Genomic DNA, 115,037 nt, shown 5'->3' on the forward strand with positions numbered 1-115,037 from the left:
ACAGGAACCAGCTCGGCAGCTTCCTGCTCGCCCGTGCCCGCATAGATACCGAAAAGACCGCTATCGAGGAAAGGCAGCGCGAAGGAATAGACCGAATAGACCAGCCCCCGCTTTTCTCGGATCTCCTGGAAGAGGCGCGATGACATGCCGCCCCCCAGAACCGTCGAGAGCAGCATGACAGCGTGATAGGCCGGGTCATTATAGCTGACCGACGGAAAACCGAGCACGAGATGCGCCTGATCCAGATCGCGGGACTCACGATGCTCGCCCCCGAGATAGGTGCAGCCTTCGCGTTCGGGCGGCTGATGGTCTGGCAGGTCACGAAAATGCTCCTGCACCAGATCGAGCACCGCTTCGTGGCGCAGATTGCCAGCGGCCGCGATCACCATGTTGCGCGTGGTATAATGCGTCTGCATGTAGCGCATCATGGTCTCGCGCTTCATTGTCGCAATCAGGCCCTCAGTGCCCAGCGTGGGCCGGCCCATGGGCTGATCGCGGAACGCAGTTTCCTGGAAATTATCGAAAATAATGTCGTCAGGCGTGTCGTTGGCCTGGCCGATTTCCTGCAGGATCACGCCACGCTCGCGTTCGACCTCCTGCTCGAGAAAGGTGCTGTGGGTCAGGATATCGCCAATGATATCGATGCCAAGCGGCAGATCTTCCTTCAGCAGCTTGACGTAATAGGCCGTTTGCTCGCGCGCGGTATAGGCGTTGATATGACCGCCGACATTCTCGATTTCCTCAGCAATACGCGCTGCACTGCGGCGTTTGGTACCTTTGAACGCCATATGTTCGAGAAAATGCGATACGCCGTTTTCTTCGGCGGTTTCGTTGCGTGTGCCTGTGGCAACATAGGCGCCGAACGAAACGGTTTCGACGCGCTCCATCCTTTCGGTGACGACGGTAAGGCCATTGGGAAGGGTGGTAACGGTGATCGGATCGGTCATCGAGCGGTGATGGTCCTGAAAAACTGAAAGCGGGATCTGACCTGAGATGGCGTGTCGAGGGGGCGAATTCCAGCCCCCTCCCACGATTTGGTCAGGTTCAGGCCGTGTGCGTATGGGCCTTGATATGGCGGCGCACGGCGTCTTCGATAATGTTCAGCTCATTGGCAAGTGTCTCGTAGCGCTCTTCGCGTGAGAAGAGGTCAGCCAGATGAGGCGGCAGGGCAGGGTCGATGCCTGTTGCCTTGCGTACGGCATCGGGGAATTTCGCAGGATGGGCCGTGGCCGCCACGATCATGGGAATGCCCGGCTCCTGGGCCTTGCGCCCGGCAGCGAGACCGATTGCTGTGTGCGGGTCGGCGAGATAGCCGGAAGTGTCGTAAAGGGCCTTCATTTCGGCGAGGGTCGCCTCGTCATCGAGCATGAGGGCGCCAAAGCGCTCTTTGGCGCGCATCCATGCAGCATGATCGACCGGCATGCGCCCTGTCTGGCGGAAGGCCAGCATGGTCGCCTGACAGGCTTGCGGGTCACGATCGAGCATTTCGAAAAGCAGACGCTCGAAATTCGATGAGACTTGGATATCCATCGACGGTGACAGGCTGGGCTCGACAGCGCGCATCGACATGTCATTGCTGGTCAAAAAGCGCGTGAGAATATCGTTGCGGTTCGAGCCGATGCACAGGCGACGAACCGGCAGGCCCATCTGGCTGGCAGCCCAGGCGGCAAGCACATTGCCGAAATTGCCTGTCGGCACCGCAAAGGAAATTTCGCGGTCGGGCGCTCCCATCATCAGAGCGGCACGCACGTAATAGGGGATCTGGGCTGCAATGCGCGCCCAGTTGATGGAGTTGACCGCTGAGAGCCCGATTTCGTCACGGAAGGGTGTATCGGCGAACATTGCCTTCACCATGTCCTGACAATCGTCGAACGTGCCTTCGACGGCGATGTTCAGGATATTGTCATCCTTGACCGTCGTCATCTGGCGGCGCTGCACATCCGAGGTGCGGCCCATCGGGTGAAGGATGGCTACCGAGAGATGCGGGCTGCCACGAAAGGCTTCGATGGCTGCCGAGCCCGTATCGCCAGAGGTTGCACCGACAATGGTGACGCGCTGGTTTCGCTCTGTCAGCACATGCTCGAAGAGTTGGCCCAGAAGCTGCATCGCCATATCCTTGAAGGCGAGCGTCGGACCGTGGAACAGCTCCATCGAGAACAGCCCGTTCTCGACCTCCACCAGCGGTGCAATGGCTGCGTGGGAGAACCCGGCATAAGCCTTGGCGCAAAGACGCTGCAGCGTCGGCAGATCGATGCTGCCCGCAGCGAAGACAGAGAGGATTTTCGCGGCCAGATCGGGGTAGGAGAGGCTGCGCATGGCGCGCCATTCATCAGGCGTGAAGCGCGGCCAGGTTTCAGGCATGTACAGCCCACCATCTTCAGCCAGACCAGCGAGAAGAATGTCCGAGAAGGAGCGCGGGCGCGCATCGCCGCGAGTGGAACGGTACAGCATGTTAGCCTTCATAATTCAGAGACACGATTGGGAAGAATGACGCGACAGGAGAGGAAAGGCGAGGGGGTGACATGAGGGCGGCTCAGGGAAGGTCGATGCGCAAAAGCGTATGGCCTGCCGGAACCCAGATCTGCCCGGATTTGTCATTATTGCCTCGAGACCTTGCCCAGCCAGGAATGCCAGCCTGAACGAGCTGTGACGCGACCAGAAGAATATGGGGGAGGCGTGCCGTGTCAAAGCTCAAAAGCCTGCCATTCTCGATATCGGTCAGATAGAGCGTTGCCTTGTCGTCCAGCGTCATGCCGCTCACGGTCGGCGTCCCGCGCCATTGCGTCACACCTTCCATCTGTTCCGAAGGAGTGACCGAGGGGTCTGTAAGCAGATCGGTGGAGAGGCGGTAGATCGGGCCTGTCGGCGCCTGCTCGTAGAGCCATTTGCCATCCGTTTCGAGGGCAAGATAGGCGATGTCTCGTGTCAGAGGGTGGCCATCCGTGCCCATGACCGGATGATGGTCAATCGTGAGCGGCAGGTGGCCACGCGATGTCGGGTAGCCGGCAAAGAAGCGCGTGGCCTGATGGCGCGCCATATCGACCATGGTGAGCGACACCCCGCCCTCATCAGCCAGATAGGCCGTCTGTCCGTGGACTGCGAGGGTGGTGAACGCCGTGTTCTGCACGATAGCTTCAGGCGGCAGGTCCAGTTCTGAAAGCACCTTGCCCGAAACCGGGTCGAGATGGATCAGGCGCGGCGGGAACCCGGTTGTCGCCCGGTCAATCAGCCAGAGAGTACCGCTGTCATCGCGGGCAAGCGCGGAAGGGGCGAAACCTTTAGGGCCGCGCGCCTTGTCGTCCGTGCTGCTCCAGACCAGAATGAGCGGCGTCGTCTCGCTGGCGCCAGCTGGCAGTCGCGCCAGAAACGGGCCGTTTTCGTCGCTGGCTGGCTCGCGCAGAAGGATGACACTGCCATCGGCAAGAGGCAGCGCCTGACGCCAGAGCGCCTTGCCGGGCAGGCTTATGGTCTGGGAGATCCGTGCGGCGGCGGTGTCGGCCAGCCAGGGGCGTTCATGGGCAGCCTGCGCCGGGGCAGGGCGCAACGTCAGGGCAAGCGTGAAAAGCGCTGTGCAACAGGCGGACCGACGCAGTTTGGGAAGAAAAGCGACCATGCCTCCTTGTAAGCCCATTCGGACCCCGTGCAAGATTGACTGCGCTTCCCGAGGGGTTTTTTGAACGCTTTGTCGTGTCTTGTGCGCGGGGGCTGCCCTTTTTGTCTCTCTCCTTCACACAAGGTCTGTGATGCTCGCCCTTGCTCTCAAATCGGCCGTGTCTGGCGTGCTGATCGCTGTCGCGTCGACTCTGGCGCGCCGTTATCCCGGCTTTGGCGCCTTGATTGCCTCGCTGCCTCTCGTATCGGTCATGGGCATGATCTGGCTTTGGGTTGAAAAACCCGATGCAGAGAATATGGCCAATCATGCCGGCGCAACCTTCTGGTATGTGCTGCCCTCCTTGCCGATGTTTCTGCTCACTCCAGCCTTGCTGCGCCATGGTCTCGGGTTCTGGCTCGCTCTCGGCCTCGGCTGTCTGCTGACCATCATGCTCTATCTGGCGGTCACATGGATTGGCCCGCGCTTTGGCCTTGTCTTGTGAGCAGAGGGAAGTTGCGGCTCGGTTGTAAGCCCGTGCGCGAGCCGTCATGATTGGTCGATGACTGTCTACACCTCGCGCATCAATACCGCTCTGGCCCATCTTGCAGGAGGCGACTCCGTTCAGGCGGAGGCCTTGTTTCGTGCGGTTCTTGCCGAGGCTCCGGATTGTGGAGCGGCCTGGCACGGTCTGGCCTGTGTCGCCCGCCATACAAATCAGCCTCGCACCGCCATTGCTTCCGTGGCGCACGCGCTCACTCTGGCCGAAGGCGATCATGAGAAGGCCCAGTTTCATCTGACGCTCGCTGCGGCCCTTGATGAGGCGGGGCATCTGCGTGAAGCTCTCGCCGCCTGTCGGGTTGTGCTGTTGCTCGAACCGCGCGAGTTCAGGGCAAAAGCCTTTCTTTCAGAACTGCTCTATCGAAGCGGGCAGGAGGATGAAGCAGCGTCGGTTTTTGCCGAAGCGCTCTCACTCGCCAGAGAGCCTGTGTCGCTCCTGATGCGCCATGGGACATTTCTCATGGCTGAGCGCCGTCTCGGTGCGGCAACCGGGGCTTTTCAGGCGCTTGCGGCGCTCTGCCCTCAGGACGCCATGGCTTTCGCCAATCTCGGCGCGGCCTTCTTCGAGAATGGCGAGATGCAGGCTGCTCTGGTGGCGCTTGAACAAGCAGTCACTCTCGCAACGCCGAGTGCCCGAACGCTGAACAATCTCGGTCTCGTTTGTCAGGCGCTGGGTCTTTTTACCAAGGCCGAAGCGGCCTTCGCCCAAGCGGTGAAGCTGGCGCCGGAGGATTGCGTCGTAGCAGTCAACCGGGCCACGCTACTGGCCGAGACGGGCAGGCGCGATGAGGCAGAAACGGTCTTTCGTACCGTTATGCAGGGGGGCGGGGTGCTGTCGGCGCAGGCGGGCTTCAACCTCTCCATGCTCGCCCTCGCTTCAGGTAACCTTGCCGAAGGATGGGCGCTTTTTGAATCGCGCCGGGAGGTTCTGGGTCTGACGCCTTTCGAGACACCGTGGCTGGGCGAGACCACGGATGTGCGTGTGCGGGTCGATGCCGAGCAGGGTCTGGGTGATATGATCCAGTTTCTGCGTTTTGTGCCTGAGGCCGCGCGCCGGGCACCGCTTTTGCTGAATCTGCCCGAGCAGATACTGTCCTTACTCGACTTCATGCCGGTCATGACGCCGCTGCTCCAGTCGGGGCGGGTCGTGCTTGAAGGCGAAGCGTCTCTCGCTTGCTCCCTCCTCAGTTTGCCAGCCCTTCTGGGTGTCACTCACATCGATCCGTCGCCCTATCTCGATTTTGGCTCTGTTCGGGAGGCGGGCAGGATCGGTGTGTTCCATGCGGGCAACGCGACGTATCGCTTTGATGCCAGACGGTCACTCAAGCCGGAGTTGCTCGCGCCGCTCCTGAGCGTTGCGGATCTGGTTTTTGTCAGTCTTCAGCAGGACGCAGCACCTGAAGGCATGATGCCGGGGGGTGGCGCAACCCTCGTCGAGACAGCGCATGCCCTGGCGCGCTGCGAGAGGGTGATAGGCGTTGATACCATGCTGGCACATCTGGCCGGGGCTATGGGCGTGCCGCTCTGGCTGCTCGACCGTGAGGGTGGAGACTGGCGCTGGCAGGGGCCTGACTGGTATCAGCAGATACGCATTTTCAGGCCCGAGGGGTTGTTGCCCCCGGCTCAGGCATGGCCCCCGGTGATCGCTCGTGTTGCAGAAGCCCTGCGGGAAAGATCAGGCTGCGACGGGCTTTGACGGGTGGTTCGTGTCGTCTCCGCTCAGCGTGGCAATAAGCGCCGTGCGGATCTCGGCCATGCGGCTGTCTGATGTGACCTTCAGTCCGACCAGGTCGCGCACATAGAAAACGTCGACGGCGCGCATTCCATAGGTCGTGATATGGGCCGAGGAGATCTGCAATGACTGCTCGCTGATCGTGCGGGTGATGTCATAAAGCAGGCCGGGGCGATCGCGTCCGTTTATCTCGATGATCGTATGTCGTTCAGAGGCACGATTATCGATCACCACGCGTGAAGGCACATGGATGGCCCGCATGCGCCGTGCTGTGCGCTGATCTGACAGACGCCCGAGTTCGTCGCCGATGGCGAGGCGGCTTGAGAGCGCCTGTTCGATCAGACTGTTCAGTCGGGCGAGTTGCAGCGGTGTCTCAAAAGCGCGGCCATTGCCGTCCTGCACCCAGAATGTATCGAGGGCCATGCCGTCGCTGAGCGTGTGGATACGCGCATCGACAATGGAGGCGCCCGCCACGGCAAGCCCGCCCGCGATCTGCGAGAAGAGCCCGGAATGATCGGCGCTGAAAATTGTGATTTCCGTCACGTCGCGCTGGGGGATCGGCGTCGCCTCGATGGTGAGGGGAGCCGAATGGACTTCTGAGTCCAGCACCAGACGGGCGTGGCGGATATGGGTGTCGGCGTCAAAACCGAGCCAATAGCCTGCATAGCCGAGTGACAGAAAATGGTCGGCTTGTTCGTCTGCGATACCCTGCTGGACGAGACCGTCACGGACCAGTTCCTTGGCATGGCTCACACGCTCGTCGCGTTCTGTTGCGGCAAGGCCGCCCTCAAGCACCTCGGCAACGCGTGAATAAAGCTCCCGCAGCAGCGTCGCTTTCCAGGCATTCCAGACACTGGGGCTGACAGCACGCATATCGGCGATCGTCAGCAGCAGAAGCAGGCGCAGGCGCTCCGGCGACTGGATGATATCAGCAAGATCGAGAATGGTGCGTGGATCGTCGATATCGCGCCGGAAGGCGGTCTGGCTGAGCAGGAGGTGATGCAGGATCAGCCAGGATACCGTTTCGGTCTCTTCGGCATCGAGGCCGAGTTGCGGGCAGACCTGCTGAGCAACTTCGGCACCCAGCACAGAATGATCGCCCCCACGCCCCTTGGCGATGTCGTGAAGCAGTGTCGCGACATACATGGCACGGCGCGACTGCATGTCCCGTGCCAGTTCGTAGACGAGCGGGATCTCATCAGCCATGGCGCCCGCTTCGATCCAGCCGAGCATGCGCACGGCCTCGATATTATGCTCGTCGACCGTATAGATGTGATAGGTGTCGAACTGCATCTGGCCTACGATACGTGACCAGTCCGGCAGCAGCGCCCCCAGAAATCCGGTATCGTTGAGAATGGTCAGCCAGTCTGCCCCGCTCGGGCGGGCATGCTCGCGGTTCATTTCCGTAGGCTGCATCAGCAGGGCGAGAAAGACCTGCATGGTGAGCGGGTCTTCGCGCAGCGAGGCAATGCGGCGCTCATTGCGGATGAGCTGCTGAATGGCCGTGGGGTGAAGAACCAGATTTTCGCGAAAGGCGGCATCGAGCATCTTCACCATCAGGCGGGGCTCGCTGTCGAAGCAGGCCGCATCAGCGGGGGCGATCTGCTCGTTGATCAGACGGAAATGAGCGGCGTCTTCCGTGCTCAGGCTGGGGCCGTGATAAGGGGCTTCACGAATTGGCCCCTGAAGGCGCTGCATGATGCTGGGCTCGAGAATTCGGCTCAGGCGCATCACCTCACGCGTGGTGAGGAAATAATGACGCATGAAGCGCTCGACGCCCTGCTGGCGCCCATGGCCCGCATAGCCCATGCGGCCCCCAATGACGGGCTGCACGTCAAAAGCGAGACGTTCATCGGCGCGACCGGCGATGTAATGAAGATGGAGCCTGATGGTCCAGAGGAAGTTCCAGGCGCGTCTGGCGCGGTTGGCTTCCTGTTCGGTCAGAAGACCAAGGGTGGTGAAAGCGGGTTCGTGAGGTTTGAGTGTCGATGCCGGGTTCAGACCGTCATTGTCTTGCAGAACCCTGGTCATCCAGTTCAGGGTCTGCAGGTCGCGCAGGCCGCCGCGCCCTTCCTTGATGTTCGGCTCAACCATGTAAGGGTTGTCGCCGAACCGTTTATGACGTTTCTCGCGCTCATCGATCTTGTCATGGATAAAAGAGAGTGCTGCTTCCTCACGCTTGCTGAAGCGGACGCCGAAATCGGCGAAAAGCGTGTCATCCCCCACAATACGCCGGGCATCGAGCAGCGTGGTGCGTATGGTCAGGTCTTCGCGCGCGGCTTCAAGACAGCCCTCGATCGATCGTGTGGCATGGCCGACCCGTACGCCCAGATCCCACAGGAAATAGAGCATGTATTCCACCTGAGCGGTGGTCTCGGGGGCGGGGTTCTCGCCTGTCAGAAACAGAAGGTCGATGTCGCTATAGGGCGCCAGAAGCCCGGCGCCGAATCCCCCGGTCGCGCAGAGGCATAGCCCTGAATCGGGTGCCCTGGTCATGATGCGCGCCAGTGCAAACAGGCTTGCTATGGCGCCATCCATCAACTGAGCGAGTGTCGATGCCGCTGCGATGCCCTTGAGCTGGCGCCCTTCGAACAGCCGACGGATCTCGCCCTGGTGACGTCCGATATGGCGGCGGAAAATACTGACGGCATCCTCGCGCGATACAGTGCCATCTGCCTGACGCGCACGGTCGAGTGCTGCGGCAAGGGCGGCCTGCATGTCGGTTTCTTGGAGGGAGATCGGTTCGCGCATTAAGATCCGTAACTATGGGGGCGTTGCAGAAAACCAGGAATGACCATCATCAGGTCAAATCGTTCTTTGTTTCAAGCGCAAGTTTGCGTAACGCATAAAGCGCTTCGAGCGCAGCCTTGGGTGAAAGCGAGTCGGGGTCGAGCGCCTCAAGGGCTTCGCGCAGGCAGTCCGGCTCGTCTGGCGGCGAGGCGATCGTCTCGAACAAGGGCAGTTGCGGCACGCTTTTGCCCTGATCGCGCTCGAGAGCGGCAAGCAGGCGCGTGGCGCGCTGCACCACGGGCATGGGCACACCGGCAAGCTGGGCAACATGCACGCCCCAGCTTTTCCGGGCAGAGCCTTTGCGGACTTCATGCTGGAACACGACGTCGCCCTGCCATTCGCGCACGGCCATCGTATAGGGCGTCAGGCGTGGCATCGAATCAGACAGGCTGCAAAGCTCGTGGAAATGGGTCGCGAAAATCGTCCGTGACCCGAGCTGGGAGTGCAGCGCCTCGAGCGTTGCCCAGGCAATGGCAAGACCATCGAGGGTCGATGTGCCGCGACCAATCTCATCGACAACGACCAGGGAGCGCGGCCCTGCCTGGCGGAGGATGGCGGCGGTTTCGGTCATCTCGACCATGAAGGTCGAACGACCTCTTGCCAGATCATCGGCAGCGCCGACACGGGAAAACAGCCGGTCGACGATACCGATTCGCGCTTTTTCCGCCGGAACGGGCAGCCCGGCCTGCGCCAGAATGACGGCCAGAGCCGTCTGACGCAGGAAGGTCGATTTGCCCGCCATGTTCGGCCCCGTCAACAACATGACACGCTGTGAGGGGGGAAGGGAGCAGTCATTGGGGATGAAGCGAGTTGCCCGCCCCAAAGCGGCCTCAACCACCGGGTGACGGCAGGATTTGAGCTCAAACTCCTGATCCTGCGTCATCTCCGGGCTGCACCACGAACCGCCCTGGGCCAGTTTTGCGCAGCCGGTCAGCACGTCGGCCGTGGCAAAAAGTGCGGCCAGTTCGGGCAGGGCCGGGTGAGAAACGGTTTGGGCGACGAGGGCAGCAAACAGGCGACGCTCGGTGGCCGACGCGCGGTCAGCGGCTTCGAGAATGGCGCGGTCGAGTTCGAGCAACTCGTCAGTGGTGAACCGCACCAGATTGGCTGTTCCCTGACGGAAGGAAAGCTCAGGCCGATCGCGCAGCTTCGCGCCGTGCAGCGCTGAGGTCTCAATGATGTAGCCGAGTTGCGCGTGATGCTTGATCTTGAGTGTCGCGACATTGAACTGCTCGGCATAGCGCTGCTGCATGGCGGCAAGCGTGCGCTTGCTGTCGTCGCGCAGGCCACGATAGCGGTCCAGATCGGCATCGAAGCCGGTCGCGATAGTGCCACCATCCTCGATGCGGGCTGGCAGGCTCTCGGCCAGCGCCTTTTCCAGCGTGTCCAGCAACGCATCGGCGCGACCATAAAGACCGGCGAAAAGCGAGCGGATGAGGGGCGGTGTGGACTCGGTACAGAGTGGCTCCAATACCGCAACAAGGGCATCGGCAGCCTGAAGCAGATCGCGCGTCGCTGCCAGATCGCGTGGAAGGCCGCGACCGGTCGAGAGGCGACCGAGCGCCCGGGCGAGATCGGGCGCTTTCTTGAGAAGAGGTGTCAGGGTTTCGATCAGCCCTGGCTGCCCCGCAATCCAGCGCCAGGCGGCCTGACGCCCCTGGATCAGTGTCAGATCGGTTGAGGGGGCAGCAATCCATTGCGCCAGAAGCCGTTGGCCCGCCGCGCTTGCACAGCGATCGACCGAGGCAAGAAGCGTGTGGGTGGTGGTGCCGTCCCGCGCCTGAACCAGATCGAGGCTGGCGCGTGTTGCCGGATCGAGGCCAAGCGTTTCCGAATCGTCCCGGCGCAGGGGGCGTGCGATGCGGGGCATCGTGCCTGCCTGGCTGCGTCTGACATAATCCAGGATCAGGGCACCGGCGCGGATTTCCTCGTCGGTGAAATCGCCCAGTATGCTGATCTGCGCGACATCGAAAGCCTGGGCCATGCGCGATCGGGCAGTCTCGAGCCCGGGCAGGGTGATGCTGGGGGCGACACGGGCAGAAAACGGGTCAGGCACCAGCGCGGGATCGGCGAGAATTTCGGATGGGTCGAGCCGTGCGAGCAGTTCCTCGACCTGGTTTTGCGAGAACGCGGCCGTTTCGAAAGACCCCGTCGAGATATCGATCCACGCCGCCCCGCAGGGTGCAGAGCCGCGCGTTTTTTTCGCAGGGGTTGACAGAGCGAGAAGCAGGTTCTGACGACCCCCCTCAAGCAATTCTTCCTCTGTCAGCGTGCCGGGGGTCACCAGACGCACGATGGCGCGGGCGAGCGGGCCCTTCTGGGGTGGTTCCCCCGGTTTTCTTGCCTGTTCGGTCTGCTCGGCCACCGCCACGCGAAAACCGCGACGTATCAGCCTTGCGAGATAGGCCGGAGCAGCGGCGACCGGCACGCCACACATCGGGATAGGCGTTTCGTTATGCTTGCCGCGCGTGGTGAGGCTGATATCGAGCGCCATGGCGGCAGTTTCGGCATCGGCAAAAAACAGCTCGTAAAAATCGCCCATACGGAAAAACAGAAGGGCATCGGGCTCCTGCGCCTTGAGCGCAAACCACTGCGCCATCGCCGGGGTTGCGCCCTCGGAAGATGGGATAATGCCGGTAATCTCCGGGGTCGTCATGAGGGGGAAACTCGCCACATGAGCGGAATTCTAGCGGCCCTATGCCCGACTGTGAACACCCCGTCATGCCCCGGGCGGCGATGTCACCCAAGCCATGATAATTTCGCAACGCTTGACGATATGGTCAGGAAATGGGTGCGCGGTGCAGGCGTATCACGGCTGCGCGCCCCGTTTGCGCCGCAGCAGGCGGTTCAGCAGGCGCTGGGGCTGGCTGATGCCCAACGCCCAGAGCGCCACCAGATAGACAATACCCGCAAGCGCCATCATCAGACCGAGCATGGCCGCCCGGATCAGTCCATGCCACATCACGAGGCCGGGGGCGAAGAAGCGAGTGAGCGCAAGGGTCACAAGCGCCATCAGCAGCGATGCCGCCATGATGCGCAGCAGGCGCTGCATCAGCGCCCGATCAGGGCAGAACACATCGCGTCTGTGCAGGATGACAGCCAGAAAACCGAGATTGACGAGTGCTGCGATGGTGCTGGCGAGCGGTGGCCCGACATGGGCCAGCGGACGATAGAGCATCAGATTGAGTGCAAGATTGAGCGCTATAGTGATGAAGCCGATCTTGACTGGCGTTCTGGTGTCGCCATGGGCGAAAAACCCGGGGGACAGCACTTTGATCATGATGAAGGCGGGCAGGCCCAGGGCATAGGCGCGCAGCGACTGCGCCGAAGACAGGGCATCTCCTGTGGTGAATTTCCCGTAGCCGAAAAGCGTTGCCATGATTTCAGGTGCCAGAGCCAGAAGGCCGAAACAGGCGGGGAAGGTGAGAATTGCCGCATAGTCGATGGCGCGGTTGAGCGTTTGCTGCCCTCCCTTGTTGTCACAGGCCGCGACGTGACGGGTCAGAACCGGAAGGAGCGTCGTGCCCGCAGCGGCCCCCAGTACGCCAAGCGGCAGTTGATTTACGCGGTCGGCAAAGTACAGCCACGAGATCGACCCGGCAGGCAGAAGCGTTGAAATGAGCGTATCGACGGTCAGATTGAGCTGTGTCGCGCCCGAGCCGACAAGCCCGGGCCAGAGGCGGCGCAGCATGTCGCGCATTTCGGGTGTCAGGCGCGGTCTCGGCAGGGAAAGACGCATTCCTGCGCGCCGGACCGACCAGAGAAGCAGCCCAAGCTGCACAAAACCGGAAAACGTGATGCCGATAGCCGTCCAGGTGGCGGTATCGTTAAAGACCAGTGCGCCAAGCAGAATGGCGGCTATGCCGACGATGTTGAAAGACACATAGGCCCCGGCAGCCATCGAAAAACGATGCAGCCCATTCAACACCCCCGCCACAAGCGCTGCGGTGCAGATCAGCAGGAGATAGGGAAAAGTGATGCGTGTCAGGTGAACGGCGAGCTCGAAACGCCCGCCAGCATGATCGAAACCCGGCGCAATCAGTTCGATGATCCAGGGCATGAACACCTCGCCCAGGATGGTCACACCAAGCAGCCAGGCGCTCAGGCACCCCAGTGCCTGGGACGCGAAACGCGTCGCATCCTCTTCGCCCCTTGTGGTCAGGCGCTCGGTGAAAAGCGGGACGAAGGCCGCATTGAAGGCCCCTTCGCCGAAGAGGCGGCGAAACATGTTGGGAAGGCGAAATGCGATCTGATAGGCGTCCTGAACCGGGCCAGCACCGAGAAACGCCGCAAGAAGCTGGTCGCGCACCAGACCGAGGATACGGGACAGCATGGTCCAACCACCAACGGTGATCAGGTTACGGAGCATTCCGGGCTTCCAGTCAAAAAACAAACATCAGGAGCGCGCCTGTTTAGACGTAAGCGAGGCGATGTGCCATGGCCAGGCACAGGCTTGTTGCATTTTGGAAAGACGAGGCTGCAGCTCGGAAAACCGCGCGCCATCAGGAGTTTGTAAATCACGGTAGATTATGGCGGTTTTGCGTCTCTCTGCCTTTTGTTCACTTCGCAGGTCAGGTTTTTTCACGGACACGCGTCAAAACGTCCTTTCCAGACGCCTCACTGCACGGCGACCTGGCCAGTATGCGTTCCCGATACGGGCTGATCGTGGAAATTGCGATCCTGTCGGCTCTCTGGCAGAAAGCACTGCGCCCGGGCGGTTGCCGGGATGCCGGGTCTCCTTATTTGTGCCAGCAGGTGCAAACGGTGAGATTCAGCGCATAACGCGAGCAGCGCGCTTTTCTGCACCAGAGCTATCGAGGCACACGGATATGAGCCCCATCATTCTTTCTCTGACGAGTTTTGTTCTCGCTGCGGGTGTCTTCACACTGGTGCCGGGTCTCGATACCGCCTTCGTGCTGCGCACCAGCACCGTGTCAGGTGTGCGCACCGGTTTTTGTGCAGCGCTTGGCATTACGCTCGGGCTTTTCGTCTGGGGGCTGGGCGCGGCTTTTGGTCTGACAGCACTGCTCGCAGCATCGACGATCGGCTTTCTGATCGTCAAATGGGTTGGCGCTCTCTATCTTTTCTGGATTGGTGTGCGCTTGCTGATCCGTCCTCGTACGGCCGCTCATGCGGTCGAATCAGGGGGGCGTGTCAATCGTCTGTCAGGCGCGCAATGCTTCCGTCAGGGCCTGCTGACCAATCTCCTGAACCCCAAGGTTGGCATTTTCTTCATTACTTTTCTGCCGCAATTCATTCCACATGAAGCCAATGTGGTGACGTTCTCGCTACTGCTGGCGGGTATTCAGGTGCTGCTGACCTTGAGCTGGTTCTCGCTGCTCATTGTTATGACGGCGCCTCTGGGCGCCTTCCTGTCGCGCCCTTCCATCGTCAAGACGCTGGACCGTGCGACAGGGGGGATTTTCGTGGCGTTCGGCCTGAAGCTGGCACTTGAGCGCCAGGGCTGAAAGGGCGCCCCTTGGCTGCCTCTCTCTTTCAGCGATCCATCATGGCGCGCTGGATCGAGGCTTTCATCCGGCCTGAATCGGGCGACGTCAGGGGCGTGAACCAGTTGGTCAGCTTGCCGTCTCGTGACACGACATATTTATAGAAATTCCAGCGTGGCAGAGACAGCATCCCCCCTTGCGCGGCAAGCCAGCGGAAGAGCGGGATGGCGTCTTTGCCCTTCACATGCGACTTCGCAGCCATAGGAAAGCTGACCCCGTAATTGCGTGAGCAGCTGGTCTGGATCTCGGAGGCCGTGCCCGGCTCCTGCTGTCCGAAATCATTGCTCGGCACACCAAGCACGACCAGACCGTTCTTGCCATAATGGCTCCAGAGATGCTGAAGCCCCTCATATTGCGGTGTAAAGCCGCATTTCGAGGCCGTGTTGGCGATCAGGACGACCTTGCCCTTGAAATCTGCCATTGAAATGGGTTCGCCGCAGAGGGCCGGGATGTCGAGATCGTAGAAGCTGCTGGTCATGATATTCCGTCGCGCCGTGTCGTAAGCCGGATCTTCAATGTGGCTTTCCACTGGACACTACGCAAGCATCCCGACAGAGTGTATCTTTCCGTTTCGCCAACGGTACGTCCCGCTCGCCGGGGAAGTGGCGTTCCAGGGCGTTGCTAACAAAGAGGTTTTCCGTTTCGGGATCGATACCCGAGCGGAAACAGTCAGAGAATGAAGGCGCATTGATGTCGCTGCGCGGTGTGATCGGTATTGCGGTGCTCGTGGCGCTGGGTGTTCTTTTGTCGAGCAATCGCAAAGCTATCGATTACCGTCAGGCAGCCATAGCCCTCGCGCTGCAATGTGCGATCGGTGCGCTGGCGCTTTTTGTGCCCTGGGGGCGTCGATTCTTCGGGATGCTGGCAGATGGGGTGGGAGATGTTCTGTCCTACGGTCAGGTTGGCACGCATTTTCTTTTCGGCGGTCTGGTCAGCCCGAAAATGGAGACGCTTTTCGGTCAGGATAGCTTTGTCTTCGCGTTTCAGGTGTTGCCTGCCATTGTTTATGTCTCTGCCATTATCGCCCTGCTTTATCACTGGGGCGTAATGCAGGCCATTGCGCGTGCGGTGGGGCAGGGTCTGCGCCGCCTGCTTGGTACAAGCGCGCTGGAATCCTTTTCGGCCGTCATGACGGTGTTTCTCGGCCAGAGCGAAATGCCCGTCGTCTTGCGCCCCTATATGGGGAAGCTGCGACGCTCCGAGCTGTTTACCATCATGAGTTCCGGCACGGCATCGGTCTCAGGCTCGGTGCTGGCCGGTTATGCGGGGCTTGGTGTGCCAATGCATTATCTGCTCGCAGCGTCCTTCATGGCCATTCCGGGAGGGCTGCTTTTTTCCAAGCTTCTTTGGCCGACGCCGGAAGACGCCCATGCCGGGCACGAACCCATGCCCAGGGCTGTGCTGGAAACCAGTGGTGTTTTCGATGCGCTTGCAGAGGGAGCCATGAGTGGTGCCCGGGTCGCTTTTGCGGTCGGGGCCGTGCTGGTGGCTTTTGTGGGTATCACGGCATTGCTCGATGGGTTGCTGCACGGGCTCGGGTCTTTGGTGCATTTGCCTGGGCTCAGTCTCTCGACCGTTCTTGGCACGTTGATGGCGCCTCTTGCCTGGCTGATCGGCATTCCCTGGTCAGAGGCGTCACTGATTGGCGGTTTTCTGGGGCAGAAAATCGCCTTCAATGAATTTGTGGCCTATGTGAGCCTCTCGCCGCTCATTCATGCCCACACCCTTTCCGGGCACGATCTGGCTATCGTCTCTGTCGCCTTGTGCGGTTTCTCGAATTTTTCGAGTGTCGGCATCCTTATTGGCGGGTTCGGCAGTGTTGCGCCCGAGCGCCGTACCGAGATCGCCACCATTGCGTCGCGCTGCGTAATTGCGGGCACGTTGTCCAACCTCATGAGCGCGGCCATCACGGGGCTGTTTATTGCAGCCTGACGCCTGCTTGTTCAGTTACTCCCTCTACCGGGCGAAGCGGCCCGGAGCGTAACAGGTGATAACAGCAGGGAGTAAGTCAGGGTCATGGGAGAACACCCGGTAGCTGAACAGCGACCGCATGCGCTCTATCCGCACCCCGAAGACAGGCCGCTTTCGGGCCTGCCAGCACCGGGTCATGCACTGCACCCGAGGCTTTATGTCTGTGAATTCTGGGCAACGGCTTTGCTGCTAATTGGCGGTATCTGCAGCAATGTTGCCATCGGCTCACCACTCAGTCCCGTCGCTAAGGCGCTGGCGCACTGGCCCAATCTTCTGACAGCACTTGAAGGTCTCGTTTTCGGTCTGAGCGCGACAATGGCGGCCCTGTCGCCTTTCGGTCGTGTCAGCGGTGCACATATGAGCCCGTCGATCAGTCTGGCCTTTTGTCTCGGCAAGCGGCTGGCAGTGACGGATATGCTCTTCTACATGTTTGCGTAGCTTGCTGGTGCTGTTCTTGGCACCGGGCTTGTCGCTGCCAGCGGTCTGATCTGGCCTCGATGGGGGCAGTGGTGTGATGCTGGCCACTTCGCATCGACCATACCGTGGCCATTGGCGCCGTCCTGGTGGGCTTTTATCGGCGAGATCTGCACAACGGCTATTCTGGTGGCCGTGGTGTTGACCTGTGGCGCCCGTCAGGCGCTGCGTCCCTTTGCCGCCTGGATGACCGGGCCAGTATTTTTTGTGCTGAACCCCTTTGAGGCCTGGCTTTCAGGAGACAGCACGAATCTTGCCCGTAGCCTAGGACCAGCCCTGTTCAGTGGTGCCTGGCAGGATTTCTGGGTGTATCTATGCGGCCCTTTTGCCGGGGCCGCCGTCATGCTGCTTCTGATTAGGGCCGAAGCATTTGGGCGCGTTCATCTTCACGAAGCCCGGCTGGCCTATTTCGGCCATGATGGCCGAGCCCCCTATTTCTGGCCGCATCTGTTGCGACGTTGGTTCGGCTGACGGGGAGCTCGCCTGACCGACCGGCGTGGGACGGCCCGCAGGAGGGCGGGCCGTCAGGCCAAAGATTGTGCTGTCAGGAAGACGGCTGTGCGCTGCGTATGATCATGGCCTGGGTGGTCGGCAACTCGATGACATGCTCCGGCTTGTCGGCCAGGAATTCCGCAAAGGCCTGCGAAACGCCATCGATGATCGAATAATCATGGGTCAGGATGATGCCACCCGGAATCATGCGCGGGTAGAAATAGGCGAGACCGGCCAGTGTTGCCTCATAGAGATCGACGTCGAGATGCACGAAGCTGTAGCGCTCATCGCCCAGATCAGCCGCTGAATCCGGAAAGAAACCGGGGTGGAAGGCCACATTCTCATAGCCTGCCAGCTTGCGTTTGACGCTCTCAAGCGTGCCGCAGAACTCGCCCTTGATGAAAACCTTGCCTTCTTTCCCCTTGGGGTCGGGCAGGCCTTCGAACGTGTCGAAGAGATGCAGCGTGCGATGCGCCTTGACCATGCAGAGAAGCTCTGCCGACGCGCCGCGATAAACGCCGAATTCGGCGAGATCGCCCTCATAGACAGACTGGGCCTGAGCCAGTTCATGAAGCACGAAGGCCTCGTCACTGCTCAGAAGGGAATCCGTGCCCGCACGGGCCTTGCTGAGGCGTCGCAAGGTGACCGGGTGCTTGTGCCCGCTCAGCAGGCGCATCTGCATGGCGCTATGCACACCGAAGGTGAGGAAACGCACGAAACGGTTCCGGCTCACGAAACGGCGCATGGCCTCATTACGCATCCACATGGTCTTGTCCTTTTCGGCTTCTTTTTATTCGACCGTGATTGGCCGTTCGAGGAGCAGTTTCCTTGCCTGGGCGAGATCTATGGCGCCATCCAGAAAGGCGGAAACGGTCTCGACGATCGGCATGGAGATCCCCAGCTTTGTGGCCGTGGCGGCGAGAGCCGGGGCGGTGGCTACCCCTTCAGCGACAGTGCTGCGTGTTTTTAGGATGTCGGCGAGGGTGGCCCCCTGACCGAGTTCGAGTCCGAGACTGTAGTTGCGCGAGCCCGCTCCGGTGCAGGTCAGAATAAGATCGCCCAGACCGCTCAGCCCGGCAATCGTGGCAGCGCGTCCCCCCATGGCGGATGCCAGGCGCCCGATTTCGACGATGGCACGGGTAATCAGGGCGGCGCGGGCATTCTCGCCCAGTCCTGCCCCGATAGCGATGCCTGCCCCGATGGCCACTACATTTTTGGCGGCGCCTGCAATCTGCACGCCGATCGGATCATCGCTCGCATAGAGCCTGAAATGAGGGGAAGAGAGCATCGAGACATAGCGATGGGCGTCGTCCAGAGACTCAGCCGCGATCGTCGCGGCCGCGGGTGCTCCCCTGGCAACCTCGATTGCAAAATTCGGCCCGGAGAGAACAGCGCAGGGCCGCCCGGGCTGTGTTTCGGCAAGGATATCCAGCGGCAGGGCGCCAGTGCCAAGCTCAAGCCCCTTGCAGCAGGCAATGAGCGGCGCGTTTCCGGGAAGTTTTGGTGCAATCTCTCTCAGGGTCTGCATGGGCACGACGATGAGCATGAGATCGGCATGTTCGGGTAGTGTCGTGACCAGCTCGACCGTATCGGGCAGTGTCACAGCTGGAAGGCGGGGCAGGGCGCGGCACCCTGCGGGAACGGGAGAGCGAGACCAGAGCGACACACGGGCTCCGGTTCGTGATGCGGCACAGGCAAGGGCGATGCCCCAGGCCCCGGCCCCGATAACGGCAATATGGGGGACGTTGGCTGACATCATTCTTCCACGATCCGTCTGATTTCAACGCTGCCTTCTCCATCGGGCGCAAGGACCGGCAGAAGCGCGTCGAGCAAGGTCTGGGCCTGTTCTTCAAAGCGATAGGGAGGAGAAGCCACCAGCAGCCCGCAGCCATTCAGGCGTGTCGGATCGGTGGGGGTGCGCAGCAGCAGGCTGCAATCGAGCAGATCACGCAGGCCTGCATCGCGTAGTGAGTCATGGAATTGCCGTACCGGCGCGCGATGCTTGATGGGATACCACGCTGCGACAATGCCCATTGGGAAGAGCTTGCGGCTCGTCTGTATTGCGTCAGCCAGCCTTGCGAATTCATCGCCCTGTTCAAAAGGCGGGTCTATCAGGATCAGGCCGCGTTTGAGGTCACGCGGCGGCAGAAAGGCCTTGAGCGCGCCATAGCCATCACGCTCATGCACGGCAACCTGGCTCTGCTGTCGAAAATTGCGCCTGAGAGTCGACGCATCTTCCGGATGCAATTCGCAGCAGATCAGTCGATCCTGCGGACGCAGCAGCGACGCAATGAGGCTTGGTGAGCCCGGATAGCGGGCAGGCGCGCCCAGTGCCTCGATGCTGGTCAGGTAATCGATCAGTTCCTCCGGCCCCTCCGGGATCGTCTCGAACCGGCCAATACCATCGCGCCATTCGCCGGTCTTCTGGGCCTCGATTGAATCGAGATCATAAACGCCGCAGCCGGAATGTGTATCGAGCACGCAGAAGCCAGCTGGCTTGCGCAGAAGGTGGCGCAGGATGATGAGCATCAGTCCGTGCTTCATCATGTCGGCAAAATTGCCCGCGTGATAGGCGTGGCGGTAATTCAAGGCGCGATTTGCCTCCCTGCAATATCTATGTCGCTTGTCGGAAGGGGGCCGAGAAGAGCGAGAAGGGCTTGTTGTTCCGGACGAGGGGCGATGGCGATCTGGCTGAAGGGGGCTGCGTCAAGCGTTCTGCCGATGGCGGGAGAAAGCGCCAGAGCGCGAACCGAACCTAGCAGCCTACGCTCGGCGCCGAAAGCATCGAGAAAGGCGCGTGCCGTGGCCGCTGAATAAAACAGGATCGCCGCTACGCATTCCTGCTCGATCAGGCTGCGTGCTGCCGGGGTGAGGGCGCCGGTCGTCTCGGTGCGATAAACGACACGGCGTGTGACATGCCAGCCATTCATCCTGAGCTCGATCGCAAGCTCTCCGCCAAGTTTCTCACCTGTGGCAAGCAGCACCCTGTTGCGTATGCCAGCCTTGCCGAGATGGCCAACCAGAGAGTGTGCCGTGCCCTCGGCGTAATCGACATTGGTGAAACCCAGCATTCTGGCGCGCTCAGCCGTACGTGCCCCGACCGCTGTGAGGGGTGTTGTAAAGGGGAGGGCTGCCTGCAACGCCTGAAGACTCTGGCCACTCGTTATGACCACCCGGTCGACCGTTCCTGACGGCTTCATGGGCAGGGGGTGAACCCTGAGCATTGGAGCCAGGCAGGGCTCCCACCCCAGACGCTCCAGCGCCAGGCCAGTATCGCTCAGCCCCGGCTCAGGGCGGGTGACCAGAACCGTGCGTCGTAAGAGGTCAGCCATGATCCTGGAAGATATCGTCAGGAGAATCGGCGCGCAGGGACAGGCCCAGCTCGCGCCCCAGACGCAGAGCTTCGGTTGGCTCGCCGCAGATCTCGCGCTGGAGATGGAACGAACCATCCTCGCGCGCCACAAGTCCGGTCAGAACCAGCTCACGATCGCCGAAATGCCCCCTGCCGCCCGGCTGGGCTTTGGTGCGCAGGCGCGCATAGCCACCGATCGGGGTGCGGCACGAGCCGTCGAGCACCTCCAGCAGGGCACGCTCTGCCGTGGCAACAGCGCGGGCTTCGGGGTCTTCGATGGCAGAAAGCAGATCGAGCAGCTCGCGATCTTCCTCACGCACGGTCACGCCGACAATGCCCTGACCAGCAGCGGGGATCATGAGGGCGGGATCGAGAATCAGATCGGCACGATCTTCCATGCCTAGACGGCGCAGCCCGGCCAGAGCGAGCAATGTTGCATCGCAGGCACCGCCTGCCAGCTTGTCGAGACGGGTCTGCACGTTGCCTCGCAGAAGGCCAAAGCGCAGGTCGGGACGGCGATGCAGCAGCTGGGCCTGACGTCTGACTGACGCGCAGCCGATATGGGCGCCGAAAGGCAGGGCATCGAGCGGAGAATGGCCCTCGGCAACGAGTGCCTTGGCCTTCTCACGCAGGGCAGGGCTCAGAATCAGCACGTCGCGTGCATCTTCACGCTTGAGCGTGCAGGCGAGCGTCAGACCAGCGGGAAGGGTGGTTTCGAGGTCCTTGAGGCTGTGGACGGCAAAGTCGATCTGCCGGGCAAGAAGCGCCTCGTGGATCTCCTTGGCGAACAGCCCCTTGCCGCCGATCTCGGCGAGGAGACGGGACTGCACCTGATCGCCTGTCGTATTGATCGGGTGTTCCTGAAACGCGCCCATGTCGCGCAGAAGTGGGCAGAAGCGGGTCAGGCGGGTCAGGAAGGCGCGCGTCTGGACCAGGGCGAGCGGCGACCCGCGCGTGCCGACACGCAAGGGCAGGGAGTGACGTGAGGTGGGGGGATGAGGCGAGGCCTGACGGCGCATGGCTTCGGCAGCGACCTGTTGTAATTGCAGGCTCTGAGACATGAGCGCTTCGGGCATCGTCATCTGTTTCATGGCTGATCTTGCTACTCCACCGCGTGACCCGTGAAAAGAGACGGCTCGCATCATGCGTTGCATCGGGTTATCAGGGGCGATGGCGATTTTTTCCTTAACCTCCCCCATTCTCGCGATTGAAACGACCTGCGATGAGACCGCATGCGCCATTCTCAGCCCTGAGGGGGCCATTCTGGCCGAGACGGTTCATACCCAGTCCGGCCATGCGGCTCTGGGGGGGGTTGTGCCCGAAATCGCTGCGCGTGCCCATCTGGCGCTGCTCCCCGATATCGTGGCGGAAACACTGGAAAAATCAGGTCTGGCACTCGCTGAGATCGGGGCTTTTGCCGCCTGCACCGGACCGGGGCTGATCGGTGGTCTGATTGTTGGCAGCAACTACGCTAAAGGGCTTGCCGTCGCTCTGGGCCGGCCGTTCCTGGCGGTCAATCATATAGAGGCCCATGCGCTTACCGCTCGTCTGCCGGGTCTGTTCGCGCATGATATTAAATTTCCGTATCTTTTGCTGCTTGTCTCCGGTGGCCATTGTCAGTGCATCGCCGTGAGAGGCATCGGAAATTACGAAAAACTCGGTGGCACGATCGACGATGCCGCCGGTGAGGCTTTCGACAAGGTTGCCAAGATGCTTGGCCTCGGCTGGCCCGGTGGTCCGGCTCTGGAAAAACTGGCGCGCGAGGGACGGTCTGATGCGGTTGCCTTGCCGCGACCGCTGATGGGGCGCGAGGGGTGTGATTTCTCATTCTCGGGCCTCAAGACGGCGGTCGCCAGACAGATCGCCCCCTACGGAATGGAGGCACTGCCACGCCCGGTTGCTGCCGATATCGCTGCAAGTTTCCAGCGCTGCGTGTGCGATGTCATGGCGGACAGGGCGCGTCACGCGCTTGCCTTGCTCCCGGAGGCGCAGAGCCTTGTTGTTGCTGGCGGTGTCGCAGCCAATGGGGCCATTCGCACGGCTCTCGAAGCCTTGGCTGGCGAAGCGGGTATTCCTTTTATGGCACCGCCTCTCCGGTTCTGCACGGACAATGCCGTCATGGTTGGCTGGGCCGCTCTTGAGACGATCCGGGCGTGTCAGGATGCCGGTCAGGCGCTTGCTGACGGCATTCCAACGGCGCCAAGGCCTCGTTGGCCGCTGACCGAAATGGTCCCGCCCGGGAACGCCATGTAAAGCGCATCTCTTGTCGGGTGTTCCCTTAGCGGAAAACCTGCTTATCTGCGGTCAAAAGCAAGGAAAAAAGGAAGCTGCCGTGACAAAAGAAGATGACGCCTGGTTCAATGCCGATGAAATGGCGAATGAAATGGAAGAACAGGCGGGTATTGCGGAGCCAGCGCAAACGGTAAGCAGCTTTCTGTTTGCGATTATCCTGCCCTGTCTGGTTGTAGGCGTTCTTTTGATTGTCACGCTTTGGTGGCTGATCGACAGGTTTAACCTGCTCGGCTGAATTCGGTCGGGCGTCTCTCTCGAAAAATGGTCCTCCCAGCCCTCTTGCACAGACGTGCGAAAAGGGGCAAAGAGGCGGCTCTTGCCGCAGAGAGTTCGCTCCTGCGATGCGGGAGAGGTGGCCGAGTGGTTGAAGGCAGCGGTCTTGAAAACCGCCGTGCGTGCAAGCGTACCGTGGGTTCGAATCCCACCCTCTCCGCCATGAGCTGGGATAGAGCGTTCTGACGCTACGTTCGCAGTGTTCCTTCTTCCCGTAGGATCGTTCAACGGCACGACAGATTTTGACGAGGGTAGCCCGGTCAGTACGTTTTGCCGTTCGGCTCTTTGCCGGTACCGCGTAATTTTCTCCCAAGGGCCCTTGATACGCTGAGATGTATCCAGAGAGTCATCGGCCGATTTTCAGATTGGCGTAGTTGGCATTCTGCCCGCCAAATGCGTGTTCTCGCGAATGGGACGGTTCAGTCAGAGTGACTGCCTTTCATGACCCGGCGAGCGTCACGGTGGAACCTGTCAGGCGGTCTTGCCGCCTGACAGAAAGTATCCTCAGGCGTTGCCTGCGGTCTCGGGGAACTGCTGGGCGCGCTTGGCCTGCCAGAGTGCAACGAAATCGATCGGCTGCAGCACGATCGGCGGGAAGCCGCCATCGCGCGTGACATCGCTGATGATGCTGCGCACATACGGGAAGATGAGGCGCGGTACTTCAACGAGCAGGATCGGCTCAACCAGTTCTGCCGGGGCATCGGTCAGGGTGACGATGGCGGCATAGGTCAGTTCAGCAATGAACACGGTACGGCTAGGCTGGCCACCTTCGTTCTCGGGCGATTCCGTTGCTTCGGCGCGGATGGCGAGAGCCACCTCGAAAACCGGCTGGGCTTCTTCAAGGCGGTTGGCCTGCACGTCGATATTGACGGAGATCTGCGGTGCCGAGCGAAGGGTTGCGAAAATTGCGGCGCCTGCCGGAACCTCGAAAGAGAGATCCTTGGTGTATTGCAGGTTGACCGACAGGGGCAGGGCAGGCGGGTTACCCTGCTCGGTTGCCGGGTTCTGGGCGGTATCGGACATGGAGCCTCGCAATCAGAGTCATATTACACACAGCCGAAATCGGCTGCATTTCGTGCCCTCAAGCCGGTAGCATGATCCCTTTCACACGCCAACTCTTCGTCAGTTTCTGCGCGATTGTGACCACGATCCGGCTCTGGCGCCCTGTGGGGGTGTTGTGCGGTCGGTGAAGCCGCTCTACCAAGGGGGCATGCCCTTCGAGATCAAGAATAGCAAGAAGCTGAAATCGTGATGTCATTCCTAGAGAACATTCCGTACGACATCGTCATCTTTGCGTTGTTGAGCCTCGTCCTGGTCTGGCGCCTGCGCGCCGTACTTGGCCGGCGGGTCGATGTCGGTGGGCAGGAAGCTGCCGGGCCCATGCCCATGCCGCAAGGGCAGGGAAGAGTTGACGTGCCTCAGCCTGTGGTCGAGGAACCGAGCGCGCGCTTCGACATTCCCCAGCCTTCCACGCGCGTGGGGCAGATTCTGGGCGAGATTGCCGTGTCCCAGCCTGGCTTCAGGTCGGAAGTTTTTCTGGAAAACACGCAAAAAGCCTTTCGCGCTGTCGTGGCGGCTTTTGCAGAGGGCGATCGCGCAACTTTGCGCACCTATCTGACGCCGGATGCTTTTGCCGGGTTTGACGCGGCGATCGTGGCTCGCGAAGCGGCGCAGCAGAAGCAGCGCACCGAAATTGTGGGGATCAACAGCCTCGCAATCGTCGACGCGTTTTTCAGTCGTATCAATGGACATGAAAAAGCCCGGATTGATGTGCAGATCGTCTCGCGTCAGATCAGTATCCTGAACGATGTCGATGGTCAGCCTTTGATCGGGACCGAATCTGTCACGGAGTTTTCGGATCTGTGGCAGTTCGAAAGCGAAAGCGGCCCCGGTCTGCCGCCCTCGACCTGGCATCTGGCTGCGGCACGCGCGGCCTGACATCGTGACGTCAGGAAGCCGGAACGCCTCCTGACATTGCTTCAGAAAAGCTGCGTCTTGCGGGACGCATGACAAACTCGGTTTGCCATGAACATAGTTTCTCGTCTCTCCCTTGGGCTCAGCCTTGCCCTTCTCTCCTCCTGTGCCCAGCCGCAATCGGAAGCCCCACTCCAGCTCACGCCGCTTACCTATGCCATGCTTGATGGCTGGTCGGCCGAGAGCCCGGAGACCCTGTTGCCACAGCTGCGCACGGAATGTCAGCGCCTCATGCGCCTGCCGCCCGAAACCCATCTGGGGGGTGCTGCGGGCACAATTCCTAATGGCAGTATTGCCGGTGAGTGGCAGGGAGCCTGCACAGCGCTTCAGAGCGTTGAAAACACGCGCGACGCAGCGCGCAGCTATTTCGAGCAATGGTTTGCGCCTTATCTTGTTTCGAATGACGCGTTGTTCACCGGTTATTATGAGCCGCAAATCTATGCATCGTCTGTCAGGACAGAGGCGTTTCAGACCCCACTCTATGAGCAACCTAACGATCTGATCCACACCAGGGATACGGCTGGTGACTGGGTGACAGGGCGGTGGGAAGGCGGCAAATTCGTCCCCTATTACACCCGGGCTGAAATCGATCATGGAGCGCTGTCCGGGCGTGGGCTCGAAATCGCCTGGCTGCGTTCGCCTGAAGATCTGTTCTTTCTGCAGATCCAGGGCTCAGGCCGCCTCGTCATGACAGATGGCTCGGTGCGTCGTGTCGGCTTTGCCGCCAAGAACGGCGCGCCCTATGTGCCGATCGGGCGCGTTCTGGTCAGAAATGGCGAGATGGCGGCCGAGGACGTCTCGCTGCAAAGCCTCAAGAACTGGCTTGCTGCTCATCCTGACAGGGCGCAGGACGTCATGGAGCAGAACCCGAACTACGTGTTTTTCAAACGTGTCGATACGATTCCGCTGGACCGTGGGGCGCCAGGCGCCATGGGCGTGCCGCTCACGCCCGGGCGTTCTGTTGCTATTGACCGCAGCCTGCTGCCGATGGGGGCACCGATCTGGGTTGATACCCATTTGCCTGAGGCAAATGGCGGCGAAGGGCACTGGATGCATCTCACCTTTGGTCAGGATGTCGGTAGCGACATCAAGGGCGCTGATCATGCCGATCTGTTCACGGGCTGGGGCGAAGACGCTGAACGCCTGGCAGGCAAGATGCGCAGCCATGGTCGCATGATCGTTCTGTTGCCACACCCGCCAGCCTGATGACGCAGGAAAAAGTCAGGGCAAGGCGAGAAGCGATAGGTCGTCATGCCCTGATCAGGGGTGACGCCATGAATGTTATGCGCCGCATGGAGAGCGCATCGGTCGATATCGTCGTCACCTCGCCGCCCTATAATATCGGGGTTGCCTACCGCACCTATAAAGACAGTCTGGCCGAGCAGGATTATATCGGCTGGATGCAGACGGTTTGTGCCCAGATCGCGCGTCTGCTGAAGCCCGGGGGCTCGTTCTTCCTCAATGTTGCCGGGTCATCCTCGCAGCCCTGGTTGCCCTTCGAACTGATCACCCGGCTGCGTGACCTGTTTGTCCTGCAGAACCATATTGTGTGGATTAAATCGGTGTCGATTGAAGAGAAGACTTACGGCCATTTCAAACCGGTCAATTCGACGCGTTTCATCAATCATAATCACGAGCATATCTTTCATCTGACCCATAAGGGGGATGTCAGATTGCAGCGTCTGGCTGCGGGTGTTCCCTTTACCGACAAGACCAATATCTCGCGCCGCCGTCATGCCGTGGACCGTCGCTGTCGCGGCAACACGTGGTTCATCCCCTATGAAACCGTGCGGCACAAGCGCGAGAAATTCCTGCATCCCGGTACTTTTCCTGTGGCTCTGCCCACAGCGTGCATGACCCTTCACGGCTATGATGAGAATACGGTGCTTCTGGACCCGTTCATGGGAACGGGTACGAGCCTCGTCGCCGCGCAGGAACTCGGCGTGCGAGGGGTGGGGATCGATATCGATACCCGTTATGTCGCTGTCGCACGACGCCGTCTCCGCCGTAGTCTGGACGAGGAGCTGGATCTCGACGGTGATCTGAATGGGTCTCCCTACGAGTAGCCGATATCTGTCACACGAGCTGCGACATAACCGCGCTATGTTTGTATCGGTAAAACCGTTCAATCTGATCGGAAACATCACTTAGACATGCTGTGTCGTAAACGTCATGGTGCGCGCATTTATGTTTGCGATCAGGAGAAGAGCGGTTGCTTGAAGCTGCCAGGAAGAAACGTCTCGTTAGAAACGGTATTGCGGGACTGGTTGTGGCAGCTGCGCTCGCCTATGGCGGGACAATCGCTTTTCTGACCCGGTTTGATCATCAGGGCGCGCCACGACTGCCAACAAACAGCGCGACATGGCATGATCCCAAGGCACTTGCTGCGTTCAATGCGCTTGGAGAGGCACGCTGTGATTACTGTCACACGCGCACGGCTGATCTCCCCTTCTATTTCAAGCTGCCTTTTGCCAATCAGATCATGAAGCGTGATCTGGTTGCGGGCCAGCGTCATTTCCGTATCGACCCGATCATCGCTGCGTTCCAGACGGGCAAGCCGCCCTCGGTTGAGCAGCTCTCCCGTATCGAAGAGGTCATTCAGCAGAACAGGATGCCGCCCGCTGCCTATCTGCTGATGCATCCTCACGCCTACATGACCGAGAAATCGCGCAGCGACGTGCTGGCATGGATTACCGATCAGCGCCGCCGCTATTACGCGACGCCCGGTGTGGCGCCGCAATTTGCAGGTGAGGTCATTCAGCCAATCCCGGAAAATGTCCCGGTAGACTGGACGAAGGCCGAACTGGGCCGTCAGCTCTTTTTCGACCGTCGTCTCTCTGGCGACGGCAAGATGAATTGCGCAAGCTGCCACGGGCTCGACAAGGGGGGCGTTGATAACCTCGTCACGGCGACCGGTATCAGCGGCCAGAAGGGACCGATCAATGTGCCTACAGTCTATAACGCCGTGTTCAGTATCGCCCAGTTCTGGAATGGCCGTGCAGCCGATCTGGCTGCCCAGGCGGCGGGGCCAGTGACGAACCCGGTGGAGATGGGTGCCCATGACTGGGAGGGGGTGGCAGCGATTATCGATGCAGTGCCGGAATACCGCACGGCTTTTGCAAGTCTGTATGGGGCAGGTGCTGTCAATCAGAAGACTGTCACGAACGCGATTGCCGAATATGAAAAGACCCTGATCACGCCAGACAGTCCTTTCGATCTCTACCTGAAGGGTGACAACAGCGCGATTACAGCGCAGGAAAAGCGTGGTTATGAACGGTTCAAGGCCATCGGCTGCTCCGGTTGCCACAGCGGTGTTGCCGTTGGTGGTGATGCGTATGAGGTCATGGGCCTTGAGGGACCGTATTTCAGCGAGCGCAAGGCTGGTCTGACTGATGTCGATTCCGGGCGCGAGAGCTTTACTCACGCCATTGAGGATCACCAGAGATTCAAGGTGCCAAATCTGCGCAATATCGCCTTGACCGCACCGTATTTTCACGATGGAAGCGTCGCAACTCTTGATGAGGCAGTGCGTCTAATGGCGCGATACCAGACGCCCTATCCTGACCTTCCCAAGCGCGATGTTGATGATATTGTGGCGTTTCTCAAGACACTGACCGGCAAATATCAGGGTGTACCGCTCCAGCAGGTCGTCGCAGAGCCGCCCCTCAAGGCACCTGAGGCGCAATAAGAGCGATGGATCGGGTTCTGATGCGCTTGAGTAAGGAGAAACCGTGGTCCGACGCGATCTGAGCGCCGAGGAGGAGAGCCTCTGGAAGGCTTTCACCCGATCGATTCTGCCGATGCGGGGGCATCAGCTTTCGTCCGCGCGCAAGCGGCGAGGCACGGTGCAGAAGGTTGCGACTGGCCTGTCTGCTGCTCCGGTCCAGAGTGGGACGGTGGACGAAGCAACAACGCAGAAAATCCTGCGGGTGAGGGAGGTTCTGAGGCCCGCAGCCACACTTTCAAGGCCCGCCCGCGTTCAGGACCGGCTCGAAATCAATGGGCGACAGCCTGGCCTCGATACGACGTCATGGAATGCCCTCGCCAGCGGCAAGATGAAGCCGCAGAAGCGTCTGGATCTTCACGGGCATTTTGCACAGGATGCTTTCCATAAATTCCACCACTTTCTGCATGCAAGCAGCGCCCAGGGCATAAGGTGCGTCGAGGTAATCACCGGGCTGGGCAGCGGGCAGGAAGGGGGGGTAATTCGCCAAGAACTCCCTCACTGGCTCGAGCGTGGCGATTTGCGTCCGCTGGTTCTGGCCGTTGTCCATACGCATAAGCGGAACAAGGGCGCCGTGCGTATCCTGCTCCGGGCGCGTAACCGGGTCTGAACCCTGCGCTCCATACTCAGGTAGGACGCGTTTCCTGACCCTGGCGCCATCTCGGCTGGTTGTTGTTGATCCAGCGACGCAGCGCCAGCAGCGCCGTCAGTTCAGGCTCAAGCTGATTGAGAAGGGGTGCTGCATCAGCACCCGCTGTTATTGTGAGATGCTGGCTGTCATTCCAGCTTTTGAGCGCAGGATCATTGACCGCTTCCTGCGCCGCATGACGCCAGCGTGCCACTGCCAGAGGCGGGGTCAACATGGGCAGGGCAAGCACGAGGGCCGATGCGGCGGCATTGGCGACAGCGAGCCAGGATTGATACAGAGCGCCACTCGGCGCATGGCCGCGCGCCATTAGATAGGTTGCCTCGAAATCGGGCACACCAGGGATGACGGGGCCGGAGTAGAATATCGGCTTGATACCCTGAGGTGCCGAGGCGATATCGGCTGACAGGTCGTCGCCCGGGCCCGGTGTCAGCTGGACAGCATCGACATCGCCATTCTTGAGCGCGTCGAGGGCCGCCTTCTTGGTTGCATAACCGGAAACCGGCAGGGGATGCAGCCCGAGAAGCGATAGTCCCAGCAGGCTTGCAAGTTCGACCCCCGTCGGGTGAGAAACCGCGAGCCGCACTGGCCGATCATGAAAAAGCCCGCTCAGGCGCGAACGGATCGTGCGGTGTAGTTCGGCGCGGGCAATGGTGACCACCGGACGGCGTGCCATGATAAGGGCTGCCCAGCGGGAAAAATCGAAATGAACACGCCCATCCCCGGCGAGCGATGCGATCAAGGCAGCGCCAGGAGCCAGAATGGTTGTGCCGCCATCGGCTTCGGGACTGACTGTGTCGAACAGATTGGCTGCGGTAACGCCATCGCGCCCGAGGTCGTAATGGGTGGCAATCGGAGAGGGCGCGGCGAGGCCTTTCGCCAGCGCCGTTGCCAGAATGGGTGCTACCTGACCCGGCAGGGAATCCGGACCGCCACCGATGATCAGTTTGGGGGCATCGATGGCAGAAGACGCGGCCTCGGCGCGCTCATCGTCTTCCCAGGCACGGGCAGGGCAGATGGCGGCCAGATTGGAGGCGGCAAGGGCGGAAAGCAGTGTACGACGTGTCAGGGATCGACCGGCCGTGAAAGGCATTAGCTTCGTACGCACTTCTTTCCCTTTACCGCCAGATCGTCCGGCCTGGGCGTTAAGCCAGACGATTGCGGCTAAATAGTGACCCCTCGATCAGGGCCATTTCACCTCTGGGGGCATGCTCATCAGAATGGCTTCGGTATTGCCGCCAGTCTTGAGCCCGAACACCGTACCACGGTCGTGGATAAGATTGAACTCGACATATCGCCCTCTGCGAATGAGCTGCGCATCGCGCTCGGCTTCGGTCCAGGGCTGCATCATGCGGGCACGCACGGCGCGGGGATAGGCCTCGTAGAAGGCAAGTCCGACATCCTTGGTGAAGGCAAAGTCGTTCTGAACGTCGCCGCTGTCGAAATGGTCGTAGAAAATGCCGCCCAGTCCGCGCGGTTCACTTCGGTGATGCAGGTAGAAATACTCGTCGCACCAGGCCTTGAACCGCTCATAATAAGCGGGGTCATGACGCATGCAGGCATCGCGAAACGTCTTGTGGAAATCCGCTGCATCCGCCTTGGCTTCCTCGCTATCGGGGAAGATCGGCGTGATGTCGCCGCCACCGCCAAACCAGCCATTGCTCGTGATGATCATGCGCGTATTGAAATGCGCAGCGCTCACATGCGGGTTGCATGGATGGGCGACCAGCGAGATGCCGGTAGCGAAAAAGCGCGGATCGACATCGGCACCGGGCATGCTCTTGCGGAATTCCGGCGAGAACTCACCCCAGACCGTCGAGACATTGACGCCGACCTTCTCGAACACACGTCCGCGCATGACCGACATGACACCGCTGCCATGCAGATTGCTGTTCGTGTCTTCGCTTCTGTCCCAGGCTGTGCGTTCGAAGCGACCGGCTTCGGTCTTGTCGCGCAGTACGGGGGAGTTCTTCGCGACTGCCTCGTCTTCGATCGCCTCATAGGAGGCGCAGATCCTGTCGCGCAGGGTCTCGAACCAGTGCCGTGCTGTCTCTTTGAAAGAGTCATGAGGCACATGATCACGAATGAGGGTGCCGAATGTCTTCGGATCCAAGGTCTCGCTCATCGCAAGCTCCACATTCTGTTCCAGCCGGTCTTCCGCCAGCCTGAGTGCTGGAGCCTATAGCAAAACTGGCCGATTGAAACCATGACAGCGCGCATGAAAACACTGACAGGTTGCGAAGCGTGTCAATCTGGTGTTCCTGAGCATTCTGTTGGCGACAATGCGAAAAGGCAGCTTTGCATGACTGAAGACGTGACAATCGAGCCTGTAATCGGCCTTATCGGCGGTTCGGGGCTCTATGATATCGACGGGCTGGAAGAAAAGGAATGGCGTCGGGTCGAGACCCCCTGGGGCGAGCCTTCCGATGAGCTGCTTTTCGGCCGCCTGAATGGCGTGCGCTGCGTGTTCCTGCCGCGTCATGGCCGTGGGCATCCCATCCCACCGTCAGAGCTGAATTTCCGTGCCAATATCGACGCGTTGAAGCGCTCCGGTGTGACCGATATCGTCTCTCTTTCCGCAGTGGGTTCGCTGCGTGAAGACCTGCCGCCGGGCCAGTTCGTGCTGGTCGACCAGTTCATCGATCGCTCTTTCGCTCGCGAAAAAAGCTTTTTCGGTCGTGGCTGCGTGGCTCATGTAGGCATGGCTGACCCGGTCTCTGCCCGTATGGGTGACGTGATTGCCAAGCAGGCCGCAAAGATCGGCGTCGAGATGGTACGTGGCGGGACCTATCTGGTGATGGAAGGGCCGCAATTCTCCACCCGCGCCGAAAGCGAATTGTACCGCCAGTGGGGCTGTTCGGTAATCGGCATGACCAACATGCCGGAGGCCAAGCTCGCTCGTGAAGCCGAAATGTGCTATGCGAGCATCGCCATGGTGACCGATTACGATTGCTGGCACGACGACCATGACTCGGTGACGGTGGACGCCGTGGTTGCCGTCATGACGCAGAATGCTGCCAAGGCGCGTGCGCTGGTCAAGGCCATCATACCGGAGCTCGGGCGCAAGCGCGGTCTCTGCCCCTCAGGCGCCGAGCGCGCCCTCGATCACGCTATCATAACGGCGCCGGGATCGCGTGATCGTCAGCTTCTCGACAAGCTCGATGCCGTCGCCGGGCGCGTGCTGCGCTGAGAAGCTGCGGCGGGTGGGATAAAGGCATCCGAGCCTTTATCCCCGCTCCTGATCTGTCAGGACGACTCGTTTTCCTTTTCGGGGAAGTGCTCGCGGTAGCCCTGATCGGTCTGTCGTTCAGGAAATTCTCCCAGATTCTTCTGGATTTCGGCATTTTCCACCTGAACATCGGCAAATTCAGGCTCTGGCAGATCTTTGACCGGAATTTCACCGGCATGAGGATTCTCCTCCATACCGATGATTTCAGATGCGTTCTCGAGATAGGCGTCGGCACCGCAGCCGGGCTTGCCATCGGCTTCCCATAGTTCCTGCGCCTTGGCCTTTATACGGGCGTCGCGCTCGGGGCTGTCGACCAGCGGATTTACGGGTGTTTTATCTGCAGACATTGTAGCGCTTTCGGTTGTCAGAGATGGGTTGCAAAAAACGCCATGCTGCGCTCATGGGCGAGGTCGCGGGCGTTCTTGTTGAAACTCGGGCGGTCGTCACAGCCGAAACCATGTCCGGCATCGTCATAGACAAAGATCTCGACCTCGGGCCGGTTCTCGCGAATGGTGTTGATATCGGTATGCGGGATATGGTCATCCTCGCCACCGAAATGGAGCTGAACCGGGCAATGGGGCTTCTCATGGCTCAGGGCGGCAATACCGCCCCCATACCAGGCGGCGGCGGCGGCAAATTCACGCGTGCGCGTGGCAGCTTCCCATGTCACCAGTCCACCCCAGCAGAAGCCGAGAATGCCGACTTTCTGATGGCCGTGGCGGTTGAGGGCATGGGCACTGGCCGTGATATCGGCCAGGAGTCCGTCAGGGTTGATCCGGGCGCGCAGGTCGAGGCCTGTCTGCATGCCCTCGCCATCATAAGGCAGAACCGCATCGCGTCTGGCGCGATCGAACAAGGCTGGCGCAATGACATGATAGCCGTGCCTGTCAGCCAGTTCGTCGCAGACAGCACGGATATGGTCTGTCAGGCCGAAAATTTCCTGCAACACGACCAGTGCGCGACTGGCAGTCGGCTCTCCTGCCTCGTAGGCTGCGAAATGATGGGTGTCCGAAGCCGTAAGGGATATCAGGCGTCCCATGGACCGACCCTCCTTCTTTCTTGTTCGTTCAAAGGCAGGATCAACGATCACCATGACTGAAATCGTCAATCTGCGTCGAGTGCGCAAACGTCTGGCGCGCGAGAAGGATGCTCGCAAGGCCGAGGAAAACCGGGCCCTGTTCGGTCGCACCCGGGGGGAGCGCCTGAAGTCTGAAGCCGAAAGTAGCCGTCTGACACGCGAACTTGATGGTGCGAAGCTCGACAGTCGGGACAGCGCGAGTGACGCTTCGATGAAAAACAGCATTTGCACCGTCGACGACACTTGACGATAGGCGAGGGCTCTCCTACCTCTTTGGCACTCTCGTATCGGGAGTGCTAACGCGCTGCGGCTAAGCGGGCGCGCAAACCGGCGGCGTTGCTTTTGAGCAAGGACGCCGCCTTAGAGAAAAGTGGAGCGATCCATAATGACAAATTTTCGGCCTTTGCATGACCGTGTCGTCGTTCGTCGCCTTGAGGGCGAGCAGAAGACGGCCGGTGGCATCATCATTCCGGACACCGCCAAGGAAAAGCCGATGGAAGGCGAAGTCGTCTCCGTAGGTTCGGGCGCCCGTAATGAGCAGGGTCAGCTCGTGGCACTGGACGTCAAGGCTGGCGACCGTGTGCTGTTCGGCAAGTGGTCCGGCACCGAGGTGAAGATCAATGGCGAAGAGCTGCTGATCATGAAGGAAAGCGACATCATGGGTGTGATCGGCTGATTTTCCAGCCTCCCCGTTATCGCAAACTGAACCTCTACTGGAGATAAGATTATGGCTGCCAAAGACGTAAGATTCGGCGCTGACGCACGCCAGCGCATGCTGCGCGGCGTTGATATCCTTGCTGACGCTGTGAAGGTCACGCTCGGCCCGAAGGGTCGCAACGTTGTTCTGGACAAGAGCTTCGGCGCACCGCGCATCACCAAGGACGGCGTTTCCGTCGCCAAGGAAATCGAACTGGCCGACAAGTTCGAGAACATGGGCGCCCAGATGGTGCGCGAAGTGGCCTCGAAGACCAACGACATCGCTGGTGATGGCACGACCACCGCGACCGTTCTGGCCCAGGCCATCATTCGTGAGGGCGCCAAGGCTGTTGCCGCTGGCATGAACCCGATGGATCTGAAGCGCGGCATCGACAAGGCGGTTACGGCCGTCGTTGAAGAGCTGAAGGCAAACACCCGCAAGATCACGACCCCGGCCGAAACGGCTCAGGTCGGCACGATCTCGGCCAATGGCGAGCATGAAATCGGCGAGATGATCTCGCAGGCCATGCAGAAGGTTGGTTCCGAAGGCGTGATCACGGTTGAGGAAGCCAAGGGTCTGCACACCGAACTCGACGTTGTCGAGGGCATGCAGTTCGATCGCGGCTACATCTCGCCGTATTTCGTGACGAACGCCGAAAAGATGATGGCGGATCTGGATAACCCCTACATCCTGATCCATGAAAAGAAGCTGTCCTCGCTTCAGCCGATGCTGCCGCTGCTCGAGAGCGTTGTGCAGTCCGGTCGTCCGCTCATGATCATCGCAGAAGACGTCGATGGCGAGGCTCTTGCCACGCTGGTCGTCAACAAGCTGCGTGGTGGCCTCAAGATTGCTGCCGTCAAGGCTCCTGGCTTCGGCGACCGCCGCAAGGCCATGCTGGAAGACATCGCCATCCTGACGGGCGGCCAGGTCATCAGCGAAGACATCGGCATCAAGCTCGAGACGGTTACGCTCGACATGCTCGGTCGCGCCAAGAAGGTGCATATCGAGAAGGAAAACACCACGATCGTTGAAGGCGCCGGTAACACGGACGACATCAAGGGCCGTTGTGCACAGATCCGCGCGCAGATCGAGGAAACCACCTCGGACTACGACCGCGAGAAGCTGCAGGAACGTCTGGCCAAGCTGGCTGGTGGCGTTGCCGTCATCCGCGTCGGTGGCAGCACCGAAGTCGAGGTGAAGGAGCGCAAGGATCGCGTTGATGACGCGCTGCACGCAACCCGCGCCGCCGTTGAAGAAGGCATCGTTCCGGGTGGTGGCACGGCTCTTGCCCGTGCTTCCGTTGCCCTGAAGGATCTGGCTTTCCAGAACGACGACCAGCGCGTCGGTGCGGACATCATCCGCAAGGCCCTGCAGGCTCCGCTGCGCCAGATCGCGTTCAACGCTGGTGAAGATGGCGCTGTCATCGCTGGCAAGGTGCTCGAGATCAACGAGTACACGCACGGCTTCGACGCCCAGAACGGCGAATACAAGGATCTGGTAGCCGCTGGCATCATCGATCCGACCAAGGTCGTCCGCACGGCTCTTCAGGACGCAGCTTCGGTTGCCGGCCTGCTGATCACGACGGAAGCCATGGTTGCCGAGAAGCCCGAGAAGAAGGCTGCTCCGGCCGGTGGTCCGGGTGGCATGGGTGGCATGGGCGATATGGATTTCTGATCCAGCGCCTTTCCATCAAGGTTACAAAAGAGCCGCCCCGCCGAAAGGCAGGGCGGTTTTTTTATGTCTGGATGCCTGGCTTCTGTGAGGATCTGACGTGGTTCAGGAGTTCGCGCATTGCCACCTGCAAGACGGACGTCGGCGTTGCCGGGTGAGTATGTGATGCTGATGAATGGTGTGGAGGACGGGCGGCGTGGCGCCGCGTTTCTGTCGCGATGAGGGCGGGTGATCTACCTGGTCGCCCTGGAGGCAGGATGAAAACCCAAAGGGAAGAACAGCCCCTCCGAAAGAGTGGGGCTGCTCCCTCAAGAGAGGATTCCTCGAAGCTCCGCAGCCATTGGCCGTCGAAGTTTCTGGTGGGTTATTTCTGGGCTGACTCCATCGTGCCGATAAAGGGCAGCGGGGCGCCTGCGCTCAGATAGGTCGGCATTGTGCCAGTCCAGCGATCCAGCGCTTTTTGCTGGAGCAGGGAAGGGGTCAGCGATTGAGAGACCAAAGTATTGGCCTTGGCCTGAGCCTGGGACGTCACAAGCAGGGCCTGAGCCTGACCCTGGGCTGTGGCAACAGCTGCGTCTGCCTGCGCCTTGGCCTGGACAACCTGAGCCTGAGCTGAGATCTGCGTCTGCTGCAGGGTGTATTGTGCCTGCAATGCCTGCTGCTGGGCGACCTGTTTCGCTTCGATGGCCTGCGCATAGGCGTGGGAAAAAGCGAAATTGGCCGTGTTCACCGACTCAATGCTCAGATGATAGGGCAGCAGGGATTTGATGATCAGTTCCTTGATCTGGCCATCCACAAGGTCACGCTTCGTGATCAGCTCTTCAGCGTTGTAATTGGCCGTGATGGCTTTCACGTCGTTCGACACTGTGGGCTCAATGATACGATGGGCGAGCGTTTCGAGATTGCGGAAATCGCGGAAAAATCCCGGAGCGTCGGCAGAGGCGATGTGAAATGTGACCGAAACCGACGTGTGCACATCCTGCAGATCATGCGTTGCAGCCTGCTCATGAGAGGTAATCGTCTGAGGCTGGGTCGAAACAGAAACGACCTTTTGATAAACTGGCAGCACGATATGCAGACCGGGTTCCAGCGCGCTGGGCTGGACAGAACCGAAATTGGTCAGAATGCCGCAATAGCCTGAAGAAATCTGATAGAATGGGTTAAGTATCGCGATAATCGCGATTGCGCCTACGGCGAAGCCACCAAATTTCAGGACGGTCGGAGAAAAGCGTGCGGGCGGCGTTGGAAAATTTATCACGTTTTTTTGCCTCATCAGATCAGTGACCGATCAGTTCTTGGGCAGGACGATACGCTGTCGTATCCGTTAATATGGAGGCGAAGTCTCTATACTGTCAATAAGAATCGGAATAGACCAATTTCCCATTCTTATTGAAGCATGACTGTTCCGTTTCTTTTCTTTTTTCGGAGCTAGTCAAAAAACCTTCATGAAGAGCAACACTGTCTCTCGATTTCGACAAGGCGTTGCTTGCGTCAGAGGCTGCCACCGGCGCCGATGACGCGATGGCAGGGGATGAAATGGGCGATCTAGTTTTTCTCCATCGCCGAGCATTGTCCGGCCAGATTATCCTCTCCCAGTCCTTCGCAGATTGCGCTGAGTTTGAGCACGGAGACGCCGTCTTTTGCCTGCCTTGCATTCTTGATGCGATAGGGCAGGAAACCGGTATTACCCATCGCCTCTTCTTCTTTGGCCATGTACGTTTCGGCCTCTCCGGTCTTGCCTGCAGCGGACAGGGTGTTGCCCCATGCGACAGCAATCGGAAAGGTTACATCATCGCGTTCCGCAGCAGCGGCAAGCAGCTTTTCTGCCTGGTTTTTCTGGCCGGTCTGCACGGCAACCTGATAGGTCATAAGTGCATAATAGGCACTGCCAGAGGCGGGTTGCGCAATGTGAGCAAGTGTCTGATGAGCCTGCCCCCACTGCGATTGTCCGATCAGCGATGCGGCCCGCTCCAGTTGATCTGTCCCCTTGAGGAGAGCAGTCACGGGTGAACTGGTGACCCAGTGCTGTAGCGGCTTTCGGGCGAGAGCTACATGAGCACGAACGGGATAGGCCTGCCGCAGATAGGCGGCGAGCGCGAGTCGTCGCTCTCTGGCATGAGGATGCTGCTGCGCTACGGCTCTGAGGGCATCGACAATGGCTCCATCGAGGTTGTCGCCTGCTTTGGCCGTGAAGGTAACTGAGTCTGCGTTGAAACTCTTGCCAGTCTTTTGCTCGAGTTGTGCCTGACGCGCGACATCCTGATCTTCGGAACTGATCAATACATCCATGACATCGGTTGCAGCACTTACGGAGTATCCTGCCCGTCCCATCAGATCGACGGCGAGTGCATCGGCTTCCTCTTCCTGCCCGCGTGACCACGATGGAAACAGCGTCGTATCCAGAAAGGCCTTGGCACCCATCGACGACACGAGTGCTTTAGACACGGCGTCAGTTGCACCGATGCCTGCGGAGGCCCGCCCAATCACCGAACCCCACTTCATGGCACTGAAAGCGTAGTTTTTCCGTGCTTTGCTCTCACGCTGGGCTGCTGTGTGCCCCAGAAGGATGTGGGAGAGTTCGTGGGCAAGAACGAAGGCGAGCGCATCTTCCTTCTGAATTTCAGGTGTATCGTGGAAATAACGTATCAAACCGGTGTTGAGAAAGATTGCTCCCCCGACCGAAACGTCTGAGGTAAAGGCCGTGTCGGGTGTCAGCCATACGCGTGCATCCGGACGGGGACCCGACCAGGAGGCCAGAAGGCGGTCTACGATGGCCTGAGGGTAATCCGATACCTCGGGGGCCTCGATAACACCTGAGGCAAGGGTGTTGGCCGGTGTCAGAAGGCCTTGCACAGTGGTTGACTGAGCATAATCCTGCGAAGGGTGGATCTGGTCGATCAGCCGACCGTTGGTTGGGACGCCGCCTCCGTTTCCGCTGTCGCACGCAGCAAGTGCCAGGGTTGTCAGAAGGGCAGTCGAGAGCAAGGCAGGGCGTTTCATCATTCAGCTTCCGTGGCAATTTCGACCGAGGTTGTTGGTGCTGCCACCGATTTCATCAGCAGAGGCTGCGCCTATTTGCACGCATTGAGTGGGTGTCGGCGCGACTGCCCTGATATTGGCTTCGACAGAGTCTTCAGTGACGTAGACGAGTCCCTTATCGGTCTCGACAGCGAGCATGTCCGTTTCGGTGTCTTTGGCGACGATGCGATGTCCGGTCAGCGAAGCCGCCTCAATCTGTGTCTGGGGCAACCCATTGTGGTCGTAGGTCTGGATTGAGGGGGTGTGATAGGTCCCTGTAATGACTGGGGCGTCTGCAGCCGAGGCAACGCCGGACCAGCCCGCGCACAGGCCAAACAAGAGGGGAGAGAGAGCTGCACGTGTCAGCTTGCGGGCGAAATGCCTGTTTGACATGGATATCTCCTTTCATCAGGTCTGGTGAAGAATGCTCTCGCTGCGGATACCGGCTGCTTCAAACAAAGCCGGTTCGCTATGCATGGCGAGAGAGCGCGCGGCGTCCTGCCGAGTAGATCGAAACTGGCAGGTCGATCACCCGGTTCAGAAGTCGACAAAGAGGCTGGACAAACCGGTTTCGCTCCTCCTCTTCCTCGACGCCGGCTGCGAGCCAGAGCAGGAGCAGACCGATCCAGTCTGCATTGGGCCATCTGGGGCCTGCTTCGTTGAGTGCGAAACCGATGGCGGAAAGACTGGCGAGGAAGCACAACTGAGAGAGAAGGCCACGCTCCTTTTCTTCCTCTTCGGCGCGCGCCGCACGTGCCATGGGCAAGGCCCAGGCGCCGAGGAACAGGAATGTCACGAACAGCCAGATAACGAACTGATCGATCAACATGGCCCGGGTGGCGCTCTGAAAAGAAGGTATGGCAACGATAAGAAACGCGCCTAGCGCGCAGGCCACAGCCCGTTTGCGTATGCTGGTTCTGGCGTGATGCTTGTAATTATTCTGTGCGCCCAAGGCGGCAAGGACGTCGAACTGCTCTTTCTGCTGGGCTGGTTTCATGCGCATGACGAGCGCTACGCTGCAGACGAGCCAGATGAGCGCCTCAAGTAACTCGGCCTTGTCGAGACGTAGCCACCCTATCTGTCCCATTTCGGGCGGCTCATGGAAATAGCGCGCGCCATAGGTCACGAGATTGTCGAAAGCCATGGCATGAGTGACGACGCCCGGAACCCGCCCAAGCAGGGGTACTATGGAATCATCGTGCTGATCGCGGATGTCAGATCCGTAAAATACCGCGCGATCGGCAAGAAGCGTGGCAAGGGCAGGGCTGCCTGACGGTGTGCCTCGGCCGCTATGCCCAAGTTGCTCTGCGCCAATTACCAGAGGATAGAAAGCGAACTGCCTTTCGCTGCCTCGAGAATGCAGAAACAGATAGGTCAGGGCGAGGCGTGAGGCTGCGGTAAGGCGGGCGCAGGGGCCTTCGTTCCAGATGGCACAGCTGTTTTGCCAGTAACCGGATTGGTCGCTGACAATATCCTGCGCGGGATCGGAGCTCAGCCCCCATCTGATAACCATCGGGCGGGTAAACGCTTCTTCCTGAACGTCTCCACAACGCGTCGACCAGGCCTGATGACACAACGTATTGTAGAGCGCCCAGGCCGGATTTACTGCAACAGGAGCTTCTCCTGTTTCCCGGGTTTCCATCCCCTCTTCCATGAGAGGGTAGCTTCCAGAGGTTTCGAGTCCATTGCTATAGACCTGAAGCGGTCTGAGGATGGGCGGAAGGGCAGGCTGCTGGTCTCCTGCTTCCCCCCTTGCAAAGAGCAGAGGCACCTTCATCGAGTGAGCTCTGGCGATAAGAGGGGCGAAACTCTCAAGTGTCTCGCCTGGAAGTTCACGCATCATGCGAAAATCGACGAAAATCGCAGCGGGATGTGCGTCGAGTATCTGATTAAGGATGGCTATATGACGGGCGTATGAAAGAGGGAAAGCAGTCCCGAAACGTTTGAGGCTTGCGTCGTTCACCTCAACAACGGCGACGTGTCGGTGCGTGTCAGGGCTCTGGGCGCCATAAAATGGTGTGGTAAGAGCGTTGAATAAGCCAGCCGAGGTCTGCTTCGTTGCGCTTTCAAGACCAAGCGGGTCGAGCACCTTATAGATGATGAAGAAAACCACCATCGCGATAACGTAAACAAGGCGCATACGCATCAACGCGCCCCTCGTGGAAGCCGGTCCCCGTTTTCTCATTCCACCCGCTCAAGCTCGTTGCCCCGTCAGCTCATCAGCGCGGCGTCAGGCGTATCAACATATTTTGACACGTTTCAGCAAAGCTTGGTCACGTTATATTGACGTTTGCAATAGATTCTAGCGATGGAGTCAGGAAATCGTGTGATGCGTTGCAACTTTGCCTCACCAAGAGCCAGTGATGTTTGGCTGTACGCATGGTCGATAGGATCGCTCGATTTCGATAAGGCGTTGCTTGCGCCAAAGGCCGCCACCATAGCCGGTGAGGCTGCCGTCGGCGCCGATGACGCGATGGCAGGGGATAAGAAGGGCGATCTGATTGGCACCATTGGCGCGCGCGACGGCCCGCACGGCGCCCGGCTGGCCAAGTTGACGCGCGATATCGGCATAGCTGCGTGTCTCCCCGACAGGGATATCGCGCAAAAGGCGATGCACCTCGCGAGTGAACCCGGTGCCCTGCGGGGCAAGAGGGGTCAGGAACGCCGCCGAACGCCCGGCAAAATAGGCTGCAAGCTCCTCACGAACCAGTTCAGTCGGGGCGGGTGTGCCGAGGCCGAGAGGGGCCTTGAGGTTTTTCTGAAGCGTCTTGAGTTCGCCGGGCAGGGCCTTGCGGTCGACGAATTCGAGGAGATGGAGATGTGTTGCGCTGGAGACGGCAATCATGTCACCCAGCGATGTCGGGACCCAGCTTGCCTGCAGCAAGCCGCCCGGCTTGAGGCTGGCGGGCGCAGCTCCCAGAAGTCTCGAAAAAGCCTCCCTGAAGGCGCTGGGGGAGGCAAAGCCTGAGTCGAGCTGGGCCTCTATGACCCGCTCACCCTCGGTAAGGGACAAGAAGCCCTCTCGCAGGCGGTACTGCCGTGCCATGTCGAGAAACGTCATGTCGAAATAGCGCTTGAAGCTCCGTCGAATTGTAGACAGATCATAGCCAAGCGCAGTGACGTCGCTTTCCTTCCAGCGTCGCCCCGGTTCGGCCTCCAGCAGGGCGAGCAGCCGTGCGACGGCTGGATCATTGGCGGTGGCGCTGCGGAGCGGATGGCATCTCTTGCAGGCCCGAAATCCGGCTTCGAGGCATTCCCGCACGCTGGATCGAAAAACGCAGTTGGTGGAGAGCGGCTTGCGCGCCGGGCAGGTCAGGCGACAGAAAATACCGGTTGTGCCAACACAGACAAACACGCTCCCGTCGTAACGCGCATCGCGAGCGACAAGGGCATCATAGAGCGTGTCATGGGAGGGGAGAGGGAAGAGCATGGTTCTTCCCTATCATCTGATGAATTGACGCTGCGCCGGAAATCGGGCGTTTCATCCGATACAGGTCTGATCAATGGCTTGATGATCAGGCCTGCATAATGAGTCCTGCTGGATGAGGCCTTGGGTCGGCTCAGTTCGTCACGGGTGGCCGCGCGTTGGTCTTGGCCACTTCCTTGCCCCAGCGTACCAGATCGTCGGTGCAATCCTCACGGTCGAGGGTGCATTCGATCAGGGTCGGGCCGCGCCGGTTCTGCCTTGCCTTGTCGATCGCTTCTGCAAGCTCGCCAGCCGTATTGGCCCTGAGGCCCAGCCCGTGGCCTTCAGACGCATTGAAGGCATTGATGAGACCCGCATAATCCCAGTTCTGAATATAATTATACGGACCATCATGGATCTTGATCTCGATGACATAGCCCCGGTTGTTGATCAGGAAAATAATGACCGGCAGCTCGTAACGGATCATCTGCGCTACTTCCTGCGCGGTCAGCTGGAATGACCCGTCTCCCACCATCACGATATGCTGCCGCTCTGGCGAGCCAGTAGCATTGCCAAAGGCCGAGGGGACCGACCACCCGATATGGCCCCATTGCATTTCGAGTTCGACACGGGCCTTGGCGGGCAGGTGCAAACGCACGGCGTTGAACCAGCTATCGCCGGTCTCTGCTGTCAGCGTTGTATCAGCCGTCACAAGAGCCCCGATCTGACGCATCATCTCGTCATTGGTCAGCTTGGCCTCCGCGGGCAGCGGTGTAGAAACTGGCAGAGAGAGGGCGGAGTTGTCGGCGCTCAGGGGGCGTCGTGGCGCCTGCTCGCTCAGGGCGGTCACGAACGAGCGCAGATCGACACCGCCGAAGTGTGTTCCAGCAACGACCACATCGTCAGGGTTGACCAGAGCGACTTTCTCGCCTCTGGGCCATGCTTCCCAGCCAACGGTTGAATAATCATTGAATACCGGGCCGAGGCATAGAATGGCATCCGCGTTGTCGATGAGCGCTTCTGCACCGGGCGAACTGACATTGCCCCAGTAGACGCCGCGATATCCGGGGTGGTCTTCGGGAAAAAATCCCTTCGCTGCCGCCATGATGGTCACGGCACATCCAAGGCGATCTGCCAGTTTCACCGCTGCATCAAGGCCATGGGCGGCGCGCAGCTTGCTCCCGACAAGAATGACAACCTGTTCGCGTTTTTCCAGAAAGGACAAGGTCGCTGCGACTGCCTGATCGAGCGTCGTATTGCAGGCAGGCTTGCGAGGCAGAAGCGCCTCTATGGGGCCGGGTTCGGGGCATTCGAGATCGGCCACGTTGCACGGAATTTCGAGATAGACCGGCTTGCTCAGGGCAAGGGCACGCTCGATCACATGATCGATTTTGGCAGGGGCGTCTTCGGCAGAAAACAGCCGCTCGGCGGCAACCGTGACATGGCGGACCATCTCGAACTGATAGCCATAATCGGACGTGCCGAGAGTATGGTGCAGTATCCGGCCTGTGCCATGGTCATTTGTATTGGGGGCGCCTGAGACGAGAATTACGGGCAGGTTTTCAGCGTGGGCGCCACCAAGCGCGTTGATGGCAGACAGGGCGCCGACGCTGAAGGTCACGACTGCGCAGGCTGCGCCTTTCGCCCGTGCATAGCCTTCGGCTGCGAAGCCGCAATTCAGCTCGTTGCAGCAATAGACCTGTTCCAGCCCGTCCTGAGCCAGAAGCTGGTCGAGAAGGACGAGATTGTAGTCTCCCGCGACAGCAAAGTGATGGTCGACGCCGATCTGTGTCAGGCGTTTTGCGAGATAGCCACCGATAGTCGTGCTCATGGAAGTCAGGCGTCCTTCTGGTGTGTGTCGATTGTGTCGTAGTTTGTCCTTGGTCCTGTTCTGCGTCCAATATATGTTTGGGCCCTCTTTCATACTTTGAGGATATGGATCATCGACCTGAGACGTTGGCGCTATCTGGTGACAATTGCCGAGGCCGGCAGTTTCACGCGCGCGGCCGAACTGCTGCATATGGAACAACCGCCGCTCAGCCAGCAGATCAAGGCGATGGAGCGCGAGCTCGGTCTTGTGCTCTTCGTGCGGTCACGATCAGGTGCAGTGCCAACCGAGGCCGGGGCCGCGCTGGTCGAGCGGGCCCGGGTCCTGATCGGGCTTGAGCGTGAGGTCACCTCACTGGCGCGGGGGCTGTCACGCGGCGAGCAGGGCAGGCTGCGCATCGGTCTTGCGGGCGCGGTTTCCCTTCTGCCTCTGGTGCCGGGCGCAATACGGGCATTTCGCGAGCGCTGGCCGGATGTCATCATTACGCTTGAGGAAAGCAATACGCCTGCTCTGTGTGACGCGCTTCATGACCGACGCATCGACGTTGCGATCGTGCGCCCTCCGGCGCCCGTCCAGACACTCATCGTGCGCCCCCTGCTTGAGGAAGCGACGGTGATCGCGCTCCCGAAGGGCCATGCAGAAGCCTCTCACCGGGGTGTCAGGCTTGAGGCCTTGCGGGATGAACCGATGATCCTGTTCGAGCGTGCGCTCGGTCCGGGGTTCTATGACGCGATTATCATGGCCTGCGGTCACGCGGGTTTCGTGCCGCATATAGGCCAGTCGGCACCGCAGATCATCGCGACGGTTTCTCTCGTCGCTGCGGGGCTGGGTGTCTCGATCGTGCCGCAATGTCTCAGCCAGATCCATGCAGAGGGGGTGAGTTATCACCCGATCATAGGGTCTGCGCCCAAGGCAGCGCTTGCTGTGGCGATGATCGATGGCCCGGTTTCCCTTCCTGTGCAGCGCTTCGAGACAATGCTCAGAGAGGCAGCCGCTGCTTTGTGAAGGCGGTGCTTTTTATGGGGTGTGCTGCCTGAAAAACTCTGAAAACAGTTCTCTGGCCCAGTCCATGAAGACGCGCACACGCGGGGCCAGCTGGCGGTTGCTGGGATAGAGCAGCGAGAGAGGCGTGGGGGCAGGCGGATAGTCGGACAGCACCTCCACCAGCCCGCCCGTAACGAGATCTTCCTCAAAGCGGTATCGTGGCGCCTGGGCGAGACCGAGACCGAGACGCGCCGCTTCCACGCAGGTTTCGGCTCCGGAAACCAGCAGTCGGGCAGGGATAAGCCGTTCGACAAGGCCATTTCGGGTTGTGAATTCGAGCGGCAGGACCTGTCTGGTGCGCGAGGACAGAAAGGCGATCATCTGATGGCCGTCCAGATCGTCCGGCGAGGCCGGGATGCCGTGCTGCGCCAGGTAGGCGGGGCTCGCTACGGTAACCTCATGCAGAACCCCGAGCGGCCTCACGATCATGTCGCTATCGGGCAGGGGGCCGCCGCGTATGACGCAATCGACCCCTTCACGCAGCAGGTTGACCAGCCTCTCTCCTTCGCCGAGATGCACGTTCAGGCCCGGATAGCGCGAGAAGAAATCGGGCAGGGCCGGAAGCAGGATCGTTCGTGCCAGGTGGCCGACAGTGTCGACCCGTATCGTGCCGGAGAGGGCACCACCAATCATGCTGTCTGCCTCCTCAAGCGCGGTCAGAATGGACTGGCAGCGCTGATAATAGAGAAGGCCTTCTTCCGTCGGCTGCACGTGGCGGGTCGACCGTTGCAGCAATCGCGTGCCGAGACGTTGCTCCAGCGCCTGAATGGCCGCCGTCGCAGCTGGGCGCGAAACGCTTAGATCATGCGCGGCTGCGGTGAAGCTGCCGCGCTCGACCACGCGCATGAAAAGGGTGAGCGAGGTCAGTCTGTCCATAAGGATTGTTCCGTGATGCGGAACAATCCTGACAGGAAACACTGGCTTATCGCAAGCTCATGCCCATGATGATCTGTGCCTGTCGAGAAAACAGGAGATCGCAATGACCACTATCCAGAAAATTGCCGTCATCACGGGTGGCAGTCGTGGCCTGGGAAGAGCCAGCGTCGAGGCTCTGGCCCGGCGCGGTATCGGGGCCGTCTTCACCTACAAAAGCAATCGCGCGGCGGCTGACGAGGTGCTGGCCATTCTGCGCGATGCCGGAGTGCCGGGTCAGGCATTGGCGCTGGATGTCGCCGATGCGTCTTCCTTTCCCGCTTTCGCAGGAAAGCTGCGCGAGACGCTCGCCGGATGGGGCCTCACGCATTTCGATTATCTGGTGAACATGGCAGGGTCGTCCCATACGGGAACGCTGACCGATACAAGCGAGGCGGAATTCGATCGTATCTATGCAGAGCATCTCAAAGGGCCGTTTTTCCTCACCCAGGCTGTGCTGCCTTTGCTGCGTGATGGCGGGCGCATCGTGAATATCTCTTCCGGGCTGACGCGCATCATCTATCCGGGGCGGATCGTCTATGGATCGATGAAGACCGCTGTCGAGACCATGACCCGCTATATGGCCAAGGAGCTTGGCCCGAGAGGGATCACGGTCAATACGGTGGCCCCTGGCGCCATTCAGACCGATTTCTCGGGCGGTATGGTGCGTGATAACCCGGAAATCAACCGGCATATCGCACAGAATACCGCCCTCGGCCGCGTTGGCCTGCCCGAAGACGTTGGCCCGATGATCGCTGCGCTGCTGTCAGAGGATAACCGCTGGGTCAACGCACAGCGTATTGAGGTGTCTGGCGGCCAGTCGCTCTGACTGACCTCTCGGAGCATCAGAGGGCCGTGATCGTCACGATTGCAGGCGCGTCAGTCGGGCATGACGCGCCGCCTTGACGGGCTCTGGCGTGACCCGGTTGTCGCGCACCATTTGTCTCGTGGCTTCATCACCGCCCACGACGTGATCGTCGTCATTCATGAGCGCCTCGAAGGCCTGGCGGGCGACAACGGTCTTGTCGTTCTTGGGGCCCTGATCGATGGCGCTGGTGCCCATCCCCGCATTCTTGTGAAAGCGGCTATTGGTCGTCCCGGGCAGGAATGCCGTGACGGACACATTCTTCTCTCTGAGTTCCTCTCTCAGGGATTCAGCAAACATGAAGCCGAACGCCTTGGAGGGGCCATATACCGTCTCATAGGGCGTCGGCATCGTGGCTGAGACGGAAGAGGTGATGAGAATACGGCCTTCGCCGTTTGCCACCATATGGCGCGCCACGTTCTTGGCCATGTGAACGGTGCCGGTAATGTTGATGGCGATCACCCTGAGATCGTCTTTCAGGTCAGTATCGACAAAGGCGCCGCCCAGACCGATCCCGACATTCAGGGCCGCGATTTCCACCTTGCGCCCAAGGGCGAGAACGAATTGCCAGAAACTCTCGACACCTTCGCCTTGTGAGGCATCAGCCCGGTGCGGGTAAGCTGCGGCGCCTTGTGCTTCAATCGTTCTGGCTGCGTCGAAAACCTGGGCGCTCGAGCCCGAGATCGCCACATCATACCCGTTTCGGGCGAACTGAAGGGCCAGCTCAAGACCGATGCCTGAAGATCCACCTGTTACCAGGGCCAGAGGTCTTGCCGTCATGAAATATCTCCTGTTGCACATGATCCTGTCGATCGCTCCAGAAGACGCGTTACGGCGCCATGGAGTTTACTGAGCAGAATTTGACTGATTGATGATCTTGATTCAGGAATGGTTCATGGAACCGATCAGCAAGGATAGTCTCGAGGTCTTTGTCGCCATTGCGCGGGCGGGCAGCTTTGCGCGGGCGGCCCTGCAACGGGGTGTTACGGGCTCGGCTCTGAGCCACGCCATGACCCAGCTTGAGCGTCGGCTGGGTGTCCGTCTGTTTCATCGCACGACGCGACAGGTCCGGCTGACGGGGGCCGGGGAAATGCTGCTGGCCGAAATCGCGCCGCGCTTTGCAGAAATCGACGCGACACTCGCACAACTCGATGAGTTTCGGTTGGCACCTGCAGGGCGTGTGCGCGTGACCGTACTTCGTGACGCAGCGACCCTTCTCTTGGCGCCCCGGCTTGCGGATTTTGCTTCCCGCTATCCCGGCATAGAGCTCGACATCACGGTCGATGACCGGTTTGTCGATGTCATTTCTGAAGGGTTCGACGCAGGGATTCGGTATGGCGGGACGGTTCCTGATGGCATGATCGCAGCCCGTCTGAGCGATAAACTTCGCTGGGTGATTGTCGGAGCACCGTCCTATCTCGACAGAATGGGCCGCCCCGAAACGCCTGAAGCCTTGATGCAGCATCACTGTATCCGCATCCGCACCGGCACGGGGCGCCTCTATCCCTGGGAACTGGGCGATGGCGAAGCCTGTGTCGAGATCGATGTGCCAGGACAGATCGTCCTGGGCGATACGGAATTGTCCCTTGCCTATGCCCTTTCCGGGGGCGGGCTTTTCTATTGCCTGCATGATCGTGCCCGCGCGTTCATCGAGCGTGGTGATCTTGAAGTCGTGCTTTCCGAATGGGCCTCAACCGGCGAGGGATTCTGCGCCTATTATCTCTCGCGGCGTCATGTGCCCTCTGCCCTCAGGGTATTCCTCGATTTTTTCAAAACCGGGCCAGCTTCCTCGCTGGCGCCACGCTGATCGTTTCTGCGACGACGGCGTCGTCTGTCTTTTCTGAAAGATCGGGCTGCTCAGACGCTTCCTGCCCGGTCAAGGGAACGATCTGAAAATGAAACGAAGAGCGCTGTCGCTATCGGGGGGATCGTTCGCACGATTTCCCCGGTCGGATCGATTCAGCCTGCTTGTCGTCGAATTTCGATCTGGAACGGAATGTTTCTCAAGGGTAATTTCGATCTCCTAAAGTAATATATGTGTTCGCATTACAACTTAGGTAAGTAACGATGTGATAAAAATACAATGATATGAATCGGGGAATGTCGAAGTGAAATAAGACACTGGACCTGATTTCGTTTGTGAAATCTTTTCGTCTCCAGAACGCCTTTTGGAGGTCGAAAACACTATGAAGATGATCAGGAACAAGCGACGACTACTGCTTGTCTCCACGCTCGGCGCCGGACTTGCTCTGGGTCACGCGCAGACTGCCCATGCGGCACAATCTGCTACGGCTCCGGCTCACAAGACGCATAAGCGTGTGGCGAAGAAGGCAGCGCCGTCTGTTGCCCGCCAGCAGGCCACAACCGCTCCCGCAGCCGGCGCCGCGCCGCTGGTTCAGCCGGCGGCGCGCACGGTATCGGCACAGCGCAATGCCTTTGCCCCTGTTGCAGACAGCCTTTCGCGCGGTGGCAGCGAAAATATCGTCGTGACGGGTTCTGCTCTGAGCACCTCGAACAACGCCAATGCCAACCCGGTGCAGATCGTTACGGCCAAGCAGATCATGCAGACCGGCGCAAGCACGGTTGGTGACTATCTGCAGCGCCTGCCTTCTGTTGGTTCATCCGGCACCTATAACTCGCAGACCAATGGTACCGGCGGTTCTTCCTGCGTCGATCTGCGCAATCTCGGGCAGAACCGTACGCTGGTGCTGATTGACGGCAAGCGCACGACGCTCAACGGCAATAACAGCTGCGTCGATCTGAACACGATCAACGTCTTTCAGGTTGCAAGCATCGAAATCCTGAAAGATGGCGGTTCGGAGCTTTACGGCGCTGACGCTGTGGCCGGTGTGATCAACATCAAGATGCGCCACGACCTCAACGATGCGAACATTACCGTCAAGGGTGGCATCTCCGATGTTGGCGATGGCCAGACGGGTCAGATCTCTGGTTACAAGGGCTGGAATTTCGACCACGGCAAGGGCAACGTCACCCTGTTTGGTTCGTACATGACGTCCAGCGGCATCATGCAGCGCAACCGCGCCTGGTCGCGTAACGTGCAGACCAACGATCCGGTCGACGCCTCCGATCTGTTGTTCGGTTCATCCATTCCGACCACCGGCAAGTATTTTACAGATTCCGGTACCTATATCCCGAATGCCAGCGGCTCGGGATATCACACCGCGACGTCAGCCGACCGCTATAATTACGGTTCGCAGCAATCCCTCACCAACTCGCTGCAGAACTCGACGCTGTCTTTCGATGCGCATTACGACGTGAACAAGCATTTCACGCCCTATGCCAATTTCCAGTACAGCCATCGCACATCCAGCACGATGCTGGCCCCTGAGCCGATGACGGGCAGCATCTATCCGTCCAATCTGCCGTCGAGCCTCGTTATCCCTGCTGACGCGCCTTACAACACGTTTGGCGAAGACGTGCTGATGTACAAGCGCTATGGCGAATGGGGTAACCGTCGTACCGAAACCGCTACCGACACCTATACGGCCATTGCTGGCGCCAAGGGCGAAATCACCCATGGCTGGATGTATGACCTGTCCTACACCTATGGCTGGAACCAGGTAACATCGCAGATGTCCGGTGTGGGCAACTACGCCAAGCTGCTTCAGGAATACGGGCTGCAGCAGGTCGATCCGACCGATTCCAGCAGCGCTCTGGTCTATAATCCTTCGGTCTGCCAGGCCTCTTCCGGTTGCGTGCTTTCCGATCCGTTCAAGCCTCTTTCCTCGGCTGCTGCGGCGTACTCCAACTACACCAGCCACGATCATTACTATTATCAGCTGCGTGACCTGAACCTGCGCATGCATAACAACCATGTCGCGACCATGCCCTGGAAGGGCGGTGGCGATCTGGGCTTCGCGCTGGGTATGGAACATCGTGGCGAGCAGCTGGCCTATCACCCCGATGCCGTCGTGGCTTCCGGTGATACGCTCACCAACTCGGCCTCCTACACCGGTGGCGGGTTCAACGTCACGGAAGGTTATCTCGAGGGCAAGGCCACGCTGCTTCGTGATGTGTTTCTCGCCAAGGATCTGACCATCGATGCGCAGGGGCGTTATTCGTCCTACAGCACCTTCGGTGGCACCAAGAACTGGAAGGCCTCAATCAACTGGGCGCCGATCCGCGATATCCGGTTCCGTGCAACCATCGGCAGCTCCTATCGTCAGCCGAACGTCTATGAACTCTATTCGGGTGGCAGCCTTGGCTATGCTTCGGCAACCGATCCGTGCGCGCAGGCAAGCTCCTATGGTTCGCTGTCGGCGAATGTCGTCGCAAATTGCGCCAAGCAAGGGATCAACACCTCGACCTTCGTCGCGGCCAATTCGGGTCAGGTGCCGACGCTCTATGGTGGTAATGCATCGCTGAAGCCGGAAACGGGCCGTACCTACACGATCGGCACGGTCATCACGCCACGCTGGGTGCCGGGTCTGTCGGCTTCGGTTGAATACTGGCACTACACGATCAAGAACATGATCTCCTATCTGAGCTCGCAGTATATTCTTGACCAGTGCTACACGGGTGCCAGCTCAAGCTATTGCAACAATATCACGCGTGTTTCCGGCACCAGCCAGCTCAATTCGGTGACCGATTTTTACGCCAATATCGGTGGCCTGCGCACGAGCGGTATCGATTTCGATCTCGATTATCGCATCCGTGTAACGCGCAAGGACGTGGTGACGCTGGGCAACAACTTCCAGCAGCTCATCAGCTATCTGCAGCAGAACGAGCCGGGCGGTCAGTGGTACAACTATGCCGGTCGTTTGATGTATCAGTCGGGTACGGGCCAGCCGCGCGTGCGCGACTACGCCACGCTCAACTGGCAGCATGGCAACTGGGGCGTCACCTATATGCTCAAATATACGGGTGGCATGGTCTGGAACAACGGATCGCAGGATCTCAGCACGGCGCTCGGCTATGGCCGCTACAAGACGCCCGGCATTTTCTCACATGATCTGACGGTCAATTACCGCCTCAACCGCTGGAACTTTACCGGTGGTGTCAACAACCTGTTCGACAAGCAACCGCCTTTCGTGGCCGATGCCTCAACGAACAGTGCCGCAGGGCTTTATGGCGATCTCTATATGGGCCGCTATGTCTTCCTGCAGGCTGGCGTGAACTTCTGATGTTTCCTCCCGGCGCGTTACTGCGTCGGGAGAAACCGGCCTTGCGCTATGAGGCAAGCGGGAGAGGCGGCTGCAAGGCCGCTCTCCCGTTTGTCGTTTCCGACGTTTTATTCCGACGTTTTATTCCAGCGGTGCCTTGGTCAGTCTGAGCTCGATCCGACGAGGATACCGGCGCTCGCGTCGCTTTGGAACAGATAGGCGAAGTCCCGGAAGACCGGGTATGCGGGATGTCCGGTTTCCAGCCAGAATGCTTCGATCGTGTCGGCGGCTTCTACCAAATGCCGAACCTCATTCTCGAGATTCTCGAGCAATGCAAGAAACCTGTCGGACTGGATTGATGCCGCCGCTGGCCCACCATATTTGTCCCAATACATCAGGTTGCTCTTCAGAGTGGGCCAGACGGATGCTTTCTCGGCTTTCTGAATGCCACCCAGTTTTGCCGATGACCCTAGCGCTGCCTTGATGATGATATCCCTGCCGACGGATGCCGGTAGGGACACGTCATAATATTTGAGGAAAACGCTGTAATTGAAGGCGTCCTCTTCTAGGCGGTCGACAAGGTCGTTCAGGATTTGCTGGTTCATATCAATCCGGATCTGCTGGACAGTCACTGTTGCCTCGCAGAAATCTGTTCCTGTGTGGGTTTACTCTACCTCCAAGCTGGACGCGCATTTCCAGCTATCGGGGCAAGAAAACTACCCCGCGTTTGGACAGGCTTTAGCAGAGATAGGAATCATTCCCCGTCACGAGCGGGCCGCGAGCTTCGCGGTAATTACTGCCGCTCCGGTCGCGATGGTTTTCCACGGTCGAATAGAGAAGGCCGTCAGCCTCAGAATCAAAGACACGATGGGCGTGCTGCGTAAGGACAGGATAAATCGCCTTGGTATAGGCGTGCGGGCCGGTGATATTGAAGGTGGTGACAGCACCGACACCATGCACCTCAGGGCGATAGCTCAATATCTTTGTCATGACGAGCTGGATTACCCGTCTCAGAAAAGGATGGCCGGGGCGGGAGATCAGAAACCATTGCTGATATTCTCCACCCGCCACATAGGCGATGGAGGCGCCACGGCCCCAGCCTGCGTAGCGGCCCGAGCCTGACATGTTCCATTGTGAGAGCAGATACTGGTCATCTGGTCGCAGGATCGTGTCGAGCGGGCGCGACATGGATGATTTGAGGTCGAGATAGACCCCGCCCAGGCGATAGATCAGCAGATAGCGGAAAAAATCCGCTTTTGCCGCGCCATATTCGGCGCCGATCATCAGGTAGATTTTCAACACCTCCCAGCCGTAATGCTCCGAGATGAACTGAAAGCGTGACGCTTCATCCCAGATATGGACAGCCCAGCCGGGATTGAGTTCTGTCGTTCTCGTGATGTTGGCAACGAGGGCCGGGTCGAGCGTGTTGCGGTCGTTACAGATGAAATGCAGCAATCGGGGAATGGCCCCGGATGCGTCAGAGGCTGGAGCGAGTAAAGGGAAGCGCTTCAGAAGCAGACAGGAGAGTTCGCTCCAGGACGGTCGGGTCATTTCGTGGTCCCGTGTGCCATCTGGCGCGTGTGAATAGAGCGCACCTTGCGCGTCCAGCAGCTGATAGACGCCTGGGCGCAGTGCTGCGAGCTGAAAAGAGGATGGCGCGTTGATCAGGTGTTTCTCTTTGATGCCGAGCAATCCTGCATGACCTCGTTCCAGCACGATGCCGGTGAGCGCTGCATCGGACGAAATATCTTCGGAAGTGATGAGCGCATCACCGAACATCGTGATCAGGGCCGTCTCGGTCATTACCTTGCTCCTTTCACATATCAGGTCCGGGCAGCATCGCTGCAGGGTCGGCGGGCAGAAAAGCGCCGATCTGGCGCACGGCTTCGGCCAGGCTGACGCGTTCGACGGCGACGCCTTCAGGAAAGGCCGAAAGCAGACGTGAAGGCATGCGCCGGTCGAGAATGACAAAGACGCCCCGGTCATCCCCTTTGCGGATCAGCCGGCCGAAAGCCTGTCGCAGTCTCATGCGGGTCAGGCGGTCATCATAGTCGCGCGGGTCGTCGGGAGAGAGGGCCCTGCGTCTCTCGCGATGCAGGATGTCGGGCCGTGGCCAGGGGGTTCTTTCGAATACGACGAGGCGCAGGGCCTGACCGGGCACATCCACGCCGTCTCGCATGGCATCAGTGCCGAGCAGGCAGGAATGAAGCTCGGTGCGGAAGATATCGACCAGAGTGGCATTATCCATGGTGTCGACATGTTGGGCATAGAGTGGCAATCCGGCCTCTTCGAGAGGCGCTGCAATGCGCTGGTGCACGGCGCGCAGGCGCGAGATGGCCGTAAACAGACCCAGCGCGCCACCCTGAGAGGCCAGAAACAGCAGGCGATAAGCGCCGGCCAAAGCGTCGAGATCGTTTTGCGGCACGTCGGTCACGATCAGCGCGCGCGTCTGATGCGCGTAATCGAACGGGCTGAGCAGTGAGGCGCGGAAGGGCGGCTTGATGAAGTGCGGGGTTCCAAGCCGCATTTCTGCCGCAAGCCAGCTTTGCTCTACCTGACGGGGATCTGGCCCGTTCGGGCCTGAGACGGGTGTCTGATCCCGTAACGTTGCCGAGGTAATGAGCATGCCATGCGCCGGTCCCTGCATGACCGAGGCAAAAGGAATAGTGGGGTCGCGCCAGTGGCGATGCAGCCCGATATCGGTCTCACCCTGCCTGCCGGAAACATATTCCGTGCGTATCAGATCGATGAACGATCCTTCCGGACTATCCTCCTCGCTCAGCACCGTGTCGAGCATCGCAATCCAGCCTTCGACACGGGCGATGGCGCGGCGCCTGAGCGAGCGGATCATGGCCTCTATGCGCAGACGCTGGGCGGCTTCGAGCGCGTCATCGGGCTCGCTCAGCAGGGATTTCAGGCGCTCGACCAGGGTTTGCAGCGGATTAAGCAAGCGGCGTAACGCGGTATCCAGAGGCTCTGTCGCCTCGCGCAGGGCCTCGCCTGCGGGATGCAGCCCGCATTCTGATGAATCCTGCCCTTGCGTACCGATGCGCCTAGCTTCGAGCTGCGCCCTGAGGGCCTGGAAGAACTGCTCCGAAGGATTGGCGATAAGGTCGGGCACGCTGGGCTGGGGGGCATTGTCCTCGCCGTTCAGCCGACCGAGCCAGCCGGGCGCGGGCAGGGCATGGGCCGCGCCCAGTATGGCTTCGAGCGGTGCATCCAGAACGGGAGAGGTGGCAACAAGATCCTCAAGGCGGCGGCGCAGACCGCGCGCACGTGAGCGGCTTCCTTCGGCGCCGAGCAGCCAGCGCCGGAGTTCTGCCGCTTCAAGTCCCGAAAGGGCGAGGGAGAAGGCACTATCTGCCGCTTCGGGCAGATGATGCCCCTCATCGAAGAAGTAGCGCGTTGGAAGCTGGTCCTCATCCGGCACATCATCACGGGCCAGGCTGGACCAGCTGGCCTGGGAGAGAACCAGCGCGTGGTTGGCAATGACCAGACGTGCGCCCCTTGCACGGCGGATGGAGTGCTCGACAAAGCAGGTCTGGTAATGCGGGCAGGCGCCATGGATGCATTCGCCGCGACGATCGGCCATGCCGAACAGAACGCTGCCGCCGAAAATATCCCCGAACCAGCCGGGCAGATCGCCGCCCATGAGATCGCCATCCTCGGTGGCCTCCGCCCAGCGTGCGAGCATCGAGAGACCGATCAGTGCTGCAGGGGAGGGTGAGGGGCGTGAGGCGAGCGTATTGACCGCGTCTTCCATGTTCAGCAGGCAGAGATAGTTTTCGCGTCCCTTGCGCAGCACGACGGCCTCACGACGCTCTGCATCGTCAGGATAAAGGCGCCGGAGTTCCTGCTCGATTTGGCGCTGCAGATGGCGCGTATAGGTCGAGACCCAGACAGGGCCATCATTCTGCTCGGCCCAGACACTGGCGGGGGCGATATAGCCCAGTGTCTTGCCTGTGCCTGTACCGGCTTCTGCCAGAACGATCTCGGGAATGCCTGCGCCTTCTCTCGGGGCAAGGGCTTGCGTTACCGCCGAGGCATAATCGGCCTGACCCGGTCGTGTCTCTGCGCCCTCACCAAGAATGCGCGTCAGGCGCGCTCTTGCTTCCGCGGGAGCCACCGGTCGGCTGCCCGGCGGCGGTCTCTGGGCCATTTCCTCCCATCGGGGCAGCCGACGCCAGACGCGCAGGGCCTCGTAAGGGTGACGATGCTGGCTTGGATGGGCCTCCAGAGCGTCTTCCACGAAGCTGGCCCAGGCCCATCCTGCGCGGGAAAGCAGAGGCAGAAGGCTGCGTAGCGTTTCGACTTCTCGCGACGTGACCATGGAGTCGAGGGCCTGCCGAAGCTTCTCGAGCAGGAGAAGGAGAAAATCTGCCTCGCAATGCTCGGGCGGGGTGAGGCCAAGGGCCAGCCCCATGCCGCGCGGTGTCGGCACGACGGCGCGCGTTGGAAAGAGAAAGAGGAAAAGCTCGAGCAGATCAAACCAGGGAACGACCTGTCCCGGTGGGGTCAGCCCCAGACGCCTGATCGTTGCAGGGCCATGGATCAGAAGGGGCGCAGGCAGGGTTGCGAGCAACGACGTCGCCTCCTGAGCCTCAAGCGACAGGATTTCGCCATCCGGCGTCAGGATCGAGGCACGAGCGCGTGTTGAGATCAGGGCGGGGGCATCGTAAGGCGAGGCGCGAGAAGGCGTGGGCATCGCTGTCAGTCTAGACGTTAGAGGGGCGTACTACCAGCGAGGGAACGTCTCTGAGTTCGTTCGAAGCGTCTGCCTGGCTAAAGCCAAGGGAACCCGCGTCAAAAACAGCTATTCAGGAAGGGTGTAACGCCATGTTGCTTGACCGGGCGAGGAACTATTTCTAGTTTTCATCCGATCATGTCCGACAGCATTCAAAACAACGCCCCGCTCCCTCCTGATGCTCCTGCGCTGCCAAAAGCCTGGCCGTTCGAGGAGGCGCGAAAAATCGCGGCCCATGTCGAGGCACGCGGTGGCGAGGCGCCTGCTCTGCTCGAGACCGGTTATGGCCCCTCTGGCCTGCCCCATATCGGGACGTTTGGCGAGGTTGCCCGCACTACGTGGGTGCGTCAGGCCTATGAGCAGCTTACAGGCCGCAAGACGCGTCTACTGGCGTTCTCTGACGACATGGATGCCCTGCGCAAGGTGCCGGGCAACGTGCCGAACCAGGAGATGCTGACGCAGCATCTCGGTCTGCCGCTCAGCCGCATCCCTGACCCGTTCGGCAAATTCGAGAGTTTTTCGGCGCATAACAACGCCATGCTGTGCGAATTCCTGGATCGCTTCGGCTTCGATTACGAATTTGCATCGGCGACCGATTATTACACCTCCGGCGTTTTCGATGCAGCTTTGCGCCGTATGCTCGAGGTGCATGATGAAGTCGTGGCGACCATCGCTCCGACACTCGGTGCCGAGCGCCGCGCCACCTATTCGCCCGTGCTTCCCATTCATCCCCGCACCGGTCAGGTCATGCAGGTGCCTGTCATCAAGGTTGACCCCGACGCCGCCACGGTGGCCTGGAAAGACCCGGAGACAGGGGAGACATTCGAGACCTCCGTTCTGGGCGGTCACGCCAAGATGCAGTGGAAGGCCGACTGGGCCATGCGCTGGTTCGCGCTGGGCGTCGATTACGAAATGTCGGGCAAGGACCTGATCGACAGCGTGAAGCTGTCGAGCAAGATCTGCCGTATTCTCGGCAAGGCACCCCCTGCCGGGCTGACCTACGAGCTGTTCCTTGATCAGAACGCGCAGAAGATCAGCAAGTCCAAGGGCAACGGGCTTTCGATTGATGAGTGGCTGCATTACGCACCGCCCGAGAGTCTGGCGCAGTACATGTTCAACCAGCCGACGCGCGCCAAGCGTCTGTTTTTTGACGTGATTCCGCGGGCTATGGACGAATATCTGGCCAATCTGGACAAGGCGGTCGAGACGCAGGACCCGCTGGTTCTGCAGGCAAACCCGGCCTGGTTCATTCATGGCGGTGAAATCGATAGCGGTCTGTCGAGCCCGGTCTCTTTCACGGCGTTGCTCAACCTGGCTTCGGTTGCCAATGCCGAAACCAGCGACACGCTCTGGAAATTCCTTCGTCGTTATGATCCCTCGCTTTCGCCCGAGACTCATCCTTATGTCGACCGTCTGGTCGGCCATGCGCTGGTCTATTTCAAGGAATTCGTTCGTCCGGCCAAGACGTTCCGTGCGCCGACCGATCTGGAGCGCGTGGCACTGCAGGATCTGGCAGACGCCTTGAAACAGGCCGATGCGAGCCTATCTCCGGTTGAAGTTCAGGACATCGTCTTTGAAATCGGCAAGAAGCATCAGATCCAGCCGCTGCGCGCGTGGTTCGGGTGCCTCTATGAAGTGCTTCTGGGTCAGACTGAAGGGCCGCGTTTCGGTATCTTCGCCTCACTTTTCGGTCTGCCGGAAACCGTGGCGCTGATCGAAGGGGCGCTTGCCCGCGACGCCCATGTCGAGGAAGCGGTTCAGTGAGAAAGAGAGACGATCGTCAGCCTTAATCGAGGGTTCATGACCGTTCAGGAACAGACAACATCCTGCTGTGAAGAAGGCGAGGCGAAGCAGGCCAGCCCATGGCGTCGGCTGGCCTGCCGCCTTCCGGCGCTGGTCGGCCTCGTTCTGCTTGTGGCGGCGATCTTTGTTATCCAGAAAGAGCTGAAATCGCTCTCGCTGTCAGAGATACGCTCTGCCTTCGCTGCCATTCCTGCCCAGGCACTTGCGGCGGGTGTTGGCTGCACGGTTCTGTCCTATTTCATTCTTTCCTTCTACGACTGGCTGGCCTGCTATCATATCGGGTCGAAGCAGTCTTTTCTCAGAACGGCTTTCGCGGCCTTCTGCTCCTATGTGCTGTCGCATAATCTCGGATGCTCGGCGATTTCAGGCGCAGCGGTCCGTTTCAGGCTCTATCGCAACTGGGGTGTTTCTCCGGGCGGTATTGCCCAGATCATCGCGTTCTGCTCGACCACCTATCTGCTTGGGGCAATGGCGCTGATCGGTGGGGTGCTGCTTTTCGAGCCATCCCATATTCCGCTTATCGATCATCTCCCCCATCTGCTGTTACAATGCGGTGGTGCCGCCGCCTGGATGGCCGTTCTGGCCTATCTTGTCGTCTCGGTGCGCTATCGCCAGATGCGGATCTGGCGCTACACGCTCGACGTGCCGGGCTTCCGTGTTGCTCTGGCGCAGGTTGTGGTGAGCTCGGCCGATATGGCAGCGACGGCGCTTATCGCCTTCGTGTTGCTGCCCCCTCAGGCGACCATCAGCTTTCCGGCGTTTCTCGCGATCTATATCGCATCCTACACGGCAGGTCTGGTGGCCAGTGTGCCGGGCGGTCTGGGGGTTTTCGATGGGGCGATGCTGCTGGCGCTTGGCCCCTATATGCCCACCCCCCAGATTCTGGGCGTCATACTGACTTTCCGGCTTTTCTATTACATCATTCCGCTGGTGCTGGCGGGCATCATGTTTGCCGTGCACGAACTGTTCCTGCGTGGCGATGCCGCTTGGGCCAAGCGCCGCGGTGCGATCCCGGGTGTGGCCCTGATGCGGCGCCCCAGTCAGGTCGTGCGTGAATCGGAAGCCGATTTTTCTGTGACGGTCGCGACCGGTGTGGTGGCGGGGACGGGTATTCTTCTTGTCTTTTACGCCGTTGCGGTGCCCGCTCCGCTTCTGGGCACGCCATTCGCGCATCTTCTGCTGCAGGCGGCAGAGTTTCTCCTGTGCCTCACAGGTGTCATGCTGGTGGGGGTTGCGGCAGGCCTGGCCCAGCGTGTCACAGCGGCATGGCGCGCGTCACTGATTCTGCTCGGTCTTGCCATTCCGCTGGTCATTCTGCGTCAGGGGCCGCTTGGTATATCGCTCAGCCTTGCGCTTGTGATGTTCCTGATTGCGCCTTTCCGTGCTTGCTATTATCGCAAGGCGCGGCTGTTTTCCGAGCCGCTGAGCCCGACCCTGATGGCGCCCGTCACACTATGGGTCGTCAGTCTCGCAAGCGTCGGCCTTTTCGCCCTGCGTCAGCATCTGGGTCATGCCTGGTGGCGCTCGCTCATCTATGATGCGCATACCTCTGTTGTGCGTTGGGCGCTGGGTATTTCTGCCATCCTAGGTATTGTCGCTGTCGTCCAGATGCTGCGACGCAGCCAGGTTCTGGTACGGCCCTGGGATCGGGAGAGCGAGACGCTCTATAAAAGCCTCGCGCATGCGCTCGAAGAATTGGGTCCTCGCCGTCCGAGCGGCCTCATACTCAATGACAACGGCCGTGCCGGGATTCCGTTTCTTAGGACCGGGCAGTTCATTATCGGTGTTGGCGATCCGGCCGGGGCAGAGAACGATTGCATTGCAGCGATCTGGCGATTGCGCGATCTCGCCATGGAAGAGGGGCGTCACCCTGCTTTCATCAAGGTCGGGCAGGCATTGATCGGCGTTTACCATGATATCGGCATGACGGTGTGCCCGAATGGCCCCGGTGAATCGGGCGTTCTGTGCTGCCTTGCACAGGATCTGCAGGCGGTGAAAGCCGTGCTGGGCAGCGAGCACAAGCGTCTGAAGCGTCTTCTCAACGCCAAGGGGTTCCTGTCGGTCAAAGCACGTACAGACAGGGCCGGGTGATGCATCTGCCCCATGTGCTGACGCAGCCGGTCAATTTCAGTGATGTGACCGCCATCTGGCTCATGGCGTATTCGGCCCTTTTCTCTATCGTCAACCCGCTTGGGGCATCGTTGATTTTTGCGCAGATGACCCTGGGGCGTCCAAAGCGCGAGGTCGTCACGCTGGCGCGGCTGGTGGGTTTTTATTCCTTCATCATCCTCATGGTCTCTGTCTGGCTGGGCGGCTGGATTTTGAGTTTTTTCCGCATCAGTATCGATGCCTTGCGCGTCGCTGGCGGGCTGGTCGTGGCGTCACGCGCCTGGACTCTTCTGCTCGCTCCTGAAGAAAATGAGGCGCGCAAGGAGCGTCAGGTTTTCGATCATGACAATGCGGGTCAGGAGAGTGATCTCGGAGATCGCGCCTTCTTTCCGCTCGCCATGCCGTTTACTGTGGGGCCTGGCAGTATCGCGGTCGCGATTGCGCTGAGCTCCGGGCGTACGCTCGGTGCGTCGCCTGCGAGCTATATTCTGGCACTGTCTCTGGCAGTATGCGCCGTCGCTCTGACTGTTGTTCTACTCTATACCTATGCGGAACGTATTGTGAGCTCTCTGGGGAGAACGGGCGCGCGTATCGTCAGCCGACTGGCCGCCCTCATTCTGCTTTGTATCGGTATACAGATCCTGTTCGCGGGGCTTGAGGGCTTCGTGATGTCAGCGCTGAAACACGCGCATCTGCTGACCTGACACACAGATCCCCGCGCGGGCCGGTCATTTTCAGGCGAGCGCCTTTTGTATCTCTTCCCTCAGGGCAGGGATCACCTCGCCCTGAAACCACGGTGCCCGTTTCTCCCATACACCCGTTCGCCAGGAGGGGTGGGGCAGGGGGAAATAACGGGGCAGATAGCGTCGAAAGTCTTTTACCCGTTCGCCTACAGACCCGCGACCAAGCGTGTAGTGCTGGCTGTAGCTCCCTACCAGCAGGATCAACCTGAGCGACGTCAGGTGGGACAGCACCTCATCTCGCCAGGCAGGCGCGCATTCTGGCCGGGGCGGCTTGTCGCCCCCATTGGGCAGGCGACCGGGATAGCACAGCCCCATTGGCAGAATTGCCACCTTGCTGGTGTCATAGAAATCGTCTTCCGACAGGTCCATCCAGCTTCTCAGGCGCCTGCCCGAGGGATCGTAGAAGGATTTGCCGCTCTCATGAGCGATCGTGCCGGGGGCCTGGCTGGCGATCAGTATCCGCGCCTTTCGTGACACATGAATCAGCGGCTTTGGCCCCAGGGGCAGTTCAGGCGCGCAGATCGTGCAGGCACGCACACGGGCGACGAGGAAGTCGAGCGTCTCGTTGTTGCTGCGAGCCAAGGCTGCCTGGCCGTCTGTGCTCATGAAGCCCGGAGCGGCGTATGAGCCAGGGCGCTCAAGGGATAGTCGGCGCAGGCCTCGTAGTGCGGTTCGTCATTCGTCTTGTGTGAGTGGAAGAGCGTTATGTGTTCGATCTCGACGATCGGGCTGCGAAGCAGATTATGATTCTGGACCCAGCGAATGATGTCCGGGCCGGGATCCCCCTGAAATGTGCCGAGTGAGACATGAGGCTGGAAGCGCCTCTTCTCGGCGGCCAGACCGGCGCGCCTGAGGGCGGTTTCAACCTTTGCCTGCAGGGTTGTCAGGGCATCGGATGGCGCAAGGCCTGCCCAGAGGCGAGAGCGCCCTGCCTGGGTGAATACCCCGACGCCGTTCAGTTCCAGCGACACAGGGGCTGCTGTGATACCGGCCAGGGCATGATCGATTTCTTCCAGCAGCGGCCGCCCCCTGACCTCCCCCAGGAAGCGAAGGCTCAGGTGATAGCTCTCGGGGGGATACCAGACCACACCCGCTATCGACCGACGCAGGGAAGAGAGGAGGCGCTTTTGCTCGTTGGGTAGGTCGAGGGCTGCGAAAAGGCGCATGAAGCGATCCTGAGTGCGATGGGATAACGGCTGGGCCGCGTTGGCAGCCTTGTCGGTCTTTTCAAAACTATGGCGCGGCTCGCTGGCCTCGTTGTATAACCAGCATGATTAACGCGGTGAAACGTCCCGGTTTCAGTCGGGCGTCCTATGTATCTTAGAATGTCCGGGGCGCTGTTCGACTTGACCGTTGTATCTGAAGCGCCACATTTAGAAAAGAAAACGGCCATTCCGGCCAGATTTCAGGAAAGGGTGTCATGGCTTTCGTTCCCAATTCTCGTTCTAGCGGTTCTTCTCCCCAGGCGGGAACCGCCAGCTTCGATACGGTCGATGCCGGTCTGCGCGCCTACATGCTCAGCGTGTACAACTGGATGACGGCCGGTCTGGTCCTCACCGGCGTGGTCGCCTATGCCGTAGCCGAAACCTCGCTGAGCAACCTGTTCTATCATCAGGTCATCACGTCGGGCGGCATCATCACCCGCCCCACGGGTCTCGGTATGCTGACCATCTTCGCACCGCTGGTGTTCGTTCTGGTGATGTCGTTCGGTGTCAACCGACTGTCCCGCCAGGCGGCTCAGGGATTGTTCTGGGGCTTCTGCGCCGTGATGGGTGCGAGCCTGTCGAACATTCTGCTCGTCTACACGCATACATCGGTGGCAAGCACTTTCTTCATCACCTCGGCGACCTTCGCGGCGATGTCGCTCTGGGGCTATACGACCAAGCGGGACCTAAGCTCGCTCGGTTCGTTCTGCTTCATGGGGCTGATTGGCCTGATCATTGCCATGACGGTGAACATGTTCATGCACAGCGCAGCGATGTCGTTCCTCGTGAGCATCGTTGGCGTGGGTCTTTTCACGGTGCTGACTGCTTTCGATACGCAGCGCATCCGTTCGACCTACCAATACTATCTGAGCTATGTCGGGCCCGAGGAAATGGGCAAGCGCAGTGTTTATGATGCCCTGTCGCTTTATCTCAACTTTATCAACCTGTTCACCTTTTTGCTCCAGTTCATGGGTGTCCGTAGTAATAACAACGGATAACTAGCTGTCTCATACAGAGTTTTATTTGACGGGGTGCGTCTCAGACGCATCCCGTTTTTGTTTATCCAGACTATTTCAGTCTAATTAACTTGACTTTTCTATCTGAACCAAACCTAAAAAATCCGCAATGAATTGCGGCGAAAAAGCGTTTCTTGCCTTTAACTTATTGAAAACAGTTCGTTTTCTATGTGTTCAAATTGTGAACGTGACTGTGAAAACTTGTTATGAGTGCTTGCTTTGCGCGCCAATCAGGCGGAAACAACACAACAGAGCTGGGCATTCACGCCCAGCGTGCAGGCAGGCGGGTTTTCTGACGAAGGCTCTGTCTGCTGAAGTTAAGGCGAGGCAACGATGGCGCGGATTGCAGTCGGGCGCCCACAAGGCACCGGCAAACGTAATGTTACATCTTCGGGCGGCAGGGGTCGCACGCTGGTGTCACGTTGCGGAGCGATACGCGCCCTCAACTGGAATAGGAGAGATGGATGACATCCCCTGAAGGTGTTGTCGCCATGTTCGACCAAGCCGAGGTCGGGTTGAGCGGCAGCGTAGCGCAGCCACAGAGCTTGACGGTCGGTTCAACGAGCGGGGCAGACAATGAACAATAGATTTTTGCCGAAGTTGCGGCGGCTTCTGCCGCTGGCGCCGGCACTCTTCCTCTCAGGCTGCACGCTCGATCTTCTCGATCCGCGTGGCCCGGTAGGAATCCAGAACCGTAACGTCATCCTGATCGAGCTGGGTGTGATGCTGTGCATCGTCATCCCCGTGATCGTGATGACGCTCTTTTTTGCCTGGAAATATCGTGAGTCCAACACCTCGGCCGAATATCTGCCGAACTGGGATCACTCCACGAAGATCGAGTTCTTCGTCTGGGGCGTTCCTGCTGTTGTGATCGTGATTCTAGGCGCTATCGCGATCTGGACGAGCTACACGCTCGATCCGTACCGTCCGCTTCACTCGGCTGAAGCTGCGGGTCGCAAGCCGCTGAACGTCGAAGTTGTCGCTCTCGACTGGAAATGGCTGTTTATCTACCCTGACCAGGGTGTCGCTACGGTTAACCAGCTTGCCGTGCCGGTAAACACGCCGATCAATTTCCGTATCACGTCTGACGCCGTCATGACCTCGTTCTTCATCCCGCGCCTGGGTACCCAGGTTTACGCGATGGCAGGCATGCAGACCCAGCTTCATCTCCTGGCCAGCGCGCCGGGCGATTATCTGGGTGAAGCAGCGCATTACACGGGTCGCGGCTTCTCGGACATGAAGTTCCGTACGCTTGCGATGACGGATGACGACTTCAACCAGTGGGTCGACAAGGTGAAGGGGGCGTCTGACTCGCTCGATTCAGCCAACTACCCGCAGGTTGCCGCTCCGCAGGAAGCAGCTCCGGTCAAGTATTTCGCGCATGTTCAGCCGAACCTCTTCGACACCATCGTGGCCAAGTACAATAACGGTACGGTCATCGACAAGTCGACGGGTCAGGTCATGCACATGCAGTCCGCCATGTCCGACATGCAGATGAAGGAATAGGGACACATGCTAGGTAAGTTAACCCTCTCTGCGATACCGTTGGATGTGCCGATCCTTGTCGGCACGTTTACTGGCGTCGTTATCGTCGCGCTTGCCGTCCTCGGCGCGATTACCTATTTCGGCAAATGGGGCTATCTCTGGCGCGAATGGCTGACCTCGGTCGACCACAAGCGTCTGGGCATCATGTATATCGTGCTCGCCCTGGTCATGCTGTTCCGCGGCTTTGCCGACGCAGTCATGATGCGCAGCCAGCTCTTCCTTGCCTATAACGGCAACCCGGGCTATCTGCCGCCGCACCATTACGACCAGATCTTCTCCGCCCATGGCACGATCATGATCTTCTTCATGGCCATGGCGTTCATGACGGGTCTGCTTAATGTCATCGTGCCGCTGCAGATCGGCGCACGCGACGTTGCCTTCCCGTTCCTGAACTCGCTGAGCTTCTGGATGACCACGATCAGCGCCGTTCTGATCAACGTCTCCCTGTTCATCGGTGAGTTCGCACAGTGCGGCTGGTTGGTTTATCCCCCTCTGTCCGAGCAGCAGTTCAGCCCCGGTGTCGGCGTTGACTACTATATCTGGGCGGTCCAGCTTGCCGGTGTCGGTACGCTGCTGACGGGTGTGAACTTCTTCGTCACCATCGTGAAGATGCGTGCTCCTGGCATGGGCTGGATGCAGCTCCCCGTTTTCACCTGGACAGCACTCGTCACGGTCGTTCTGATCATGGCAGTCTTCCCGGTTCTGACGGTTACCCTGGCCGAGCTCGCTCTCGACCGTTATCTGGGCATGCACTTCTTCACCAATGATGGCGGCGGCAGCGTTCAGCTGTATCTCTCGCTCATCTGGACGTGGGGTCACCCGGAAGTTTACATTCTGGTTCTGCCGGCATTCGGCGTGTTCTCGGAAGTTACCCAGACATTCTCGCGCAAGCCGCTCTTTGGCTATCGCGTGATGGTCTACGCTACCCTTGCGATTGGCGTTCTGTCGTTCATCGTCTGGGCTCACCACTTCTTCACCATGGGCGCAGGCCCGAACGTCAACGCCTTCTTCGGTGTTGCCACGATGATCATCGCCGTCCCGACGGGCGTGAAGATCTTCAACTGGCTCTTCACCATGTATAAGGGCCGTATCCAGTTCAATGGTATCATGTACTGGGTCATCGGCTTCATGGTCGTGTTCTCCATCGGCGGCATGACAGGCGTCATGATGGCGATGCCGGCAGCCGACTTCGTGCTGCATAACTCGCTGTTCCTCGTGGCCCATTTCCATAACGTCATCATCGGCGGTGTGTATTTCGGTTACGTCGCAGGTCTGAGCTTCTGGTGGCCGAAGGTTCTCGGCTTCAAGATGAACGAAGCCTGGGGCAAGCGCGCCTTCTGGTGCTGGTTCGTCGGTTTCTTCGTTGCATTCGTTCCGCTCTATATTGCCGGTTTCGAAGGCATGACCCGCCGTATGAACCACTACGACAATGCTGACTGGCATGTTCAGATGCAGATTGCAGGCGTTGGCGCAGCAATCATCGCACTGGGTGTCGTCTGCCAGCTGATGCAGATCTATGTGTCGATCCGTGACTGCAACCTGCCGGAAAACCGTGATTTCACGGGTGATCCGTGGAATGCACGCACGCTCGAATGGTCGATGTCTTCGCCTCCGCCGTCCTATAACTTCGCCGTCCTTCCTGACATTCACGGTATCGATACGTTCCATACCGAGAAGCAGCTTGGCCGCCGCAGCTATGAAGGCAAGACGCTGACCCCGATCCATATGCCGAAGAACACGGCTGCAGGCTTCTTTGTTGGTGCTTTCAGCTTTGTGCTCGGTTTCGCAGCGATCTGGTATATCTGGTGGCTCGCAGCGATCGCCCTTGTTGGCGTCTTCGCGACGGTCATCCTGCGCAGCTACAACAATGATGTGGACTACTATGTCCCGGTCAGCGAAATCGAACGCGACCAGGCCAAATATGTCCGCTCGCTGACAGCACAGGCGGCAGAATAACAATGGCAAATATCTCAGCAACGCCGCACGGCACAGCACACGGCATTGACGATCACGAACACCACCACACGAATAATGTGTTTGGTTTCTGGATCTATCTGATGACGGACTGCCTCCTTTTCGGAACGCTGTTCGCCACCTTTGCCGTCATGCGCACCCAGTTTGCTGGTGGCCCGACGGGCAAGGAGCTTTTTGATCTGAACGGGGTAGGGCTGGAAACGGCCCTCCTTCTGCTCAGCTCGATCACCTTCGGCTTCGGCATGCTTTCGGCTTATGCCCGCAAGCAGGGCGCCATGCTTCTTTGGCTGGCAGTCACCTTCCTGCTCGGCCTCGGGTTCCTTGTTCTTGAACTCAAAGAATTCGCCCATCTGATTCATGAAGGCGCTGGTCCGGATCGCTCCGCGTTCCTGTCTGCGTTTTTCACGCTGGTGGCGACACATGGTCTTCACGTGACTTGTGGTCTGGTCTGGATCGCCGTTATCATGGCCCAGAGCTTCAGCTCGCAGGTTTTCAGCACACGCTATATGGACAAGCTCCAGTGCCTGAGCCTCTTCTGGCACTTCCTGGACATCGTCTGGATCTGCGTGTTCACCTTCGTTTATCTGTTGAGTGTGATCTGATGAGCCAAGCATCGACCCATCAACACGAAGGCGAGTCTCACGGCAGCTTCGCCTCGTACATCATCGGCTTCGTGATCGCGGCCATCCTGACGGTTGCGGCTTTCGCAATCGTCGAGATGCACCTCATGACGCCCGGCATGACCTTCGGGGTTATTGCCGGTCTGGCAGTGGTTCAGATCTTCGTGCATCTGATCTACTTCCTGCACATGAACGCCAGCTCGAGCCAGTCCTGGAACAACACGGCATTTGCCTTTGCCGTCATCTGCGTTCTGATCATCGTCGGTGGAACGATCTTCATCATCCACGACGTCAGCATGAACATGATGTCGCGCTGATATCTCCGGTCTTCAGGCTTCGCCCCCAGAAGGGGCGAGGTCTGGAATTCGGTCAGTGCCGGCAACAAAAAAGCCCGGAGGGATATCCCTCTGGGCTTTTTTTATGACTTGCATCAGAGCGGGGCATTGGTTGATGCCCCGCCGACCCAATCGGGCCGGCTGTCTGTCTGATCAGTCCTTGTGCGGTTCCGGCGAAAGCATGGCGTCCTTGCCCGGCTTGTCTTTCCACTCATCGGCATCGGGCATTGAATCGATCTTGCGCGTGATGTTCGGCCAGACGGCGGCGTATTTGCTGTTCACTTCGAGCCAGGGTGTGGCGCGGTCGTCGCTATCGGGGAAGATCGCTTCCGCCGGGCATTCCGGTTCGCAGACGCCGCAATCGATGCATTCGTCGGGGTTGATTACAAGGAAGTTCTCGCCAGCATAGAAGCAATCGACCGGACAGACCTCGACGCAATCCGTGTATTTGCAGCGTATGCAGTTTTCGGTGACCACATAGGCCATTGGTGTCTCCGATCGTAAGCTGGGGCCTGACGGCCCGAGAGGATCCCAGGAGGCGCAAGTGACCCCGTCAGGGATTTTCCAAAAAGGGATGCCGCAGATAGGCGGAAGTTTCCCGTTCTGGCAAGCATATGTTTACAGGGCTGCCGCTAAAGTTCAGCTCTCGCCCTGATTTTCGGTGATGACCTCGTAAAGCAGCGCGGCTTCGGTAGCCGAGCCGCGACGCGAGGCGAGCGCGGTGACGCGCCAGATACGCACCTCGTCCCGCTGGCGGCCAGGCAGGCCCAGCACATCGCCTGTCCGGATCTTGCTATGCGGTTTTCGGGTGACCTGTCGATTGATGCGCACCGCCCCTTTTTCGATCAGGGCGGCGCAATCCTGTCTGTGACGGCAGACGCGCGCATGCCAGAGCCACAGATCCAGACGTTCATAATCCCGCTCTGACATCAGGTTTGTCCCGATCGGAGCGTGAGGGCTGCAAGCGCCGCGAAAGGACTGTCCTTTACAAATCCCTGCGGCTTCGACGGTTCTTTGCCTTTTTTCCTTCGTGCTTCCTGTCGTCTCGCCGCACCCAGAAGCATGGGCGGGGCGACCGGTCCGAATTGATTGGCTGGAAGAGGAGCCGCCTGTCGCAAGCGTATGCCAAGCGCGAGCAGAATATCCCCGATCTGTTTTTTGCCCAGTCCATGACGCGAGGCAAAATCGTCAGGCAGGGGGCGAGGGCCAGAGCGCGTCAGGCGATGCAGATCGCCGAGCAGTCTTTCAACCCGGTCGAGGCGAAGCCACAGGGCACCGGCATTGACCCAGCCCAGAGGCGCCAGAACCGCGTTATAAGGCGCCTGAAGCGTTATCTGGCTTGCGTTGACGTCAGGGCGCGCTGTTCGATGCCATAGGCTGAGCAATAAAGAGCGTAAGGCCATCGGTACCGGCTTGAGCAACGAGGGCATGAACACCCCGAACGGGCAGAAATTGATGCCAAGACGGCGGAGATGACCAATCATCTGCTGGCCGTGACTGCCGGGCTCTGCTGGCAGGAGGGGTGCCACGCCTCCATACTCCATCAGGCGATGAGTAAGGCCGCGTAGAGCCGGAGAGGGGTGAGGCGTTGCGGCTAGGGTATAGAGTGGCGCCAGCGTTTCTCTCAACATGGCACGAACGAAGCCGTGAAGCCGTTCCTGAACCAGATCGCGCTGCCTGGTGTCTGAAAATTCGCCGCCAAGAATCTGGATGCTAGGATCGAGCAGCGTCGTACCCCGTGCCAGACGCGCAATAATGACCCCTTGCCAGGAGAGCATGCCATTGTGGCTATCGAGCGCGAAATCGCTGTCGGGCGAGGCAACAAGGGCCTGAACCCGTCGGGGGATCTCGTGCAGCAAGGCCCTGCGCCCGGCGCGCAACATGAGTTTCTTTTCGGGCAGGGCCTCTTCCCGATCGGGCTTGAGGGTGAAGCCCTCTATCGTCCCGACGGCATGGCCTTCGACAATAACCTGCCCATCCTTGGTGACGGCTGAAAGCAGGTCCCTTGCGCCATCACTGTCGAGGCGGCGAAGCAGAGAGGTCGCCCGACGATCAACGAAGCGCGCTGTCAGGCGCTCGTGGAGGGCATCGGAGAGAAGGTCTTCAACCTCGCGTGTGCGCTCCTGCCAGTGCTGGGCGCGGTCGCTCCATTCGGTTCGTGCCGCGACATACGCACAGACACGAATGCCCGTCAGCCGGTGCATCAGCGTGTCGATATCGCCCTCCAGACGGGAGAAGCCAGCGATATGCGCCTCGAACCATTGGGCTGGAATGCCACCTTCGTTCAGGAGATGCACGAATAGCCGATGGCAAAGCCTGACATGGGAGTCGTCGCCCAGTTTGCGGAAATCGGGGATCTGGCAGACTTCCCACAGAAGGGACGTCGCCTTTTTGCCGCGTGCGGCGTCGCGTATATCGCGCTCACCGGACAGGCTTTCGAGGGTGAGCACATCCGATGCAGGCCGACCGGCAACCAGACCGCGGCGTGGCGGGGCAGCGTTCAGGCTGGCCAGCAGGGCATCCGGCGAGGCCAGATCGAGAGCCGCATTGCGCCAGCTTATCCGCTCGATCGGGTCAAAGCGATGCGCCTCGATGGCATCCACCAGCGCTTCGGACATCGTGCGCGCCTCGGCCGTGGTGCCAAACGTGCCGTCCTTCATACCGCGACCGGCACGCCCTGCGATCTGGGCACATTCCTGCGCGGTCAGCGGACGCAGAGAGGCACCGTCAAACTTGGTCAGAGAGGCCAGGGCAACATGATTGACGTCCATGTTGAGACCCATGCCGATGGCATCGGTCGCTACCAGATAATCGACATCCTTGTTCTGGTAGAGTTCAACCTGAGCATTACGCGTGCGGGGCGAGAGCTGCCCCATGATGATGGCGCAGCCTCCACGCCGCCTGCGAATGATCTCGGCTATCGCGTAGACCTCTGCCGCCGAGAACGCGACGATGGCCGAACGCGCAGGCAGGCGTGAAAGCTTGGTATGGCCGGTATGAACGAGGCTCGACAAACGCGGCCTGGTGTCGATCTCGATGCCGGGGACGAGACGTTGCAGCAGCGGGCGGATGGTCTCGGCGCCAAGAAACAGGGTCTCGACATTGCCACGTGCATTGATAAGCCGGTCGGTAAAGACATGCCCCCGGTCCGGATCGCTACTCAGCTGGATTTCATCGACCGCTACGAACTCTACCTTGCGGGTGAGCGGCATCGCCTCGGTGGTGCAGGAGAACCATCTGGCATCCGGCGGGACGATTTTTTCCTCACCTGTGATCAGGGCAACATGGCGCGCGCCCTTGAGCCGCACCATGCGCTCGTAGTTCTCACGCGCGAGCAGACGGAGCGGAAAGCCGATAACGCCCGATTCATGGGCCAGAAGGCGTTCCAGCGCATAATGGGTCTTGCCGGTATTGGTAGGTCCGAGCACGGCGCGAACCCTGCGAGGCATGACATGGTGCTGGGTCTTCATGCTGCGATGCTTGTGCATGAGCGCCGGAATTGCAAGACGCTCCTGCGACTGGCACAGCTCAGACAATCCCGCTGTGGGATCGTGAATGACGGCGAAAGGGCGATGTGAATGCGCAATCCTGAACAGTTCTGTCTGGTGGATACGGCCGACAAGGCGAGAACCGTGCATATCGTTCTGCCGGATCAGGATTTCAGCGGCCTGCTCGGCGTTCATGCCAGCGCTCTTTTCGAGATGGTCGGACAGCCGCAATGCGGCAGGCTCTATCTCGTTCCCGGCGTCGAGGGCGTTGCGCAGGCGGTTTTCGTCATTGATGCAGCAAAGCGCGACGCAGCGCGATTCGGTGCGCTGGCGGCCGGGCTGCCCGCAGGCGACTGGAAGCTCGCCATTGCTGCAGAAGCCCTCGCACTCTGTCCCGAGATCGCGCACGACGCGACACTCGGTTTCTGCATGGGCGCCTATCGCTTTGCCCTGGGGCGCGAAACCGTATTTCCCACCCGCCTCGCGCTGACCGAGGATGTGCGCGCCGTAATGCCCATGGCTCAAGCCATCTGGCTGGGGCGCGACTTGATCAACCAGCCTGCCAATCTGCTCGGGCCGGCAGAACTCGCTCAGGAAGCTGCCGACGTGGTCTCGGCTCAGGGCGCTGCCTGCGAGATCATCTCGGGTGAGTCGCTGGTCAGCGCCTATCCCTGTCTCGCGGCGGTTGGCGCGGGGTCCGACCGGCCTGCCCAGGTTGTGAAGGCGATATGGCGGGGCAGCAAGGCGCCGCATGATGCCCCTCTTCTGTCACTGGTGGGGAAGGGCGTGTGTTTCGACACGGGCGGCTATGACATCAAGCCTGCGAGCGGCATGCTGCGTATGAAGAAGGATATGGGCGGGGCGGCGCTGATGCTGGCTCTGGCCCATGTCATCATGGCGCAGGATCTCCCTATCCGACTGGAGCTGCGTCTCGGCAGTGTCGAAAACAGCATTTCGGGTCATGCCATGCGCCCCGGCGACATTCTGACAACGCGCGCCGGGTTAACTGTAGAGGTAGGCAACACCGACGCCGAGGGGCGTCTGGTGCTGAGCGATCTGCTGACCGAAGCCTGCGAACAGAAGCCCGATTGGCTGCTTGATGCCGCGACTCTGACGGGTGCGGCGCGTGTCGCTCTCGGCCCCGATCTGCCTGCGCTGTTCTCCAACAACCCCCAACTGGCTCAATTGTTGTTGAATGCGGGGGCAGTGGTTGGCGATGCCATGTGGCAATTGCCACTCTGGCATGGCTACGACGCATGGCTCTGCCGCAAAAATGCCCATCTCGGCAATGTCACCGACAAGCCCATGGCGGGCGCCATCACCGCAGCGCTGTTTCTGCAGCACTTCGTCGAACCCACTGTAAAATGGGCACATATCGACACTTACGCGTGGAATGACAGCTCAATTCCAGGCCGTCCGGAGGGTGGAGAAACGCTCGCACTTCGCGCCTTGGTGGAGGCGACATTACGAATGATTAATGAAAAGGCAGGGTCACAGTGAGCTTAGTCCCTGAGTTTCAACAAAAAGATACTAAACCGATTACCAAAACGAACCTATATGACTGCGTATCGTTTGGCGCATGTTGTAGGAATGCAACGCTGATCGGGACGTAACCCGCCCCATTCCTAGAGCACGCGCCGATAGGACACGCACCCAAGGCGTGGCGTCTCCGGAAAAGCCTGCTGGCCTATCCGGGGTGGCTTACTTGGGCGACGGGTAAGACCATTTCAGCCGCGCCACCTGCGCGACGCATTTAGGAGTTTTTTTGATGGCCCAGGCACAGAATGACCAGATGCTGAACCTTCTTCGCGACACGATCGTTTCGCTCGTTCGCAAGGATGGCCCTGATCTCTCGGCGCGTCAGCTTGGTGTGTTTCTGACCTGCTACCTGCAGGACGGCGCGCACACGGTTCGCGGCCTTGCTCAGGAACTCAACGTTTCCAAGCCCGCCATCACACGTGCCCTTGATCGCCTTGGCGAACTGGATCTGGCCCGTCGCAAGGTTGATCCGCTGGATCGTCGTTCGGTTCTGGTGCAGCGCACGCTCAAGGGCTCGGCCTTCCTGCGCGAAATGCGTTCGCTGATGAGCGAAGCTTCGGGTACGACCAAGCCCGTCGCCAAGACCACGCGTGGCTCGGTCGAGCGCATGAATGTGCGTCGCATCGCTGGCTGATAGTCGTGTAGCTACGGGCAGGGGCCTCTTTATGAGCAGCCCTGCCTGACCCGGCAACAGAAGAACCGCTTCCTGCAAGGGAGGCGGTTTTTTTGTGTCGATTTGGCTACTCCTTGCTGTTCTGTTCGCAAGCGAGGATCGAACACAGCCGCAGAGGTAATACACCATGGGTGACAAGCGCGAGATAGAGACAGCACGCCTGGTTCTGACGCTTCCGGCGCGCCATGATTTCGATGCGTTTGCCTCAATGCGGGCTGACCCCCTCGTCGCGCGCTATACGACGCGTGTTCCCGCCACGCCCAGCGAGAGCTGGGAGCGCCTGATGCGCTATCGCGGATTTTGGGAGGTTCTCGGCTTCGGTTTCTGGAGTGTGCGAGAGCGCGAATCGGGTCGTTTCGTCGGGACGGTCGGCTTTGGCGAGAACAGGCGCGGCATCGAGCCATCTCTTGATGGCTATCCCGAGGCCGGCTGGCTTCTTGCCTCATGGTGTCATGGCAAGGGCTTTGAAAAGGAAGGCGTGGCTGCTGCCTGCGCGTGGCTTGATCGCGAGACAGGGTTCACGCGATCAGTCTGTATCATCGCCCCTCAGAACACTGCCTCTCTCGGCCTGGCTGCGCTCAATGGCTTTACCGTTTTTGCGCGATCACTTTATCAGGGTGAGGAAATCTGCGTGCTGGAGCGTTCCAGGTCCGGCTGAGACAGGCTCACCACTTGCCCAGAGCGGCATTGCGCGCGCGGTGAATGATTGTGCCCATCCAGAGTAGCTGTGGCGCCAGGAGCAGGGCCAGTCTGAAGCCAAAGGGCAGGGGCTGTACGCAGACGATGCCACCCCAGATGACGAAGAACCAGTAGATGAGGGTCACCAGGACAGATGACATGCCAGCGCGTGTTGCCAGTTGATAAAGATGGCTGCGATGGGCCTGCGCCAGCGGGTCTCCCGCAATGGCACGTCGTACCAGCGTGAAGGCGACATCGAACAGAATGCCGCAGAGCAGAAAAGGCATGATGAGTGGATAGGGCGTGCTGATGAAAGCCTCAAGCCCGAACCATGAGAGCGCCAGACCAGCCCCCTGACTGCCGACATCGCCCATAAAAATGCGCGCCTTCGGGAAGTTGAATGGCAGAAAGGCAAGGAGGCAGACGGCTAGTAGCAGTGCGGCATGGGTGAGGCCAATCTGGCCTGCATCGTCGAAAAGCCAGGCCATGATGAGCGCGCTGAGCGCCATGCTGCCCGAGGCAAGACCGTTGATGCCGTCGATGAAATTGAGCGCGTTGGTGACATACACAAGCCAGCAGAACCCGGTTCCGACAAGGCAGGCGAGGAGTAACGGTGACACGCTCGGGAGGGAGACGCTGCCAAGGGCCATGCCTGTCAGAACCATAAGCGCGGCGATAGCCTGCACACCCAGCTTGAGGGACGCCCGATAGGAATGGATGTCGTCGAGCCAGGAGAAAAGAGCCAGAAGGGCGATGGCCAGAAGAGGAAGCAGCAGCGAGAGCCCCGGCAGGTCGCCCTGCGTCCAGAGCTGACTGACGGGAAAGACAAGAAGAAAACCGAGGACGATGCCAATGCCCCCGCCTTTCGGGGTGGGGCGGGTGTGCGAACTGCGATGGCCCGGCACATCCATCACCCCGACCCGGATCATGTGGCAGATGAGAGCGATGCTGACGCCAGCGGCGCTGAGACAGCAAATGATCAGGGGCACCATTGTCTAGATCCGCTTTTTTTTCACGAGCAGTATGAAAGCGTGGTGAGGGGCCATCGCCGGGAAATTGTTTTTCGGGCTATAAGTGTCGTGTGAACGCGAAGCAACATCCTCATACCCCAGATCCTGTGCCTCATTCTGTGGCAAGACGCCGTCGACCGACCGGGCGTATTGCGGTCAATGTCCTGGCCGATGGCCTTATTTCAGGGCTGGCGGCGCCCGTGGCACGGTTTCTGGCTGCGCCCCATGACGGGCTGCTGCACCCTCTCTGGTTCATTATGGGCGGGGCTATTACCCTGCTTGTAAGCGGGCTGCCATTTCGCATTCCTCAGCAATACTGGCGTTTCTCCGGGGTGGCCGATCTGAGGGGGATTGCGGCTGCGTCAGTCGCCGGGGCCGCGCTTTTCTCATTCATGATTTTTCTGACGGGATTTCCGCTTCCGTCTCCCACTTTTCCTCTGATCTATGCGCTCGTTCTGCTTGTGGGGCTTGGCGGCGGTCGGTTGCTGACCCGAGTCTACGGCACCATGCGGCAGCAGGCGCAGGGGCAGAAGGTGCGGGTATTGCTGGCCGGTTCTGATCTGAGCGCCGATCTGTTCTTGCGTGCGCTCGAACGCGCTTCGGACCGGCATTACAATGTGCTCGGTCTGGTCACCAGATCGCCAGGGCAGCAGGGGCGCCGGTTGCATGGCGTGCCGATTCTGGGTGTCGCCGATGATCTCTCGGGTGTTCTCGCGCGCATGAGCCAGGATGACGCCCTGCCGGATAGTGTGATCGTGACCGATCCCGAGTGGCGCGGTTCGCAGCTTTCCGTTGTTCTCGATGCAGGTCAGGCCCATGGCATTGCAGTGCAGCGCGCTCCTTCGCTAACCAGCTTGACGCCTGCCGAGGAAATCCAGATGCGTCCGATCGCTCTGGAAGACCTTCTGAACCGTCCCGAAGTGCCGCTCGATCGGGAAGGCATGGCGCGTCTCATTCAGGGGCAGGTGGTGCTCGTCACTGGCGCAGGGGGAACGATCGGTTCCGAACTGGTTCGTCAGGTCGCCCAGTTCGGCCCCAGCCAGTTGCTGCTGCTCGATCATGGTGAGTTTGCGCTCTGGCAGATCGATCTCGAAATGTCCGAACGCTATCCGACGGTGCCGCGTCAGGTCATCGTGGCCAACATACGTGACGCCGACCGCATTGAGGAAGTTTTTGCCGTCCACAAGCCGGCTCTGGTCTTTCATGCTGCCGCGCTGAAGCATGTGCCGATTGTCGAAGCCAATCCCTGCGAAGGCGTGCTGACCAATGTGATTGGCACACGCATCGTCGCCGATGCGGCCATACGCCACATGGCCTCGGCCATGGTGCTCATATCGAGCGACAAGGCGGTCAACCCGTCCAGCATCATGGGAGCGTCCAAGCGTTGCGCTGAAATCTACTGTCAGGCCTTGGCCGTGGCAGCCGAAGCCAGAGGCTCGGCTTTTCGCTGCGTGACAGTGCGTTTTGGCAACGTGCTGGGGTCGACCGGCTCGGTCGTGCCGCTGTTCAGGCGCCAGCTTGAGCAGGGCGGTCCGCTGACAGTGACGCATCCCGATATGACGCGGTATTTCATGACTGTGCCTGAAGCGGTCGGACTTGTCTTGCAGGCCAGCGTGCGGGGTACGGCCCTGCGTAACCGGAGAGACGAGACAGACATGCGTCTGCAGCAGGGCGGTATTTTTGTGCTCGATATGGGCGAGCCCGTTCGTATTCTCGACCTGGCAAAACAGATGATCCGTCTTGCAGGCCTCAAGCCGGATGAGGATATTGCGATCCGCTTCACCGGCCTGCGTCCCGGCGAAAAACTCTACGAAGAGCTTTTCCACGGGCGTGAGGCCCCGGTGCCGACCGATGCACCCGGGCTCAAGATGGCCACACCCCGCATGATCGATCTGACCGCCGCGGCCGCATTGCTTCAGGAACTGGAGCGCGTCAGCCATCGTGATGAGGTTGAGCAGGCCCTGATCGTCATGAAAGAGCTAGTGCCTGAATTCGCGCATAATCCTCTTGGGGAAGTGCGTCGTCTGCAGGCTGGCGAGGCCGGGAACAGTAATCCCGTGCCGACTTCGGAAAACGACGGGTCTGTGTCATAGTCCCGCGCCAAATGAGGGTCGCCTTCGGTGGCTGAAGATGGAAACAAGGTGCAATGAGCGAAAAAGCCCCCATCCAATTTCTCGATCTGCCAAGACAACAGGCCCGGTTGGGCGCCCCTTTGCGCGAGCGGATCGACACCGTCCTTGCCCATTGCAAGTTCGTGATGGGCCCTGAGATCGAGGAGCTTGAATCGCGACTCTGTGCCTATAATGGCGCAGGCCATGCGATCAGTGTTTCTTCTGGCACCGACGCCCTGCTGATGGTGCTCATGGCCGAAGAGATCGGCCCGGGCGACGCTGTGTTTCTGCCTGCCTTCACCTATACTGCCACGGCAGAAGTCGTGCTCCTGCTGGGGGCGACGCCTGTTTTTGTGGATGTCGACCCGGCGACCTTCCAGATCGATCCGGCAAATCTGGCGGAGCGCATTGCGTCCATCCGTGCACAGGAAGAGCTTGAGCCGCGTGTGATCATCGGGGTCGATCTTTTTGGTCAGCCAGCACCATGGGAGGTTCTGCGTCGCATTGCTGCCGAACAGGATCTGCTTCTCATGGCCGATTGCGCCCAGGCTTTCGGCGCTTCCCTTGATGGTCGCAAACTGGGGCGTGAGGCGCTGGCAACGACGTTGTCGTTTTTCCCTTCCAAGCCCTTGGGGGGGTATGGCGATGGCGGGGCCATCCTGACGGATGACGCCGAAAGGGCGGCGCTCTATCGCTCGTTGCGCAGCCACGGTGAGGGGCGCACGCGCTATGAAGTGTTGCGTATTGGTCTGAATGGCCGTCTCGACACACTTCAGGCAGCGATCCTTCTTGCCAAGCTGGACCGTTTTGAAGAGGAGCTCGAGCGGCGCGACGCAATCGCGTGTCGCTATGATACGGCTCTTTCAGGTCTGGTTGTGACGCCACAGCGCGTTGCCGGGTCAAAGAGTGCGTGGGCAATCTATTCGATCCTCCTTCCCGATGCGGCGCTACGCAACGCACTTCAGGCGTATCTGGGGCAGGAGGGCGTGCCGAGCGTCGTCTATTATCCCAAGCCGCTGCACGAGCAGCCTGCCTACGCAGAACATCATGACGAGACGATCACCCTGCCGGTCTCGGAAGGGCTGGGCGCCCGTATTCTGGCCCTGCCGTTACATCCCGAACTGACCGATGACGAGGTGGCACGGATCATTGCTGCCGTTCAGGGCTTCTTCGCTCGGGAGCGTGGCGCGTGAGGAAGGAAACACTTCTCGTTATCGGGTTTGTCGCCCTTGTGCTGACGACGGTCGCAATCATCTGGACGTTCGCGCTCCCGTCGTTGCGGCCGCTCAAATTCGAGACGCTCAGCGATGTGACGCTCACTATCGAGCAGACCGGGCAGACCCGTGTGCTGAATGCTGAGGAAACCGGCCAACTCAATCGCTGGCTTCAGGGCCATAAAAGCCACTGGGCGCCGCTCTCTTCACCAGCGCCTTCGACAGGCGATGTCGTGATCAGGGGGCGCAACCCTGACGGCGGAGACTTTGAACTTGCGCTCTGGACCGGTATCAGCGGAGCCGACTGGAACAATACGGCCATTACTCGCGCCAACCCGAAGGCGCGTCTGAAAGTGCAGAGCTTCAGCGACGAAGACTGGGCTGTGCTCCACCATCTGATAGATGGGCAGGGGTTCCAGAAGACGGACGTACCCTGAACCCCATCTCATCAAGGGTCTTCAGGCAAGGCAGAAATGAGTGAAAGTGAAAGAAGGGGGCAGACCTGGTCTGCCCCTTTTTTTTTGTTCAGTTCTCACGCGCCAGTCGGGCTGTCTCCGAAACGAAGTGATAGACTTCCTGACTGAACGGGGCCTTGGCTGTCTCGGTCTCCCACTGATCCATTTCGCCATACATTCTGGCGGCCTTGTTCCAGTGATCCTTGCCCAAAGCCTCGACCATCGGCTGCTGCAGAATCCTCCATTCCTCCATGAGGGCGAGAGCTTTGCTCGAGCCGGGCATGACACCTGACGCGATGGCTTTTTCAATGCGCTCGATAAGGGCCGCCCAGTCCTGCTCGTAGCGGGTGCGCATGTCGCCGGGAAAAAGCTTGCTGCCTGTTTCCTTCCAGCGGCTCCACTCTTTTTCTGTAAAATAGGTCGTCGCGACGGCCTTGAAATCTTTGTCTGACATGATGGTTTGTGCCTCCTTGATGAGAGAGCAGAGCCCATCCACATCCAGCGCTTCGCGCGTCTCGAGCAAGGTCAGGGTTTCGTGTAGACGGCGCAGCATAAGGGTGACCTGCTTTTGTTTCGCGTTCAGGCAAAGGATCTGGCTTTCGATAAGGCTCCGGGCATCGAGAGAGGGGTGCAGCATGGCGGATGATATTTCAGACAGGCGATAACCTACCTGACGCAGCAACAGGATGCGCGTGACGAGACTCGTTTCCTGCGCGCCATAGACGCGTCGGCCCGCCTCGCTTCTCTTCGGGCTGATCAGGCCCTTTTCCTCGAGATGGCGCAGGCTGCGAGGCGAAAGCCCGCATTGCGCCGCCATCTCTCCGATCGATCTGTTGCGTGTCATCTGAGCCCATCCCTTGGTGCCGTTCGCAGGAAGCGATGCTGACACAGTGTCAGGAGCAAGAGAAAAATGACTGACCGGCCGGAATTCTGTTTGCGGCAAAAACGGCATGTTTCGTCGGCGCGCAATCTTATGGCACGGCCGCCCGTCGCAGCACTGTGCGGATCGCTGGCGGCGAATAAAGGAGGCGCTACCTCCTGATGTGTCAGAAAAACACTATCGAGTCAGGCAGGGCAGGTGTGTGCGGCGACAAAAACTGTGCGGTCATCGGCTTCGATATGTGGCCATTTGGTACAGTCGAGCTGTCTCCTTGTGATACCCCATGTAAAGATCTGTAAGATAATACGAAGTGAGTGCAGAAAATTGCGGGGTGGGCGCGCGAGGTCATATTCGCCTCACCATTCAGCCTTTGACAGGGAGTTTTTCGTGAAATTGCTAGGCACGCCACGCCTGGTCGCTTGCTCGAAAAGCTGCCGCCTAAAGGTTCCGGCCTGGATTGCTCTCATAAACGGCCTGAGCCAGAACTTGTCTGTTCCGAATGAGCGTATCGCGGTTTCCTATCCGCCCGGAAGCTCTGGATAGGTCCAGGGGGAGTTGAAAGCTGTCACCGCGAAACCGACAAAGCCAGAATTATTACGTAGCCGTTATCAGTAACGCGGCGACAGTGGCGGATCACCTCAGGATTGGGCAGGCTCCCGGAGTTCCTCCGCTTTATCGATATATGCCTGCATGGCTAGATGTTTGTCGGCCGTATTCCAGAAATGAATAAAGCCACGAGGATGAGCAGGGTCAGTCGGATGATCGTAACCGCCTATCTGCGTATGTGCGCTGACAGGCTCGGCATCGAAATCGTCAAGCTTATAGAGCGCATAGTTCAGCACGCTCTGGTCGTAGAACGGTATCGATTTGCGACCATGTTGGGACGTATATCGGATCAGAGTTTGATATGCAGCCCTGATGTAGCGGGCATGATCTACCATGTTGGGCACGAGCAAAAGGCCACCGTTGAACCCATGCAGCCCTTCGCTTGAGAACGGATCAGCCTGCACCAGGGTAGCCCCTGTGTGTTCTGATGTGGCGATTTGGTGAAAAGACTCGACCTGTGCGCTGCACCGTCGAGATTTGGCCGCTTTGATCAGGAACGGTTCGATCGGAAGATCAAAAGCAATATCAACATCCGAATAAAGTATCGGCTGGTAATCATCGAGTATGGAAGTGTTGAAAATGGTCAGGCGAGCGCCGACATAGTCAAGCTGATCTATGCCCTGCATCGGGATGACTCTAATATGACTACGTAGAGGCTCAGGGGCCAAGCCCTTGAGATGATCCTCTGGGATGTTGCTGACGATCAGAATCGTGCCACGATATTCCGCCAGCCGGTCGATGCTGCGGATGCATTCGCAATATTGTTTGAGAGCGGCTCCATGGCCGAACACAACCAGTACGATTGCGGGATTAAGCAAGAATGCTTCGTGGACCTTCCACTCATCGAAAAATATGAATCGGGTAGGGTTTTTCGTGGATACTGCACTGTTGAAGAACGCGTCCATAGGCAGCTTCTTGTCTCCGAAAGTCACTTCGTCAAAGTTCGACTCCCGCAGGTTCAGTTTTAAGACCGTGTTGCTGCCGCCCAAAACCCAACGGTGGCTGGCTACCCTTGTGGCCGCGTGGAACACGTCAATGTCCAGAAGCTTGAATGTTTCCCAGAGATTGCGGTGTTCGGAGACAAAATCAAGACCACCGAGATGATTGGCGCGTCCGAATTTCCCATTGTATTTGAAGCTGTAACGTCCATTGCCGTGATAGTCCAAGTCTATCATGACACTGGGTATCGCGCGCGCAATATTGAGAGTTTCGAGATCCAGCCAGCGATTTGAGTCTCCCAGCGTACAAAAACCCTGCAGGCCATTTCGGTCGTGGAAGCAGATAACATCGTCAGGACGCGTGATATTCGAAAAATCGCGCTGAACGATGCTCTCTCCCTCCACAAGAAAGACTTTGAGATTATGGCTGACCAGAACTTTCAGCATTGGTTTTCCGTACGCTTTCTCAGTAATTAGGATGTCGCAATATCGCACAGATCGTATTTACAAACAAATATCTGGAAAGAAAAAACACAGAATGTTGCCAAGTATTTGTCCCGGAGGATCTCCTTCGGTCTGGAGGCTGGCATTACTGGATATTTCAAAGTCTACAGCTTGACAGATATTGCCTGATCGACCTGCCAGCGCATCATCTGCGGGGTCAGATTTCTATGCTCGGTATTTCCTGGCGACGTGTGATCATTCTGGAGGGGCGTTGACCGTGGCTGTCCATTCAGAGCACAGAACTTCATCGCACGGCTGCTGTTGGGTCAGATCGGAAGTATCTTCGGTGGGATCTTGTGAGAGCAGGGTGGCAGACCATTTCGGCCCAACCGAATCTCAGTCCAATACTCGAGCTCTTTCTCATCTGATGGGAAATGTCAGGGGGCTTGTCTCGAACTGATGAAGCCGTCGTGCAGACGGCCCGTGGTGAAATGTGTAATGCGCATTTGGACACCAAGGCAGAGCAACCTCACCGCGTCAAAGGTGAGGTCATATATCAGCTCCGTTGGTTTTCAGTCGACGTCGTCATGGGCGAGGGGGGAGTCGCCCATGGTTTTGCCGGTGCGCATCTTGGCTTCAAGCGGGGCTGTTGCAGTATCGCCGATTGCCAGGAGAGCTGCGGTAAGAGGCGAGGCGAGAATCAGGCCCGGCACGCCAAGGATGGTACCGAAGACGGTCTGTGACAGAATGGCGAGGGCCGGCGGCATATGCACAGCATGTCGCTGGATAAGGGGCGCCAGCACGTTGCCTTCCAGAAACTGGATCACACAGTAGAGACCGGCAACCATCAGTCCGGTTCGTGTCCCCTGCGAGAGGGCGATCAGAACCGCGGGGATCGCTCCGAGAATGGCACCGATATAAGGGATGAAGTTGCAAAGTCCGGCGACAACGCCAAGTGCCATGGCCAGAGGGACACCCAGGAAACCGAGCCCTATCCCTGACGCCAGCCCTACGGCCAGCATGTCGAAGGCCTGTCCGATGGTCCAGGACCACAATGTCGTGCCAGCGGTCAGAACAAGCTTGCGTGCCGCAGGGCGATGCCCTTCGGGGACGAGGCGCAGCATGCCATCGACATAGATTGCCGGAGAGAGGGCAAAATAGAGCCCGGCGATCAGAATGACGGCTATCGTACCGAGCAGGCCAAAAGCGCTGCTGAGGATGCCGGTTACCGAATTAGCGAGGCCCGCGCCGAGAGATGAGCCATTACCCTGCTCGTTTCCGCCAAGAGATTTCGGCAGATGATCGAGCGCGAACTGACCCCAGGTACTCGTGCCCATCTGGCTGCGTAACTGACCATACTGCGTGATGAGTGCTGCCTTGAGCTTTACGAACTGATCGCTGATCTGCGGACCGCTGAAATAAAACAGGGCTCCGATGGCGATCAGGATGATCAGCGCCACGAGCCCAACCGCGAGCTGATAAGGAATGCGTGCCTTGTCTCGCAGGATACGAGCGAGCCCATGCAGAATGACGGCAAAGAGCGTCGCTGCAAAAACGACCATGAGCACATCGCCAAGCAGCCAGAGCGCCAGAACGATGAGTGTGACAATCAGGGTAAAGCGCAGGATCTTGAAGATCTGCAGCAATTCGCGCCCGGCAGCTGGGGCGGCGTCAGAAGGATGGTCGGACATCTTATCCCGTTCTCGATAATCGGTACTGGGCTTAACGGAAACGCCTAGCTTCGGTTTGCTTCCTCGATCTCGGCTTCGGCGTTCAGCCAGCGCTCTTCTGCGGCCTGTTCTTCAACGCCAAGTGCTGCCAGCCTCGTGTTGAGCTTCGTTATCTCGCTGGCATCGCTCTTTTCATAAAGGGCCGGATCAGCGAGGCGCGCCTCTATCCTGGCGCGCTCCTTGCCCAGCAATTCCATGAGATGCTCTGCAGCTTTTGCCTCCTTGCGCAAGGGGGCGAGGGCGCGCCTTTGTTCGGCCCGGTCACGGCGCTGATCCTTACGGCCACTATTATCAGAACTGTTTTCGATGCGTGCCTCGCTGGCAACTTTTCTTGCGCGTTCGCTCAGCCAGGTTCGGTAGCCGTCCATGTCTTCATCGAAAGGGGTAATCGTGCCGTCATCGACCAGCCAGAGTCGATCGGCGACAGATTCCACGAGATGGGCGTCATGGCTGATCAGCACCACTGCGCCCTCGAAATCGCACAACGCCCTGATGAGGGCATCACGCGCATCCAGATCGAGATGGTTGGTCGGCTCGTCGAGCAGGAGAAGATGCGGGGCGTTACGAGTGGCAAGAGCCAGAAGCAGGCGGGCCTTTTCACCCCCTGACAGGTCGCCGACGCGCGATTCCGCCTTGCCGGCATCGAGCCCGAAACGGTCGAGCTGCGCCCGGACAGCCACCGGCGTCGCCTCAGGCATGGCACGGCTCATGTGATCGATCGGTGTCTCGGTAAGCACGAGTTCGTCGCCCTGATGTTGGGCGAAATAGCCGATGCGCAGCCGCGACGAGTGCTGCATGGTTCCCGCCATGGGTTCGAGCCGTCCTGCCAGCAACTTGGCAAAGGTTGACTTGCCTTTGCCGTTCTGACCGAGCAGCGCGATGCGGTCGTCAAGATCAAGGCGGCAGGAGAGATTCGAGAGAACCGCGCGGCCGTCATAGCCGATCGTGACCTTGTCCAGAGTCAGCATCGGCGGTGGGAGCGGTGTTGGTTCGGGAAAGGAGAAACGCGTCGGGCTGTCTTCGACCACTGAATCGATCTGGGGAAGGCGGGCAAGGGCCTTCAACCTTGCCTGGGCCTGACGCGCCTTTGTTGCCTTTGCGCGAAAGCGATCGACGAAAGATTGCATATGGGCGCGCTGGGCAGCCAGACGCTCTGCCGCGCGGTTCTGTTGCAGGGCCTGCTCGGTGCGGATGCGGATGAATTCGTCGTAGCCGCCCGGCGTCAGATTGATTTTGCCCTTGTCGAGATGGGCAATCGAGTCGACCACGCTATCGAGGAGCGAGCGGTCGTGACTGACCACGATGGCGGCGCCAGAGAAGGATTTGAGCCAGTTTTCGAGCCAGATGGTTGCCTCGATGTCGAGATGGTTCGTCGGTTCGTCGAGGAGAAGCAGGTCAGGATTGAGAAAAAGCGCTGTGGCGAGCGCAACGCGCATCCGCCAGCCACCCGAGAATGAAGACACTGGCCGCTGCTTTGCCTCATGATCGAATCCCAGCCCCGAAAGAATGCTGGCGGCGCGCGCCGGTGCGGTATGCGCGTCGATCACAAGAAGCCGTTCGTGGATATCGGCGAGAAGGGTCGGCTCGGAGGTCGTCTCGGCCTCGTGCAGAAGACGGGCGCGTTCAAGATCGCCCGCGAGTACTGTCTCGATCAGCGAAGCCTCGCCTTCCGGGGTTTCCTGCTTGACCCGGCCCATGCTGGCCCGGTTCGACAGCTGGATCGTGCCGCCATCGGGGTGCAGATCGCCCGCTATCGCAGCCAGCAGCGTTGATTTGCCAACGCCATTTCGTCCAACAAGGCCGATCTTGCGGCCAGGGTCGACGCTGAGTGACGCGTTGTCGAGAAGCACGCGCCCGGCGATACGCAGTGTCAGATCGGTGATGGTCAGCAGGCTCACGGCAAATTCCCAGACAGGATGGATGCTTTTGATGCCATGCGGACTATCAGGAAGTGTTGTTTTGCTCTAGGGGAGGGGCGTTCACCGCTTTTCTTTTTTGTGCAGGAGATGCCGCCATGGCCCTGGAACGTACCCTTTCGATCATCAAGCCTGACGCAACCCGTCGTAACCTGACCGGCAAGATCAACGCCGTGTTCGAAGATGCCGGCCTGCGTATCGTCGCCCAGAAGCGCATCAAGCTGACAGAAGACCAGGCCAAGGCCTTCTACGCAGTCCATGCAGAACGTCCTTTCTATGGCAGCCTCGTTTCGTCCATGCTGGCAGAGCCGGTTGTCGTGCAGGTTCTGCAGGGCGAAAACGCCGTCGCCCGTCATCGTGAAGTCATGGGCGCGACCAATCCGGCCCAGGCAGCAGAGGGCACGGTGCGCAAGCTCTATGCCGAAAGCATCGAAGCCAACTCCGTCCATGGTTCGGACAGCCTCGAAAACGCGAAGAACGAAATTGCTTTCTTCTTCGCCGAGACGGAAATCTGTGCATAAGCTGTTTCGATTTTGGAGCCATGCCACTTCTCTTATGCAGAAGCGTGGTTCGGAAATTCCGGATCTTCATCAGTAAGGCCCGTCGCTTCCCTAAGGGGACGGGCCGGAAGAAACACCTGAAAAGGCGGCCTTGTGCCGCCTTTTTTGTTACCTGCAGCCGGAGCGAGTGGGCGCTTATACCGGGGGTGTTAGAGCGTTGACGGTAATTTTTGTCACGAAAGATGAATGATACTGGATATTAACGTTGGATAAGGTTGTGTTCGATAATTTTATCTGTTTTTCGTGAGGTATCGGAAGAATCAATGAAGATTTGTTGGTAAAAAATAAGAATTATCCATTCGATCAATAATAATGAAAGAGTGTATTTGGTATGGTGTGGTCGTCTAGTAGCGTGCTGTCAGCATCCGGGTGTTCTACCAGCCCGAACCATGACACGGTTGTTCCCTTCCCGGGTAGGCCTGGACTGGCTCAGCAGGTTCAAGCCGAGATAACCGATCCGGGGATCAGTATTCTGACCTCAGATGGTCGTTCTCTAGACAAGCTCGGTATGTCAGGAGTTGAATGCTGCTATATCCTCCTTCCGGATGTTCACGAGGTGGCTTTCAGCTATCAGTGCGAAGGGCAGGAGGGGGGCGTCCTGTCTCAGGAATCCATCGCAGCCTTGATCGAAAAAATCATTGTCTCCGAGGCAGACGCGGTGTCCGAGATCAGAATGCCAAGTGCAGTCATGCCGCATTTGGAGAGCTGCGGTGACATGCGCTGGATTGAGCCCGGACGAAGCCTTTTTCTGGGCCGGAAATCACCCGATCATGTGGCCCTTCTCTCCGTTCAGCTCGCAAAGCCCTGACGACGTAGGGCGTTTCGGGGCTGGCTGGGGCGCCTTACTCGGATGTCTCAGCCCCGCGGGTTTGAGCGTAGCAGGGCTCGCGCCCTCCGCCAAGGGCGACCGTCTATCGCGGCCAGCCCCGTGCCGATCAAAGCAAGCCCTGCAATCGCATACCAGCGTATCGTTTCACCCAGAAACACGGTGCCGAGCAGCAGCGCCATGATAGGCAACAGGAAAGTTACGAGAGAAAGATTGGTGGCGCCTGCTGTAGCGAGAAGTCTGAAATAGAGAATGAAGGCCAGAGCTGTGCTAAGAAAGGCTATGCCGGCGAAAGCACCCCAGATTGTGACTGACGGCATAGCCAAGCCCCAGGGGTGATCGACCACGAGTGACACAGGCAGAACCAGCGCCGTGCTGGCGGTAAGCTGCCCGGCCGCGAGCTTGAGAGGGGGCAGCCCCCTGAACTGGCGGCCATAGACCCCGCCGAACCCATAGCTCAGAGCTGCAGTGAGGCAGGCGATCTCACCCAGCAGCGATTGCTGTGCACCTCCGCCGAACAGAGCCGGGCCAATCAGGACACCCACACCACAAAACCCCATCATGATGCCGATAATCTTGCCCCAGCGCAGTTTCTCGTCATGAGTGAAAAAATGCGCCACGAGGATGGTAAAGACCGGAGTAGTGGCGTTGAGGATGGCCGCGACGCCACTCGATATGCGCGTTTCACCAAAAGCGATAGCCGAGAATGGGATGATATTGTTCAGTGCCCCGAGCAGGAGCAACCGGAGCCAGACAGAGCGCCCCAGGGTCAGGCGATCGCCTTTGAGAAACAGAACAAGATTGAGCGCCAGCGCCGCAAGTCCCACGCGCCCGAGCACCACCGTGAAGGGCGGCACGGCTGAAACCAGTATTTTGAAAAAGAAGAAAGAGCCGCCCCAGAGCAGGGCAAGAACCAGCAATAGGCACCATTCTTCCAGCCCCATACCCCGGTCATGCGCTCGATGCATGTCTTGTCCCTGTTCGAAGTCTTCTGCGATTCGTGTTCTTCTGCCATGCGAGGTTTGTCGCCGCACCCTCAGAAGCGAAGGAGATCGACGAATTGTTTTCAAACGTGTTTTCCGGGGCGCAGCGGCATGAGACGGTGTCGATGACCCATCAATCCTGCGATATCTCACTCAGGATGCTCGGTCCGCGATTGATTGTCATGGGACCGAGCAATAGCGGCAAATCGACGCTCTCGGTATTTATTGGAAGGCTTACGGGTCTTCCGGTCGTCCATCTCGATCTTCTGCGCCATGAAGTCGGCACCTTTGATAGGTTGCGCCCCCTGGTCGATTTCCATCACGATCATGCCCAGGCAATTGCCGCCCCTTCCTGGATTATCGACGGTAATTATTCATCCTGCCTCGATCGGCGTCTCGAACGCGCAACAGGCGTGATCCTGCTGGATGAAACGACCAGGAAAAGCCTGCAGCGCTATATCGGCCGATGCCTCGGCAGGAGTGTTCGTCATGGTGGTTGGGGTGCGCAACGCGAGCCTGTGCGGCTGTCGATGGTGAAACACATCCTCGGCCCGACGCGCTCGAACAGAGAGCGTTATCGCCATTGGTTTGCCTCCTGTTCCTTGCCGAAACTTTATCTCCCGACGTCGCAGGCTGTTGCAGCATTCTGTCAGAGAGAAGAGGCTCGGAATAGGGGGGATGGACTGCAGGAAAGCCGAGTTCATCGCCCGTTTCAATGACGTACGGGAGAGAAGCTCCGACCGGCAGGGAGCAATCGCGTCGTTCCTCTTGGCTTTCCCCTACTCAGTCTTCAGGTCATTCGATGCCCAGAGCGCAGAGATCACCCTGTATCGGCAATGAGAACCTTCGTTCACCTGCGTGTGCTAGGTTAGACGCGAACACCGCGTTTGGTGGGGCACAGACGTTCCTTGCTCAGACTACGATATCACGAATTAGGGGATAGCAGATGCCTTCCACTGATCTGGTCTGACACCTGCAAAAATGCTACGCACAGGACACGAGAATTGTTTCGTAGAGAGCTTGATGCAGCCAGATAATATTCAGCAGGAACAGTTCTCCAGAATAATACCCTTCTTGACCGGCCAGAAGGTGGCGGTACTGATACCTTGTTACAATGAGGAGGTAACCGTCGGAACTGTCGTGCGCGACATGCGAATGGCACTGCCTGATGCCGCTATCTATGTCTATGATAACAACTCGACAGATCATACCATTGCTAAAGCAAGCGAGGCCGGAGCCATCATCCGTCGTGAGCGCTTGCAGGGTAAAGGCCATGTCATCAGGCGGATGTTTGCCGATATCGAGGCCGATTTTTTTGTCCTGATTGATGGTGATGGCACATACGAGGCTGCGGCTGCGCCCAAAATGATCCGCCTGGCTTTGGAAAACGCTCACGACACGGTGATGGGTGTCCGTCTGCACGAGCGTGCGGAAGCTTATCGTGCGGGGCATGTTCTAGGCAACAAAGTGCTGACGGGGCTGGTCGTAAGGCTTTTCGGCCGCGGCCAGTCGGATATGCTTTCGGGCTACAGGCTGTTCAGTCGTCGTTTCGTCAAATCGTTCCCTGCAATCTCCTCCGGGTTCGAAACCGAAACCGAGTTGACCGTCCATGCCTTGCAACTCAACATGTCCATGGGTGAAGTATCGACACGCTATGTCGAGCGCCCTGAGGGCTCGTTTTCGAAACTCAATACCTATCGTGATGGCTTCAGGATTCTTGGGACGATCATCAACCTGCTCAAGCAGGAACGTCCCTTCCTGTTCTTTGGGCTCATTGGTGTATGCCTTGCGTTAATTGGTGGCGTGACCGGCATGCGCTCAGTGCTGGATTTCATCGAAACGCACACGGTTCTGCATCTGCCTTCAGCGGTTCTGGCGACAGGGTTTGAGATCCTCGCGGCGTTGGCCCTGGTTTGCGGTGTTATTCTGAACAGCGTCGCGCTTGGTCGTCAGGAGGCAAAACGACTGGCTTATCTGGCCCTTTCGGCACCTCCCCGGATCGAGTTTTAAAAAATTCAGGCTGTTTGATCACACAAGGTTGAGTGAACGGATTCAGTGCAGTTCCATCCCAATAGCCCGGAGCCCCAGTTCTTGCGCTTATTCCTGAAAACCGGGCTGACAGTCCAGATGTCACTGCTCTACGTCTTTTTCGCCTCCTTGATGGCGATGGCATGTGTGCTGCTTACCCCTCCAGGCCAGACTCCTGATGAGCGCAATCACTTCGCAAGGCTTACGCAGATTTCACAGGGTGGATTTATTGCTATCAAAAAGGGCACCAAGGACGCCGGAGGGTATCTTCCCACAGGTATTCCGTCGGAATCGGAGCTGCTGAATTCGCTGCGCTTCAATCCAAAGGCCAAGGTGTCGAGTGAGGAGCTTCTTGCGCTCTCTGAAAGACATTGGTCTCGGGAAAAAACCTGGGTGTCTTTTCCCAATACGGCAATCTATGCGCCTATCACCTATCTTCCAGGGGCTCTTGCGACGTTCGTTGCCCGGCATACGCGAGCAACAATCCTGCAGACCAGCTACGCAATTCGAACGGTCAACGCGATCTGTGCGATAGCGCTATGCGCACTAGGTATGGCCTTGGCTCGTCGGGGCGCGCTCTATCTGGCTGTGCTTGCGAGCTTTCCAATGGTTGTAGCGCTCGGCGCCTCATGTTCGCAGGATGGTATACTTATCGGGCTTGCGATTGTTACGGCAGCGCTTCTCACTCGACTGGACACGATCAATCCTGGCTCTTCGCGTTTCTGGCTCGGCATGACATCCCTCTTTGCAATTCTTGCTGTCAGCAAGCCGCCCCTTCTTTTATGCAGCCTTATTCCGCTGGGTTATATGGCCCGTGCGCACAGGTGGCGCTATGTCCTGCCTTTCGCTGTGAGTTTGCTGGCATTTCTTTTCTGGCAGAAATTTGGTCTCAATCCGGCGAAGATACAATTCCTCGACGGCTCCGGCACTTCCGACAGCGGTCAGGTGCATTGGGTTCTGACTCATCCTTCAGCGCTTCCCGCACTCGCCCTGCATACGCTTCAAGCCCATATCAGGCACAATATTCATGAGTTTTTCGGGGTGCTGGGATGGCTCGATACAGTATTTCCGAGTTGGTTCTATGATATTTCTTATATCACGATCACCGCATCGTTCTATTTTTGTATCCATCCTGCCTTCCGCCACAAGAGCGTTCGTCAGTCTAACCGGGTAGTATTTCTTGCTATTTTTTCTATCCTGCTAGCAATCGGCGCCGTCTATTTCTCGCTTTACGTCATCTGGACTCCAGTCGGTGCACCCGTGATCGATGGTGTGCAGGGGCGTTATTTCCTGCCGATTGCGCCGTTTCTGGCGCTCATATTTCCCAAGGTCAGCGTTGAGGGGCAGGTAGCTTCTTCCCTTCGCATCCATCAGATTGCGATGCTGGCTCTGGGTCTCTTTCTTGCCATTGATATGGTCACGCTCACCTGCGTTCTGGCATCACGCTACTGGCTGGCGTGACGGAATAACGCCAGCAGGCATGAAAAAGCCCGGTGCGAGAGACCGGGCTTTTTTTTATCGTCTGTCCAGAAAAGCGGCGAGAGCTGCAGGATAAAGCTGGTGTTCCTGCTCAAGCACACGGTGTGCCAGGCTCTGCTCGGTATCGCCTTCGAGCACCTTGACCCGGGCCTGAGCGAGAACAGGGCCTTCATCGACCCCATCCGTCACGAGATGTACCGTGCATCCATGCTCCGCATCGCCAGCGGCAAGCGCGCGGGCATGCGTGTCCAGACCCGGATAGGCCGGGAGAAGGCTCGGGTGGATGTTCAGCATTCTGCCCTGCCAGCGCCCGACCAGATAGGGGGTCAGCACGCGCATGTATCCAGCGAGGCAGATGACCTCCACGCCAGCGTCGAGCAGGGCCTTGTCGATAGCCTTTTCGTGGCCGTCGCGATCTTTCGGAAAGAGACGGTGATCGATGGCGACAGCTTCAAGCCCGGCTGCGCGTGCGGTCTCAAGGCCGGGCGCGTCGGGGTTGTTGCTGAGCACGAGGGCAATGCGTGCCGGATAATCCGGTCGCGCACAGGCCTCGATCAACGCGTTCATGTTGCTGCCACGCCCACTGATGAGAATGGCGATGGGCGTTTTTGTCATCAGGAGAAGTCGACCGTGCCATCGAGCGCGTAGCGCGGGCCATTCGCCGTGATTTCACCGATGCGGTAGCCTTTTTCGCCGCGCTCCTCGAGCAGCGCCAGAACCTTGTCGGGCTTGGGCGTGACGAGAACCATACCGATACCGCAGTTGAAGACCTTGAGCATCTCGTCATGAGCGACATTGCCGGTCTGGGCCAGCCAGCGGAAGACGGGCGGTACGGGCCAGTTGCCAGCCTCGATCTGCACGCCCAGCCCTTCTGGTAGCACACGCGGCAGATTGCCCGGCAGACCGCCACCCGTGATATGGGCGCAGCCATGCAGCAGACCCGCCTTGTGCAGGGCCATGACGGTTCGGACATAGAGAGCCGTCGGGCGCAGCAGGGCTTCGGCCAGCGTGCTCCCGGGCTCGAACGGCGCTTCGCTGTTCCATTCAAGACCGCTCATGGTCTTGATGCTGCGTACGAGCGAATAGCCATTGGAATGCACGCCCGATGAGGGCAGGGCAATCAGGGCGTCGCCTTCAGCGATGCCCAAGGGAAGAAGGGCGCTGCGTTCTGCAGCGCCGACGCTGAACCCCGCCAGATCATAATGACCGGGGCCGTACATGCCGGGCATTTCAGCAGTTTCGCCGCCAACCAGAGCGCAATCAGTGTCGCGGCAGGCCTGGGCAATGCCACGCACGACGCGAGCAGCGTCTTCGACGGCGAGCTTGCCCGTGGCCAGATAGTCAAGGAAGAACAGGGGCTGCGCGCCCTGCACGACCAGATCATTGACGCACATGGCAACGAGATCGATGCCGACCGTATCATGCTGGCCGCTTTCGATGGCCACCATCAGCTTCGTGCCGACGCCATCGGTGCAGCTGACCAGGATAGGGTCGCTGAACCCGGCAGCCTTGAGGTCGAACAAGGCACCGAAGCCGCCGAGCCCACCCATGGTGCCCGGCCGGTCGGTCGATTTTGCAGCGGGTTTGATCGCCTCGACCAGCGCGTCACCGGCCTCGATGTCGACACCGGACTCGCGATAGCTCGCTGAAGGAGAGATTGGGTCGGTCATGCTGTCGCCTCGCTCGATAAACCTGGCCGGTTGCGTTACTATCCGCCCTTACTACTGGAGCCGACCCGGCTCGGAAAGGACCGGAACGGCTATTGGATGGACAAAGAGGCGCGAAATGACGGTTTGTCCCCCGGGAATGCGGCTCGGCAGCTCGCTCTGGCGCTGCGTCCGCCGCCGAGCGTAGCCGCACGCCACTTCGTCGCAGCCGCGTCGAATGCACAGGCGCGGCTCTGGCTCAACCAGACCGGATGGCCTGACAGGCGCCTTCTTCTCTGCGGGGCCGATAGCTGCGGCAAGACCCATCTGCTGCATATCTGGGCCGCACGACGCGGCGCGCGCGTGCTGGATGCCGCCAGTCTCGACCGCGCCGATATTGCCGCGTTGGCCGAAGCGCCTCCGGCTGCGCTGGCCCTTGACGGCATCGATCGGGTGACGTCCGAGCGGGCCTTGCTGCATCTGCTCAATCTGGCGCGCGAACATCGGATCACGTTGTTGATGGCGGCGCGTGTTTCGCCCATGCGACAGGCGATCATCCTGCCCGATCTGGCTAGCCGCCTGCGCGCGGTCACAATCGTGCCGATTGCGTCGCCGGAAGATTCGCTGCGCTTTACCTTGCTGCTGCGCCTGATTGCCGAGCGGCAGATGATCGTGTCCAAGCCGATACTGGACTGGCTGCTGCGCCATCTGCCCCGCACGGGCGATGCCATCGTGACGGCTGTCGAGAGGCTCGATCAGGCCGGGTTAGCCCATGGTCGTCCGCTAACCCGGGCTCTTGCCAGGGAGGTGCTGTCCGGGCTGCTTGATGAGGGTGACGAGGAGTCATTCTGCTGACGACGTCTTTGTGATGATTGGGTTAAGGGGTTTGACGTACTGCCTCTCCTGAGCCGATGCTGTATTTCTCATACGGTCAGAAACAGGGAACGCATCGCGTGACGTCGTCTTCGGAAAAAGAGTCAAAGGCTGCCTCGGTCAAGGCACCCCGAACTGCCCGAAACAGGCGTTCAAGTCCCGCCCGGGCGGCCAGGGCCGTGGCGCGTATTCCCGATCCGGGGATCGTGACCTCGCCTGCGCGATTCATCAATCGTGAACTCTCCTGGCTCGATTTCAACCAGCGTGTCATTGAAGAAGCCGAAAACAGCCGGCATCCTTTACTTGAGAGACTGCGGTTTCTGTCGATCAGCGCGAGTAATCTGGATGAATTCTATTCGGTTCGTGTCGCCGGGCTGGTCGGACAAGTGCGTGAGGGGCTGGTCGTCCCATCAGCTGATGGTCTTACGCCCGCACGCCAGCTGACGAGCGTCAGACGCAGTGCCGCCAAGCTTTTCGCCGCCCAGCAGCGCATCTGGCGTCTGTTGCGGGGCGAGCTGGCGCAGGCGGGTATTCGCTTGTGCACGCGCGATGAGCTGACCGAGGCCGAACGCGAGAGCATTGCCGCCAAATTCGAAGATGAAATCTATCCCGTTCTGACGCCGCTTGCGATCGATCCGTCTCATCCCATGCCTTTCATTCCCAATCTGGGAATGGCGCTGGCGCTGAGGCTGAATGACCCGTCCGTTCCCGGTTTTTCCATGGACGCGCTTATTCTTCTGCCGCAGCAGATCGATCGCTTCATTCGACTGCCAGCGCCGCATAAGGAAGAGCCGGATATCCGTCCGGATGTGCGCTTTGTCCTGCTGGAAGACGTGATTCGTCTCCATATTACGCGGCTTTTCCCGGGCATGGAGATCGCCGAGGGCGGGGTGCTGCGTATCATTCGTGACTCGGATGTAGAATTCGAGGATGAGGCCGAAGACCTTGTCCTGTCCTATGAGACCGCGCTCAAGCAGCGCCGCCGTGGCGTCGGCATCCATCTGGCGCTCGATGCGTCCATTCCGGAAGGAATGGGGCGCGAGTTCGCTGAAGAGCTCGATGTTGCCAAGGATGACGTGGTCATCCAGCCCGACATAATCGGTGTCGTCGATCTCAAGCAGATGATCGTCTCTGATCGTCCTGATCTGCTGTTCAAGCCCTACACACCGCGTTTTCCCGAGCGCATTCGTGACTATGACGGAGATTGTTTTGCTGCGATCCGCGCCAAGGATATCGTGGTGCATCACCCCTTCGAGAGTTTCGACGTGGTGGTGCAGTTCCTCAAGCAGGCCGCGCTCGACCCCAATGTCGTGGCCATCAAGCAGACGCTTTATCGTACGTCCCGCGATAGCCCGATCGTACGCGCCCTGATCGAGGCGGCTGAGCTTGGCAAATCCGTGACCGCCATGGTCGAGCTGCGCGCGCGCTTTGATGAAGAAGCCAATATCCGGCTGGCACGCTCGCTCGAATCGGCCGGGGTTCAGGTGGTGTTCGGTTTCACCCATCTGAAAACCCACGCCAAGCTGAGCCTTGTGGTGCGGCGTGAAGCTGGCGGACTGCGCTCCTACGCCCATTTCGGTACGGGCAATTATCATCCCATCACCGCGCGTATCTATACCGACCTCTCTTTCTTCACCTGCGACCCACAGCTTGCAGGCGATTCGGCCAAGCTGTTCAATTATATGACCGGCTACGCCACGCCTGTCGACATGGAAGCGCTCGCTTTCGCCCCGATCACCCTGCGTGATACGCTGATGGATCTGATCGATGGCGAAATCGACCACGCCAAGGCAGGTCGTCCCGCCAAGATCTGGCTGAAGATGAACAGCCTTGTCGATCCGTCACTGATCGATGCGCTTTATCGCGCCTCGCGGGCAGGCGTGAAGGTGGTGGCCATCGTGCGCGGTATCTGCTGCCTGCGTCCGGGCGTGCCCGGTCTTTCAGAGAATATCGAGATCCGTTCGATCGTAGGGCGGTTTCTGGAGCATGCGCGCATTTTCGCCTTCGGCAACGGGCATCGCATGCCCTCGCACAAGGCAAAGGTGTTCATTTCCTCGGCAGACTGGATGGGGCGGAACATGGACCGTCGTGTCGAGGCCATGGTGCCGATCTTCAATCCGACGGTTCATGCGCAGATACTGGGCCAGATCATGACAATGGACCTGCGCGATACGCTTCAAAGCTGGGTGCTTTCCTCACGAGGGGATTGGCACCGCGTGTCTCCGGGCGCTAATCCGTTCTCGGCGCATGAGTATTTCATGCACAACCCTTCGCTTTCCGGCCGTGGGTCGGCGGCGAGGGAAAAACCGCTGGACAAGGATGCGGGCCGACGCGAACGGCCCGAGCGCATCCGCGAAGATTGAGAAAGAGGGTAGAGTGACCGGTTCTGACGCGCCCCAAGGCCATCATCGCGCAGCCATCGTCGATCTCGGGTCGAATTCGGTTCGACTGGTTGTGTTCGAAGGTGTCACCCGCAACCCTGTCCCGATCTTCAACGAGAAGGCGACCTTGCGTCTGGGGCGCGGTCTGGAGCAGACGGGACGGCTCAATGAGGATGGTCTGCGCCTGTCGCGTGACGTCATGAGCCGGTTTAACGCCATTGCCCGTGCCATGGACGCCCATCCTTTCGAAGTGCTGGCCACGGCCGCAGTGCGTGATGCCAGCAATGGTCATGAATTTGTCGAGACCCTGCACGAATGCATGCCTGACGTGCCGATCCGTATCCTGTCGGGTGAGGAAGAGGCCGATTATGCTGCGACGGGCGTGCTCTGTGGTCTGCCTGATGCCGATGGTGTTGTGGCCGATATCGGCGGCGGGTCGCTTGAACTGATCCGCGTAGCCAATGGTCGCCATCATGAGGCCTGTACCAAGCCGCTCGGCGTGATTCGCCTTTCCGATCGTTCAGGAGGGGACCTCAAGCGGGCGCGCGAAGTGGTGGAAGCCGATCTCGACGATGTGGACTGGCTGCCTGCGCTCAAGGGCAAGCCGCTCTATCTGGTCGGCGGAGCGTTTCGCGCTCTGGCGCGATTGCAGATTGCGCGCACGCATTACCCGCTTAATATCGTCCATCTCTACACACTTGGTGCCGATGAGGCCCGTGAGATGGTGACATGGCTCATCGACACGCCGCGCAAGACGCTGGAGAAACTGCCGGGCTTTCCGCGCAAGCGACTGGATGATGTGCCTTTTTCGGCCACCGTTCTGCGTCGCCTGATGCGTATCGTGCAGCCATCGCAGATCATTTTCAGCGTCGATGGGCTCCGTGAGGGCTGGTATATGCGCAAGGTGGGTCAGGCTGTGGCCTCGCTCGATCCCTGCCGCGCGCTGGCCGATGAGGCGTCACAGCGTCTCAGCCGCAGCATGGAGCTTCCGGGCGATCTGGTACGCTGGACCGCGCCGCTCTTCCAGCATGAGACGCCCTCCGAAACGTCCCTGCGCGACATGGCCTGCCGCATGTCCGATATCGGGTCTTTCGATCACCCCGAATATCGGGCGGCCCAGACCTATCTGCGCGTGATGCGTATGCACGGTGTCGGCTTCGATCATCAGGCACGTGCTTTTGTCGCCATGACCCTGGCCGTACGCTATGAGGCCGACCCGGCCGATCCTTTGATGGAGGTTTCGCGTCGTTTGCTCGCACCCGATGATTGCGATCGCGCCATCCAGCTCGGCTTCGCGCTGCGTCTTGCCTATACGATCTGCGGTGGCACGGCGGCCCTCCTCAAGAACACGTCGCTCGCCATTGAAGACGGTACGCTCTGGCTGAGCCATGATTCACAAAGCAGTTTTGCAGCTGGTGGCGGTGTGAAGCGCAGACTGGATCGCCTCGCCCAGAGCATGACCCTGACGGCACAGACACGCACATGCTGATCGCCCGACTTCTGTCGCCTCTCGCAATTCTGGGCGGGGTTCTGGTTGCGGGTGTGTCTCACGCCTCGGCTGCCACCGTGGTGCACAAGGATCATGATCCTGATGCGCTCTGGAAGATCGTGCATCAGAAATGCGCGCAGGGCACGGCGCCCTGCGCCGTCTATGATGAGTCGCGCCATATAGCGCTTCTGCATTCCATCGAAGGGCGTGGTCAGTATCTTCTGATCCCGACTGACAAGGTGGCCGGAATGGAGAGTGCAGCCCTATTGCAGGCCAACCAGCCCAATTACTTTGCCGAAGCATGGTCGTATCGCGATCGGGTTGGTGCCTCCTACGGAACGCCGGTTCCCGAAACGATGCTTTCCTTGGCAATCAACTCGGCCAGAGGGCGTTCGCAGAACCAGTTGCATATCCATCTGGATTGCCTTGCGCCAGAAATACGGGCGACGCTGGACCGTGACGCGTCGCGCATTGGCTCCGACTGGGCGGTATTGCCGGACACGCTCGACGGTCATCGTTATCGGGCACGTTATCTGACCTCCCTTGATGCCTCGCCGTTTCTCGTTCTGGCGGCATCTCTCCGGCATCCGGAGACAGAGATGGGTGACCATACGCTCGTGGTGGCGCCTCTGCGTTCCGGCTATGTCTTGCTTGATGACATGGCGCAGGGCAGCGATCGCGCTTCAGGCGAGGAATTGCAGGATCACGCCTGTCTCGCTGTGATGAAGGCCCCCGCATCGAAAACGCGCTGATCGGTCAGGCTTTTGTTGGGAGGCTGATCAAAGGAGAGGTTTTTCCTTCAGATCAGTGCCTGAAGTGACAAGCCGATTTCCTGGGCGCTGTCAGCGAAGGCGCGACGGTAGCGCCATTTTTCTTTGAGGAGCGGCCTCGCCAATTGACGCGGTACCCCCCAGTTTGAGCGCTGTCGCTAAAGTTTTGTGCCCCCCTCCCGCAAGGCTATGCCGCTTGCGGGAGGGGGATGACGTGTCAGTCGATGGTCTTGAGAATGCGGCCGATGGTCTCGAAGATCCGGTCGATCTCATTCTTCTCAATGATCAGTGGCGGTGAAATGGCAAGAATATCGCCCGTGTAACGCAGCAGAAGCCCTTCATGGAAGGCGCGCTCGAATACCTCGAAAGCGCGCGTGGTCTTGGCGTTGCGAGGGGCCAATTCGATACCGGCAACGAGACCTTCATTACGGATATCGACGACATGCGGCGCGTCGCGCAGCGAGTGAGCTGCTTCCTCGAAATAAGGCGAAAGCGCTGCGGCACGCTCAAAGAGATGCTCTTCGGCATAGGTATCGAGGGTGGCAATAGCAGCAGCGCAGGCAATCGGATGGGCCGAATAGGTATAGCCATGGGGCAGGTCGATCGCTTCACGCGGCCCCTGCATGAAGGCGTTGAAAATCTCGTCAGATACGATGTTGGCGCCCATCGGAATGGTGCCGTTGGTGATCCCTTTGGCGACGGTCATGATGTCAGGCACGACACCATATTTTTCTGCGGCAAAAGAAGCGCCAAGACGACCGAAGCCTGTGATCACCTCATCGAAAATTAGCACGATGCCATGCTTCGTGCAGATCTCGCGCAGGCGTTTGAGATAGCCTTTGGGTGCGGGCAGAACGCCGGTCGATCCGGCCATTGGCTCCACAATGACGGCAGCAATATTCGAGGCGTCATGTAGCGCCACGATCCGCTCCAGATCATCTGCCAGCTCGGCCCCATGCTCGGGCAGACCGCGCGAAAACGCATTGCGACGGAGGTCGAGCGTATGGGGAAGGTGATCGACACCGGTCAGAAGCGAGCCGTAGAGCTTGCGGTTGCCAGAGATGCCACCAACAGAAATGCCGCCAAACCCGACACCATGATAGGCACGCTCGCGGCCAATCAGCCGGGTGCGGGTGCCTTCGCCCCGCAGACGGTGATAGGCAATGGCGATCTTGAGCGCGGTATCACCAGCTTCCGAACCGGAATTGCAGAAGAACACATGGTTCAGAGGATTCGGGGCGAGGCGGGCGATGCGATCGGCCGCCTGGAAGGCGAGGGGATGACCCATCTGGAAGGCCGGAGCGAAATCGAGCGTTGCGACGGCTTTCTGCACGGCCTCGACGATGCGTGGCTGACCATGACCGGCATTGACGCACCAGAGCCCGGCGCAACCATCGAGCACTTCACGCCCTTTATCGTCACGATAATACATGCCTTTTGCAGAAACGAGGATGCGGGGTGAGTCGCGAAACTGGCGATTGGCCGTAAAAGGAAGCCAGAGGGCATCGAGATTGCTGTCGGCGTTATGGGAATTCATGGCCTTCTTTCCGGCTCCTGTTGCGAGGTCACTCGGTAAAGTCGTGGCATGACCGGCACGATCTGAAAAGTAAGAAGAAGTTGCGTGAGCTTTAAATATTCTGGAGGCATGATGGCATCGCCGCGTATTGCATTATTCTCGCTCGCTGTTGGCGCTTTCGCGATTGGCACGACCGAGTTCACGCCGATGGGTCTGCTGCCCGTTATCGCGCAGGATCTGCATGTCAGTGTACCCAAGGCCGGGGGGCTCGTCAGCGCCTATGCGTTTGGCGTCATGATCGGCGCGCCGATCATGACATTGCTTCTGGGGGCCATGTCGCGAAAGGCAGCGCTGATAGGGCTCATGGGGCTTTATATCATCGGCAATCTCGGTGCCGGGCTGAGCCACAGCTATGCGCTGCTCATGTTCTGGCGGGTTGTCACAAGCCTGTCTCACGGTGCGTTTTTCGGTCTTGGCGCAGTCGAAGCTTCGAGTGTCGTCGCGCCCGAGAAGCGGGCCTCAGCGGTTGCGTCCATGTTTCTGGGGCTGACCATCGCCAATATCTTTGGTGTGCCTGCTGCCACCTGGCTTGGGGACACGATGGGCTGGCGCAGCGCCTTTCTCGTGACAGCCCTGCTCGGCGCGCTGGCCGTTCTGGCGCTTTCCATCGCGCTTCCACCAAGAGGGCGTTCGCCCAAGCCCGATATCCTGGGTGAGTTGCGTGTCCTGCTGGGCGGGGAAGTGCTGCTTGCTCTTACAGTCACGACACTCGGCGCCGGGATCATGTTCGTACTTTACACCTATATTGCGCCATTCCTGCACAGCATCACCCATGCCAGCGACGCGCTCGTCACGCTGGCGCTGATGACCATCGGGGTAGGCTTCAGCATCGGTGCGGCACTCGGTGGGCGGCTTGCCGATCGCTCGACGCGCTTTGCCCTTCTGACCATGCTGCCGGTTCTCGGGGGGATCATGCTCGTTTACCCGATGCTTGCAGCCTCTTCCCTTGGCGCAATAGCCGGTATCCTGGTCTGGAGCGCGGCGTCTTTCGCCATCATGCCTGCGCTCCAGATGCGCACGATGCAGGCAGCGCATGAGGCGCCAGCCCTCGCATCCTCGGTCAATATCGGCGCGTTCAACCTCGGTAACGCACTTGGTGCCTGGCTGGGTGGCGCGGTGCTCTCACACGGTCTCGGCTACGGGGCGGTGTCGGTCAGTGGCACCGCCGTGGCGCTGGTCGCCTTCCTGATCGTGTTGTTTTACCGGCGCAAATCAGCTGCCTGACGGCGAGCCGGGGTCGAGTTGCCTGTCTGCAATGAACAAGGTCTGCAGCAGAACATTGGCCCCGGCAGCAATATCCTCGCGCGTGGCAGATTCACTTTCATTATGGCTTATGCCGCCAGCACAGGGGACGAAGATCATGGTCGTCGGGACGATGCGGGCGAGATAGGCCGCGTCATGGCCTGCGCCCGAGGTGATCTCGCGTGACGGCAGATGTTGAGCGCGGGCTGCGAAGGAAACAGCGTCGATCAGGCGCTGGTCAAAATGCACGGCCGGTGAGTCCCAGATTTCGCGAATACCGATGCTGACCCCGTATTCGCGCGACAGTGCCCCGGCGCGATCGCGGAAACTGTTTTCCATGGCAATGACGACATCATCATTGGGGTCACGCAGATCGACGCTGAAAATGACCTCTCCGGGAATGGTGTTGCGGCTGTTTGGCTTGACCGTCACCATGCCAACCGTCCCGACAGCGTGGGGCGGGCGATTGAGTGCGATCTCCTGTACGCTGGCCATGAGGCGTGAGGCCGCCTGGAGTGCATCGGCCCGCATGGTCATCGGTGTCGTGCCAGCATGGGAATCGCGACCCGTGACCGTCACCTCATACCAGCGCATGCCCTGCACACCGGTCACGACACCGATCGTGCAGTGCTCTGCTTCAAGCACAGGGCCTTGCTCGATATGCAGTTCAAGATAGGCGGCGAGAGGATGTTCGCCGCAGGGTTCGTCGCCTGCAGCCTCGATCGAGGCGAGTGCGGTGTCAAAGCGTGTGCCTTGCGCATCGACGCGACTTTTCGCAAAATCAGGTGTGAAGATCTTCGCGAAAACGCCAGAACTCAGCATGGCAGGCGCGAACCGTGCCCCCTCCTCATTGGTCCAGTTGACGATCTCGACAGGATGGCGAAGGCGACGCCCGCTTTCCTTCAACGTACGCAGAACAGCAATGCCACCCAGCACGCCGATAATGCCATCGTATTTGCCACCTGTGGGCTGCGTATCGAGATGACTGCCGATTGCGATAGGGGCGAGGCCCGGCTCGGTGCCCTCGAAACGGGCAAACTGGTTGCCCATGTCGTCTGACGTGACTGTAGCCCCAAGTGCTTCGGCTGTCTGTGTAAACCAGTTTCGCACTTGCCGATCTTCGGCACTCAGGGCGAGGCGACAGAGGCCGCCTTTCTCGGTCGCGCCAAACTGCGCCGTCTCCATGATGTCATGCCAAAGAGCGTCTGAATCGATGGCGCTGTTGCCCATGAGGGTATGGTCCTGATCCGTCATGTCGTGATCCTCCTCGATCCTCTGGTCCATTCTGCTGCGTATCGTGCCTCACAGGCTACAGCGCCGGCTCTGCGCGTGAAACAGGCGTTTGTCTCGAGGAGCATAACTGACCGAGGGAGACGGACAACCGGGGAGAGGCTTCGAGGGGCGCTACGAACGCGTGAGCGTGATGTCGCGACCGGTGGTGGTCAAGGCGCCCCGAAAACCCGCCTTTCCTCACCCATAAAGACGCCGGTTGATAAGGCCGCATTCAAGGCTCAAAGGAAGCGGGCCAGAGTCGTGTTTTCTCAGGCAGTCTTGCGCAGGACGAGAGACAGAATGGTCTCGGCTGCGACCTGGAAATCGCTTTCCTCGAGCGTCTCTTTTTCGAGCAATGCCGTCACCTGCGGCTGCATGTCGGCATACCATTGGGTCATGGCCCACAGACAAAACAGGAAATGGGTCGGATCACCCTTGGGAATTTCTCCACGGGCCATCCATGTCTCGAAAGTTTCCTTGAAGGGATGGATCGCGTCGCGCAGCGTGGTCGAGAGATAATCGCCCAGATAGCGCGCCCCCCCAAGGATTTCATGCGCGAAAAGTCGTGACGCATGCGGATTGATGCGGGAAAAGGCGAGCTTCGACATGACATAGCCACGCAGCGCCGTATCAGCCGATGATTCGGGCCGGAGCCACGTCTCGCAATCGCCAAGCCATTCCTGCACGGTGCGGTGCAATACCTCTTGGTAAAGTATTTCCTTGGTAGAAAAATAATAGTGGATATTGGCTTTGGGTATGCCTGCTTCTCGGGCAACAGCGGCAATGCTGGCTCCGCTAAAGCCATGTTCAGAAAAGATTTTCCGGGCGGCATCCAATATGGTGACGACTGCTATTTCGCGCGGGACGCCCAAAACGAACTCCTGATTTCGATGAAACCTAGCGCTTTCGGATAATTTGCAATTGTGGTTTTTTCAAGTAGTTGCAAAGCTATTCGTTAAATTTTGATCGAAGCGACATTACACGTATCTGCGATCAAACCTGTTCCCGGGGCTGGACGTCTAGACGGGGATCTGTTTCACTTAACAAACGAGATTCCAATACCGTACCGGATTGGTATACCATAAAAGAGTGCTTTCAAGCGGTGGCGAAGAGCGAGGTTGCGCTCGTCGCTTCGGAAAGCAAAGATGAGGGTCAGACCGTAAGAGATCTTATGCAGGAGTTGGTCATCACGTGAGTTGTGCGACAGTTCAACCATGCCGGTCCGCGTTTGGGCGATGGCGTTCCGTGGGCAGGGGCGCGCTTATTGCCGCTATGCTTTGCGCTCCGGCTCTGGGCCCCGTCACTGCGCAGGCCGTGCCGGTCAATGTGGGCGATGCCGCCATTGCCGCAAAAGCCTATCATGATAGTGGCGCCTATGAGCGCGATTTTGCTTCGGTGATCCAGGAGGCGTCGGAATGGGTGCGCTTGCGCGCCGTGCATGTCAGCAGACCCGCCGTTGTTCTCGATATCGACGAGACGTCTCTGTCGAACTGGCCTGAAATAGCTGCCAACCAGTTTGCCTATTTTCGTGAGGGGCGATGCGACACGCTGCCCAAGGGGCCTTGTGGTGTCGAGGCATGGGAGCAGACGGCAAAGGCCGAAGCGTTTCCTGCCATGCTCGCCCTTTATGGGATGGCGCAGCAGCATGACGTTGCGGTGTTTTTCGTGACCGGTCGTTACGAGCATGAGCGCACCGAGACGGCCCAAAATCTCGAGGCGTCCGGCTATCACAACTGGGCTGGTCTGGTTCTGCGTACCGATGGAAGCCACACGGCTTCAGCGTCGGACTACAAGAGCGCAGCTCGCCAGAAAATCGAGCAGGACGGCTATCACATCATCGCCAATATCGGTGACCAGCCATCGGATCTTGCCGGTGGCTATGCCGAACGCGGTTTCCTTCTTCCCAATCCCTTCTATCGGGTCCCCTGACATGCAGAATGACGCGCTCAAAGCCCTCACCAGACAGGTTCATGAGGATCTCGAGAAAATCGCCTATGCCTCAGGGCCGTGGGTTTCGTCAGTTCTGACGCATCATGGCGAGCCGGTTCTTGATGTCGCAGTGATTGGTGGTGGTCAGGGCGGTCTGGCGACAAGCTTCGCCCTCCGTCGTATTGGCGTGCATAATGTGCGCGTGTTCGAGCGGGCCATGCATGGCAAGGCAGGTCCATGGGTAACGTTCGCCCGGATGATTACCTTGCGTACGCCCAAGCATGTGACCGGGCCCGATCTGGGTATTCCATCTCTGACACCACGCTCATGGTTTGAGGCGCGCTACGGAGAAGCTGCCTGGGCCTCGCTCGACAAGATCGACCGACGCGACTGGCAGGCCTATCTCGACTGGTATAGCGAGACCCTTGCCTTGCCAGTGCAGCATGATCGTGAACTCGTCGATGTCGTGTGGCAGGACGGGTTGCTGCATCTCACCTTCCGGTCGCAGGATGGCGAAACCAGCAAGGTCTGGGCGCGTCGCATCGTGCTTGCGACCGGTATCGAGGGCAGCGGATCGTGGCATGTGCCCGAATTCATTCGTGAGTCGGTACCAGCCCATCTTTATGCCCATACGCATCAGGAAATCGACTTTGAAGCTCTGCGTGGCAAGCGGGTTGGCGTGCTGGGCGGCGGGGCGTCTGCGTTCGACAATGCCGCGACGGCGCTCGAAGCCGGGGCGCAATCGGTTGCTGTCTGTATCCGCCGCAAGACCCTGCCGCGCATCAACCCGTATCGCTGGATGGAAAATGCCGGGTTCCTCGGCCATTTTCCGTCGCTCCCGGATCTGACGCGCTGGCGTTTCATGCGTCGTATCTTCGATCTCAACCAGCCTCCGCCGCAGGATACGTTCTGGCGGTGCAGCCGTCATGACGGCTTCAGCTTTCACGGCGACACGCCCTGGCTCGATGCCCGTTGCGATGGACAAACCGTGATCGTGAAAACGCCCCGTGGTGAAAAGACATTCGACTTTCTGATCATCGGTACGGGTTTTGTGATCGATTTCAGCAAGCGCCCCGAGACAGCGTCCTTCGCGTCCAATATCGCGCTCTGGGGTGATCGTTTTACCGCCCCGGCGGGAGAAGAGAGCGCTGTGCTCGATTCCTACCCCTATCTCAGCCCGCAAAGTCAGTTCCTGCCTCGTGATGCGGCGCGTCCCGACGCCGCAATGCTCGGTGCGATCTATAATTTCACCTTCGCCGCAACGCCGAGCATGGGGCTTTCGGGCGCTTCGATCAGCGGAATGCGTTACGGCGTCGACAGGCTTGCCCGGGCGATTGCCTGCGATCTCTTCGTTCAGGATGGCGAAAAGCATCTTGAGAGCCTGCTCTCTTACGACACTGAAGAACTGGTCAGCCTCGGCCGACAGGGTGAGGAGCAGGCATGACAGCTGAAGAGCAACTCGTGGCGCGCGCCGCTGCGCTCGACCTGACCGTTCCAGAAGAATATCGTTCCGAGATAATGCGTAATCTGGCGCTTATCGGGCAGTATGAGGCGCTGGTAAACGCCGTCGATCTGCCTGAGCGGCTTGAACCAGCCTACGAGTATCATCCATGAGAGCAATGGAACTCGCGCGGGCGGTCAGAGCCGGAGAACGCTCGGCGGTTTCCGTCATCACGTTCTGTCTCGACCGGGTGCTCGCGCGTGACGGGGCTCTCAATGCGGTCACGCGTCTGCTTGCCGAGCGGGCGCTCAACCAGGCACGCCATATCGATGCGATTGTGGCCAGCGGGGGTGATCCCGGGCCTCTGGCTGGTGTGCCGTTCGGCATCAAGGACCTGTTCGATGTCGAGGGGCTCGTCACGACAGCGGGCTCACATGTGCTGGCCGATGAGCCTCCAGCCACTCAGGATGCACTGCTTGTACGCCGTCTGGTTGCGGCCGGCGCGATCCCGCTCGCTACTACCAATATGGATGAATTCGCTTACGGTTTTGCAACGGATAATGCGCATTACGGTCTGACTCACAACCCGCACGATACAACCCGCCTGGCAGGGGGATCTTCCGGTGGGTCGGCTGCCGGTGTCGCTGCCGGATATTTTCCGCTCTCCCTTGGCTCGGACACGAATGGTTCCATCCGTGTTCCCGCGTCGCTCTGCGGTGTATGGGGATTGCGCGCGACACAGAACCTACTGCCAACCGCAGGGTCCTTTCCTTTCGTGGCCAGTCTCGACACGGTTGGACCCTTTACAGCCAGCGCTGGCGATATGCGCCTTATGATGGACGCGCTGACAGGCCAAACACTCGCCCGGGTCGACACGGACGGGCTGCGTCTGGCGCGACTGGGCGGATGGTTTGCCACCGATGTGTCGCCGGAAATGGAAGCGGCGCTTGCCGGGTTATGTCGTGCTTTGGGTGTCGGGCGTGAAATACAGCTTCCCGAGGTCGCAGCGGCCCGTGCGGCTGCTTTTGTCATCAGCGCTTCGGAAGGCGGCGGGCTGCATCTCGACCGGTTGCGTCGTCAGGCGGCGCTTTATGATCCTGCGGTACGCGATCGCCTTCTCGCCGGGGCGCTTGTTCCGGCGCCGGTTGCGTTCAGGGCGCATAAGCTGCGTCGCTGGTTTCGTGACCGGATGCATGAGGCCTTCGAGACAACGGATCTTCTGATCGCGCCTGCCGTCGTCGGTGAGGCACCGCGCATCGAGGCGCCGGTGCTCATGATCGGTCGCAAGGCGGTTCCGGCACGCGCCAATCTGGGTCTCTACACCCAGCCTCTCACACTGGCTGGGTTTCCGGTTCTCACTGTGCCGCTCGCGGTTGAGGGGCTGCCGCTCGGCGCGCAGATCATCGCGCCGCCGGGACGTGAAGACCGGCTGATCGCTTTCGGCGAAGCTCTTGAGCGATCGGGGCTGGCCCGTGCGCGAATTCTGGAGGATTGATGCTTTTCAGTGCGCGCTCCCGCAAGGGAATGGTGACCGCCCCGCATCATCTTGCCGCTCAGGCGGGAAGGGATATTCTCAGACAGGGCGGTAATGCCGTTGAGGCAGCCGTGGCCGTCGCGGCGACTCTCTCGGTTGTCTATCCGCATATGACGGGGCTGGGTGGAGACGGGTTCTGGATTATCCGCAGGCCAGAAGGGGCCATGCGGGCGATTGATGCCTGTGGCAGGCTGGCCCAGAACGCGACCCCCGAACTCTATAGCGGCCTTGATGCCGTGCCCTGGCGCGGCGGCCTGGCCGCCAATACGGTGGCGGGGACCGTTGCCGGGTGGAGCCAGGCGCTTGCCTATGCAGGCGGCAGCCTGCCACTCACGACACTTCTGGCCGATGCCATCGACCATGCCGAGCACGGTATGGTGGTGACAGAAAGCATGGCCGGGCTCATGGCGGCGCATCTCGATGTGCTGAGCTACATGCCCAATTTCAGCGCGTTGTTTCTCCCCTCCGGTGACATGCCGATAGCGGGGAGCATCCATCGCAACCCGGCACTGGCGCGGACGCTCAAGCGTCTCGCTACGGCGGGGCTGGGCGATTTCTATCACGGTAAACTCGCCGATCTGATTGCAGCAGAGCTTGCCGCCTGTGGTTCACCTGTCGGGCTCGACGATCTGAACCATCATGAAGCTGTGGTTTCATCACCGCTCGAGACGCAGCTTCATCATGGGCGGTTCTTCAACGTCAACCCACCCACGCAGGGGGCGGCGTCCCTCCTCATTCTGGCCCTTGCAGAGAGGCTTGGGGTGAAGGGGGCGGATACGGTCGAGGATATCCATCGCTGGGTCGAAGCCACCAAGGCCGCCTTCATCTGGCGTGATCAGAAGATCGCCGATCCGGCGATCATGGAGACGTCGCCTCAGGCTCTGCTGTCAGACAGCGTCGCCCTTGATGCCATGGCGGCCGGAATCGATCTGGATCGCGCGGCACCCTGGCCACATCCGGTCGAGCAGGGCGATACGACCTGGTTTGGTGTGATGGATGCTGAGGGCTGGTCGGTCAGCATGATCCAGAGCCTCTATTTCGAATTCGGGTCCGGGATTGTGCTGCCCGAGAGCGGGCTTGTCTGGCAGAATCGCGGGGCGAGTTTCGATCTCAGGCCAGGTCGCCTGCGCAGCCTCGTTCCCGGTCGCAAGCCTTTTCATACGCTCAACCCCGCCATGGCGGCGCTCAATGACGGAAGCCTTCTGTCTTACGGCACAATGGGCGGCGAGGGGCAGCCCCAGACACAGGCGGCTATTGTGGCGCGCAATGTCATTGCCGGATTGAGCCTGCAGGAGGCGATTACTGCGCCGCGCTGGCTTTTGGGCCGCACCTGGGGTGAAACAACGACCACGCTCAAGATGGAAACGCGTTTCGCCCCAGAATTGCTCGACGGTTTGCGCGATCTCGGTCACGACGTCGAGAGTCTGACGCCTTTTGCCACGGCAATGGGTCATGCCGGTGCCATTCGGCGCTATGAGGACGGAACGCTTGAAGGCGCTACCGATCCGCGTAGCGACGGCGGCGTGGCGGCGCTGTAAGCCACATAAGGGACAGAGGCATGAGAGAGGGTTATCCACGCGATCTTCTGGGCTATGGCGCCCATCCTCCCGAGGCGAACTGGCCCGACAAGGCGCGTATCGCCGTGCAGTTCGTGCTGAATTACGAAGAAGGCGCCGAGAATAACATCCTCCATGGCGATAACGGGTCTGAGGCGTTTCTCTCGGAGATGGTTGGCACTCGGTCGATTTCGGGTGCGCGATGCATGCAGATGGAGAGCCTTTACGAGTATGGCTCGCGCGCCGGTTTCTGGCGCCTGCACCGTCTTTTTACCGAAGCGGGTCTGCCCCTGACCGTTTTCGGTGTCGCCATGGCGCTCTCGCGTAATCCGGATGCCGTGGCTGCCATGCAGGCGGCGGGCTGGGAAATCGCCTCTCATGGACTGCGCTGGATCGACTATCAGGACATTCCTGAGGCTGAGGAGCGCAAGCATATCCGTGAGGCGATCAGGCTGCACAAGGAAGTCACGGGGGCAGCTCCCCTAGGCTGGTATCAGGGCCGCACCAGCCCCAACACGGCCAGGATCGTCGCACAGGAGGGGTGCTTTGTTTATGATGCTGATTCCTATGCCGACGATCTGCCTTACTATGATCGCCGCTACGGCAAGGCGCAGCTTATTGTGCCCTATACGCTCGATGTGAACGACATGAAGCTTGTGGCTCTCAACGGTTTTACCGAAGGCGAGCAGTTCTTCCGCTATCTGCGTGACAGCTTCGATATGCTCTATCAGGAAGGAGGGCGCATGATGTCCGTCGGTCTGCATTGCCGTCTGGCAGGGCGCCCGGCGCGTGCCCTGGCGCTGAAGCGCTTTCTGGATCATGTGCGGGCGCATGACGATGTGTGGGTCGCAACGCGCCTCGATATAGCGCGTCACTGGCTGGAGCAGCACCCGGCATGATCGGCGCAGAAAACCGCGAGAATTTCGTCGCGCGATTCGGCGATCTTTATGAACACAGCCCCTGGATCGTCGATGCCGCCTGGCCGCAGGCGCCTTTCGACAGCGCGCAGGCTTTCATTGAAGCGACGTCGCGTATTGTGCGTGAGGCGCCGTCTGACAGGCAGAAAGCCCTGGTAAAGGCGCATCCCGAGCTTGCCAGAAAATTCGGTGTTGATCCTGATCTTGGAGCGCTTTCCGCTTCCGAGCAGGAAGGGGCCGGGCTCGACCGGCTGACCGAGGCTGAGTTCATCTCGTTCCGGGCTTTGAACGATGCCTATCAGGCACGTTTCGACATGCCCTTCGTTATTTGCGTGCGTCGGGCCACGAAGGAGCGGATCCGGCAGGAAATAGAACGGCGTCTCGAGCAGACGCCCGAGGCAGAGCTGGCCGAGGCGCTCGACCAGATCGATCAGATTGCCTTGTTGCGCCTGAAGGACAAGACAGGATCATGACCACACTCTCAACTCATGTTCTCGATACGGCGAGCGGCCGTCCCGCTGCAGGAATGCGTGTGACATTGCTGCATGACGACCGCGTTCTCTTTTCCGGTGTGACCGATAGCGATGGACGTTGCGCCGAGCTTAAGGCCATTGGTGTGACCGCAGGCGCTTATGTGCTGCGCTTTGCCGTGGCCGCATATTTCAGGGCGCATGGGCATGTCTTGCCGGAACCTCCTTTTCTGGACGAGGTGCAGATCGATTTCGGCATGACAGGCGCAGGCCATTATCATGTGCCGCTCCTTGTTTCGCCTTTCGGCTACTCGACCTACCGCGGAAGCTGAGAGCGGACGGCCTTCAAGCGGTAGCGGCATCAGGCGTGAAAAAGGGGAAGAAGGGGTCGTACCTTTCTCCCCCTTTTCTGCTGCAGGCTTGATGTCGTGCGAGGGCAATTGCCGGGAGGGCGCGTCGATCACGCTCGTCTGACGGTCTGATCTGCCAGCCAAAGGCCGTTCAGGATATGGACCGCAATTTTCTCTTTGCCACCGCATCACTTACGATGGCAGGCGCCCTAAGTGGATCCTAATCCTGCCACGTCCCCTGTCAGCACGATCTGTCACGCTTTGCGAAGTGGCGGTGCGTATCAGTCGCGTTGGCCTTCAATAAGTGGCCTATCATGATTTCTCAAACAACACGGTTTCCGACGGGCCATGTATCGGTCTGACCGCCAATGGCGGTTACCGGCTTTCAGTCGCTTGGTAAAAGCATGAACAGTATTCCGGTCCCGGATCATTAAAGCCTGGTCCAAGGCCAGGAACTGTCTGTGCACAAAAAAAGGGGGCGGAATGCGCCCCCTTTTTCCCAACTGGTAACGAGAGATCAGAAATCCTTGCTGATCTGCAGCCAGAAATTCCGGCCCGGAACGAAGGAGCTATAGGTGGAGGCATCCGTGTTGGTCGCGCCATCTGCGAAGAAGGGCGGGTTCTTGTTGGCAATATTGTTGATACCACCGGTGAAGTTCCAGCTCTGCACGCGATAACCGAGTGCGATATCCTGCTGTACCATGGCGGGTGTCTTCACCCGGCCATAGCCATCGGAAAGCTGCATGAATGACGAGCTGTCATTCCAGTGAACGCCGCCTGTGTAGTTCGCCATGTAGGTGATGGAGAACGGGCCGTGCTGCCACGTGACAGTGGCGTAGTCGCGCCAGCGCGGGTTGGACGTGCCACCCGGATAATAGATGGCATTCGTGTAGTGATAGTACTGACCGCCAGGAATAAGCTGTTGCGAATAGTTGACGAGGTTCTGGAGGCTGTTGCTGACCGTCAACGTGTCCAGGCGCGTCAGGCGGATGCGGTAATCAAAGTCCCAGTCGATGCCGCTGGTGTTGGTCGTGCCAAGATTCTGCAACACGGCCGAAACCTGCGAGATCTGCCCATTGGCAGAGCGGTTAACGAGACTGCAAAGCCCCGGATTGGTGCCGTCATAGCAGTTGTTCAGGATGTAGTTGGTGGCAAGCGATCCGACCGAGGAACTGACATTGTAGTGCCAGAATTCGACCGAGGTGGAGAGGCCCGGAATCCAGCGCGGCGTCAGGACGGTACCGAAGGTATAGGTTCGCCCGGCTTCCGGCCGCAGCTTGGCGTTGCCACCCGAAACGGTTGCGACCTGGCCAGCGCCCTGTTGTTCGAAGCTTCCCGGATTGGCGATGCCCGCCTTCATGCAGTTGGCGACAATCGTCGGGCTTGAGGCGCCGGCGCAGGGATCGAGCGCCGTGGCGTAGCTGAGAGACTGGGCGCCGAACAGTTCATAGACCGAAGGCTGGCGAAACGACGTGCCGATTGTGCCGCGGAAACGGATATCCCGTGTCGGGGCCCAGTTGATGGAGGCCTTCCAGTTTTCGACGCCGCCAAAGGTACTATAGGACGAATAGCGGCCTTGGGCGTCGATGGTCAGATCCTTGGCGAGGAACGTATCGCGCAGAAGCGTGGCCTTGCCTTCCAGATAGCCTTCCGTGACGTTGAAGCCACCTGAGGTCACACCCTGTGGATTGGTCAGGGCGACACCGGATTGTACGTTCGGGTCTGGCACGTAGGTCAGCTGCTCGCCACGATGTTCCATGCCGAGAGCGAAACCAAGATCGCCACCATGAGCCCAGGGCATGGTCGCAACATGATCATTGTGAATGCGCAGGTTCAGGTCGCGTAGCTGCGAGTGTCCGTTGCTCGTTGTGTTGAGGTTGGAATAGCGTGCGGCGTCCGGAGAAAGGCTGGCAAACGGGCTGGACAGGATACATCCTGCAGCCGCGCTGCACACGCTCGGGTTATAGATCATACCCGAGTTCGGATCGCCGAATGCGGTAGGCTGCAGACCATAGGTGTTCAGCAGGGCAGGATAGCTGCCTATGTTGCTCTGCTGGTATTTATACATATTGGCGCCGTAGGTGTAGGACAGATCATACTTCCATCCCCCGTAGATGCGCCCCTGTGCACCGACCTTGGCGGTCAGCGTATCGCTGGCGGTCTGCGTTTCACGCGGTCCCCATTCATTCATGCGCCGCGTCATCGAGAGGTCTTCGCCTGCCGTATTGCCCGGATAATCGGCCGGGATCGTAATCTCGGTCGGATACGGCCCATTTTGCCCAACAGCGCCCGCAACCGGCTCGGCAGCCATCTGGGTCATGCTCGACGTGTGAGAATACAGAACGTTGGAATACAGCGAGAAGTGATCGTTGAAATCGTAATGGGCGTCGCCACTCAGTGACGAATCCTGCAATTGGTTTGTCAGGAAGCTGTCATGAGCAAAATTGTAGCGTTTGGTCCCGGATACGAGATTTCCTTGGTTGTCGCTTCGATAGGAGTCCCCGGTATCTGCTCCACGAAACCTGCCATAGGGCGAGTAGCTTGAACCAAAGACGTTGTTTGACGGGTCGGCATCGTCACCGATCTGCACATTGCGCGACCAGGAACGGTTGCGTTGACGGACACCGCCTTGCGTCGAATACTGGCCGAACAGGCTGACATTGCCCTTGCCGTGATCGAAATTCCAGCCCTTGAAGCCGGAGATGATTCCTTGCGGCGCATCGCCATGGCCCGTGATTCCGCCACGGATCGTGATGTTGCCGGTATCAAGATCATGCCGCAGCTTGATGTTGATGACGCCCGAAACAGCATCGGCACCATAAAGTTCGGAGCCGCCATCCTTGAGGATTTCGACGCTCGCGACCTGCTGCACAGGGATCGAGTTCATGTCGAAGCAGTTGCTCGAACTGTTCAGCGCGGCACGCTTGCCATCGATCAGGACGAGAACACGGTTGGTGCCGAGATTACGCAGATCGGTACAGGCGACACCGCCGCCGCCATTCGTCTCGGTGTTCTGCTGGCTGGACGAGCCCACGGACGGCAGACGCTGGAAGAAATCCGCCAGCGTGGTCGCGCCTGTCTGCTGGATCTGCTTGGCTGTAACGATCTGCACTGGGTTGGCGCTGGTGTTGTTCGCCGTGCTGAGCGCCGAACCGACAACGATCACTTCTTCAGCGGCGCCAGCCTTGCCGAACGACAGTTTGTCGGTCGCTGATACATTATGCAGCCCGTTCTGCAAGCGGCCTGGCACTGTCGTGGCAACAGGGGTGGTCTGTGCGCCAGCGATCGGACCATTCGTCGTGCCCTTGGCGACAGTGGTCTTGTGCCTGGTGGTCGATTTGACCGCTTTACGATGATGCGTGCTGGCTGAGGCGGTCTGCGCATGGCCGCTCGTCATGGTCGCAGCAGGCGACAGGAAAATCACGGCACCCAGAAAAAGACGCGCTCGCCCTCGCAGTTTAATGGTTTTCATGAAGATTAACCCTCGGAATGACTCTGTGTCACGAGGCTGCGGTTTCTGTCATATCATTGCAAGGTCGTTATCGTTTTGTGACGTTCTGTTTCGCGAGAATGCGTCGAGATGTTGCAGATTTGCATCATTCCGTGTCACGATCTTCAACGTGCTCATCCTGGTACTGAAGGTGAGTGGAAAAGAGTCAGTATTTTCAGACTATTTACGGGAAAAGACTTT

97 protein-coding genes, 1 tRNA gene and 2 pseudogenes (1 of these 100 running past the window's edge) are annotated in these 115,037 nt (G+C 59.5%); 53 read left to right on the top strand and 47 right to left on the bottom strand.

The features are described 5' to 3' along the window. The 3 genes from AAID99_RS02440 to AAID99_RS02450 all read right to left on the bottom strand — a co-directional run. On the bottom strand, positions 1-947 hold the 5' portion of the coding sequence (locus tag AAID99_RS02440) for a M16 family metallopeptidase (protein WP_498493071.1). 319 nt of this gene lie to the left of the window's left edge; the window shows 947 of its 1,266 coding nt (coding positions 1-947); it begins with the start codon at positions 945-947; the stop codon falls past the left edge of the window. A gap of 97 nt (positions 948-1,044) precedes the next feature. Then, entirely contained in the window at positions 1,045-2,451 is a 1,407-nt protein-coding gene (gene thrC / locus AAID99_RS02445; RefSeq protein ID WP_498493072.1) for a threonine synthase, read from the bottom strand. A gap of 82 nt (positions 2,452-2,533) precedes the next feature. Next, complete coding sequence (locus AAID99_RS02450; RefSeq protein WP_498493073.1) at positions 2,534-3,613, bottom strand: L-dopachrome tautomerase-related protein; 1,080 nt, start codon at positions 3,611-3,613, stop codon at positions 2,534-2,536. Positions 3,614-3,743: 130 nt separating this feature from the next. Between AAID99_RS02450 and AAID99_RS02455 the strand changes: the two genes are divergently transcribed. Continuing rightward, a complete protein-coding gene (locus AAID99_RS02455; RefSeq protein ID WP_498493074.1) occupies positions 3,744-4,094 on the top strand; it encodes a DUF3147 family protein in 351 nt (116 codons plus the stop codon). A 57-nt stretch (positions 4,095-4,151) separates the two neighbouring features. After that, positions 4,152-5,846: a tetratricopeptide repeat protein gene (locus AAID99_RS02460; RefSeq protein WP_498493075.1), complete on the top strand. Its 1,695-nt coding sequence runs from the start codon at positions 4,152-4,154 to the stop codon at positions 5,844-5,846. Here the strand turns inward: AAID99_RS02460 and AAID99_RS02465 are convergent. The 3 genes from AAID99_RS02465 to murJ form a co-directional block, all read right to left on the bottom strand. Then, on the bottom strand, positions 5,826-8,633 hold the full coding sequence (locus AAID99_RS02465; protein WP_498493076.1) for a [protein-PII] uridylyltransferase: 2,808 nt from the start codon (positions 8,631-8,633) through the stop codon (positions 5,826-5,828). The genes AAID99_RS02460 and AAID99_RS02465 overlap by 21 nt on opposite strands. Before the next feature lie 49 nt (positions 8,634-8,682). Continuing rightward, complete coding sequence (gene mutS, locus AAID99_RS02470) at positions 8,683-11,328, bottom strand: DNA mismatch repair protein MutS (protein ID WP_498493077.1); 2,646 nt, start codon at positions 11,326-11,328, stop codon at positions 8,683-8,685. A gap of 153 nt (positions 11,329-11,481) precedes the next feature. Further along, entirely contained in the window at positions 11,482-13,041 is a 1,560-nt protein-coding gene (gene murJ, locus AAID99_RS02475; RefSeq protein ID WP_498493078.1) for a murein biosynthesis integral membrane protein MurJ, read from the bottom strand. 460 nt (positions 13,042-13,501) lie between these two features. Here murJ and AAID99_RS02480 point away from each other — a divergent pair, with 460 nt between their 5' ends. Further along, positions 13,502-14,140 carry a LysE family translocator gene (locus tag AAID99_RS02480; protein WP_498493079.1) on the top strand — a complete coding sequence of 213 codons (639 nt, stop codon included), beginning with the start codon at positions 13,502-13,504 and terminating at the stop codon, positions 14,138-14,140. 28 nt (positions 14,141-14,168) lie between these two features. Here AAID99_RS02480 and AAID99_RS02485 read toward each other — a convergent pair whose 3' ends face one another. Continuing rightward, the gene (locus tag AAID99_RS02485) at positions 14,169-14,657 is read right to left on the bottom strand and encodes a glutathione peroxidase (protein ID WP_188425189.1); all 489 of its coding nucleotides are present in this window, start codon (positions 14,655-14,657) and stop codon (positions 14,169-14,171) included. Positions 14,658-14,869: 212 nt separating this feature from the next. On the opposite strand from AAID99_RS02485, the gene AAID99_RS02490 reads away from it, so the two are divergent. Together AAID99_RS02490 and AAID99_RS02495 are read left to right on the top strand one after the other, a co-directional pair. After that, a complete protein-coding gene (locus AAID99_RS02490; RefSeq protein ID WP_498493080.1) occupies positions 14,870-16,111 on the top strand; it encodes a NupC/NupG family nucleoside CNT transporter in 1,242 nt (413 codons plus the stop codon). A gap of 84 nt (positions 16,112-16,195) precedes the next feature. Next, positions 16,196-17,095 (top strand): annotated as a pseudogene (locus AAID99_RS02495) (MIP/aquaporin family protein). Positions 17,096-17,168: 73 nt separating this feature from the next. Here the strand turns inward: AAID99_RS02495 and AAID99_RS02500 are convergent. From AAID99_RS02500 to hemC, 5 genes are read right to left on the bottom strand one after another with little or no spacing between them, the layout of a single operon-like run. After that, complete coding sequence (locus AAID99_RS02500; RefSeq protein WP_188425192.1) at positions 17,169-17,882, bottom strand: TylF/MycF/NovP-related O-methyltransferase; 714 nt, start codon at positions 17,880-17,882, stop codon at positions 17,169-17,171. 24 nt (positions 17,883-17,906) lie between these two features. Next, positions 17,907-18,872, bottom strand: a complete 966-nt coding sequence (locus AAID99_RS02505) for an NAD(P)H-dependent glycerol-3-phosphate dehydrogenase (protein ID WP_498494247.1) — start codon at positions 18,870-18,872, stop codon at positions 17,907-17,909. Next, entirely contained in the window at positions 18,872-19,705 is an 834-nt protein-coding gene (locus tag AAID99_RS02510; protein ID WP_498493081.1) for a 23S rRNA (adenine(2030)-N(6))-methyltransferase RlmJ, read from the bottom strand. Before AAID99_RS02510 ends, AAID99_RS02505 begins: the two co-directional genes overlap by 1 nt. Next, entirely contained in the window at positions 19,702-20,448 is a 747-nt protein-coding gene (locus AAID99_RS02515) for a uroporphyrinogen-III synthase (protein WP_498493082.1), read from the bottom strand. The genes AAID99_RS02510 and AAID99_RS02515 overlap by 4 nt, the downstream gene beginning before the upstream one ends. Continuing rightward, entirely contained in the window at positions 20,441-21,550 is a 1,110-nt protein-coding gene (gene hemC / locus AAID99_RS02520) for a hydroxymethylbilane synthase (RefSeq protein ID WP_188425408.1), read from the bottom strand. The genes AAID99_RS02515 and hemC overlap by 8 nt, the downstream gene beginning before the upstream one ends. Before the next feature lie 88 nt (positions 21,551-21,638). On the opposite strand from hemC, the gene tsaD reads away from it, so the two are divergent. The 3 genes from tsaD (at position 21,639) to AAID99_RS02535 (ending at position 23,196) form a co-directional block, all read left to right on the top strand. Beyond that, the gene (gene tsaD, locus AAID99_RS02525; protein ID WP_498493083.1) at positions 21,639-22,721 is read left to right on the top strand and encodes a tRNA (adenosine(37)-N6)-threonylcarbamoyltransferase complex transferase subunit TsaD; all 1,083 of its coding nucleotides are present in this window, start codon (positions 21,639-21,641) and stop codon (positions 22,719-22,721) included. 10 nt (positions 22,722-22,731) lie between these two features. Further along, positions 22,732-22,995, top strand: a complete 264-nt coding sequence (locus AAID99_RS02530) for a hypothetical protein (protein WP_498493084.1) — start codon at positions 22,732-22,734, stop codon at positions 22,993-22,995. Positions 22,996-23,106: 111 nt separating this feature from the next. Then, positions 23,107-23,196 (top strand) — tRNA-Ser (locus AAID99_RS02535). 341 nt (positions 23,197-23,537) lie between these two features. Here AAID99_RS02535 and secB read toward each other — a convergent pair. Then, entirely contained in the window at positions 23,538-24,056 is a 519-nt protein-coding gene (gene secB, locus AAID99_RS02540; RefSeq protein WP_498493085.1) for a protein-export chaperone SecB, read from the bottom strand. A gap of 58 nt (positions 24,057-24,114) precedes the next feature. Continuing rightward, positions 24,115-24,291, bottom strand: coding sequence for a hypothetical protein (locus AAID99_RS02545; protein WP_188425198.1), 177 nt, complete (start codon positions 24,289-24,291; stop codon positions 24,115-24,117). On the opposite strand from AAID99_RS02545, the gene AAID99_RS02550 reads away from it, so the two are divergent. From AAID99_RS02550 to AAID99_RS02570, 5 genes are all read left to right on the top strand, one after another. After that, entirely contained in the window at positions 24,285-24,971 is a 687-nt protein-coding gene (locus AAID99_RS02550) for a Tim44/TimA family putative adaptor protein (RefSeq protein ID WP_498494249.1), read from the top strand. The two genes, AAID99_RS02545 and AAID99_RS02550, sit on opposite strands and share 7 nt — an antisense overlap. Before the next feature lie 87 nt (positions 24,972-25,058). Continuing rightward, positions 25,059-26,213, top strand: a complete 1,155-nt coding sequence (mltA, locus tag AAID99_RS02555) for a murein transglycosylase A (protein ID WP_498493086.1) — start codon at positions 25,059-25,061, stop codon at positions 26,211-26,213. Positions 26,214-26,281: 68 nt separating this feature from the next. Next, positions 26,282-27,073, top strand: a complete 792-nt coding sequence (locus tag AAID99_RS02560; protein WP_498493087.1) for a DNA-methyltransferase — start codon at positions 26,282-26,284, stop codon at positions 27,071-27,073. Between the two features lie 146 nt (positions 27,074-27,219). Further along, positions 27,220-28,695 carry a cytochrome-c peroxidase gene (locus tag AAID99_RS02565; RefSeq protein WP_229719490.1) on the top strand — a complete coding sequence of 492 codons (1,476 nt, stop codon included), beginning with the start codon at positions 27,220-27,222 and terminating at the stop codon, positions 28,693-28,695. A gap of 43 nt (positions 28,696-28,738) precedes the next feature. Continuing rightward, on the top strand, positions 28,739-29,341 hold the full coding sequence (locus AAID99_RS02570; protein ID WP_229719491.1) for a Smr/MutS family protein: 603 nt from the start codon (positions 28,739-28,741) through the stop codon (positions 29,339-29,341). A gap of 16 nt (positions 29,342-29,357) precedes the next feature. Here AAID99_RS02570 and AAID99_RS02575 read toward each other — a convergent pair whose 3' ends face one another. Next, positions 29,358-30,485, bottom strand: coding sequence for a hypothetical protein (locus tag AAID99_RS02575; RefSeq protein WP_188425202.1), 1,128 nt, complete (start codon positions 30,483-30,485; stop codon positions 29,358-29,360). 75 nt (positions 30,486-30,560) lie between these two features. Next, positions 30,561-31,502 carry an oxygen-dependent coproporphyrinogen oxidase gene (gene hemF, locus AAID99_RS02580; RefSeq protein WP_188425203.1) on the bottom strand — a complete coding sequence of 314 codons (942 nt, stop codon included), beginning with the start codon at positions 31,500-31,502 and terminating at the stop codon, positions 30,561-30,563. A 177-nt stretch (positions 31,503-31,679) separates the two neighbouring features. Here hemF and AAID99_RS02585 point away from each other — a divergent pair, with 177 nt between their 5' ends. Beyond that, positions 31,680-32,567, top strand: coding sequence for an S-methyl-5'-thioadenosine phosphorylase (locus AAID99_RS02585; protein WP_188425204.1), 888 nt, complete (start codon positions 31,680-31,682; stop codon positions 32,565-32,567). A gap of 56 nt (positions 32,568-32,623) precedes the next feature. Here the strand turns inward: AAID99_RS02585 and AAID99_RS02590 are convergent, their stop codons facing one another. Next, entirely contained in the window at positions 32,624-32,953 is a 330-nt protein-coding gene (locus tag AAID99_RS02590) for a DUF2934 domain-containing protein (RefSeq protein WP_188425205.1), read from the bottom strand. A gap of 17 nt (positions 32,954-32,970) precedes the next feature. Further along, the gene (locus tag AAID99_RS02595) at positions 32,971-33,645 is read right to left on the bottom strand and encodes a dienelactone hydrolase family protein (protein ID WP_188425206.1); all 675 of its coding nucleotides are present in this window, start codon (positions 33,643-33,645) and stop codon (positions 32,971-32,973) included. Positions 33,646-33,697: 52 nt separating this feature from the next. On the opposite strand from AAID99_RS02595, the gene AAID99_RS02600 reads away from it, so the two are divergent. The 3 genes from AAID99_RS02600 (at position 33,698) to groL (ending at position 36,055) form a co-directional block, all read left to right on the top strand. After that, on the top strand, positions 33,698-33,931 hold the full coding sequence (locus AAID99_RS02600) for a DUF4169 family protein (RefSeq protein WP_188425207.1): 234 nt from the start codon (positions 33,698-33,700) through the stop codon (positions 33,929-33,931). A 138-nt stretch (positions 33,932-34,069) separates the two neighbouring features. Further along, positions 34,070-34,360 (top strand): co-chaperone GroES, encoded by a 291-nt coding sequence (gene groES / locus AAID99_RS02605; protein WP_127101220.1) that lies wholly within the window; start codon positions 34,070-34,072, stop codon positions 34,358-34,360. A gap of 51 nt (positions 34,361-34,411) precedes the next feature. Further along, complete coding sequence (gene groL / locus AAID99_RS02610) at positions 34,412-36,055, top strand: chaperonin GroEL (protein WP_188425208.1); 1,644 nt, start codon at positions 34,412-34,414, stop codon at positions 36,053-36,055. Positions 36,056-36,416: 361 nt separating this feature from the next. Here the strand turns inward: groL and AAID99_RS02615 are convergent, their stop codons facing one another. From AAID99_RS02615 to AAID99_RS02640, 6 genes are all read right to left on the bottom strand, one after another. Continuing rightward, the gene (locus AAID99_RS02615; RefSeq protein WP_188425209.1) at positions 36,417-37,310 is read right to left on the bottom strand and encodes a prohibitin family protein; all 894 of its coding nucleotides are present in this window, start codon (positions 37,308-37,310) and stop codon (positions 36,417-36,419) included. A 287-nt stretch (positions 37,311-37,597) separates the two neighbouring features. Continuing rightward, entirely contained in the window at positions 37,598-39,055 is a 1,458-nt protein-coding gene (locus tag AAID99_RS02620) for a M48 family metallopeptidase (RefSeq protein ID WP_498493088.1), read from the bottom strand. Next, on the bottom strand, positions 39,056-39,463 hold the full coding sequence (locus AAID99_RS02625) for a hypothetical protein (RefSeq protein WP_188425211.1): 408 nt from the start codon (positions 39,461-39,463) through the stop codon (positions 39,056-39,058). Between the two features lie 76 nt (positions 39,464-39,539). After that, complete coding sequence (locus tag AAID99_RS02630) at positions 39,540-41,216, bottom strand: CHASE2 domain-containing protein (protein ID WP_498493089.1); 1,677 nt, start codon at positions 41,214-41,216, stop codon at positions 39,540-39,542. A 201-nt stretch (positions 41,217-41,417) separates the two neighbouring features. Continuing rightward, positions 41,418-42,500: a bifunctional transcriptional activator/DNA repair enzyme AdaA gene (locus tag AAID99_RS02635; RefSeq protein ID WP_188425213.1), complete on the bottom strand. Its 1,083-nt coding sequence runs from the start codon at positions 42,498-42,500 to the stop codon at positions 41,418-41,420. Positions 42,501-42,630: 130 nt separating this feature from the next. Next, positions 42,631-44,307 (bottom strand): alpha-keto acid decarboxylase family protein, encoded by a 1,677-nt coding sequence (locus AAID99_RS02640; protein WP_498493090.1) that lies wholly within the window; start codon positions 44,305-44,307, stop codon positions 42,631-42,633. Between the two features lie 96 nt (positions 44,308-44,403). Here AAID99_RS02640 and AAID99_RS02645 point away from each other — a divergent pair, with 96 nt between their 5' ends. Further along, the gene (locus tag AAID99_RS02645; protein ID WP_371869816.1) at positions 44,404-45,309 is read left to right on the top strand and encodes a LysR family transcriptional regulator; all 906 of its coding nucleotides are present in this window, start codon (positions 44,404-44,406) and stop codon (positions 45,307-45,309) included. Positions 45,310-45,321: 12 nt separating this feature from the next. Here the strand turns inward: AAID99_RS02645 and AAID99_RS02650 are convergent, their stop codons facing one another. Beyond that, positions 45,322-46,224 carry a LysR family transcriptional regulator gene (locus AAID99_RS02650; RefSeq protein WP_188425215.1) on the bottom strand — a complete coding sequence of 301 codons (903 nt, stop codon included), beginning with the start codon at positions 46,222-46,224 and terminating at the stop codon, positions 45,322-45,324. 103 nt (positions 46,225-46,327) lie between these two features. Between AAID99_RS02650 and AAID99_RS02655 the strand changes: the two genes are divergently transcribed. Then, a complete protein-coding gene (locus tag AAID99_RS02655) occupies positions 46,328-47,089 on the top strand; it encodes an SDR family NAD(P)-dependent oxidoreductase (protein WP_188425216.1) in 762 nt (253 codons plus the stop codon). 33 nt (positions 47,090-47,122) lie between these two features. On the opposite strand, the gene AAID99_RS02660 is transcribed toward AAID99_RS02655, so the two are convergent. Then, on the bottom strand, positions 47,123-47,905 hold the full coding sequence (locus AAID99_RS02660) for an SDR family NAD(P)-dependent oxidoreductase (protein ID WP_188425217.1): 783 nt from the start codon (positions 47,903-47,905) through the stop codon (positions 47,123-47,125). Between the two features lie 115 nt (positions 47,906-48,020). Here AAID99_RS02660 and AAID99_RS02665 point away from each other — a divergent pair, with 115 nt between their 5' ends. Further along, positions 48,021-48,932, top strand: coding sequence for a LysR family transcriptional regulator (locus AAID99_RS02665; RefSeq protein ID WP_498493091.1), 912 nt, complete (start codon positions 48,021-48,023; stop codon positions 48,930-48,932). A gap of 385 nt (positions 48,933-49,317) precedes the next feature. Then, positions 49,318-52,269, top strand: a complete 2,952-nt coding sequence (locus AAID99_RS02670) for a TonB-dependent receptor domain-containing protein (RefSeq protein ID WP_498494251.1) — start codon at positions 49,318-49,320, stop codon at positions 52,267-52,269. 140 nt (positions 52,270-52,409) lie between these two features. Here AAID99_RS02670 and AAID99_RS02675 read toward each other — a convergent pair whose 3' ends face one another. The 3 genes from AAID99_RS02675 to AAID99_RS02685 form a co-directional block, all read right to left on the bottom strand. Beyond that, positions 52,410-52,853 carry a hypothetical protein gene (locus tag AAID99_RS02675; RefSeq protein ID WP_188425219.1) on the bottom strand — a complete coding sequence of 148 codons (444 nt, stop codon included), beginning with the start codon at positions 52,851-52,853 and terminating at the stop codon, positions 52,410-52,412. 133 nt (positions 52,854-52,986) lie between these two features. Then, positions 52,987-54,051, bottom strand: a complete 1,065-nt coding sequence (locus AAID99_RS02680; RefSeq protein WP_188425220.1) for a glycosyltransferase family 32 protein — start codon at positions 54,049-54,051, stop codon at positions 52,987-52,989. A gap of 13 nt (positions 54,052-54,064) precedes the next feature. Then, positions 54,065-56,953: an ATP-dependent DNA helicase gene (locus tag AAID99_RS02685; RefSeq protein WP_498493092.1), complete on the bottom strand. Its 2,889-nt coding sequence runs from the start codon at positions 56,951-56,953 to the stop codon at positions 54,065-54,067. A 177-nt stretch (positions 56,954-57,130) separates the two neighbouring features. Between AAID99_RS02685 and AAID99_RS02690 the strand changes: the two genes are divergently transcribed. The 3 genes from AAID99_RS02690 to AAID99_RS02700 are packed head-to-tail and all read left to right on the top strand — an operon-like array spanning position 57,131 to position 61,608. Continuing rightward, on the top strand, positions 57,131-58,756 hold the full coding sequence (locus AAID99_RS02690; RefSeq protein WP_188425222.1) for a lysine--tRNA ligase: 1,626 nt from the start codon (positions 57,131-57,133) through the stop codon (positions 58,754-58,756). A gap of 36 nt (positions 58,757-58,792) precedes the next feature. After that, positions 58,793-60,886 carry a lysylphosphatidylglycerol synthase domain-containing protein gene (locus AAID99_RS02695; RefSeq protein ID WP_498493093.1) on the top strand — a complete coding sequence of 698 codons (2,094 nt, stop codon included), beginning with the start codon at positions 58,793-58,795 and terminating at the stop codon, positions 60,884-60,886. Continuing rightward, complete coding sequence (locus AAID99_RS02700; protein WP_332348285.1) at positions 60,886-61,608, top strand: MarC family protein; 723 nt, start codon at positions 60,886-60,888, stop codon at positions 61,606-61,608. Before AAID99_RS02695 ends, AAID99_RS02700 begins: the two co-directional genes overlap by 1 nt. A gap of 30 nt (positions 61,609-61,638) precedes the next feature. Here the strand turns inward: AAID99_RS02700 and AAID99_RS02705 are convergent, their stop codons facing one another. Continuing rightward, positions 61,639-62,253: a uracil-DNA glycosylase family protein gene (locus AAID99_RS02705; RefSeq protein ID WP_498493094.1), complete on the bottom strand. Its 615-nt coding sequence runs from the start codon at positions 62,251-62,253 to the stop codon at positions 61,639-61,641. Next, positions 62,250-62,813, bottom strand: coding sequence for an RNA 2',3'-cyclic phosphodiesterase (gene thpR / locus AAID99_RS02710; protein ID WP_498493095.1), 564 nt, complete (start codon positions 62,811-62,813; stop codon positions 62,250-62,252). The genes AAID99_RS02705 and thpR overlap by 4 nt, the downstream gene beginning before the upstream one ends. Before the next feature lie 254 nt (positions 62,814-63,067). Here thpR and AAID99_RS02715 point away from each other — a divergent pair, with 254 nt between their 5' ends. From AAID99_RS02715 to cyoD, 5 genes are all read left to right on the top strand, one after another. Then, entirely contained in the window at positions 63,068-63,850 is a 783-nt protein-coding gene (locus tag AAID99_RS02715) for a Bax inhibitor-1/YccA family protein (RefSeq protein ID WP_188425227.1), read from the top strand. Positions 63,851-64,444: 594 nt separating this feature from the next. After that, a complete protein-coding gene (gene cyoA / locus AAID99_RS02720) occupies positions 64,445-65,374 on the top strand; it encodes a ubiquinol oxidase subunit II (protein ID WP_188425228.1) in 930 nt (309 codons plus the stop codon). Positions 65,375-65,380: 6 nt separating this feature from the next. Next, entirely contained in the window at positions 65,381-67,369 is a 1,989-nt protein-coding gene (gene cyoB, locus AAID99_RS02725; protein WP_188425229.1) for a cytochrome o ubiquinol oxidase subunit I, read from the top strand. Between the two features lie 2 nt (positions 67,370-67,371). Further along, positions 67,372-67,989 carry a cytochrome o ubiquinol oxidase subunit III gene (gene cyoC / locus AAID99_RS02730; protein ID WP_188425230.1) on the top strand — a complete coding sequence of 206 codons (618 nt, stop codon included), beginning with the start codon at positions 67,372-67,374 and terminating at the stop codon, positions 67,987-67,989. Further along, positions 67,989-68,324 (top strand): cytochrome o ubiquinol oxidase subunit IV, encoded by a 336-nt coding sequence (gene cyoD, locus AAID99_RS02735; RefSeq protein WP_188425231.1) that lies wholly within the window; start codon positions 67,989-67,991, stop codon positions 68,322-68,324. Before cyoC ends, cyoD begins: the two co-directional genes overlap by 1 nt. A gap of 171 nt (positions 68,325-68,495) precedes the next feature. On the opposite strand, the gene fdxA is transcribed toward cyoD, so the two are convergent. The 3 genes from fdxA to AAID99_RS02750 all read right to left on the bottom strand — a co-directional run bounded on the left by fdxA (position 68,496) and on the right by AAID99_RS02750 (position 71,830). Further along, entirely contained in the window at positions 68,496-68,828 is a 333-nt protein-coding gene (gene fdxA / locus AAID99_RS02740; protein ID WP_025841814.1) for a ferredoxin FdxA, read from the bottom strand. Positions 68,829-68,981: 153 nt separating this feature from the next. Next, positions 68,982-69,272 carry an RNA-binding S4 domain-containing protein gene (locus AAID99_RS02745; RefSeq protein WP_188425232.1) on the bottom strand — a complete coding sequence of 97 codons (291 nt, stop codon included), beginning with the start codon at positions 69,270-69,272 and terminating at the stop codon, positions 68,982-68,984. Further along, on the bottom strand, positions 69,272-71,830 hold the full coding sequence (locus AAID99_RS02750; RefSeq protein WP_498494252.1) for a helicase-related protein: 2,559 nt from the start codon (positions 71,828-71,830) through the stop codon (positions 69,272-69,274). Before AAID99_RS02750 ends, AAID99_RS02745 begins: the two co-directional genes overlap by 1 nt. Before the next feature lie 90 nt (positions 71,831-71,920). On the opposite strand from AAID99_RS02750, the gene AAID99_RS02755 reads away from it, so the two are divergent. From AAID99_RS02755 to AAID99_RS02765, 3 genes are all read left to right on the top strand, one after another. Continuing rightward, positions 71,921-73,330 (top strand): leucyl aminopeptidase family protein, encoded by a 1,410-nt coding sequence (locus AAID99_RS02755; protein ID WP_498493096.1) that lies wholly within the window; start codon positions 71,921-71,923, stop codon positions 73,328-73,330. A gap of 268 nt (positions 73,331-73,598) precedes the next feature. Beyond that, positions 73,599-74,003 carry a MarR family transcriptional regulator gene (locus AAID99_RS02760; protein WP_188425234.1) on the top strand — a complete coding sequence of 135 codons (405 nt, stop codon included), beginning with the start codon at positions 73,599-73,601 and terminating at the stop codon, positions 74,001-74,003. A 166-nt stretch (positions 74,004-74,169) separates the two neighbouring features. Further along, positions 74,170-74,700, top strand: a complete 531-nt coding sequence (locus AAID99_RS02765; RefSeq protein ID WP_498493097.1) for a GNAT family N-acetyltransferase — start codon at positions 74,170-74,172, stop codon at positions 74,698-74,700. 7 nt (positions 74,701-74,707) lie between these two features. Here AAID99_RS02765 and AAID99_RS02770 read toward each other — a convergent pair whose 3' ends face one another. After that, the gene (locus AAID99_RS02770; protein WP_188425236.1) at positions 74,708-75,712 is read right to left on the bottom strand and encodes an MraY family glycosyltransferase; all 1,005 of its coding nucleotides are present in this window, start codon (positions 75,710-75,712) and stop codon (positions 74,708-74,710) included. A 137-nt stretch (positions 75,713-75,849) separates the two neighbouring features. Here AAID99_RS02770 and AAID99_RS02775 point away from each other — a divergent pair, with 137 nt between their 5' ends. Genes AAID99_RS02775 through AAID99_RS02785 form a run of 3 tightly spaced genes read left to right on the top strand, consistent with a single transcriptional unit; the run spans position 75,850 to position 79,492 of the window. Beyond that, the gene (locus AAID99_RS02775; protein WP_229719492.1) at positions 75,850-77,823 is read left to right on the top strand and encodes a polysaccharide biosynthesis protein; all 1,974 of its coding nucleotides are present in this window, start codon (positions 75,850-75,852) and stop codon (positions 77,821-77,823) included. 53 nt (positions 77,824-77,876) lie between these two features. Then, on the top strand, positions 77,877-79,034 hold the full coding sequence (locus AAID99_RS02780; RefSeq protein WP_188425238.1) for a DegT/DnrJ/EryC1/StrS family aminotransferase: 1,158 nt from the start codon (positions 77,877-77,879) through the stop codon (positions 79,032-79,034). Further along, complete coding sequence (locus tag AAID99_RS02785) at positions 79,031-79,492, top strand: hypothetical protein (RefSeq protein WP_188425239.1); 462 nt, start codon at positions 79,031-79,033, stop codon at positions 79,490-79,492. Before AAID99_RS02780 ends, AAID99_RS02785 begins: the two co-directional genes overlap by 4 nt. A gap of 88 nt (positions 79,493-79,580) precedes the next feature. Here the strand turns inward: AAID99_RS02785 and AAID99_RS02790 are convergent, their stop codons facing one another. From AAID99_RS02790 to AAID99_RS02805, 4 genes are all read right to left on the bottom strand, one after another. Continuing rightward, entirely contained in the window at positions 79,581-80,354 is a 774-nt protein-coding gene (locus AAID99_RS02790) for a MerR family DNA-binding transcriptional regulator (RefSeq protein ID WP_498493098.1), read from the bottom strand. 674 nt (positions 80,355-81,028) lie between these two features. After that, on the bottom strand, positions 81,029-82,381 hold the full coding sequence (locus AAID99_RS02795) for a glycosyltransferase family protein (RefSeq protein WP_188425241.1): 1,353 nt from the start codon (positions 82,379-82,381) through the stop codon (positions 81,029-81,031). Positions 82,382-82,950: 569 nt separating this feature from the next. Continuing rightward, a complete protein-coding gene (locus tag AAID99_RS02800) occupies positions 82,951-84,069 on the bottom strand; it encodes an AI-2E family transporter (RefSeq protein ID WP_188425242.1) in 1,119 nt (372 codons plus the stop codon). A 44-nt stretch (positions 84,070-84,113) separates the two neighbouring features. Beyond that, entirely contained in the window at positions 84,114-86,006 is a 1,893-nt protein-coding gene (locus AAID99_RS02805; protein ID WP_498493099.1) for an ABC-F family ATP-binding cassette domain-containing protein, read from the bottom strand. A 116-nt stretch (positions 86,007-86,122) separates the two neighbouring features. Here AAID99_RS02805 and ndk point away from each other — a divergent pair, with 116 nt between their 5' ends. Beyond that, positions 86,123-86,545: a nucleoside-diphosphate kinase gene (ndk, locus tag AAID99_RS02810; RefSeq protein WP_498493100.1), complete on the top strand. Its 423-nt coding sequence runs from the start codon at positions 86,123-86,125 to the stop codon at positions 86,543-86,545. A 595-nt stretch (positions 86,546-87,140) separates the two neighbouring features. Continuing rightward, on the top strand, positions 87,141-87,392 hold the full coding sequence (locus AAID99_RS02815; protein WP_188425245.1) for a hypothetical protein: 252 nt from the start codon (positions 87,141-87,143) through the stop codon (positions 87,390-87,392). 47 nt (positions 87,393-87,439) lie between these two features. On the opposite strand, the gene AAID99_RS02820 is transcribed toward AAID99_RS02815, so the two are convergent. Next, positions 87,440-88,378: a DMT family transporter gene (locus AAID99_RS02820; RefSeq protein WP_498493101.1), complete on the bottom strand. Its 939-nt coding sequence runs from the start codon at positions 88,376-88,378 to the stop codon at positions 87,440-87,442. A gap of 140 nt (positions 88,379-88,518) precedes the next feature. On the opposite strand from AAID99_RS02820, the gene AAID99_RS02825 reads away from it, so the two are divergent. The 3 genes from AAID99_RS02825 (at position 88,519) to AAID99_RS02835 (ending at position 91,882) form a co-directional block, all read left to right on the top strand. Then, complete coding sequence (locus tag AAID99_RS02825) at positions 88,519-89,112, top strand: P-loop NTPase family protein (RefSeq protein WP_498493102.1); 594 nt, start codon at positions 88,519-88,521, stop codon at positions 89,110-89,112. A gap of 262 nt (positions 89,113-89,374) precedes the next feature. Next, positions 89,375-90,403, top strand: a complete 1,029-nt coding sequence (locus AAID99_RS02830; protein ID WP_229719496.1) for a glycosyltransferase — start codon at positions 89,375-89,377, stop codon at positions 90,401-90,403. 117 nt (positions 90,404-90,520) lie between these two features. Then, positions 90,521-91,882, top strand: a complete 1,362-nt coding sequence (locus tag AAID99_RS02835) for a DUF2142 domain-containing protein (protein WP_498493103.1) — start codon at positions 90,521-90,523, stop codon at positions 91,880-91,882. Positions 91,883-91,936: 54 nt separating this feature from the next. Here the strand turns inward: AAID99_RS02835 and purN are convergent, their stop codons facing one another. Further along, entirely contained in the window at positions 91,937-92,518 is a 582-nt protein-coding gene (purN, locus tag AAID99_RS02840; RefSeq protein WP_188425417.1) for a phosphoribosylglycinamide formyltransferase, read from the bottom strand. Further along, positions 92,515-93,570 carry a phosphoribosylformylglycinamidine cyclo-ligase gene (gene purM, locus AAID99_RS02845; protein ID WP_498493104.1) on the bottom strand — a complete coding sequence of 352 codons (1,056 nt, stop codon included), beginning with the start codon at positions 93,568-93,570 and terminating at the stop codon, positions 92,515-92,517. Before purM ends, purN begins: the two co-directional genes overlap by 4 nt. 123 nt (positions 93,571-93,693) lie before the next feature. On the opposite strand from purM, the gene AAID99_RS02850 reads away from it, so the two are divergent. The 4 genes from AAID99_RS02850 to AAID99_RS02865 are packed head-to-tail and all read left to right on the top strand — an operon-like array spanning position 93,694 to position 99,041. Continuing rightward, the gene (locus AAID99_RS02850) at positions 93,694-94,401 is read left to right on the top strand and encodes an HdaA/DnaA family protein (RefSeq protein ID WP_498493105.1); all 708 of its coding nucleotides are present in this window, start codon (positions 93,694-93,696) and stop codon (positions 94,399-94,401) included. Positions 94,402-94,457: 56 nt separating this feature from the next. Next, positions 94,458-96,782 carry an RNA degradosome polyphosphate kinase gene (locus AAID99_RS02855; RefSeq protein WP_188425248.1) on the top strand — a complete coding sequence of 775 codons (2,325 nt, stop codon included), beginning with the start codon at positions 94,458-94,460 and terminating at the stop codon, positions 96,780-96,782. After that, on the top strand, positions 96,739-98,289 hold the full coding sequence (locus AAID99_RS02860; RefSeq protein ID WP_188425249.1) for a Ppx/GppA phosphatase family protein: 1,551 nt from the start codon (positions 96,739-96,741) through the stop codon (positions 98,287-98,289). Before AAID99_RS02855 ends, AAID99_RS02860 begins: the two co-directional genes overlap by 44 nt. Then, a complete protein-coding gene (locus tag AAID99_RS02865) occupies positions 98,283-99,041 on the top strand; it encodes a CDP-diacylglycerol diphosphatase (protein ID WP_498493106.1) in 759 nt (252 codons plus the stop codon). Before AAID99_RS02860 ends, AAID99_RS02865 begins: the two co-directional genes overlap by 7 nt. 235 nt (positions 99,042-99,276) lie before the next feature. On the opposite strand, the gene aptA is transcribed toward AAID99_RS02865, so the two are convergent. Continuing rightward, positions 99,277-100,596: an omega-aminotransferase AptA gene (gene aptA / locus AAID99_RS02870; protein WP_498493107.1), complete on the bottom strand. Its 1,320-nt coding sequence runs from the start codon at positions 100,594-100,596 to the stop codon at positions 99,277-99,279. A 108-nt stretch (positions 100,597-100,704) separates the two neighbouring features. On the opposite strand from aptA, the gene AAID99_RS02875 reads away from it, so the two are divergent. Further along, positions 100,705-101,859, top strand: coding sequence for an MFS transporter (locus tag AAID99_RS02875; RefSeq protein ID WP_498493108.1), 1,155 nt, complete (start codon positions 100,705-100,707; stop codon positions 101,857-101,859). Here the strand turns inward: AAID99_RS02875 and AAID99_RS02880 are convergent. The 3 genes and pseudogenes from AAID99_RS02880 to AAID99_RS02890 all read right to left on the bottom strand — a co-directional run. Then, the gene (locus AAID99_RS02880; protein WP_498493109.1) at positions 101,848-103,161 is read right to left on the bottom strand and encodes a M20 family metallo-hydrolase; all 1,314 of its coding nucleotides are present in this window, start codon (positions 103,159-103,161) and stop codon (positions 101,848-101,850) included. The two genes, AAID99_RS02875 and AAID99_RS02880, sit on opposite strands and share 12 nt — an antisense overlap. A gap of 257 nt (positions 103,162-103,418) precedes the next feature. Beyond that, positions 103,419-103,847 carry a TetR family transcriptional regulator C-terminal domain-containing protein gene (locus AAID99_RS02885; RefSeq protein WP_498494253.1) on the bottom strand — a complete coding sequence of 143 codons (429 nt, stop codon included), beginning with the start codon at positions 103,845-103,847 and terminating at the stop codon, positions 103,419-103,421. A 12-nt stretch (positions 103,848-103,859) separates the two neighbouring features. Then, a pseudogene (locus AAID99_RS02890) lies at positions 103,860-104,021 on the bottom strand (TetR/AcrR family transcriptional regulator); the annotation flags it as partial. Between the two features lie 373 nt (positions 104,022-104,394). Here AAID99_RS02890 and AAID99_RS02895 point away from each other — a divergent pair. From AAID99_RS02895 to uraH, 8 genes are read left to right on the top strand one after another with little or no spacing between them, the layout of a single operon-like run. Then, complete coding sequence (locus tag AAID99_RS02895) at positions 104,395-105,078, top strand: HAD family acid phosphatase (protein ID WP_188425254.1); 684 nt, start codon at positions 104,395-104,397, stop codon at positions 105,076-105,078. A 1-nt stretch (position 105,079) separates the two neighbouring features. After that, positions 105,080-106,522 (top strand): NAD(P)-binding domain-containing protein, encoded by a 1,443-nt coding sequence (locus AAID99_RS02900; protein ID WP_498493110.1) that lies wholly within the window; start codon positions 105,080-105,082, stop codon positions 106,520-106,522. Then, positions 106,519-106,692, top strand: coding sequence for an AtzG-like protein (locus AAID99_RS02905; RefSeq protein ID WP_188425256.1), 174 nt, complete (start codon positions 106,519-106,521; stop codon positions 106,690-106,692). Before AAID99_RS02900 ends, AAID99_RS02905 begins: the two co-directional genes overlap by 4 nt. Beyond that, on the top strand, positions 106,689-108,014 hold the full coding sequence (locus tag AAID99_RS02910) for an AtzE family amidohydrolase (RefSeq protein ID WP_498493111.1): 1,326 nt from the start codon (positions 106,689-106,691) through the stop codon (positions 108,012-108,014). Before AAID99_RS02905 ends, AAID99_RS02910 begins: the two co-directional genes overlap by 4 nt. Further along, entirely contained in the window at positions 108,014-109,591 is a 1,578-nt protein-coding gene (locus AAID99_RS02915; protein ID WP_498493112.1) for a gamma-glutamyltransferase family protein, read from the top strand. Before AAID99_RS02910 ends, AAID99_RS02915 begins: the two co-directional genes overlap by 1 nt. Positions 109,592-109,611: 20 nt before the next feature. Next, a complete protein-coding gene (gene puuE / locus AAID99_RS02920; RefSeq protein ID WP_498493113.1) occupies positions 109,612-110,508 on the top strand; it encodes an allantoinase PuuE in 897 nt (298 codons plus the stop codon). After that, complete coding sequence (gene uraD, locus AAID99_RS02925; protein WP_498493114.1) at positions 110,505-110,999, top strand: 2-oxo-4-hydroxy-4-carboxy-5-ureidoimidazoline decarboxylase; 495 nt, start codon at positions 110,505-110,507, stop codon at positions 110,997-110,999. Before puuE ends, uraD begins: the two co-directional genes overlap by 4 nt. Next, on the top strand, positions 110,996-111,328 hold the full coding sequence (gene uraH, locus AAID99_RS02930; protein ID WP_498493115.1) for a hydroxyisourate hydrolase: 333 nt from the start codon (positions 110,996-110,998) through the stop codon (positions 111,326-111,328). Before uraD ends, uraH begins: the two co-directional genes overlap by 4 nt. Positions 111,329-111,863: 535 nt before the next feature. On the opposite strand, the gene AAID99_RS02935 is transcribed toward uraH, so the two are convergent. After that, entirely contained in the window at positions 111,864-114,818 is a 2,955-nt protein-coding gene (locus AAID99_RS02935; protein WP_498493116.1) for a TonB-dependent receptor domain-containing protein, read from the bottom strand. Positions 114,819-115,037 lie beyond the last annotated feature (219 nt).

It is taken from the genome of Asaia sp. Ae19-3 (genome assembly GCF_059801175.1).

What these genes read in the sequence shown, in the direction of transcription:
- AAID99_RS02715 (WP_188425227.1), top strand. Translation starts at nt 63,068, where the DNA reads ATGGCTTTCGTTCCCAATTCTCGTTCTAGCGGTTCTTCTCCCCAGGCG.
- cyoB (WP_188425229.1), top strand. Translation starts at nt 65,381, where the DNA reads ATGCTAGGTAAGTTAACCCTCTCTGCGATACCGTTGGATGTGCCGATC.
- AAID99_RS02595 (WP_188425206.1), bottom strand. Translation starts at nt 33,645, where the DNA reads ATGGGACGCCTGATATCCCTTACGGCTTCGGACACCCATCATTTCGCA.
- AAID99_RS02455 (WP_498493074.1), top strand. Translation starts at nt 3,744, where the DNA reads ATGCTCGCCCTTGCTCTCAAATCGGCCGTGTCTGGCGTGCTGATCGCT.
- AAID99_RS02770 (WP_188425236.1), bottom strand. Translation starts at nt 75,712, where the DNA reads ATGGTGCCCCTGATCATTTGCTGTCTCAGCGCCGCTGGCGTCAGCATC.
- AAID99_RS02695 (WP_498493093.1), top strand. Translation starts at nt 58,793, where the DNA reads ATGACCGTTCAGGAACAGACAACATCCTGCTGTGAAGAAGGCGAGGCG.
- AAID99_RS02800 (WP_188425242.1), bottom strand. Translation starts at nt 84,069, where the DNA reads ATGTCCGACCATCCTTCTGACGCCGCCCCAGCTGCCGGGCGCGAATTG.
- AAID99_RS02705 (WP_498493094.1), bottom strand. Translation starts at nt 62,253, where the DNA reads ATGAGCACAGACGGCCAGGCAGCCTTGGCTCGCAGCAACAACGAGACG.
- thpR (WP_498493095.1), bottom strand. Translation starts at nt 62,813, where the DNA reads ATGCGCCTTTTCGCAGCCCTCGACCTACCCAACGAGCAAAAGCGCCTC.
- secB (WP_498493085.1), bottom strand. Translation starts at nt 24,056, where the DNA reads ATGTCCGATACCGCCCAGAACCCGGCAACCGAGCAGGGTAACCCGCCT.
- AAID99_RS02515 (WP_498493082.1), bottom strand. Translation starts at nt 20,448, where the DNA reads ATGGCTGACCTCTTACGACGCACGGTTCTGGTCACCCGCCCTGAGCCG.
- groL (WP_188425208.1), top strand. Translation starts at nt 34,412, where the DNA reads ATGGCTGCCAAAGACGTAAGATTCGGCGCTGACGCACGCCAGCGCATG.
- AAID99_RS02905 (WP_188425256.1), top strand. Translation starts at nt 106,519, where the DNA reads ATGACAGCTGAAGAGCAACTCGTGGCGCGCGCCGCTGCGCTCGACCTG.
- AAID99_RS02820 (WP_498493101.1), bottom strand. Translation starts at nt 88,378, where the DNA reads ATGCATCGAGCGCATGACCGGGGTATGGGGCTGGAAGAATGGTGCCTA.
- AAID99_RS02505 (WP_498494247.1), bottom strand. Translation starts at nt 18,872, where the DNA reads ATGTCAGCCAACGTCCCCCATATTGCCGTTATCGGGGCCGGGGCCTGG.
- AAID99_RS02665 (WP_498493091.1), top strand. Translation starts at nt 48,021, where the DNA reads ATGGAACCGATCAGCAAGGATAGTCTCGAGGTCTTTGTCGCCATTGCG.
- cyoD (WP_188425231.1), top strand. Translation starts at nt 67,989, where the DNA reads ATGAGCCAAGCATCGACCCATCAACACGAAGGCGAGTCTCACGGCAGC.
- AAID99_RS02865 (WP_498493106.1), top strand. Translation starts at nt 98,283, where the DNA reads ATGCTGATCGCCCGACTTCTGTCGCCTCTCGCAATTCTGGGCGGGGTT.
- fdxA (WP_025841814.1), bottom strand. Translation starts at nt 68,828, where the DNA reads ATGGCCTATGTGGTCACCGAAAACTGCATACGCTGCAAATACACGGAT.
- AAID99_RS02860 (WP_188425249.1), top strand. Translation starts at nt 96,739, where the DNA reads ATGCGGGCCGACGCGAACGGCCCGAGCGCATCCGCGAAGATTGAGAAA.
- AAID99_RS02855 (WP_188425248.1), top strand. Translation starts at nt 94,458, where the DNA reads ATGCTGTATTTCTCATACGGTCAGAAACAGGGAACGCATCGCGTGACG.
- murJ (WP_498493078.1), bottom strand. Translation starts at nt 13,041, where the DNA reads ATGCTCCGTAACCTGATCACCGTTGGTGGTTGGACCATGCTGTCCCGT.
- AAID99_RS02620 (WP_498493088.1), bottom strand. Translation starts at nt 39,055, where the DNA reads ATGATGAAACGCCCTGCCTTGCTCTCGACTGCCCTTCTGACAACCCTG.
- tsaD (WP_498493083.1), top strand. Translation starts at nt 21,639, where the DNA reads ATGGCGATTTTTTCCTTAACCTCCCCCATTCTCGCGATTGAAACGACC.
- AAID99_RS02485 (WP_188425189.1), bottom strand. Translation starts at nt 14,657, where the DNA reads ATGACCAGCAGCTTCTACGATCTCGACATCCCGGCCCTCTGCGGCGAA.
- hemF (WP_188425203.1), bottom strand. Translation starts at nt 31,502, where the DNA reads ATGAGCGAGACCTTGGATCCGAAGACATTCGGCACCCTCATTCGTGAT.
- AAID99_RS02650 (WP_188425215.1), bottom strand. Translation starts at nt 46,224, where the DNA reads ATGGACAGACTGACCTCGCTCACCCTTTTCATGCGCGTGGTCGAGCGC.
- AAID99_RS02545 (WP_188425198.1), bottom strand. Translation starts at nt 24,291, where the DNA reads ATGACATCACGATTTCAGCTTCTTGCTATTCTTGATCTCGAAGGGCAT.
- AAID99_RS02450 (WP_498493073.1), bottom strand. Translation starts at nt 3,613, where the DNA reads ATGGTCGCTTTTCTTCCCAAACTGCGTCGGTCCGCCTGTTGCACAGCG.
- AAID99_RS02910 (WP_498493111.1), top strand. Translation starts at nt 106,689, where the DNA reads ATGAGAGCAATGGAACTCGCGCGGGCGGTCAGAGCCGGAGAACGCTCG.
- AAID99_RS02680 (WP_188425220.1), bottom strand. Translation starts at nt 54,051, where the DNA reads ATGACCGAGACGGCCCTGATCACGATGTTCGGTGATGCGCTCATCACT.
- AAID99_RS02500 (WP_188425192.1), bottom strand. Translation starts at nt 17,882, where the DNA reads ATGTGGATGCGTAATGAGGCCATGCGCCGTTTCGTGAGCCGGAACCGT.
- AAID99_RS02750 (WP_498494252.1), bottom strand. Translation starts at nt 71,830, where the DNA reads ATGCACAAGCATCGCAGCATGAAGACCCAGCACCATGTCATGCCTCGC.
- AAID99_RS02790 (WP_498493098.1), bottom strand. Translation starts at nt 80,354, where the DNA reads ATGACACGCAACAGATCGATCGGAGAGATGGCGGCGCAATGCGGGCTT.
- AAID99_RS02745 (WP_188425232.1), bottom strand. Translation starts at nt 69,272, where the DNA reads ATGTCAGAGCGGGATTATGAACGTCTGGATCTGTGGCTCTGGCATGCG.
- AAID99_RS02490 (WP_498493080.1), top strand. Translation starts at nt 14,870, where the DNA reads ATGTCGCTGCGCGGTGTGATCGGTATTGCGGTGCTCGTGGCGCTGGGT.
- AAID99_RS02625 (WP_188425211.1), bottom strand. Translation starts at nt 39,463, where the DNA reads ATGTCAAACAGGCATTTCGCCCGCAAGCTGACACGTGCAGCTCTCTCT.
- uraD (WP_498493114.1), top strand. Translation starts at nt 110,505, where the DNA reads ATGATCGGCGCAGAAAACCGCGAGAATTTCGTCGCGCGATTCGGCGAT.
- hemC (WP_188425408.1), bottom strand. Translation starts at nt 21,550, where the DNA reads ATGACGATGCCCGAAGCGCTCATGTCTCAGAGCCTGCAATTACAACAG.
- AAID99_RS02825 (WP_498493102.1), top strand. Translation starts at nt 88,519, where the DNA reads ATGACCCATCAATCCTGCGATATCTCACTCAGGATGCTCGGTCCGCGA.
- AAID99_RS02670 (WP_498494251.1), top strand. Translation starts at nt 49,318, where the DNA reads ATGATCAGGAACAAGCGACGACTACTGCTTGTCTCCACGCTCGGCGCC.
- AAID99_RS02935 (WP_498493116.1), bottom strand. Translation starts at nt 114,818, where the DNA reads ATGAAAACCATTAAACTGCGAGGGCGAGCGCGTCTTTTTCTGGGTGCC.
- mutS (WP_498493077.1), bottom strand. Translation starts at nt 11,328, where the DNA reads ATGACGACCCCGGAGATTACCGGCATTATCCCATCTTCCGAGGGCGCA.
- AAID99_RS02830 (WP_229719496.1), top strand. Translation starts at nt 89,375, where the DNA reads ATGCTACGCACAGGACACGAGAATTGTTTCGTAGAGAGCTTGATGCAG.
- aptA (WP_498493107.1), bottom strand. Translation starts at nt 100,596, where the DNA reads ATGAATTCCCATAACGCCGACAGCAATCTCGATGCCCTCTGGCTTCCT.
- AAID99_RS02560 (WP_498493087.1), top strand. Translation starts at nt 26,282, where the DNA reads ATGAATGTTATGCGCCGCATGGAGAGCGCATCGGTCGATATCGTCGTC.
- AAID99_RS02875 (WP_498493108.1), top strand. Translation starts at nt 100,705, where the DNA reads ATGATGGCATCGCCGCGTATTGCATTATTCTCGCTCGCTGTTGGCGCT.
- puuE (WP_498493113.1), top strand. Translation starts at nt 109,612, where the DNA reads ATGAGAGAGGGTTATCCACGCGATCTTCTGGGCTATGGCGCCCATCCT.
- AAID99_RS02660 (WP_188425217.1), bottom strand. Translation starts at nt 47,905, where the DNA reads ATGACGGCAAGACCTCTGGCCCTGGTAACAGGTGGATCTTCAGGCATC.
- AAID99_RS02675 (WP_188425219.1), bottom strand. Translation starts at nt 52,853, where the DNA reads ATGAACCAGCAAATCCTGAACGACCTTGTCGACCGCCTAGAAGAGGAC.
- ndk (WP_498493100.1), top strand. Translation starts at nt 86,123, where the DNA reads ATGGCCCTGGAACGTACCCTTTCGATCATCAAGCCTGACGCAACCCGT.
- AAID99_RS02590 (WP_188425205.1), bottom strand. Translation starts at nt 32,953, where the DNA reads ATGTCTGCAGATAAAACACCCGTAAATCCGCTGGTCGACAGCCCCGAG.
- uraH (WP_498493115.1), top strand. Translation starts at nt 110,996, where the DNA reads ATGACCACACTCTCAACTCATGTTCTCGATACGGCGAGCGGCCGTCCC.
- AAID99_RS02760 (WP_188425234.1), top strand. Translation starts at nt 73,599, where the DNA reads ATGGCCCAGGCACAGAATGACCAGATGCTGAACCTTCTTCGCGACACG.
- AAID99_RS02900 (WP_498493110.1), top strand. Translation starts at nt 105,080, where the DNA reads ATGCAGAATGACGCGCTCAAAGCCCTCACCAGACAGGTTCATGAGGAT.
- AAID99_RS02915 (WP_498493112.1), top strand. Translation starts at nt 108,014, where the DNA reads ATGCTTTTCAGTGCGCGCTCCCGCAAGGGAATGGTGACCGCCCCGCAT.
- AAID99_RS02600 (WP_188425207.1), top strand. Translation starts at nt 33,698, where the DNA reads ATGACTGAAATCGTCAATCTGCGTCGAGTGCGCAAACGTCTGGCGCGC.
- AAID99_RS02765 (WP_498493097.1), top strand. Translation starts at nt 74,170, where the DNA reads ATGGGTGACAAGCGCGAGATAGAGACAGCACGCCTGGTTCTGACGCTT.
- AAID99_RS02585 (WP_188425204.1), top strand. Translation starts at nt 31,680, where the DNA reads ATGACTGAAGACGTGACAATCGAGCCTGTAATCGGCCTTATCGGCGGT.
- AAID99_RS02465 (WP_498493076.1), bottom strand. Translation starts at nt 8,633, where the DNA reads ATGCGCGAACCGATCTCCCTCCAAGAAACCGACATGCAGGCCGCCCTT.
- AAID99_RS02700 (WP_332348285.1), top strand. Translation starts at nt 60,886, where the DNA reads ATGCATCTGCCCCATGTGCTGACGCAGCCGGTCAATTTCAGTGATGTG.
- cyoC (WP_188425230.1), top strand. Translation starts at nt 67,372, where the DNA reads ATGGCAAATATCTCAGCAACGCCGCACGGCACAGCACACGGCATTGAC.
- mltA (WP_498493086.1), top strand. Translation starts at nt 25,059, where the DNA reads ATGAACATAGTTTCTCGTCTCTCCCTTGGGCTCAGCCTTGCCCTTCTC.
- AAID99_RS02835 (WP_498493103.1), top strand. Translation starts at nt 90,521, where the DNA reads ATGTCACTGCTCTACGTCTTTTTCGCCTCCTTGATGGCGATGGCATGT.
- AAID99_RS02655 (WP_188425216.1), top strand. Translation starts at nt 46,328, where the DNA reads ATGACCACTATCCAGAAAATTGCCGTCATCACGGGTGGCAGTCGTGGC.
- thrC (WP_498493072.1), bottom strand. Translation starts at nt 2,451, where the DNA reads ATGCTGTACCGTTCCACTCGCGGCGATGCGCGCCCGCGCTCCTTCTCG.
- AAID99_RS02460 (WP_498493075.1), top strand. Translation starts at nt 4,152, where the DNA reads ATGACTGTCTACACCTCGCGCATCAATACCGCTCTGGCCCATCTTGCA.
- AAID99_RS02795 (WP_188425241.1), bottom strand. Translation starts at nt 82,381, where the DNA reads ATGCTGAAAGTTCTGGTCAGCCATAATCTCAAAGTCTTTCTTGTGGAG.
- cyoA (WP_188425228.1), top strand. Translation starts at nt 64,445, where the DNA reads ATGAACAATAGATTTTTGCCGAAGTTGCGGCGGCTTCTGCCGCTGGCG.
- AAID99_RS02780 (WP_188425238.1), top strand. Translation starts at nt 77,877, where the DNA reads ATGAGCGAAAAAGCCCCCATCCAATTTCTCGATCTGCCAAGACAACAG.
- AAID99_RS02690 (WP_188425222.1), top strand. Translation starts at nt 57,131, where the DNA reads ATGTCCGACAGCATTCAAAACAACGCCCCGCTCCCTCCTGATGCTCCT.
- AAID99_RS02550 (WP_498494249.1), top strand. Translation starts at nt 24,285, where the DNA reads ATGTCATTCCTAGAGAACATTCCGTACGACATCGTCATCTTTGCGTTG.
- purM (WP_498493104.1), bottom strand. Translation starts at nt 93,570, where the DNA reads ATGACCGACCCAATCTCTCCTTCAGCGAGCTATCGCGAGTCCGGTGTC.
- AAID99_RS02635 (WP_188425213.1), bottom strand. Translation starts at nt 42,500, where the DNA reads ATGCTCTTCCCTCTCCCCTCCCATGACACGCTCTATGATGCCCTTGTC.
- AAID99_RS02640 (WP_498493090.1), bottom strand. Translation starts at nt 44,307, where the DNA reads ATGAGCACGACTATCGGTGGCTATCTCGCAAAACGCCTGACACAGATC.
- AAID99_RS02685 (WP_498493092.1), bottom strand. Translation starts at nt 56,953, where the DNA reads ATGCCCACGCCTTCTCGCGCCTCGCCTTACGATGCCCCCGCCCTGATC.
- AAID99_RS02480 (WP_498493079.1), top strand. Translation starts at nt 13,502, where the DNA reads ATGAGCCCCATCATTCTTTCTCTGACGAGTTTTGTTCTCGCTGCGGGT.
- AAID99_RS02755 (WP_498493096.1), top strand. Translation starts at nt 71,921, where the DNA reads ATGCGCAATCCTGAACAGTTCTGTCTGGTGGATACGGCCGACAAGGCG.
- groES (WP_127101220.1), top strand. Translation starts at nt 34,070, where the DNA reads ATGACAAATTTTCGGCCTTTGCATGACCGTGTCGTCGTTCGTCGCCTT.
- AAID99_RS02880 (WP_498493109.1), bottom strand. Translation starts at nt 103,161, where the DNA reads ATGGACCAGAGGATCGAGGAGGATCACGACATGACGGATCAGGACCAT.
- AAID99_RS02630 (WP_498493089.1), bottom strand. Translation starts at nt 41,216, where the DNA reads ATGCGTATGCGCCTTGTTTACGTTATCGCGATGGTGGTTTTCTTCATC.